This is a genomic window from Streptomyces sp. NPDC038213 (genome assembly GCF_055600495.1).
On record NZ_JBVJYM010000008.1, the window covers coordinates 1 to 113,324 of the forward strand.

Annotated in this window: 93 protein-coding genes, 4 tRNA genes and 2 pseudogenes (1 of these 99 running past the window's edge); 54 read left to right on the plus strand and 45 right to left on the minus strand. The window is 73.6% G+C overall.

Going from position 1 to position 113,324, the window contains the following annotated elements; all coding sequences use genetic code 11:
- Positions 1-324: 324 nt before the first annotated feature.
- The 6 genes and pseudogenes from ACZ7JZ_RS14455 to ACZ7JZ_RS14480 all read left to right on the plus strand — a co-directional run.
- Positions 325-480 (plus strand): annotated as a pseudogene (locus ACZ7JZ_RS14455) (helix-turn-helix domain-containing protein); the annotation flags it as partial.
- 192 nt (positions 481-672) lie between these two features.
- Positions 673-1,680 carry a DNA-binding protein gene (locus ACZ7JZ_RS14460; RefSeq protein WP_470938662.1) on the plus strand — a complete coding sequence of 336 codons (1,008 nt, stop codon included), beginning with the start codon at positions 673-675 and terminating at the stop codon, positions 1,678-1,680.
- 47 nt (positions 1,681-1,727) lie between these two features.
- On the plus strand, positions 1,728-2,411 hold the full coding sequence (locus ACZ7JZ_RS14465) for a RibD family protein (RefSeq protein WP_470938114.1): 684 nt from the start codon (positions 1,728-1,730) through the stop codon (positions 2,409-2,411).
- On the plus strand, positions 2,408-2,860 hold the full coding sequence (locus ACZ7JZ_RS14470) for a cytidine/deoxycytidylate deaminase family protein (protein WP_470938117.1): 453 nt from the start codon (positions 2,408-2,410) through the stop codon (positions 2,858-2,860). The genes ACZ7JZ_RS14465 and ACZ7JZ_RS14470 overlap by 4 nt, the downstream gene beginning before the upstream one ends.
- Positions 2,861-3,805: 945 nt before the next feature.
- On the plus strand, positions 3,806-4,423 hold the full coding sequence (locus ACZ7JZ_RS14475; protein WP_470938120.1) for a hypothetical protein: 618 nt from the start codon (positions 3,806-3,808) through the stop codon (positions 4,421-4,423).
- A 162-nt stretch (positions 4,424-4,585) separates the two neighbouring features.
- Entirely contained in the window at positions 4,586-5,797 is a 1,212-nt protein-coding gene (locus ACZ7JZ_RS14480) for an MrcB family domain-containing protein (protein WP_470938123.1), read from the plus strand.
- 313 nt (positions 5,798-6,110) lie between these two features.
- Here the strand turns inward: ACZ7JZ_RS14480 and ACZ7JZ_RS14485 are convergent, their stop codons facing one another.
- Positions 6,111-6,569 carry a GNAT family N-acetyltransferase gene (locus ACZ7JZ_RS14485; protein WP_470938126.1) on the minus strand — a complete coding sequence of 153 codons (459 nt, stop codon included), beginning with the start codon at positions 6,567-6,569 and terminating at the stop codon, positions 6,111-6,113.
- Positions 6,570-6,642: 73 nt separating this feature from the next.
- Here ACZ7JZ_RS14485 and ACZ7JZ_RS14490 point away from each other — a divergent pair, with 73 nt between their 5' ends.
- The 5 genes from ACZ7JZ_RS14490 (at position 6,643) to ACZ7JZ_RS14510 (ending at position 11,892) form a co-directional block, all read left to right on the plus strand.
- Positions 6,643-7,479 carry a 4'-phosphopantetheinyl transferase family protein gene (locus tag ACZ7JZ_RS14490; protein ID WP_470938129.1) on the plus strand — a complete coding sequence of 279 codons (837 nt, stop codon included), beginning with the start codon at positions 6,643-6,645 and terminating at the stop codon, positions 7,477-7,479.
- Positions 7,440-7,862: a GNAT family N-acetyltransferase gene (locus ACZ7JZ_RS14495; RefSeq protein WP_470938132.1), complete on the plus strand. Its 423-nt coding sequence runs from the start codon at positions 7,440-7,442 to the stop codon at positions 7,860-7,862. The genes ACZ7JZ_RS14490 and ACZ7JZ_RS14495 overlap by 40 nt, the downstream gene beginning before the upstream one ends.
- Positions 7,863-8,138: 276 nt before the next feature.
- A complete protein-coding gene (locus ACZ7JZ_RS14500; protein ID WP_470938135.1) occupies positions 8,139-9,356 on the plus strand; it encodes a WxL domain-containing protein in 1,218 nt (405 codons plus the stop codon).
- 101 nt (positions 9,357-9,457) lie between these two features.
- Positions 9,458-10,495, plus strand: coding sequence for a WxL protein peptidoglycan domain-containing protein (locus tag ACZ7JZ_RS14505; RefSeq protein ID WP_470938138.1), 1,038 nt, complete (start codon positions 9,458-9,460; stop codon positions 10,493-10,495).
- Between the two features lie 62 nt (positions 10,496-10,557).
- The gene (locus tag ACZ7JZ_RS14510; protein ID WP_470938141.1) at positions 10,558-11,892 is read left to right on the plus strand and encodes a hypothetical protein; all 1,335 of its coding nucleotides are present in this window, start codon (positions 10,558-10,560) and stop codon (positions 11,890-11,892) included.
- Positions 11,893-11,978: 86 nt separating this feature from the next.
- Here ACZ7JZ_RS14510 and ACZ7JZ_RS14515 read toward each other — a convergent pair whose 3' ends face one another.
- Genes ACZ7JZ_RS14515 through iolC form a run of 4 tightly spaced genes read right to left on the minus strand, consistent with a single transcriptional unit; the run spans position 11,979 to position 17,116 of the window.
- Positions 11,979-13,478, minus strand: coding sequence for a CoA-acylating methylmalonate-semialdehyde dehydrogenase (locus ACZ7JZ_RS14515; protein ID WP_470938144.1), 1,500 nt, complete (start codon positions 13,476-13,478; stop codon positions 11,979-11,981).
- A gap of 10 nt (positions 13,479-13,488) precedes the next feature.
- The gene (gene iolD, locus ACZ7JZ_RS14520) at positions 13,489-15,363 is read right to left on the minus strand and encodes a 3D-(3,5/4)-trihydroxycyclohexane-1,2-dione acylhydrolase (decyclizing) (RefSeq protein ID WP_470938148.1); all 1,875 of its coding nucleotides are present in this window, start codon (positions 15,361-15,363) and stop codon (positions 13,489-13,491) included.
- The gene (gene iolB, locus ACZ7JZ_RS14525) at positions 15,360-16,202 is read right to left on the minus strand and encodes a 5-deoxy-glucuronate isomerase (RefSeq protein WP_470938151.1); all 843 of its coding nucleotides are present in this window, start codon (positions 16,200-16,202) and stop codon (positions 15,360-15,362) included. The genes iolD and iolB overlap by 4 nt, the downstream gene beginning before the upstream one ends.
- A complete protein-coding gene (iolC, locus tag ACZ7JZ_RS14530; RefSeq protein ID WP_470938665.1) occupies positions 16,193-17,116 on the minus strand; it encodes a 5-dehydro-2-deoxygluconokinase in 924 nt (307 codons plus the stop codon). The genes iolB and iolC overlap by 10 nt, the downstream gene beginning before the upstream one ends.
- 126 nt (positions 17,117-17,242) lie before the next feature.
- Here iolC and ACZ7JZ_RS14535 point away from each other — a divergent pair, with 126 nt between their 5' ends.
- From ACZ7JZ_RS14535 to ACZ7JZ_RS14545, 3 genes are all read left to right on the plus strand, one after another.
- Complete coding sequence (locus ACZ7JZ_RS14535; protein WP_470938154.1) at positions 17,243-18,157, plus strand: sugar phosphate isomerase/epimerase family protein; 915 nt, start codon at positions 17,243-17,245, stop codon at positions 18,155-18,157.
- A 43-nt stretch (positions 18,158-18,200) separates the two neighbouring features.
- Entirely contained in the window at positions 18,201-19,214 is a 1,014-nt protein-coding gene (locus ACZ7JZ_RS14540) for a Gfo/Idh/MocA family protein (protein ID WP_470938157.1), read from the plus strand.
- Between the two features lie 233 nt (positions 19,215-19,447).
- Positions 19,448-19,648, plus strand: coding sequence for a helix-turn-helix transcriptional regulator (locus ACZ7JZ_RS14545; protein WP_470938160.1), 201 nt, complete (start codon positions 19,448-19,450; stop codon positions 19,646-19,648).
- A gap of 106 nt (positions 19,649-19,754) precedes the next feature.
- Here ACZ7JZ_RS14545 and ACZ7JZ_RS14550 read toward each other — a convergent pair whose 3' ends face one another.
- Positions 19,755-20,969 (minus strand): cation:proton antiporter, encoded by a 1,215-nt coding sequence (locus ACZ7JZ_RS14550; RefSeq protein WP_470938668.1) that lies wholly within the window; start codon positions 20,967-20,969, stop codon positions 19,755-19,757.
- Between the two features lie 251 nt (positions 20,970-21,220).
- Here ACZ7JZ_RS14550 and ACZ7JZ_RS14555 point away from each other — a divergent pair, with 251 nt between their 5' ends.
- Positions 21,221-21,523, plus strand: coding sequence for a heavy-metal-associated domain-containing protein (locus ACZ7JZ_RS14555; protein WP_470938163.1), 303 nt, complete (start codon positions 21,221-21,223; stop codon positions 21,521-21,523).
- 131 nt (positions 21,524-21,654) lie between these two features.
- Positions 21,655-23,961 carry a heavy metal translocating P-type ATPase gene (locus ACZ7JZ_RS14560; protein WP_470938166.1) on the plus strand — a complete coding sequence of 769 codons (2,307 nt, stop codon included), beginning with the start codon at positions 21,655-21,657 and terminating at the stop codon, positions 23,959-23,961.
- 455 nt (positions 23,962-24,416) lie between these two features.
- Here the strand turns inward: ACZ7JZ_RS14560 and ACZ7JZ_RS14565 are convergent, their stop codons facing one another.
- Positions 24,417-25,706 carry a citrate synthase gene (locus ACZ7JZ_RS14565; protein ID WP_470938169.1) on the minus strand — a complete coding sequence of 430 codons (1,290 nt, stop codon included), beginning with the start codon at positions 25,704-25,706 and terminating at the stop codon, positions 24,417-24,419.
- Between the two features lie 178 nt (positions 25,707-25,884).
- On the minus strand, positions 25,885-28,119 hold the full coding sequence (gene recD2 / locus ACZ7JZ_RS14570) for an SF1B family DNA helicase RecD2 (RefSeq protein WP_470938172.1): 2,235 nt from the start codon (positions 28,117-28,119) through the stop codon (positions 25,885-25,887).
- 296 nt (positions 28,120-28,415) lie between these two features.
- Here recD2 and ACZ7JZ_RS14575 point away from each other — a divergent pair, with 296 nt between their 5' ends.
- A complete protein-coding gene (locus tag ACZ7JZ_RS14575; RefSeq protein WP_470938175.1) occupies positions 28,416-28,859 on the plus strand; it encodes a DUF937 domain-containing protein in 444 nt (147 codons plus the stop codon).
- A gap of 87 nt (positions 28,860-28,946) precedes the next feature.
- A pseudogene (locus ACZ7JZ_RS14580) lies at positions 28,947-29,450 on the plus strand (GNAT family N-acetyltransferase); the annotation flags it as partial.
- Here the strand turns inward: ACZ7JZ_RS14580 and ACZ7JZ_RS14585 are convergent.
- The gene (locus ACZ7JZ_RS14585) at positions 29,401-30,378 is read right to left on the minus strand and encodes an EamA family transporter (RefSeq protein ID WP_470938178.1); all 978 of its coding nucleotides are present in this window, start codon (positions 30,376-30,378) and stop codon (positions 29,401-29,403) included. The pseudogene ACZ7JZ_RS14580 and the gene ACZ7JZ_RS14585 sit on opposite strands and share 50 nt — an antisense overlap.
- Positions 30,379-30,460: 82 nt before the next feature.
- Here ACZ7JZ_RS14585 and ACZ7JZ_RS14590 point away from each other — a divergent pair, with 82 nt between their 5' ends.
- From ACZ7JZ_RS14590 to ACZ7JZ_RS14600, 3 genes are all read left to right on the plus strand, one after another.
- Entirely contained in the window at positions 30,461-31,396 is a 936-nt protein-coding gene (locus tag ACZ7JZ_RS14590) for a LysR family transcriptional regulator (protein WP_470938181.1), read from the plus strand.
- Positions 31,397-31,625: 229 nt separating this feature from the next.
- Entirely contained in the window at positions 31,626-32,666 is a 1,041-nt protein-coding gene (locus ACZ7JZ_RS14595) for an esterase-like activity of phytase family protein (protein ID WP_470938184.1), read from the plus strand.
- Positions 32,667-32,731: 65 nt separating this feature from the next.
- Positions 32,732-34,531 (plus strand): glycoside hydrolase family 3 protein, encoded by a 1,800-nt coding sequence (locus tag ACZ7JZ_RS14600; protein WP_470938187.1) that lies wholly within the window; start codon positions 32,732-32,734, stop codon positions 34,529-34,531.
- Between the two features lie 100 nt (positions 34,532-34,631).
- Here the strand turns inward: ACZ7JZ_RS14600 and ACZ7JZ_RS14605 are convergent, their stop codons facing one another.
- The 5 genes from ACZ7JZ_RS14605 to speB all read right to left on the minus strand — a co-directional run bounded on the left by ACZ7JZ_RS14605 (position 34,632) and on the right by speB (position 43,462).
- The gene (locus ACZ7JZ_RS14605) at positions 34,632-36,065 is read right to left on the minus strand and encodes a S28 family serine protease (RefSeq protein ID WP_470938190.1); all 1,434 of its coding nucleotides are present in this window, start codon (positions 36,063-36,065) and stop codon (positions 34,632-34,634) included.
- 152 nt (positions 36,066-36,217) lie between these two features.
- Positions 36,218-36,685 carry a hypothetical protein gene (locus tag ACZ7JZ_RS14610; RefSeq protein WP_470938193.1) on the minus strand — a complete coding sequence of 156 codons (468 nt, stop codon included), beginning with the start codon at positions 36,683-36,685 and terminating at the stop codon, positions 36,218-36,220.
- Between the two features lie 83 nt (positions 36,686-36,768).
- Positions 36,769-40,641: an ABC transporter ATP-binding protein gene (locus ACZ7JZ_RS14615; RefSeq protein ID WP_470938195.1), complete on the minus strand. Its 3,873-nt coding sequence runs from the start codon at positions 40,639-40,641 to the stop codon at positions 36,769-36,771.
- Positions 40,642-40,775: 134 nt separating this feature from the next.
- Positions 40,776-42,458, minus strand: a complete 1,683-nt coding sequence (locus ACZ7JZ_RS14620) for a thiamine pyrophosphate-binding protein (protein WP_470938198.1) — start codon at positions 42,456-42,458, stop codon at positions 40,776-40,778.
- 23 nt (positions 42,459-42,481) lie between these two features.
- The gene (speB, locus tag ACZ7JZ_RS14625) at positions 42,482-43,462 is read right to left on the minus strand and encodes an agmatinase (protein ID WP_470938200.1); all 981 of its coding nucleotides are present in this window, start codon (positions 43,460-43,462) and stop codon (positions 42,482-42,484) included.
- Positions 43,463-43,602: 140 nt separating this feature from the next.
- Between speB and ACZ7JZ_RS14630 the strand changes: the two genes are divergently transcribed.
- Positions 43,603-45,639 carry a PucR family transcriptional regulator gene (locus tag ACZ7JZ_RS14630; RefSeq protein ID WP_470938203.1) on the plus strand — a complete coding sequence of 679 codons (2,037 nt, stop codon included), beginning with the start codon at positions 43,603-43,605 and terminating at the stop codon, positions 45,637-45,639.
- Here the strand turns inward: ACZ7JZ_RS14630 and ACZ7JZ_RS14635 are convergent.
- Positions 45,568-46,437, minus strand: coding sequence for a hypothetical protein (locus tag ACZ7JZ_RS14635; RefSeq protein WP_470938207.1), 870 nt, complete (start codon positions 46,435-46,437; stop codon positions 45,568-45,570). The two genes, ACZ7JZ_RS14630 and ACZ7JZ_RS14635, sit on opposite strands and share 72 nt — an antisense overlap.
- A 298-nt stretch (positions 46,438-46,735) precedes the next feature.
- Between ACZ7JZ_RS14635 and ACZ7JZ_RS14640 the strand changes: the two genes are divergently transcribed.
- Genes ACZ7JZ_RS14640 through ACZ7JZ_RS14650 form a run of 3 tightly spaced genes read left to right on the plus strand, consistent with a single transcriptional unit; the run spans position 46,736 to position 49,103 of the window.
- Positions 46,736-47,893, plus strand: coding sequence for an acyl-CoA dehydrogenase family protein (locus tag ACZ7JZ_RS14640; protein WP_470938210.1), 1,158 nt, complete (start codon positions 46,736-46,738; stop codon positions 47,891-47,893).
- Between the two features lie 6 nt (positions 47,894-47,899).
- Positions 47,900-48,784 carry an acyl-CoA thioesterase gene (locus ACZ7JZ_RS14645; RefSeq protein WP_470938213.1) on the plus strand — a complete coding sequence of 295 codons (885 nt, stop codon included), beginning with the start codon at positions 47,900-47,902 and terminating at the stop codon, positions 48,782-48,784.
- Between the two features lie 13 nt (positions 48,785-48,797).
- Positions 48,798-49,103: a type II toxin-antitoxin system VapC family toxin gene (locus ACZ7JZ_RS14650; RefSeq protein WP_470938215.1), complete on the plus strand. Its 306-nt coding sequence runs from the start codon at positions 48,798-48,800 to the stop codon at positions 49,101-49,103.
- Positions 49,104-49,199: 96 nt separating this feature from the next.
- Here ACZ7JZ_RS14650 and ACZ7JZ_RS14655 read toward each other — a convergent pair whose 3' ends face one another.
- Both ACZ7JZ_RS14655 and ACZ7JZ_RS14660 read right to left on the minus strand, forming a co-directional pair.
- Positions 49,200-49,994 (minus strand): phosphatase, encoded by a 795-nt coding sequence (locus ACZ7JZ_RS14655; protein WP_470938218.1) that lies wholly within the window; start codon positions 49,992-49,994, stop codon positions 49,200-49,202.
- Positions 49,995-50,139: 145 nt separating this feature from the next.
- Positions 50,140-50,736: an SACE_7040 family transcriptional regulator gene (locus ACZ7JZ_RS14660; RefSeq protein ID WP_470938221.1), complete on the minus strand. Its 597-nt coding sequence runs from the start codon at positions 50,734-50,736 to the stop codon at positions 50,140-50,142.
- Positions 50,737-50,834: 98 nt separating this feature from the next.
- Here ACZ7JZ_RS14660 and ACZ7JZ_RS14665 point away from each other — a divergent pair, with 98 nt between their 5' ends.
- The 10 genes from ACZ7JZ_RS14665 to ACZ7JZ_RS14710 all read left to right on the plus strand — a co-directional run bounded on the left by ACZ7JZ_RS14665 (position 50,835) and on the right by ACZ7JZ_RS14710 (position 64,038).
- Positions 50,835-52,451: a carboxyl transferase domain-containing protein gene (locus ACZ7JZ_RS14665; protein WP_470938224.1), complete on the plus strand. Its 1,617-nt coding sequence runs from the start codon at positions 50,835-50,837 to the stop codon at positions 52,449-52,451.
- A gap of 5 nt (positions 52,452-52,456) precedes the next feature.
- Positions 52,457-54,484, plus strand: a complete 2,028-nt coding sequence (locus tag ACZ7JZ_RS14670) for an acetyl/propionyl/methylcrotonyl-CoA carboxylase subunit alpha (RefSeq protein WP_470938228.1) — start codon at positions 52,457-52,459, stop codon at positions 54,482-54,484.
- A complete protein-coding gene (locus ACZ7JZ_RS14675; protein ID WP_470938231.1) occupies positions 54,481-55,431 on the plus strand; it encodes a hydroxymethylglutaryl-CoA lyase in 951 nt (316 codons plus the stop codon). Before ACZ7JZ_RS14670 ends, ACZ7JZ_RS14675 begins: the two co-directional genes overlap by 4 nt.
- Positions 55,432-55,435: 4 nt before the next feature.
- A complete protein-coding gene (locus tag ACZ7JZ_RS14680) occupies positions 55,436-56,596 on the plus strand; it encodes an acyl-CoA dehydrogenase family protein (RefSeq protein WP_470938234.1) in 1,161 nt (386 codons plus the stop codon).
- A gap of 145 nt (positions 56,597-56,741) precedes the next feature.
- Positions 56,742-57,785 (plus strand): ABC transporter substrate-binding protein, encoded by a 1,044-nt coding sequence (locus tag ACZ7JZ_RS14685; RefSeq protein ID WP_470938237.1) that lies wholly within the window; start codon positions 56,742-56,744, stop codon positions 57,783-57,785.
- Positions 57,786-57,813: 28 nt separating this feature from the next.
- Positions 57,814-58,701, plus strand: coding sequence for a siderophore-interacting protein (locus ACZ7JZ_RS14690; RefSeq protein WP_470938240.1), 888 nt, complete (start codon positions 57,814-57,816; stop codon positions 58,699-58,701).
- A gap of 166 nt (positions 58,702-58,867) precedes the next feature.
- Positions 58,868-60,349, plus strand: a complete 1,482-nt coding sequence (locus ACZ7JZ_RS14695) for a pyridoxal phosphate-dependent decarboxylase family protein (protein WP_470938244.1) — start codon at positions 58,868-58,870, stop codon at positions 60,347-60,349.
- On the plus strand, positions 60,333-61,652 hold the full coding sequence (locus ACZ7JZ_RS14700; protein ID WP_470938247.1) for a lysine N(6)-hydroxylase/L-ornithine N(5)-oxygenase family protein: 1,320 nt from the start codon (positions 60,333-60,335) through the stop codon (positions 61,650-61,652). Before ACZ7JZ_RS14695 ends, ACZ7JZ_RS14700 begins: the two co-directional genes overlap by 17 nt.
- On the plus strand, positions 61,649-62,248 hold the full coding sequence (locus ACZ7JZ_RS14705; RefSeq protein WP_470938251.1) for a GNAT family N-acetyltransferase: 600 nt from the start codon (positions 61,649-61,651) through the stop codon (positions 62,246-62,248). The genes ACZ7JZ_RS14700 and ACZ7JZ_RS14705 overlap by 4 nt, the downstream gene beginning before the upstream one ends.
- Positions 62,245-64,038: an IucA/IucC family protein gene (locus tag ACZ7JZ_RS14710; RefSeq protein ID WP_470938253.1), complete on the plus strand. Its 1,794-nt coding sequence runs from the start codon at positions 62,245-62,247 to the stop codon at positions 64,036-64,038. Before ACZ7JZ_RS14705 ends, ACZ7JZ_RS14710 begins: the two co-directional genes overlap by 4 nt.
- Before the next feature lie 72 nt (positions 64,039-64,110).
- On the opposite strand, the gene ACZ7JZ_RS14715 is transcribed toward ACZ7JZ_RS14710, so the two are convergent.
- The gene (locus tag ACZ7JZ_RS14715; RefSeq protein WP_470938256.1) at positions 64,111-65,706 is read right to left on the minus strand and encodes a beta-N-acetylhexosaminidase; all 1,596 of its coding nucleotides are present in this window, start codon (positions 65,704-65,706) and stop codon (positions 64,111-64,113) included.
- Positions 65,707-65,949: 243 nt separating this feature from the next.
- Here ACZ7JZ_RS14715 and ACZ7JZ_RS14720 point away from each other — a divergent pair, with 243 nt between their 5' ends.
- Positions 65,950-66,225 (plus strand): hypothetical protein, encoded by a 276-nt coding sequence (locus ACZ7JZ_RS14720; protein WP_266577204.1) that lies wholly within the window; start codon positions 65,950-65,952, stop codon positions 66,223-66,225.
- 60 nt (positions 66,226-66,285) lie between these two features.
- Positions 66,286-68,103, plus strand: coding sequence for a glutamine--fructose-6-phosphate transaminase (isomerizing) (gene glmS / locus ACZ7JZ_RS14725; protein WP_470938259.1), 1,818 nt, complete (start codon positions 66,286-66,288; stop codon positions 68,101-68,103).
- A 90-nt stretch (positions 68,104-68,193) separates the two neighbouring features.
- Here the strand turns inward: glmS and ACZ7JZ_RS14730 are convergent, their stop codons facing one another.
- Both ACZ7JZ_RS14730 and ACZ7JZ_RS14735 read right to left on the minus strand, forming a co-directional pair.
- On the minus strand, positions 68,194-68,763 hold the full coding sequence (locus ACZ7JZ_RS14730) for a GPR1/FUN34/YaaH family transporter (protein WP_470938262.1): 570 nt from the start codon (positions 68,761-68,763) through the stop codon (positions 68,194-68,196).
- A gap of 98 nt (positions 68,764-68,861) precedes the next feature.
- Complete coding sequence (locus tag ACZ7JZ_RS14735; RefSeq protein WP_470938265.1) at positions 68,862-69,389, minus strand: universal stress protein; 528 nt, start codon at positions 69,387-69,389, stop codon at positions 68,862-68,864.
- Positions 69,390-70,458: 1,069 nt separating this feature from the next.
- On the opposite strand from ACZ7JZ_RS14735, the gene ACZ7JZ_RS14740 reads away from it, so the two are divergent.
- The 3 genes from ACZ7JZ_RS14740 to ACZ7JZ_RS14750 all read left to right on the plus strand — a co-directional run bounded on the left by ACZ7JZ_RS14740 (position 70,459) and on the right by ACZ7JZ_RS14750 (position 72,493).
- Positions 70,459-71,640, plus strand: coding sequence for a helix-turn-helix domain-containing protein (locus ACZ7JZ_RS14740; RefSeq protein WP_470938268.1), 1,182 nt, complete (start codon positions 70,459-70,461; stop codon positions 71,638-71,640).
- Between the two features lie 107 nt (positions 71,641-71,747).
- Positions 71,748-72,350: an oligoribonuclease gene (gene orn / locus ACZ7JZ_RS14745; protein WP_470938271.1), complete on the plus strand. Its 603-nt coding sequence runs from the start codon at positions 71,748-71,750 to the stop codon at positions 72,348-72,350.
- 70 nt (positions 72,351-72,420) lie between these two features.
- Positions 72,421-72,493: transfer RNA gene (locus ACZ7JZ_RS14750), tRNA-His, on the plus strand.
- A gap of 81 nt (positions 72,494-72,574) precedes the next feature.
- Here ACZ7JZ_RS14750 and ACZ7JZ_RS14755 read toward each other — a convergent pair.
- Positions 72,575-73,618: a LacI family DNA-binding transcriptional regulator gene (locus ACZ7JZ_RS14755; RefSeq protein WP_470938274.1), complete on the minus strand. Its 1,044-nt coding sequence runs from the start codon at positions 73,616-73,618 to the stop codon at positions 72,575-72,577.
- Positions 73,619-73,725: 107 nt separating this feature from the next.
- Here ACZ7JZ_RS14755 and ACZ7JZ_RS14760 point away from each other — a divergent pair, with 107 nt between their 5' ends.
- From ACZ7JZ_RS14760 to ACZ7JZ_RS14775, 4 genes are read left to right on the plus strand one after another with little or no spacing between them, the layout of a single operon-like run.
- Complete coding sequence (locus tag ACZ7JZ_RS14760; RefSeq protein ID WP_470938277.1) at positions 73,726-75,030, plus strand: ABC transporter substrate-binding protein; 1,305 nt, start codon at positions 73,726-73,728, stop codon at positions 75,028-75,030.
- A gap of 22 nt (positions 75,031-75,052) precedes the next feature.
- A complete protein-coding gene (locus ACZ7JZ_RS14765) occupies positions 75,053-76,072 on the plus strand; it encodes a carbohydrate ABC transporter permease (protein ID WP_470938671.1) in 1,020 nt (339 codons plus the stop codon).
- Complete coding sequence (locus tag ACZ7JZ_RS14770; protein ID WP_470938280.1) at positions 76,069-76,893, plus strand: carbohydrate ABC transporter permease; 825 nt, start codon at positions 76,069-76,071, stop codon at positions 76,891-76,893. The genes ACZ7JZ_RS14765 and ACZ7JZ_RS14770 overlap by 4 nt, the downstream gene beginning before the upstream one ends.
- Positions 76,890-78,257, plus strand: coding sequence for a GH1 family beta-glucosidase (locus ACZ7JZ_RS14775; protein WP_470938283.1), 1,368 nt, complete (start codon positions 76,890-76,892; stop codon positions 78,255-78,257). Before ACZ7JZ_RS14770 ends, ACZ7JZ_RS14775 begins: the two co-directional genes overlap by 4 nt.
- A 5-nt stretch (positions 78,258-78,262) precedes the next feature.
- On the opposite strand, the gene ACZ7JZ_RS14780 is transcribed toward ACZ7JZ_RS14775, so the two are convergent.
- The 4 genes from ACZ7JZ_RS14780 to ACZ7JZ_RS14795 all read right to left on the minus strand — a co-directional run bounded on the left by ACZ7JZ_RS14780 (position 78,263) and on the right by ACZ7JZ_RS14795 (position 81,252).
- Positions 78,263-78,898 (minus strand): disulfide bond formation protein B, encoded by a 636-nt coding sequence (locus tag ACZ7JZ_RS14780; protein ID WP_470938285.1) that lies wholly within the window; start codon positions 78,896-78,898, stop codon positions 78,263-78,265.
- Between the two features lie 12 nt (positions 78,899-78,910).
- Positions 78,911-79,075 carry a DUF5993 family protein gene (locus ACZ7JZ_RS14785; protein ID WP_470938288.1) on the minus strand — a complete coding sequence of 55 codons (165 nt, stop codon included), beginning with the start codon at positions 79,073-79,075 and terminating at the stop codon, positions 78,911-78,913.
- A 64-nt stretch (positions 79,076-79,139) separates the two neighbouring features.
- Entirely contained in the window at positions 79,140-80,555 is a 1,416-nt protein-coding gene (locus tag ACZ7JZ_RS14790) for a HAMP domain-containing sensor histidine kinase (RefSeq protein WP_470938291.1), read from the minus strand.
- 7 nt (positions 80,556-80,562) lie between these two features.
- Positions 80,563-81,252, minus strand: a complete 690-nt coding sequence (locus ACZ7JZ_RS14795; protein WP_470938294.1) for a response regulator transcription factor — start codon at positions 81,250-81,252, stop codon at positions 80,563-80,565.
- A 79-nt stretch (positions 81,253-81,331) separates the two neighbouring features.
- Here ACZ7JZ_RS14795 and ACZ7JZ_RS14800 point away from each other — a divergent pair, with 79 nt between their 5' ends.
- Complete coding sequence (locus tag ACZ7JZ_RS14800) at positions 81,332-81,877, plus strand: hypothetical protein (protein ID WP_470938297.1); 546 nt, start codon at positions 81,332-81,334, stop codon at positions 81,875-81,877.
- 21 nt (positions 81,878-81,898) lie between these two features.
- On the opposite strand, the gene ACZ7JZ_RS14805 is transcribed toward ACZ7JZ_RS14800, so the two are convergent.
- Positions 81,899-82,762: a spermidine synthase gene (locus ACZ7JZ_RS14805; protein ID WP_470938300.1), complete on the minus strand. Its 864-nt coding sequence runs from the start codon at positions 82,760-82,762 to the stop codon at positions 81,899-81,901.
- Positions 82,763-82,882: 120 nt separating this feature from the next.
- Positions 82,883-83,293 carry a hypothetical protein gene (locus ACZ7JZ_RS14810; RefSeq protein ID WP_470938304.1) on the minus strand — a complete coding sequence of 137 codons (411 nt, stop codon included), beginning with the start codon at positions 83,291-83,293 and terminating at the stop codon, positions 82,883-82,885.
- A gap of 234 nt (positions 83,294-83,527) precedes the next feature.
- Here ACZ7JZ_RS14810 and ACZ7JZ_RS14815 point away from each other — a divergent pair, with 234 nt between their 5' ends.
- Entirely contained in the window at positions 83,528-84,877 is a 1,350-nt protein-coding gene (locus tag ACZ7JZ_RS14815) for a tetratricopeptide repeat protein (protein ID WP_470938307.1), read from the plus strand.
- Between the two features lie 91 nt (positions 84,878-84,968).
- Here ACZ7JZ_RS14815 and ACZ7JZ_RS14820 read toward each other — a convergent pair whose 3' ends face one another.
- The 4 genes from ACZ7JZ_RS14820 to ACZ7JZ_RS14835 are packed head-to-tail and all read right to left on the minus strand — an operon-like array spanning position 84,969 to position 89,884.
- Positions 84,969-86,342, minus strand: a complete 1,374-nt coding sequence (locus ACZ7JZ_RS14820; RefSeq protein WP_470938310.1) for an AAA domain-containing protein — start codon at positions 86,340-86,342, stop codon at positions 84,969-84,971.
- Positions 86,339-87,907, minus strand: a complete 1,569-nt coding sequence (locus tag ACZ7JZ_RS14825) for a hypothetical protein (RefSeq protein WP_470938313.1) — start codon at positions 87,905-87,907, stop codon at positions 86,339-86,341. The genes ACZ7JZ_RS14820 and ACZ7JZ_RS14825 overlap by 4 nt, the downstream gene beginning before the upstream one ends.
- The gene (locus ACZ7JZ_RS14830; protein ID WP_470938316.1) at positions 87,895-89,061 is read right to left on the minus strand and encodes a hypothetical protein; all 1,167 of its coding nucleotides are present in this window, start codon (positions 89,059-89,061) and stop codon (positions 87,895-87,897) included. Before ACZ7JZ_RS14830 ends, ACZ7JZ_RS14825 begins: the two co-directional genes overlap by 13 nt.
- Positions 88,976-89,884: a phosphatase PAP2 family protein gene (locus ACZ7JZ_RS14835; protein WP_470938319.1), complete on the minus strand. Its 909-nt coding sequence runs from the start codon at positions 89,882-89,884 to the stop codon at positions 88,976-88,978. The genes ACZ7JZ_RS14830 and ACZ7JZ_RS14835 overlap by 86 nt, the downstream gene beginning before the upstream one ends.
- Before the next feature lie 119 nt (positions 89,885-90,003).
- On the opposite strand from ACZ7JZ_RS14835, the gene ACZ7JZ_RS14840 reads away from it, so the two are divergent.
- From ACZ7JZ_RS14840 to ACZ7JZ_RS14855, 4 genes are all read left to right on the plus strand, one after another.
- The gene (locus ACZ7JZ_RS14840; RefSeq protein ID WP_470938322.1) at positions 90,004-90,600 is read left to right on the plus strand and encodes a histidine phosphatase family protein; all 597 of its coding nucleotides are present in this window, start codon (positions 90,004-90,006) and stop codon (positions 90,598-90,600) included.
- A 236-nt stretch (positions 90,601-90,836) separates the two neighbouring features.
- Positions 90,837-91,184: a hypothetical protein gene (locus ACZ7JZ_RS14845; protein ID WP_470938325.1), complete on the plus strand. Its 348-nt coding sequence runs from the start codon at positions 90,837-90,839 to the stop codon at positions 91,182-91,184.
- A gap of 155 nt (positions 91,185-91,339) precedes the next feature.
- Positions 91,340-92,023 carry a bifunctional DNA primase/polymerase gene (locus ACZ7JZ_RS14850; RefSeq protein ID WP_470938328.1) on the plus strand — a complete coding sequence of 228 codons (684 nt, stop codon included), beginning with the start codon at positions 91,340-91,342 and terminating at the stop codon, positions 92,021-92,023.
- Positions 92,014-92,087: transfer RNA gene (locus ACZ7JZ_RS14855), tRNA-Lys, on the plus strand. The genes ACZ7JZ_RS14850 and ACZ7JZ_RS14855 overlap by 10 nt, the downstream gene beginning before the upstream one ends.
- Before the next feature lie 61 nt (positions 92,088-92,148).
- Here ACZ7JZ_RS14855 and ACZ7JZ_RS14860 read toward each other — a convergent pair.
- Positions 92,149-93,342, minus strand: a complete 1,194-nt coding sequence (locus ACZ7JZ_RS14860) for a M6 family metalloprotease domain-containing protein (RefSeq protein WP_470938331.1) — start codon at positions 93,340-93,342, stop codon at positions 92,149-92,151.
- 352 nt (positions 93,343-93,694) lie between these two features.
- Between ACZ7JZ_RS14860 and ACZ7JZ_RS14865 the strand changes: the two genes are divergently transcribed.
- Entirely contained in the window at positions 93,695-95,536 is a 1,842-nt protein-coding gene (locus ACZ7JZ_RS14865) for a putative bifunctional diguanylate cyclase/phosphodiesterase (protein WP_470938333.1), read from the plus strand.
- 124 nt (positions 95,537-95,660) lie between these two features.
- On the opposite strand, the gene ACZ7JZ_RS14870 is transcribed toward ACZ7JZ_RS14865, so the two are convergent.
- The gene (locus ACZ7JZ_RS14870; protein WP_470938336.1) at positions 95,661-97,358 is read right to left on the minus strand and encodes a glycosyl hydrolase family 18 protein; all 1,698 of its coding nucleotides are present in this window, start codon (positions 97,356-97,358) and stop codon (positions 95,661-95,663) included.
- 421 nt (positions 97,359-97,779) lie between these two features.
- Between ACZ7JZ_RS14870 and ACZ7JZ_RS14875 the strand changes: the two genes are divergently transcribed.
- Together ACZ7JZ_RS14875 and ACZ7JZ_RS14880 are read left to right on the plus strand one after the other, a co-directional pair.
- Entirely contained in the window at positions 97,780-98,538 is a 759-nt protein-coding gene (locus tag ACZ7JZ_RS14875) for an IclR family transcriptional regulator (RefSeq protein WP_470938339.1), read from the plus strand.
- Positions 98,539-98,664: 126 nt separating this feature from the next.
- Positions 98,665-98,738: transfer RNA gene (locus ACZ7JZ_RS14880), tRNA-Lys, on the plus strand.
- A 50-nt stretch (positions 98,739-98,788) separates the two neighbouring features.
- Here the strand turns inward: ACZ7JZ_RS14880 and ACZ7JZ_RS14885 are convergent.
- From ACZ7JZ_RS14885 to ACZ7JZ_RS14900, 4 genes are all read right to left on the minus strand, one after another.
- Positions 98,789-100,465, minus strand: a complete 1,677-nt coding sequence (locus tag ACZ7JZ_RS14885; protein WP_470938341.1) for an AMP-binding protein — start codon at positions 100,463-100,465, stop codon at positions 98,789-98,791.
- Between the two features lie 76 nt (positions 100,466-100,541).
- Positions 100,542-101,162 carry a lytic polysaccharide monooxygenase auxiliary activity family 9 protein gene (locus ACZ7JZ_RS14890; protein WP_470938344.1) on the minus strand — a complete coding sequence of 207 codons (621 nt, stop codon included), beginning with the start codon at positions 101,160-101,162 and terminating at the stop codon, positions 100,542-100,544.
- 253 nt (positions 101,163-101,415) lie between these two features.
- Positions 101,416-103,281 carry an SPFH domain-containing protein gene (locus ACZ7JZ_RS14895; RefSeq protein WP_470938347.1) on the minus strand — a complete coding sequence of 622 codons (1,866 nt, stop codon included), beginning with the start codon at positions 103,279-103,281 and terminating at the stop codon, positions 101,416-101,418.
- Positions 103,282-103,934: 653 nt separating this feature from the next.
- On the minus strand, positions 103,935-105,458 hold the full coding sequence (locus ACZ7JZ_RS14900) for a peptidoglycan-binding protein (protein WP_470938674.1): 1,524 nt from the start codon (positions 105,456-105,458) through the stop codon (positions 103,935-103,937).
- Between the two features lie 190 nt (positions 105,459-105,648).
- Between ACZ7JZ_RS14900 and ACZ7JZ_RS14905 the strand changes: the two genes are divergently transcribed.
- Positions 105,649-105,722: transfer RNA gene (locus ACZ7JZ_RS14905), tRNA-Lys, on the plus strand.
- Between the two features lie 86 nt (positions 105,723-105,808).
- Here the strand turns inward: ACZ7JZ_RS14905 and ACZ7JZ_RS14910 are convergent.
- The 8 genes from ACZ7JZ_RS14910 to ACZ7JZ_RS14945 form a co-directional block, all read right to left on the minus strand.
- Entirely contained in the window at positions 105,809-106,456 is a 648-nt protein-coding gene (locus ACZ7JZ_RS14910) for a class F sortase (protein WP_470938350.1), read from the minus strand.
- 15 nt (positions 106,457-106,471) lie between these two features.
- The gene (locus ACZ7JZ_RS14915; RefSeq protein WP_470938353.1) at positions 106,472-107,080 is read right to left on the minus strand and encodes a hypothetical protein; all 609 of its coding nucleotides are present in this window, start codon (positions 107,078-107,080) and stop codon (positions 106,472-106,474) included.
- Positions 107,081-107,236: 156 nt separating this feature from the next.
- A complete protein-coding gene (locus ACZ7JZ_RS14920) occupies positions 107,237-108,016 on the minus strand; it encodes an HAD-IIA family hydrolase (RefSeq protein ID WP_470938356.1) in 780 nt (259 codons plus the stop codon).
- Positions 108,017-108,179: 163 nt separating this feature from the next.
- Complete coding sequence (locus tag ACZ7JZ_RS14925; RefSeq protein WP_470938359.1) at positions 108,180-109,736, minus strand: alkaline phosphatase family protein; 1,557 nt, start codon at positions 109,734-109,736, stop codon at positions 108,180-108,182.
- 308 nt (positions 109,737-110,044) lie between these two features.
- Entirely contained in the window at positions 110,045-110,779 is a 735-nt protein-coding gene (locus tag ACZ7JZ_RS14930) for a phosphonatase-like hydrolase (protein ID WP_470938361.1), read from the minus strand.
- Between the two features lie 5 nt (positions 110,780-110,784).
- Positions 110,785-111,906, minus strand: a complete 1,122-nt coding sequence (locus ACZ7JZ_RS14935) for a TIGR03364 family FAD-dependent oxidoreductase (protein ID WP_470938363.1) — start codon at positions 111,904-111,906, stop codon at positions 110,785-110,787.
- Between the two features lie 151 nt (positions 111,907-112,057).
- Positions 112,058-112,819 carry a GntR family transcriptional regulator gene (locus ACZ7JZ_RS14940; RefSeq protein ID WP_470938365.1) on the minus strand — a complete coding sequence of 254 codons (762 nt, stop codon included), beginning with the start codon at positions 112,817-112,819 and terminating at the stop codon, positions 112,058-112,060.
- Between the two features lie 20 nt (positions 112,820-112,839).
- Positions 112,840-113,324: the final stretch of a hypothetical protein gene (locus ACZ7JZ_RS14945; protein WP_470938368.1), read on the minus strand. The gene runs 616 nt beyond the window's last position; only the last 485 of its 1,101 coding nucleotides appear in the window; its start codon lies off the right edge, out of view; the stop codon is at positions 112,840-112,842.

The following is a 113,324-nucleotide window of genomic DNA, read 5'->3' on the forward strand; positions in this document are numbered from 1 at the left end:
GGGCTTGGAGCAGAAGTAGCCCCCGGCGCACCGTCCCCGGCCCGGCCGGCCCGCGGTCGCTCTCCCCGGAGCCGCTCGAATCGGCTGAGTGATCGTCACAGTCCTGCCCCTTCTTCCGCATCGGACGGGAGGGCCTGGAGCTGCGTCGCTAGGCTGTTGCCCGCCCTCTGCATCCTTTGTAGCCAGGGGGGTTGGCCGTCCGACAGACCTGCCATGTGGCCGCCGGGACGCGGCCACATAGGCCGCATCGAGGGGGACGAAGTGGGGCAGCGTCCGAACGAACTGACACCGCACGCAAGCCCTCAGCACTACCTGGGCGCCGAAATGCGTGCGTGGCGCACGCAGCGGGGCTTATCGCTGGGGAAGCTCGGCAAGACGATCCTGTTCAACACCAGCTACATGGCTCGGGTGGAGCGCGGCGGGCAGGCTGCATCCGTGGATTTAGTCCGCGCGTACGACGATGCGCTGGGGGCCGGCGGCTCCCTGGTCCGGCTGCACGGCTCGATACTCCAGGGCGTCAGCCTGGAAACCCTGCCCCGGGCGGATGTGGCTAATCCGGGGCCCCATGTGGCTAACGCCCCGGCGGCCCTGGTGGCCACATCGGACGCAAGTGCACCGTCAGACGAGGGACTTTCCGTCCCCGTACGTGCTGACGATGGAAGGATCATCTTCGTGTCCCTCTCCCGAAGGGCCCTCATAAGCGCGCTCGGTGCCGGCGCGGCACTCGCCGCGGTCGCCGAGTCCACCGCCGTGGCGTCGACCGCCCGCCACACCGACATGGTGGCGTCCGGCGCCAGCCCCATCGAACTGCTTCAGGCGACGCGACGGGTCCTGATCGACAACGACAACCTGTTCGGGCCCCACCGGGTGATACCCGCAGTTCAGGAGCAGGTAGCCGCCATCAAGGCGCTGCGCGCGGACCGTCGCGGAACCGACCGGCGCCAGCTCCTCCAGCTCCAGACCCAGTACTCGGAACTCTGCGGCTGGCTCTACCAGGACCTCGGCGACTTCAGGGCCGCACAGCACTGGATGCGGGAGGCCCTGGAGGCGTCCCACATGGCGGGGGACGACGAACTCACCACGTACATCCTCGCCCGGCGCAGCCAGCTGGCCGGCGACATGAACGACCCCATCGAGGCGGTCGACGTGGCCGAGGCCGCCGAGGACCGGGCGGCGCCGCAAAGCAGGCTCGCCGCCGTTGCCGCGACGTACGGCGCCCACGGCCACGCCCTCCGCAAGGACCGCGTGGCGGCGCAGCGAGCGTACGAGCACGCCCGCGAACTCCACGCCACCATGGACCCGGACCCTTCCTCACCCTGGGGCGTCTGGCTGGACGCGGCGTACATCGACGTCCAGCGCGCCCACAGCCTCTCCATGCTCGGTGACCACCGCGGCGCGGCCGAGGGCTTCCGGGACGCCATCACCCGGCTCCCCGCGGGCTTCCACCGCGACCGAGGCGTCTATCTCGGGCGCGAGTCGGTGGCCCTGGCCCGGTCCGGCGAGGCGGAGCACGCAGCCGCCATCGGGATGCAGGCCCTCGGCGTTGCCCGGAGCACGGGCTCGGACCGCATCGCGCGTGAGCTGGCCCAACTCGACGGAATCCTCGATCAATGGCGTACGGTCCCTGGCGTGGCCGACTTCAAGGAAGCGCTGACCGAAGCCGTCCTTCACCAGGCCTGAAGCGACTCCCTCACAGCACCGACCGGCAACCGAAGGAGAGACCCGAAATGCCCCGCCCGTACGTACTGCTGAGCGTGGCCACATCCGTGGATGGCTACATCGACGACACCAGCACCACGCGGCTCCTGCTGAGCAACAGCGAGGACTTCGACCGGGTGGACCAGGTACGGGCCGAGTCGGACGCGATCCTGATCGGGGCCGGCACGATGCGGGCGGACAATCCCCGGCTGCTCGTCAACAGCGAGGAGCGGCGCGCGGCACGGGCCGCCGCAGGCAAGCCCCCGTACCCCTTGAAGGTCACCATCTCTGCGAGCGGCGACCTCGACCCGGACCTGAAGTTCTGGCACCACGGCGGCGACAAGGTGGCGTACACGACGGACGCCGGCGAGGAGAAGCTCCGCGAGCGCCTCGCAGGCCTGGCGGACGTGGTCTCGACCGGCCCCACCATCGACTTCGGGGCCATGCTGGACGACCTCGGCGCCCGCGGCATCGAGCGTCTGATGGTGGAAGGCGGCGGCCAGATCCACACGGCCTTCCTCTCCCAGGGCCTGGCAGACGAGATCCACCTCGCGATCGCCCCGCTCCTGGTCGGCGACGCGGCAGCCCCCCGCTTCCTGAACCCGGCCGGCTACCCCGGCGGCTCCAGCCGCCGCATGACCCTCGCGGAGACCCGGACGATCGGCGACGTCGTACTCCTCCGCTACCTCCCCAAGCAGGTGAGCCCCGCATGACGAAGCTGGACGACCGGGCCTGGATGCTGCGCGCGATCGAGCTCTCCCGGAAGTGCCCGCCGGCGGAAGGCGCCTTCTCGGTGGGCGCCATCATCGTCAGTGCGGACGGTGAGGAACTCGCCAACGGCTACTCCCGCGAAACCGACGCCCACGTCCACGCCGAGGAATCCGCCCTAGCCAAGCTCCCCGCAGACGACCCCCGCCTCACAGGGGCCACGATCTACAGCACCCTGGAGCCGTGCTCGGAGCGCCGCTCCCGCCCCCTGACGTGCACGCAACTGATCCTCCGCTCCCCGATCCGCCGCGTCGTCATCGCCTGGCGCGAGCCCAGCCTCCTGGTAGCCGATTGCGTAGGGGTAGAAATGCTCCGTGAGTCCGGCGCCGAGGTTAGCGAGTGCCCCGAGCTCGCCCGGAGCGCCCGCGCAGTCAACGCCCACCTCCTGCCGTAGCAACGAGCCCCAGCTGTCCTACCTGTCCGGTTAGGTCACTGACCAGCAAGAAGAGCTGCGGCAGATACGAACAGTGCTGTCCGGGATGTCCGGGCGTTGTGAAGTGGCAGCCCTGAGGGCGTTACGTTGGGGATTTCATAGGCTACGGGGATTTGGCAAAGTCGCTACGTCGTAGACGACGGTGTCCTAGCATTCCAGAATGTGCGCCCTAAGACGCGACGTGCCGCCAGCGACCAACCCGCAGCCACACGAGTACCGCAAGAACCTGCCCAAGATGCGGCTTTTCCTGAGCGACGTCGAGGACCTAACTAGGCTCCTGCAGAGGCATGCCGAGACAGTGGCCATCCAGGCTGGCGACGCCACCGCCGAAGAGGTAGACGACCTGCGAGATGCCAATAAGCGGGAACTACGCACCGTACGGCTTGTAACAAGTCGACCAGCGATTGTCATAGAACTTGGAAATTCGCCAACAGTGCGCACGACGGAACAGAGCCAAGAAGCCCTCGATCTAGTCAACTCAGTGAGCAGCATGCTTCAACCTCGCGCCTCATTCGGCGCAAGAAATCGGCGATTCGTGCAGATCGCGACGGTAGTCACTACCATAGGCGGTTTCGCAGGAATGTTCTGGCTAGTCGGCGCCTACAACAACCTAGCCGTAGTTGTACCTTCGTACGCAGCACTTCTGTCCATAGTTGCATTGATGAACAAGTTGATCGACGGCAGAGCTGACGTAATTCCGCTTCTCCCACGAGAGCATCGCACAGAGTCATCCACACGGAATAACCTTTTCGCAGCTGGATCCATCAGCTTTGTGGCAGGCGTTGCCGCAGCCGGAGCCACCTTCTATCTGGGTTGGAAACCTTAGGTCAACTCGCGGATGATCTCCGCGAAATTCACCATTAGAGCCAATTGCTCTGCAATCCTGACCTGAAGGAAGTCCCCGACATGCCAGATGAGCGACCCTCCACCACCTCTTTTTACCGGATGAACGTCCAAATTGATGGCGCCCAAAACTTCAGAATGGATGTCTCCTTGCCGAGCTCGCGCAGCAGGGTTGACATCTCCACATTTAGGGTGTCCCGGCACGGGGGCCCCGATGCGGCTGACATCGAATTTCGACAGCGCCTGTATAGGCTGATTGGTGCCATCGTCGTAGCGGGAGGGCAAATTGAATCGTCAATGAAGCGGATTATCCTGCTCTATAAAGGTGACCAAGGGGGATTCTCCTTGGTCGATAAGACCTGGTCTGATTTGCATAAGATGTTGGCGTCTCAGTCGCGTCGCAGTCATCCTCGATCGCTAGAACTGGCAGAAGTTCTCAAGTGGGGAGAGGATCACAAGATTAAACAGCGCCGAGATGACGTGGTCCATGCCTCATGGTGGGATTGGGATGGCGTAGGCATCGTGCGGTCACGCTTCCACCGGAGGCAAGATGGCGCGAACATCGTCTCTAGCTTTGAAGACCTTGAGGAAGATTCGCGCCTGCTCTTTGCCTATGCAGAGAAGCTTGACTCACTGCTTGGGGCAGACTGGCCGCAAGCACGACTGCCCCGCAGAGGCTAGGCACCCCTGAAGGGCTCGCCGGAGGGCGAGCCACCATGGCCCTCCAGCGGTCAAAGACAGCCGGAAACCCCGTACTACAACTGCATCCGCAGCGGCCGCGAGGCATCGAGCAACCAGCCTTCTCCCATCGTGATGTCAGGTGCGGGGTCTACGCTCCTGCCTGTGGACAATCTCTTGAGCAAGGTTCTCGACCTGCAAGGCACGTGGATGGCCAGCAATACGAAGGAGATGCAGGAGCGCGGGGTCTGCATCCGTCAGGAGATACCTGCCCTCCTGCGGGGGCAGTCCGCATCCCTGGCCGATGCTCTGGGGGTGGCGAAGGACTCGCTCGGCGTTGAAGGACGCGATGGCACGGGCCTCAAGACGGAAGTGCCGTGGGTTCGCGTCTATGACCCCACAATGTCGCCAAGTGCCACCACTGGTTGGTACGTCGTGTACCTGTTCAGCGGCTCTGGGGAACGCGTCTACCTCTCCCTGAACCAGGGCACGACGGTGTGGACCGGCGGCGACTTCAAGGCGCGTAGGACTGAGGATCTCCGGGCCCGAGTCGGATGGGCTCGGCCGCTCCTCGCAGAGCGGGTGGCCACTCGCGCCGACCTGTGCAACGAGATCCGTTTGGACGCCCGCACACCGTTGGGTCGCGGATACGAGCCGGGCAACGTCGTGGCAATCGAGTACGCGCGCGAGTCACTGCCAGCGCAGGATGCCCTGCTGGCGGACCTACGCTTCATGCTGGGCCTGCTCCACACGGTCTATGCAGCCGAGCGCCTTGCACCGCACATTCCTGGCGATCCTGCGCCTGAAGTTTTGGAGGCGGAGCGGAGCGCTGCCGCTACGGCTGGTCGCCGCGGGCGGGGTACCTCTCGGCCCGGTCGATCCGGGCAGGGTTTCAGGCTCACGAGTGCGGAACGACAAGCCATCGAGCGCCGCAGCGTGAACGTCGCGACCGATTTCTTCGCGACACAGGGATGGAAGGTCCAGGACGTCGGAGCGCGGGAGTCCTTCGACCTCTTGCTCAAGCGGGGAGACGAGCGGCTGCACGTCGAGGTGAAGGGGACGACGTCCGCAGGCACCGACGTGATCCTGACACGAGCCGAGGTTGAAAAGCAGCGCAAGTACTACCCGGACAACGCCCTGGTGGTCGTGCACTCCATCCATCTCGACCGTTCTGGAGAAGAGCCAGCCGCCACCGGAGGGACTCTCCACTGCACGTCACCTTGGGAGATTGCCGACGGAGATCTCACCGTCATCTCATTCGCGTACCGCACAGCCGTCGGTCGAGATGACCGAGCAGAGGTTCAGACCGGGCTCAACGTCCTCGAGAAGGGATCCCGTCAGTCCTCGCCAGCGCCCCAGCCCCCGACGGGCGCGTAATAGTTCATCCCCCTCCGGAATCAGTCGCTCCGGTGGATACACGGGACGTGATCAGGTGATGGGCCCCCGTCGGTAACGAACAGGCAGGTCAGAAGACCAGGAGAGCAATTATGGTCGAGTCTCTTCTAAGCACTTGGCCGCAGGTTCGAGTCCTGCCGGGGGCACCATCACTTTCTGGCCAGCGGAAACGCTGGCCTTTTGCGTGTCTCGCCGCCTGTGCGGCGCAGGTTGGCCAAGTGCTTGGCCCCCTGGTCGGCTTCAGGCGCGGCGCGTGCGTGCCCGGTTCGCGTCCAAGGGGCTGCCGCCCGCGGGTTCAGAGGGTGCGGGTGAGGAAGGTGCTCAGGGGGTCCGGCTTGTACGTGGCGAAGGGGGGGCAGGGTTCGAAGCCGAATTTGGTGTACAGGGCACGGGCCGGGGCGAAGAAGTCGGCGGAGCCGGTCTCCAGGCTCAGTCGGGTGTAGCCCATGCGGCGGGCCTCGCCGATCAGGTGGTCGAGGAGGAGGGACGCCACGCCCGAGCGCTTGCGGGCGGCGGCCGTGCGCATCGACTTGATCTCGGCGTGTTCCGCGTCCAGCCACTTCAGGGCGCCGCAGCCGACGATCGTGCCGTCGTCGTCCGTCACCGTCCAGAAGGTGACGTCGTACCGGCGCAGGCCGTCCAGGTCCAGGGCGTGCTTGCTCTCCGGCGGGGTGATGGACCGCATCTCACTGACGTGCTCGGCCAGGAACGCGGCGATCTCGGGGCCCGACAGGTCGTCGACTGCAATCTTCATCGCGCCAATCTATGGCCTGAGGCCGGATCAGGGTGCCTGAACTGCACTTCGGGCCGCCTCTTATCCTCGTCGGATGGGGACCCACGAGCTGGACGCGAGCACGCCGGACACCGGGCAGCGGCCCACGGGCGGCGCCGTGGCGGTGTGGCGGCTGGCCACCGACCGCCGGACCGTGGGCGGGTACGCCGTCGGGGACGCGGACGGGCTGCTCGACGAGGCGGAGCGGGCCCGCGCGTCCCGGTTCGTACGGCCCGCCGACCGGCACCGGTACCTCGCCGCGCACGTGGGCCTGCGGGTGCTGCTCGGCGGATACCTGCGCGTGCCGCCGGAGCGGGTGGAGTTCGTACGGGAGGAGTGCCCCTGCTGCGGCGGGCCCCACGGGCGCCCCGCCCTCGCCCCGCACGGACCCGCCGGTTCCGCAGACCCGGGCGGGCAGCTGCACTTCTCGCTCTCGCACAGCGAGGACGTGGCCCTGATGGCGTTCTCCGCCCGGTGCGTGGGTGTGGACGTGGAGGCGGTACCGGGGCCCGCGGTGGTCACCGACCTGCTGCACACCCTGCACCCCCGCGAGACGGCCGAGCTGCTCGCCCTCCCCGAACCCGCCCGCATCCCCGCCCTGGCCCGGATCTGGTCCCGCAAGGAGGCCTATCTGAAGGGCACGGGCACCGGGCTGGGCTTCGGGCTCGCGGAGCCGTACGTGGGCTCGGCCGCCGCGCCCGCGCCCACCCCCGGCTGGAGCGTCCGCGACGTGCCCGCCCCGCCCGGGTTCACCGCCGCCCTGGCCCTGGCCGACCCGCCGGCGGGCACCGGCACCGCCTCAGAACCGCGGGGGCGGCTGCCCCGCACGGCTGGACGGTCTAGCGTGCCGCCATGGAGATCCGACGCGCGACGACCGTCGCCGAACTCGTAGCCGCCGAGGAGCTTTTCGACGGGCCGGTGCGCCCCGGGTGGGCCGCCCGCTTCCTCGCCTCCCCCGGCCACCTGATGCTCATCGCCTACGTGGACGGCGCCCCCGCCGGCATGGTCTCGGGGGTGGAAATGAGCCATCCCGACAAGGGCACCGAGATGTGCCTGTACGAGCTCTCGGTGGCCGAGAACCACCGGCGCCGGGGGATCGGCCGGGCCCTGTCCGAAGCCCTCGCGCAGGAGGCCCGCGGGCGCGGCTGCTACGGCATGTGGGTGGGGGTCGACACCGACAACGGACCCGCCCTGGCCACGTACGCCGCCGCCGGGGCCGGGGACGAGGGGGTCTTCGCCATGCGCGGCTGGACCTTCGGGCCCGGCCCGGCCTGAGCCCCGGCCCGAGCCGGGCCCGAGCCCCGGCCCGGGTCCCGGCGCGGGCCCCGGCCTGATGGGACATCAATTTCTGTCCGCTTCCCGGCCCTGGAAGTCATTGACTTCTCATGGGCGCGACGCGTCAATGTCGGCCACCGCACCGGCTCGGCCTCCCCCACACAGCGGGTGGGGGGAGGGTTCGCATGACGAAGGAGTCGCGACCCAGTGAGTACGAGTTACCGACGAAGAATCCTTGCCGGGGCGGGAGCCGTCTCCCTGGCGCTGACGGGTGGCGTGGTGGGCCTGGCGGGCACGGCGCAGGCCGCGACGAAGACCACCCCCGTGTTCTCGGTGTGCGACGCGCCGGCCCCCCAGCCTGACGGCCAGGGCAACCAGAACTACACCGTCACCGTGCCCGACACCGCCAAGGCCGGCGACGTGGTCCCGATCACCATCGACCCCGGTCCCAGCCCGCTGATCCCCAGCTTCGCCGTGACCACCACGAACGTCACGAAGGTCACCCTGAAGGTCGGCGGCACCACCCAGGTGGTCACCAGCCCGCCCGAGCAGGTCACCGTCGTACCGGGCCAGCCGCTCGACCCCTCGTCCTTCAGCGGGTTCGTCACCGTCCCCGACGGCAGCGAGGGGGTCACGCTGCCGATCCTCCTCGACAGCGCGGTCACCGACGCCGACCTGAGCGGCTCCGTCTTCACCACCACCTGTCTGCCGCAGCCGCGGCCCAGCGCCCCGATCGCCACCATCGCGGTCGAGGCCCTGCCCAAGGACCCGGTGACGACGCGGCTCACGCCCAACAGCGGCGGCCCGAACACCGCCGTCACCGCCACCGGCGCCAACTTCCCGGCCGGCGCGGTGACCTGTGAGGCCCTGCTCTCCGGCGCCCCCACCGGTGACGCGGGCACCGGCACGGCCGACGCGAACGGGGCGGCGAGCTGTTCGCTGACCCTCACCAAGAAGGCCGACCGGGTCCGCATCGGGGCCACCGAGGGCCGGCCCTTCAACTGGGTCCAGCCGGCCGAGGGCGTCCCGCACCCGGTCGACATCGAGGTCCTCGCGGGTCCGCTGGCGCTCGGCCCGACCGCCGGACTGCCGGCGCTGGACTTCGGGTCCGTGACCATCAACGGCAAGAAGCAGTCCGTGGTCGGCCAGTTCAACGCGGCCACCGTCCAGGACTTCCGCGGCGGCACCCTCGGGTGGGACCTCACGGTCACCCGTACGCCGTTCCTGAACACCGCCACCGGACACGCCATGGCGACGGCCCAGCTCGGCATCCAGCCGGTCTGCACCGTCACCAACCCGGACAGCCCGAGCGCCTGCTCCGCCGGTGCGCCCGGGGCCATCACCGACACCCCGCTCAAGGTGGCCTCGGCCGCGGCCGGCGGGGACGAGCTGACCGGCGGCGAGTTCGCTGTCGGCGGCGGGGCGATGATCCAGCTGCCCGCGTTCATGTTCGCCGACACCTACCAGTCGGTCGTGACCTTCTCGGTCGCCTGATCCGCGGCCTCCCGGCCGCCTGACCCACCCGGGCGGTGCGGGGCCCCGGCCCCGCACCGCCTCCGGCCGTCCGCACCGCAGCCCCGTCTGGAGAACGCGCCATGCGACGCACCCGCACCTCCCTGTACGGCCTCCTGCTCGGGGCCCTCCTGTCCGCCGGAACACTCGCCGCCCCCACCGGCGCGGCCGCCGCCGACAACGGCACCTGGGGGGTCTTCCCGACCCCCGCCGCGGGCCGGGCGGCGACCGACCGCGCGTACTTCTTCCACACCGGGGCGGCCGGCTCGACCGTCACCGACAGCGTGACGCTCTCCAACACCTCCGCCCGCGCCCTCACCTTCAGGGTCTTCGCCACCGACGCCGTCAACACCCCGGTCGGCGGCGCCTTCGCGCTGCTGCCGGTGGAGACCCGGCCCCGCGCCCTCGGCACCTGGGTCGGGCTGCCCGCGGAGGTGGCCGGCGGCACGGTCACCGTGCCCGCCAAGGGCCGCAAGGACATCCCCTTCACCGTCAAGGTCCCCGAGGACGCGGCCCCCGGGGACCACGTCGGCGGGATCGTCGCCCTCAACACCGCGGTCGAGGGCGTCAAGAAGGACGGGAAGGTCCAGGTCGGCGTCCGCCGCTCGGTCGGCGCCCGGCTCTACTTCCGCGTCCCGGGCCCCGTCACCCCGGCGCTCGGCGTCGAGGAGGTCCGCGTCACCCGCGGCGCGCCGCTGCTGCCGTGGACCCGGCCGGCCCGCGCCACCGTCTCGTACACCCTGGTCAACCGCGGGAACGTGGTGCTCTCCCCCGAGGTCTCGGTACGGGCCGAGGGCCTCTTCGGGCGGCGCGTGCTGGACCGCGGTACGAAGGACCTGCGGCTGGTGCTGCTGCCCGGCCAGCGCGTCGAACTCACCGAGCCCTGGCCCGCGGCACCCCAGCTGGACCGCGTGTCGGTCGAGGTCACGGCCAGCGCGGCCGCCTATCCCGACCTGAGGGAGACCGGCCGGACGGGCTTCCTGGCCGTCCCGTGGGCCGCCCTCGGGGTGCTGCTGGTCCTGCTCGGCGCCGCCGCGGCCGCGCGGGCCGTCCGCAGGCGCAGGCGGCGGGATCCGGCCGCGGCCACCGCGCCGGAACGGGACTTGGCGCAGGCCCGCTGACCCGCGATGGTGGTTCCCCCTGGCGGCGGCCCCGCCGTCACCGGCCCACGGGGAGGCACCAGTTGACGGCACAGCGCGCGACGGAGCGGCAGGCGGCGGAGGGGCCGGAAGCGGGACGGCCGGATGCGGGACGGCCGGCAGCGGACCGGCACGCGGCGGGACAGCCGCAGACCTCGCGGCACCCGGCGGCACCGCAGGTGGCGGCGGACCGGCCGGCCGCGTACGGCGGCGGAGCCCGTACGGGCGGGGAGGCGGGCGGGGACGGCCCGGCGCTGCTCCCGCGGATCGCCCGGGCCCTGGGCTGCCGCCCGGCCGCCGTGACCCGCGGCGGGGACTGGGTACGGGCCTCCTTCGCGGTCTCCGAGGGCGGCCCGGCGCCCCTGACCGTCGACGTGGTCGCGGACACGGCCCGGCTGCCGGGCGGGATCACGTACCTGCTGCCGGGCGCCGGGCTGAACTTCGCCGCCGGGTTCTTCACCCCGGACGGGCCCAACCTCGCCCACCACCTGCGGGCCCGCGGCCAGCTGGTCATCGGGGTGACCCCGCGCGAGGACGCGGCGCGGGCCGCGCAGGTCACCGCGGACCGCGGGCTCGCCGCCCACCGCCGCGACCTGCGCCGGGTGGTGCGCGCCCTGGACCCGGTCCTGCGGCTGCCGTACGCGTACCTGGGGCACTCCGCCGGGGCGGCGCTGGCCCTGGACGCGGCTGCTTCGGACGACTCCCCGCGGCTGCGGCGGGTGGCGGTGCTCGACACGACGGGTCCGTACGCGGGCGAGCTGGCCGTACGGGCGGCCCGCACCCGGGACGCGTACCAGGCCCAGCTGCGGCAGGGGGTGTACGCGCACGACCCGGGGCTGGCCGGGATGGTCGGGCGGGCCGTGGCCGATCCGGAGGGCACCTCGCCGGTACCGCGGCCCGTGGACCCGGCGACGCGGTTCACGCACGCGGGGCTGGCCCATTTCGCGCTGGTCCGCAGCAGCGAGCTGCCCGGTCCCGCCCAGTGGATCTACACGCGCGGGCACGGCGCCGGCCGCTTCGAGTTCGGCGACGGCCCGGCCGCGGACCGGTACGCCCTGGACCACACCCCGATGGCCGCCTGGCACACGGCGGTCTCGGCGCTGGGCAGCGGGCTGGTGCCGGTGGCCCTGATGCGGGACCTGGCGGCGGTGTGGGCCGGGGACGAGGCCACGTACCGGATCGCCTGGGAGCGGATCCGGGCCGAGGTGGTCTGGGTCAACGCCGAGCTGGGGCGCGGGGACCGGCCGCAGGGCGCGGAGCTGATCCGCGCGGGCGGGAACCGGCGGGTGTCGTACGCGGTCGTGCCGGGGTACGGGCACGGGGACGCGGTCTGGGGCCGGACGGCGCACCGGGACGTGTGGCCGCTGCTCGCCCCGTGACCTGCGGCCGCGGGGCCCCGGCGGCTGAAACGGGGCGCGCCCCCGCGTGAGGGGCGGGGGCGCGCTGTCCGGCGGAACGGTTCCGGTCAGTGGTTGCGCGGGAAGCCGAGGTCGACTCCGGCCGGGGCCTCGGAGGGGTCGGGCCAGCGGGTCGTGACGACCTTGCCGCGGGTGTAGAAGTGGATGCCGTCGTTGCCGTAGATGTGGTGGTCGCCGAAGAGCGAGTCCTTCCAGCCGCCGAAGGAGTGGTAGCCCACCGGCACCGGGATCGGCACGTTGACGCCGACCATGCCGGCCTGGATCTCCAGCTGGAAGCGGCGGGCGGCGCCGCCGTCGCGGGTGAAGATCGCGGTGCCGTTGCCGAACGGCGAGGCGTTGATGAGGGCGACGCCCTCCTCGTAGGTCTCGGCGCGCAGCACGCACAGGACCGGGCCGAAGATCTCGTCGCGGTAGGCGTCGGAGTCGGTCTTGACGTGGTCGAGGAGCGAGAGGCCGATCCAGTGGCCCTCCTCGAAGCCCTCGACCGTGTAGCCGGTGCCGTCGAGGACCACGTCCGCGCCCTGCTCGGCGGCGCCGTGGACGTAGGAGGCGACCTTGTCGCGGTGGACCTTGGTGATCAGCGGGCCCATCTCGGAGGACGGGTCGTTGCCGGGGCCGATCTTGATCTTCTCGGCGCGCTCGCGGATCTTCTGGACGAGCTCGTCGCCGATGGAGCCGACGGCGACCACGGCGGAGATGGCCATGCAGCGCTCGCCCGCGGAGCCGTAGGCGGCGGAGACGGCGGCGTCGGCGGCGGCGTCGAGGTCGGCGTCGGGCAGGACCAGCATGTGGTTCTTCGCGCCGCCGAGGGCCTGGACGCGCTTGCCGTTGGCGGCGGCGGTGGTGTGGATGTGCCGGGCGATCGGGGTGGAGCCGACGAAGGAGACGGCGGCCACGTCCGGGTGGGCGAGGAGGGCGTCGACGGCGGTCTTGTCGCCGTGCAGCACGTTCAGCACGCCGTCGGGCAGGCCGGCCCGGGTGGCCAGCTCGGCGAGCTTGTTGGCGGCCGAGGGGTCCTTCTCGCTGGGCTTGAGGATGAAGGTGTTGCCGCAGGCGACGGCCAGCGGGAACATCCACATCGGCACCATGGCCGGGAAGTTGAAGGGCGTGATGCCGGCGACGACGCCGAGGGGCTGGCGGATCGCGGCCACGTCCACGCGGCTGGAGACGGACGTGGACAGCTCGCCCTTGAGCTGGGTGGTGATCCCGCAGGCCAGCTCGACGATCTCCAGGCCGCGGGCGACCTCGCCCAGCGCGTCGGAGTGGACCTTGCCGTGCTCGGCGGTGATCAGCTCGGCGATGGCGTCGCGGTTGGCGTCCAGGAGGGCGCGGTAGGCGAAGAGGACCTTGGTGCGGGCGGCCAGGGAGGACTGGCCCCAGGTCTGGAAGGCCTCGCGGGCGGTCTGCACCGCGGCGTCGACCTCCTCGGCGGAGGCGAGGGCGACGCGGGTGGTGACCTGGCCCGTGGCCGGGTCGGTGACCGGGCCGTAGTTGCCCGACGCGCCCTCGACGGTCTTTCCACCGATCCAGTGGTTGACGGTCTTCATGACTACTCCTTCACAGATGGCGACGTCGCGCTGCGGCTTGCCGGTCGTACTCTTCGCGGGCCTTGACCGCGGGGATGCGGGTGGCGGTCTCGGCCACAGGCACATCCCACCACGCCTGTGCGGGGGGCGGGCCCGACACTGTGTCGGCCGTTTCGGTCTCCGCGTAGACACATGTGGGCCGGTCCGCCTGCCGGGCTTTGGCCAGGGCTTCTCGCAGGTCACCGACGGTGCGGACGCGGTGGACGGTCATTCCGAGGGAGGCGGCGTTGGCCGCCAGGTCCACGGGCGGGGCGCCGCCGGGGGCCGCGGGATAGCGGAAGTCCGTACCCAGCCGCTCCGCGCCCACGGCCTCCGAGAGGCCTCCGATGGAGGCGTAGCCGCCGTTGTCGAGAATCACCAGTTTGAGGGGGATCCGCTCCTGCACGGCGGTGACGATCTCGGTCGGGTTCATCAGGTACGAGCCGTCGCCGACCAGGGCCCAGACCGGGCGGCCGGGCTCGGCGAGGGCCACGCCGAGGGCGGCGGGGATCTCGTACCCCATGCAGGAGTAGCCGTATTCGACGTGGTACTGGAGCGGGGAGCGGGCCCGCCACAGGCGGTGGAGGTCGCCCGGGAGCGATCCGGCGGCGTTGACGAGCACGTCCTCGTCTCCGGCGAGGGCGTCGAGGGCGCCGAGCACCTGGGCCTGGGTGGGGCGGGCCTGCGGGTCGGGGGCGGCGAAGGCCTGGTCGACCAGGGCCTCCCAGGCCCGCTTCCCCCGCTGGTACGCCTGCTCGTACGGCTCCGGGACCCGGAACCCGGCGAGGCCCTCGCGGAGGGCGTCGAGGCCCTCGCGGGCGTCGGCGACGAGGGGCAGCGCGGCGAGCTTGTGGGCGTCGTACGGGTCGGCGTTGAGCCCGAGGAAGCGGACTGCGGGGTCCTGGAACAGGGTGGCGGAGGCGGTGGTGAAATCGGTCAGCCGGGTGCCCGCGGCGATCACCAGGTCGGCTTCGCGCGCGAGGTCGTTCGCGGGGGCGGTGCCGGTGTGGCCGACGGCGCCGACCTCGGCGGGGTGGTCGTACCGCAGGGCGCCCTTGCCGGCCTGCGTACAGGCCACGGGGATGCCGGTGGCCTCGGCGAGGGCCCGCAGGGAGGCCTCGGCCGCGCTGTGCCGGATGCCGCCGCCCGCGATGATCAGGGGCCGCCGGGCCGCGCGGACGGCCCGGACGGCCGCTGCCAGTTCGGCGCGGTCGGGGCGGGCGCGGCGCACGGTCCAGACCCGCTCGGCGAAGAACTCCTCGGGCCAGTCGTACGCCTGGGTCTGGACGTCCTGCGGGAGGGCGAGCGTGACCGCCCCGGTCTGTACGGGGTCGGTGAGCACCCGCATGGCCTGGAGGGCGGCGGGGACCAGGGCCTCGGGGCGGGTGATCCGGTCGAAGTAGCGGGAGACGGGGCGCAGGGTGTCGTTGACGGACAGGTCGCCGGCACCGGGGGCCTCCAGCTGCTGGAGGACCGGGTCGGCGGGCCGGGTGGCGAAGGTGTCCCCGGGCAGGAGGAGGACGGGCAGCCGGTTGACCGTGGCGAGCGCGGCGCCGGTGACGAGGTTGGTGGCGCCCGGTCCGATGGAGGTGGTGACGGCGTGGGCGGAGAGGCGGCCGCGGTGGCGGGCGTACCCGACGGCGGCGTGGACCATGGCCTGCTCGTTGCGGCCCTGGAGGAAGGGCATGGCGGCGGGGCCGGTCTCCAGGAGGGCCTGGCCGATGCCGGCGACGTTGCCGTGGCCGAAGATGCCCCAGGTGGCGGCGATCAGGCGGGAGCGGCGGCCGTCGCGGTCGGTGTACTGGCGCGCGAGGAAGGCCACGAGGGCCTGGGCGACGGTGAGCCTGCGGGTGCGGGGGGCGGTCACCGGGGGGCCTCCGCGGGGTAGAAGGGCAGGCGCGGGTCCACGGGCTGGCCGGGCCAGGTGCTGCGGATCCAGGCGTGGTCGGGATGGTCGCGGATGAGCCAGGCGCGGTCGGGTCCGGGGCCGGCCATCACGTTGAGGTAGTACATGGGGTGCCCGGGGGCGGCGATGGAGGGGCCGTGCCAGCCGTCGGGGATCAGGACGGCGTCGCCGGTGCGGACCTCGGCGAGCACGTCGGTCCTCCCCTGCGGCGAGGGGCTCACCCGCTGGTAGCCGACTCCGGGGGTGTCCCCGTGCGGGGCGATCTCGTAGTAGTAGATCTCCTCCAGCTCGGACTCCTCGCCGGGGTGGTGCTCGTCGTGCTTGTGCGGGGGGTACGAGGACCAGTTCCCGCCGGGGGTGAGGACCTCGACGGCGATCAGGCGGTCGCAGTCGAAGACCCCGGCGGCGGCGAAGTTGTTGACCTGGCGGGAGCAGCTGCCGCTGCCGCGCAGTTCGACGGGGACCCCGGCCGCGGGCCCGTACCGGGCGGGCAGGGCGCGCTCGCAGCGGGCGCCGGCGAGGGCGAAGCGCCCGCCGGCGGCGCTGTGGACGGCGGCCCGGGCGTCCCGGGGCAGGTACGCGAAGTCGCTGGCGGCGTCGAAGACCCCGGTGCGGCCGTGCAGCGCGAACTCCGCGGTCCGCGTCCCGGCATCGCCCGCCGCGCGGACGGTGCAGGATCCGGCGAGGGGCAGCACGGTCCACTCGCAGTCGCCGGTGGCGAAGCCGTACGTCTCCCCGGGGGCCAGGTCCAGGATCCGCAGCCGGGTCCGCTCCAGGCCGTGTTCGGAGGTCACCGGCACGAGAGCACCTCCTCGATCTCGGCGGGGTGGGGCATGGCGCTGGAGCAGGCGAGGCGGGAGGCGACGAGGGCCCCGGCGGCGTTCGCGTACCGGAGGGTGCGCTCCAGGGGCCAGCCGGAGAGCAGGCCGTGGCACAGGGCCCCGCCGAAGGCGTCGCCGGCGCCGAGGCCGTTGACCACCTCGACGGGGACGGGCGGCACCTGTGCCGCGGTACCGTCGCGGTGGACGGCGAGGACGCCCTCGGGGCCGAGTTTGACCACGGCGAGCTCGACCCCGGCGGCGAGCAGGGCCGCGGCGGCCGCCTGCGGGTCCTTCTCGCCGGTGGCGAGCTCGCACTCCTGCGCGTTGCCCACGGCGACCGTCGCGAGCGCCAGGGCACGGGCGTAGTGCTCCCCGGCCCCGTCGGGGCCGTCCTGCCAGAGCACGGGCCGCCAGTCGAGGTCGAAGACGGTGACGGCGGAGCGGCCGCGGGCCTCCAGCGCGGCCAGGGTGGCGCTGCGGCTGGGCTCGGCGCTGAGCCCCGTGCCGGTCATCCAGAACACGCGGGCGGCGCGCAGGGCCTCCAGGTCCAGGTCCCCGGCGCGGATCTCCAGGTCGGGGGCCTTGGGGAAGCGGTAGAAGTACAGCGGGAAGTCGTCGGGCGGGAAGATCTCGCAGAAGGTGACGGGGGTGGGGTACTCGGGCACCTCGGCGACCCAGCGGTCGTCCACCCCGAAGCGGCGCAGCTCCTCGCGCAGGTACGTGCCGAAGGGGTCGGCGCCGGTACGGGTGACCACGGCGGTGCGCCGCCCGAGCCGGGCGGCGGCCACGGCCACGTTCGCCGGCGAGCCGCCGAGGAACTTCCCGAAGGTTTCCGCGCGCGGGAGCGGTACCCCGGTGTCGAGCGGGTAGAGGTCCACTCCGATCCGCCCCATGGTGACCACCTCGAACGCCTCCCCGGTCACGCCCGTCCTCCCCTTCGCTCCCTGTGTGCTCTTCGTTCCCTCAGCCGAGATTCCTTTGTCCGCATGTCCGTGTTCCTTCCCGCCTAAGGTGGCCGTATGACCTCCTCCCCGCCCGCGTTGACCCGCATTCGACTCGGTTCGGCTCCGGACTCCTGGGGGGTGTGGTTCCCCGAGGACCCGCTCCAGACCGGCTGGGAGCGCTTCCTCGACGAGGTGGCCGAGGCCGGGTACGAGTGGATCGAGCTCGGCCCGTACGGGTACCTGCCCACGGATCCCGTGCGGCTCGCGGAGGAGACCGCGAAGCGCGGGCTGAAGGTCTCGGCCGGGACGGTGTTCACCGGACTCCATCACGGACCCGCGGTCTGGGAGCAGACCTGGGAGCACGTGTCGCGGATCGCGGAGCTGACCCGGGCCACGGGCGCGGGCCACCTGGTGGTGATCCCCTCCTTCTGGCGGGACGACAAGACGGGTGCGCTGCTGGAGGACCGCACGCTCACGGCGGCGCAGTGGCGCGACCTGGCGGAGCAGACCGGGCGGCTGGGCCGCGAGGTGCAGGACCGGTACGGGCTGCGGATCGCGGTGCACCCGCACGCGGACACCCACGTCGACACCCCGGAGAACGTGGCCCGCTTCCTGGACGCCACCGATCCCGACCTGGTGTCGCTGTGCCTGGACACCGGCCACTACGCCTACTGCGGGGGCGACAGCGTGGAGCTGATCGAGTCCTTCGGGGAGCGCATCGGCTACCTGCACCTCAAGCAGGTGGACCCGCGGATCCTGGCCGAGGTGGCGGCGGAGGGGCTGCCGTTCGGCCCGGCGGTGGCCCGCGGCGTGATGTGCGAGCCGCCGGCGGGGGTGCCCGAGCTGGGCCCCGTACTGGAGGCGGCGCAGCGGCTGGGGCGGGAGCTCTTCGCGATCGTCGAGCAGGACATGTACCCCTGCCCGCCCGAGCGCCCCCTGCCCGTGGCCCGGCGGACCCGCGCCTATCTTCGCTCCTGTGGCCTGAGCTGACGGGCGGCGGCCTTTCCGCCGCCCCCGAGGAGGGGGAGAAGAGATGGGCAGCACGCTGGGTATCGCCGTGATCGGTGCGGGGAGGATGGGCGCCGACCACGTGCGGCGCATCGAGCGGATGGTCAGCGGGGCGCGGGTGGCGGCCGTGGCGGATCCGGACGGGGACCGGGCGAAGGAGGCCGCGGCCGGGCTGGAGGGCTGTTCCGTGCACACCGACCCGGAGGCTGCGCTGGCAGCTCCGGGGGTGGACGCCGTGCTGATCGCCTCCCCCGGTGCGGCGCACGAGGAGGCGCTGCTGCAGTGCTTCGCGCGGGACCTGCCGGTGCTGTGCGAGAAGCCGCTGACCCCGGACGCGGCGGGGGCGCTGCGGGTGGTGGAAGCCGAGCAGCGCGCGGGCCGGCGGCGGGTGCAGGTCGGGTTCATGCGCCGGTACGACGCGGAGTACGGGCAGCTCAAGGCGGTGCTGGGGGCGGGGGAGCTGGGGCGGCCGCTCTTCCTGCACTGCCGGCACCGCAATGCGTCCTCCCCCTCCTTCTTCACCTCCGAGATGCTCGTGAACGACTCGGTGGTGCACGAGGTGGATGCGGCGCGTTGGCTGCTGGGGCAGGAGGTGACGGCCGTGACGGTCCTCTCCCCCGCCTCCGCCTCCACGGCTCCGGCCGGGCTGCGCGATCCGCAGTTCGTCCTGCTGGAGACCGACGGCGGGGTGATCGTGGACGTGGAGATCTTCGTGAACTGCGGGTTCGGCTACCAGGTGCAGTGCGAGGCGGTCTGCGAGTCCGGCAGTGCGCGCATCGGTGACGGGGCGGCCATGGTGGTGCAGTCCGGCGGCCGCTGGGGCGGGTCCATCGTGCAGGACTACACGGTCCGCTTCGCCGATGCGTACGACCGGCAGCTGCGCCGCTGGGCGGACTCCGTGCGGCGGGGGGTGGTGGAGGGCCCCGACGCCTGGGACGGGTACGCGGCCGCCGCCGTGAGCGAGGCCGGGATCCGGGCCCAGCGCACGGGGGTGCGCACCCCCGTCGAGCTGGCGGAGAGGCCCCCGCTCTACCGCTGATCCCGTCCCGCCGACCCCTGTGCCGCATGTGCTGCCTGTGTCACAGGGGTCGACGTCTTGTCACGCATGTCCGCATTACGCGGGTCTTCCGTCACAGCCGGTCGACAGCCCCTCCCCCGGGATCGGCGGGCGTCGTTCTCGGGGCACAGGCTGAGTGATCGTCAGCGTCCCCGCCCCGGCTCCCCCGACGGCCTCCCGGCCGCCCGTGCGGCGTGGACAAGGAGGTGCCGCAGATGACCGACCGAAAGCTGTGGTCGTACAAGGAGATCGCCGCCCACATCCGGGTCCAGCCGGACACCGTGCGCTCGTACCGCAAGCACGGGCTGCTGCCGCCCCCCGACCACGTCGAGGGCGGGAAGCCGTACTGGTACGCCGATACGATCCGCACCTGGGTGGCCCAGCGCCCCGGCAACCGGGGCCGCCGCCCGGAATGACCAGCGGGAGTGAGCGCCCGGAGTGAGCGCCCGGACCGCCCGGCGGGTCAGCCGACCCGCCCGGGCACCGGCTCCGGCCTCCCCGGGCCCGGCCCGCAGCCGGTGGTCACCAGCTCTCCTGCCCGCCGGCCCGCGAGGCCGGGCGGATGCTGCCGCCCTGGCCCGCCCGGCACTTCAGCGCCAGCAGCGGGAAGGCGAGTACGGAGACCATGCCCGCGCCGACCAGGGCGGCGGCCTCCCCCGGGTCGAGCGCCCCGTCGTCCACGCCGAGGGTGGTGATGGCCACGACCAGCGGCAGGGCCGTGGAACCGAAGAGGACCAGCGCCCCGCGGTCGCGCCGGCCCAGGTCGCGCGGGGCCAGGAACCAGATCGGCAGCCCGCGCACCAGCAGGAACAGGGCCAGGAACAGCGGGAGCAGGGCCAGGGCGCGGCCACCCGACAGCAGCGCGTCGAGGTCGAACTCGATCCCCGTGACCACGAAGAACAGCGGCACCAGGAAACCGAAGCCGATCGCCTCGACCTTCGAGAGGATCACCTCGCTGCTGTCCGGGGCGGCCCCCTGGAGGATCAGCCGGGTGACCATGCCGGCGGCGAAGGCCCCGAGCAGTACGTCGAGCCCCATCACCTCCGCCAGGCCCAGCATCAGCATCAGGAGCAGCGCCACCAGCCGCACCGCGAACTGGCCGCTGCTGTGCAGGGTCTTGGCGATCACGTTCGAGAACCAGGGCGGCTTGGGGCGCAGCGCCCACCGCACGGCCACGGCCGTGAGCAGCGCGAACGCCGCCAGCAGCACCGTGGAGACCCCGGGGCTGCGCCCGCTCAGCAGCAGGGCCATGGCGATGATCGGCCCGAACTCGCCGACCGCGCCCATCGCCATCACCACCGAGCCGAAGCGGCCGCCCAGCCCGCCGGAGTCCCGCAGCACCGGCAGGATCGTGCCGAGGGCGGTGCTGGTCAGCGCGGTGCCGATGTAGACGCCCTTGGCGAAGCCGCCGCCGGCCAGCAGCACGCCGAGCGCGAGCCCGATCGCCAGGGCGGCCAGCCAGGCCCAGACCGAGCGCCTCAGCGTGTCGCCCCGCACCTGGTCGAACTGGATCTCGTACCCCGCGAGGAAGATCAGCATGGCCAGGCCCAGCTCCGAGAGCACGTCGACGGCTTCACCCGTACGGGCCCAGCCCAGTACGTCGGGGCCGACCAGGATGCCGAGCAGGATCTCGAAGATGACCAGGGGTACGGCGACCCACCGGCCCAGGCCGTATGCGATCAGCGGCGCCAGCACGGCGATCGCCATGATCAGGATGAGCGTCCCCGCATGCGCCATACGTGCCATTTACTTATGGCACGGGCGTCTTGTCCATTCCGACACGGCCGCCCCGCCCCGCGCGGACGGAACCCGCGAGACGCTAGGTGGAATACCCCCTAGGGGTATAGTGTTCTCCTCAGTGGGAGGCGGACGGAACCGCCCGCGGCCTCCCGCCGACTGACTTCGTACGCTCGGAAGGGCGCACCGAAGCCGTCCCGTACGCCCCGCAAGCCCCGTGCACCCTGTACGCCCCGAATGAGGAGAACGAGATGACCGCCGAGACCGAAACCCAGCAGCCGGCCTCCTCCTGCTGCTCCAGCACCGGCTCCTGCCAGGACGGCGCGGGCACGCTCCAGGTCGGCACCGTCACCGCGGTGTACCAGGTCTCCGGGATGACCTGCGGCCACTGCGAGGGCGCCGTGACCCAGGAGCTCTCGGCCCTCCCGGGCGTCACCGCCGTGAAGGCCGTCGCCGCCACCGGCGAGGTCACGGTGGTCTCCACCGCCCCGCTCGACCCGGAGGCCGTCCGCGCGGCCGTCGACGAGGCCGGGTACGAGCTCGCCGGGGCCTGACCCGCGCGGGCGCGGCGCCCGCACGGCACCGCGGACCGTCCGCACCGCCCCACCCCCTGCTTTTCCGCCGGACCGCGCCGGCCAGCTGATACTGGTCCCGTACGGTCCGGCCCTCCCCCTGGAGCTCGGACATGAGCAGCAGCACCGTGCACGAAGAACCGACGACGGCACCGGCCGCCGGGGCCCCGGCCCACGAGGTCGAGCTCACGATCGGCGGGATGACCTGCGCCTCCTGCGCGGCCCGCATCGAGAAGAAGCTCAACCGCATGGAGGGCGTCACCGCCACGGTGAACTACGCCACCGAGAAGGCGAAGGTCGCCTACCCGGACGGCACCGAGGTCGCGGACCTGATCGCCACCGTGGTGAAGACCGGCTACACGGCCGCCGAGCCGCCGCCCCCGGCCGCCCCGGACCCCTCCGCGGCCCCCGGAGAGCCCGCGGGGACCACCGCGGCGCAGCCCTCCGCCGACCCGGAGCTCGCGGCCTCCCGCCACCGCCTGATCGTTTCCGCGCTGCTCTCCGCGCCGGTCGTCCTGCTCGCGATGGTCCCGGCGCTCCAGTTCGACAACTGGCAGTGGCTCTCCCTGACCCTCGCCGCCCCCGTGGTGGTCTGGGGCGGCGCGCCCTTCCACCGGGCCGCCTGGACCAACGCCAGGCACGGCGCGGCCACCATGGACACCCTCGTGTCCGTCGGCACCCTCGCCGCCTTCGGCTGGTCCCTGTGGGCCCTGTTCTTCGGACACGCCGGGATGCCCGGCATGCGGCACGGCTTCGACCTCACCGTCTCGCGCACCGACGGCTCCTCCACCATCTACCTGGAGGTCGCCGCCGGGGTCGTCACGCTGATCCTGCTCGGCCGCTACCTGGAGGCCCGCTCCAAGCGGAAGGCCGGGGCCGCCCTGAAGGCCCTGCTGGAGCTCGAGGCCAAGGACGTGACCGTGCTGCGCGGCGGCGCCGAGGTGCGGATCCCCGTCGCGCAACTCACCGTCGGCGACCGCTTCCTGGTGCGTCCGGGCGAGAAGATCGCCACCGACGGCACGGTCGTGGAGGGCAGTTCCGCCGTCGACGCCTCGATGCTGACCGGCGAGTCCGTACCCGTGGACGTCACCGCCGGCGACCCGGTCACCGGAGCCACCGTCAACACCTCCGGCCGGCTGGTCGTCGAGGCCTCCCGTATCGGCGCCGACACCCAGCTGGCCCGGATGGCCCGCCTCGTCGAGGACGCCCAGAACGGCAAGGCGGCCGTCCAGCGGCTCGCCGACCGGATCTCCGCGGTCTTCGTCCCCGTGGTCCTGGTCCTGGCCCTCGCCACCTGGGTGGGCTGGCTGCTGGCCACCGACGACCCCGCCGCCGCCTTCACCGCCGCCGTGGCCGTACTGATCATCGCCTGCCCCTGCGCCCTGGGGCTGGCCACGCCGACCGCGCTGATGGTGGGCACCGGCCGCGGCGCCCAGCTCGGCATCCTCATCAAGGGCCCCGAGGTACTGGAGTCCACCCGGCGCGTGGACACCGTCGTCCTGGACAAGACCGGCACGGTCACCACCGGGAAGATGGCCCTGCGCGAGGTCTTCACCGCCGAGGGCACCGACGAGCGCGAACTGCTGCGCCTCGCGGGCTCCCTGGAGCACGCCTCCGAGCACCCCGTGGCCCGTGCGGTGGCCGCCGGGGCCGTGGAGCGGGCCGGCGCCCTGCCGGTCCCCGAGAGCTTCGAGAACCTCGCCGGGCTCGGCGTGCAGGGGGTCGTGGACGGCCGCGCCGTGCTCGTCGGCCGCGAGCAGCTGCTGGCCGACTGGGCGATCGAACTGCCCGCCGCACTGGCCCGGGCCAAGGCCGGGGCCGAGGCGGAGGGCCGCACGGCGGTCGCGGTGGCCTGGGACGGCGCCGCCCGCGGCGTGCTGACGGTGGCCGACGCGGTCAAGGACACCAGCGCCGAGGCCGTGGCCCGGCTGCGCGCCCTGGGGCTCACCCCGGTGCTGCTGACCGGGGACAACCGGGCCGTCGCGGAGACCGTGGCCCGCGAGGTGGGCATCGGCGAGGTCATCGCCGAGGTGCTGCCGCAGGACAAGGTGGACGTGGTCAGGCGGCTCCAGGCCGAGGGCCGTACGGTCGCCATGGTCGGCGACGGGGTCAACGACGCCGCGGCCCTGGCCCAGGCCGACCTGGGGCTCGCGATGGGCACCGGCACGGACGCGGCCATCGAGGCCGGTGACCTCACCCTGATGCGCGGGGACCTGCGGGTGGCGGCGGACGCGATCCGGCTGTCCCGCCGGACCCTGGCCACCATCAAGGGCAACCTGTTCTGGGCCTTCGGCTACAACGTCGCCGCCCTGCCGCTGGCCGCGGCCGGACTGCTCAACCCGATGATCGCGGGGGCGGCGATGGCCTTCTCCTCGGTGTTCGTGGTGACCAACAGCCTGCGGCTGCGGTCGTTCCGCTGAGCTCCCGGCCCTGACACTGCGACAAAAGGCCGCCTCCTCAAGGGGGGCGGCCTTCGCACGTCCCCCACGGCTCCTTCACGAGAGACACAGATCACAGTGAGGGGAGCGTAACCATCGGGGGGTGTGGCGAGTCTAATGAGGCGATGCCGCGAACGTCTTGGGGGACGCTCGACGGATGTCTTGGGGGACGTCCGGGCATCTGCCGGCCGGGGCACGTGCCTCGCGGGGAGCTTTGAGCGGCCCTCCCGAAGCGTACGGGTCCCGGCAGAACACCCGTGGAGCGCTGCGCTCCCCGCCGACACCCGGCTCGGATCCCGTGGGGGGAATCCGTACCGGGGAACCGGAAGGCGCCCCGTCCGTCGACCCGTGGGGGGATCGACGGCGGGGCGCCTTTCTCTTGTCCGGTGCGGGCCGCCGCGCCTCACGCGGGGTCAGCGGCCCGGAGCGGCCTGCGGTCAGCGGGCCTCGACCGGGACGAAGTCGCGCAGGACCTCGCCCGTGTAGATCTGGCGCGGACGGCCGATGCGGGAACCCGGCTCCTTGATCATCTCGTGCCACTGGGCGATCCAGCCGGGGAGCCGGCCGAGCGCGAAGAGCACGGTGAACATCTCGGTCGGGAAGCCCATGGCCCGGTAGATCAGGCCGGTGTAGAAGTCCACGTTCGGGTAGAGGTTGCGCTCGACGAAGTACGAGTCGGCCAGCGCGTGCTCTTCGAGCTTGAGCGCGATGTCCAGCAGCTCGTCGCTCTTGCCCAGGGCGGAGAGGACGTCGTGGGCCGCAGCCTTGATGATCTTCGCGCGCGGGTCGAAGCTCTTGTAGACGCGGTGCCCGAAGCCCATCAGGCGGACGCCGTCCTCCTTGTTCTTCACCTTGCGGATGAAGGCGTCGACGTCGCCGCCGTCCCGCTGGATGCCCTCGAGCATCTCCAGCACGGACTGGTTGGCGCCGCCGTGCAGCGGGCCCCACAGGGCGCTGATGCCGGCGGAGATCGACGCGAACATGTTGGCCTGCGAGGAGCCGACCAGGCGGACCGTGGAGGTCGAGCAGTTCTGCTCGTGGTCCGCGTGCAGGATCAGGAGCTTGTCGAGGGCCGAGACGACGACCGGGTCGAGCTCGTACTCCTGGGCCGGCACGGAGAAGGTCATGCGCAGGAAGTTCTCGACGTAGCCGAGGTCGTTGCGCGGGTAGACCACCGGGTGGCCGACCGACTTCTTGTACGCGTACGCGGCGATGGTGGGGAGCTTGGCCAGCAGCCGGATCGTCGAGATGTGGCGCTGCTTGTCGTCGAACGGGTTGTGGCTGTCCTGGTAGAAGGTCGACAGGGCGCTGACGACGGAGGACAGCATCGCCATCGGGTGCGCGTCCCGCGGGAAGCCGTCGTAGAAGCGCTTCACGTCCTCGTGCAGGAGCGTGTGCTGGGTGATCTCGTTGCGGAACGACGCGAGCTGGTCGACGGTCGGGAGCTCGCCGTTGATGAGCAGGTACGCGACCTCGATGAAGGTCGACTTCTCGGCGAGCTGCTCGATCGGGTACCCGCGGTAGCGCAGGATGCCCTGCTCGCCGTCGAGGTAGGTGATTGCGGATTTGTAGGCAGCGGTGTTCCCGTAGCCGCTGTCCAGGGTGACCAGACCGGTCTGGGCCCGCAGCTTCGCGATGTCGAAGCCCTTGTCGCCTACGGTGCTGTCGACCACCGGGTAGGTGTATTCACCGTCCGCGTACCGGAGTACTACAGAGTTGTCGCTCACGTCATCCCTCACCGACGTAGTGCCTCTTCTTCGAGGTGCCCTGACTGCCTCTACCTTCCCCCATTTGGCGCAGGAGAGTGCACTCGGGGTCGGCCATCGGGCCCTTTGGCGGCACTGAGTGCCGTCAACCTGCACATACTGCCCCCTCCGGACCGGCGGAGGAAACCCCAATGATCGATCATCCTTGGGTGATGTTTCCCACCGGTAGCCGGCCGGACAGCCTGGGGGCCACCGCCGTGTACCTCCTGCCTGCGGAAACGGTACGCACCGCTTGGCCGAGAGCCCTGCGGGAACCCACCAGTACGACCAGTTTCTTTGCCCGGGTGACGGCCGTGTAGAGCAGGTTCCGCTGGAGCATCATCCAGGCCCCCGTCGTGACCGGGATCACGACCGCGGGATATTCACTCCCCTGGGAGCGGTGGATCGTGACGGCGTAGGCGTGCGCCAGCTCGTCCAGCTCGTCGAACTCGTACACCACCTCCTCGTCCTCGTCCGTGCGCACCGTCAGCCGCTGGTCGTCCACGCTCAGCGCGGTGACCACCCCCACGGTGCCGTTGAAGACCCCGTTGGCGCCCTTGTCGTAGTTGTTGCGGATCTGCGTGACCTTGTCGCCCACGCGGAAGACCCGGCCGCCGAACCGCTTCTCCGGCAGGTCCGGCCGGGCCGGCGTGACCGCCTGCTGGAGCAGTCCGTTCAGATGGCCGGCGCCCGCCGGGCCCCGGTGCATCGGGGCCAGGACCTGCACGTCCCGCCGCGGGTCGAGCCCGAACTTGGCCGGAATCCGACGGGCGGCCACGTCCACCGCCAGCCGGCCGGCGGCCTCCGTGTCCTCCTCGGGGAAGAGGAAGAAGTCCGGCAGCCCGTCCGTCAGGGGCGGCAGGCCCGTGTTGATGCGGTGGGCGTTGGACACCACGCCGGACTGCTGGGCCTGGCGGAAGATCCGCGTGAGCCGTACGGCGGGCACGGGGCCGCCCTCCGCCAGCAGGTCGCGCAGCACCTCGCCGGCGCCGACCGAGGGCAACTGGTCCACGTCCCCGACGAGCAGCAGGTGCGCCCCCGGGGCCACGGCCTTCACGAGCTTGTTCGCCAGGAGGAGGTCGAGCATCGAGGCCTCGTCCACCACCACGAGGTCGGCGTCGAGCGGGCGGTCCCGGTCGTACGCCGCGTCCCCGCCCGGCTTGAGCTCCAGCAGCCGGTGGACCGTCGACGCCTCGGCGCCCGTCAGCTCGGCCAGCCGCTTGGCGGCCCGGCCCGTGGGCGCGGCGAGGACCACCTTGGCCCTGCGGGCCCGGGCCAGCTCGACGATCGAGCGGACCGTGAAGGACTTGCCGCAGCCGGGGCCGCCCGTGAGCACGGCGACCTTGCGGGTGAGGGCCAGCCGGACGGCGTCGCGCTGCTCGGGGGCGAGCTCCGCGCCCGTGCGCTTCGCCAGCCAGGCGAGGGCGCGGTCCCAGTCGACCTCCCGGAAGCCGGGCATCCGGTCCTCGGCGGCCCCCAGCAGCCGGCGCAGCTGCCCCGTCAGGGAGAGCTCCGCCCGGTGGAAGGGGACCAGGTACACCGCCGTGATCGGCGGACCGCCCTGCGGGTCGGGGACCTGCTCGCGGACCACCCCCTCGTCCGGCCCGGCCAGCTCCGCGAGGCAGTCGATGACCAGGCCCGTGTCCACCTGGAGGAGCTTGACCCCGTCGGCGATCAGCCGGTCCTCGGGCAGGAAGCAGTGCCCCTGGTCCGTGGACTGCGACAGGGCGTACTGGAGGCCGGCCTTGACCCGCTCGGGGCTGTCGTGGGGGATGCCCACGGCCTGGGCGATCCGGTCGGCGGTCAGGAAGCCGATGCCCCACACGTCGGCGGCGAGCCGGTAGGGCTGGTTCTGCACCACCGAGATGGAGGCGTCCCCGTACTTCTTGTAGATGCGCACGGCGATGGAGGTGGAGACCCCGACGCCCTGGAGGAAGACCATGACCTCCTTGATGGCCTTCTGCTCCTCCCAGGCGGCCCCGATCATCCTGGTCCGCTTGGGCCCCAGCCCGGGCACCTCGACGAGCCGCTTCGGCTCCCGCTCGATGACGTCCAGCGTGTCCGTGCCGAAGTGCTCCACGATGCGGTCGGCGATGCGCGGGCCGATGCCCTTGATCAGGCCCGAGCCCAGGTACCTGCGTATGCCCTGGATGGTGGCGGGCAGGACCGTGCGGTAGTTCTCCACGGTGAACTGCTTGCCGTACTGCGGGTGGGAGCCCCAGCGGCCCTCCATCCGCAGCGATTCCCCGGGCTGCGCCCCGAGCAGGGATCCGACCACCGTGAGGAGATCTCCGCCGCCGCGGCCGGTGTCCACCCGGGCGACGGTGTAGCCGTTCTCCTCGTTGGCGTACGTGATCCGCTCGAGTACCCCCTCCACCACCGCCAGATTCGACATGCCCCGACGTTACCGCCGCCCGCCGACACCCCACCGGGCCTGTGGACAACTCCCCTTGCGGACACGGCCGCGGGGACAGCGAGGGGGTCCCTGCCTCCGCGGCCGGAACCCCCTCGGTTTTCCCCTCCCCCGTTCCCCCCGTGCCGGCCCTTCCCGATCCCCCCCCGGGTCCCCTCCCGGAAGTGCCGACGCCATGTACGACTTCCGGACGGGCGGAACGGTTGCACTCCGGTTCCGGATTTATTTCTTCGTTACCCAAGGTGCCGCCGTATCGGGACGGACGTAGCGTTTCGGGCATGAGTGATGACTCCTTCGAGAACGACGTGCTCGCCGAGCTCGGCGACGACCGGCTCACCGAGATCGCCGGGCTCCTCGGCACCGACGCCGACGGGGCCCGCGACGTGGTCCAGACGACCGCCTCGGCCCTCGGCGGCGGGCTCCAGGAGAAGGCGGCCGCGCAGGACGGGGACGCGTCCGAGGTGCGCGAGGCCTTCGCCGAGGTCTCCGAGCCGCCCCTCCAGGGCGTGGCCGCGCTCGGCGGCGGCCTGCTGGGCGGCGGCCTCATGGCCGGGGTGCTGGCCAAGATCGGAAAGCCGGTGGCGGCCGCGGTCTCCAAGAAGACCGGCATCCCCGCCCCCACCGTCAGCCGCGTGATCGAACTCCTGATCCCGGTCCTGCTCGCCGTGCTCACCAAGCGGGCCGCGCAGAAGAAGGGCGGCCCGGCCGCACCGGGCCTCTGAGACCCCGCCGCGGGTCCGGGCGGGCCCGCGGCGCAACCGCCCCGCGCCCCCGGGCCCCGCGCTATCCTCACCGGCGTGGACACCGCCGACACGGTCAGACTGCGCGCACCCGAGCCGGGCGACCTGGGCTGGATCGTCCAGCGCCACGGCGCCCTGTACGCCGCCGAGTACGGCTGGAACGCCGAGTTCGAGGGCCTGGTCGCCCGTATCGTCGCGGACTTCGCCGAGGACCACGCCCCGCACCTGGAGCGGGTGTGGATCGCCGAACTCGACGGGGCCCCGGTCGGCTGCGTGATGTGCGTACGGGACGACGCGGCGCCCGCAACGGCCCGGCTGCGCCTGCTGCTCGTCGACCCGGCCGCCCGCGGCCGCGGCGTGGGCGCCCTGCTGGTCGGCGCGGTGGTGGACTTCGCCCGCGGGGCGGGCTACCGGGAGCTCGTGCTGTGGACCAACGACGTGCTCGCCCCCGCCCGGGTCCTGTACGAGCGGGCCGGATTCACCCTGGTGTCCGAGAAGCCGCACCGCTCCTTCGGCGCCGACCTCACCGGCCAGGACTGGCGGCTGCCCCTTCACGGGGGCTCCCCGCACTGACCCCGGCCGCGCCCGCGCCCGTACCCGGGCCGCCCCCCGGGTCCGCGGCCGCCCGCGCCCCGGCCGCGCGCTCCCGCACCGGCCCCAGCGAGGTCAGCGCCACCCCGCCGACCAGCAGGACGGCCGCCGTCCAGCGCAGCCCGCTCATCCCCTCCCCCAGGACCAGGGCCGCCGAGGACATCCCGAAGACCGGTACGAGCAGGGTGAACGGCGCCACCGAGGAGGCGGGGTAGCGGCGCAGCAGGTACCCCCACACCCCGAAGCCGAACACCGTCGACACCCACGCCACGTACACCAGGACGCCCGCCCCCGCCCAGTCCAGCGAGCGCAGGGCGCGCAGGTCCCGCTCCGGGCCCTCCAGCAGCAGGGAGAGCAGGAGCATCGGCAGGACGGGGACCGTGGACACCCAGACCATGAAGTTCAGCGCGTCGGCGGGGGCCGCCCGGCGGGTGAGCACGTTCGACACCCCCCAGCAGGCGGCCGCCGCGACCACGAGCACGAAGCCGGCGACCGGGCCGGAGGCCCCCTGGTCCACGGCCGCCACCGCGATGCCCGCGAGGGCCACCGCCATCCCCGCCGCCCGCACCCGGCCCGGCCGCTCCCCCAGCGCCACCGCCGCGAACACCGCGGTGAAGACGGCCTGGACCTGGAGCACCAGCGAGGACAGCCCGGCCGGCATCCCGGCGGCCATCCCCGAGAACAGCAGCCCGAACTTGGCCACGCCCAGGGCCAGTCCGACCCCCAGCACCCACTTCCACGCGACCTTCGGCCGGCCCACCAGGAAGACCGCGGGCAGGGCCGCGCCGAGGAAGCGCAGCGCGTTGAGGAGCAGCGGCGGGAACTGGTCCAGCCCGATCTCGATGACGGTGAAGTTGACGCCCCAGACGGCGGCGACGAGTACGGCGAGTGCAAGGTGTACGGGACGCATGAAGCGAGCATCTGCGCCCCGACCGTGAAGCACCAGCGCCTAGTTCTACCGGGTCGGATGTAGCAGTGCTTACGATTGCCCCATGCTCGACCTCGCCCGGCTGCGCGCCCTCCACGCCGTCTCCGTCCACGGCTCGGTCGCGGGCGCCGCGGCCGCCCTCGGCTACACGCCCTCCGCCGTCTCCCAGCAGATCGCGAAACTGGAGCGGGAGACCCGCACCACCCTGCTGGAGCGGCGCGGCCGCGGGATCGCGCTCACCGAGGAGGCCAGGCACCTGGCGGACACGGCGCAGGAGCTCCTCGCGATCGTCGAGAAGGCCGAGACGGCGCTGGAGGAGCGGCGGGGGCGGCCCAGCGGGCGGCTGACCGTGGCGGCCTTCGCTTCGGCCGCCCGGGGGCTGCTGCCGCAGGTGCTCGCCGACCTGGCGCGCCGTCACCCCGCCCTGGACGTACGGATGACGGAGGTCGACCCGCACCTGTCGGTGGACCTGGTGGCCCGCGGGGTGACCGACCTGGCCGTGGCGCACGACTGGGACATCGCGCCGCTGCCCGCGCCCGAGGGGGTGGGGCAGGAGCAGATCGGTGAGGAGCGGTGCGACCTGTTCGTGCCGGCGGACCACCCCTTCGCGGTGCGCGCGCACGGGCGTGGCGGGCCGGTGCACCTCTCCGAACTGGGCGGCCAGCGCTGGATCTGCCAGCCCCCGAACCACGTCTGCCACGACTGGCTCATGCGCACCCTGCGCTCCGGGGGCCACGAGCCGGACATCGCCCACGTGGCCGAGGAGAACCACACCGTGCTCGCCGTGGTGGCCGCCGGTCTGGGCGTGGCCGTGGTCCCGCGGCTGGGCACCTGGACCCTGCCGCCCGGCGTGGTCCCCGTACCCCTGGAACCCGCGCCCGTCCGCCGCCTGTACGCCCTGTGGCGGACGGGGGCCGCCCGCCGCCCCGCCATCTCGGAGACGGTCCGCACCCTGCGCGCCCACTGGCCGCCGCCGGACCTGCGGCCGCCCAGCGCCTGACGGTCCCCCCGGACCACCGGGCTCCGCTCCGGGCCCGCCTGACGCCCGCTCAAGGATTCCGGGCGGCAAGGGGGACCTACCGGGCGAACCGGCGGGCGAACCGGCACAGACGGGTCACCGGCTCCCCGCGGACCCGTGGCCGGGCACCGCCCTCCGGCCTAGGGTCACCGGCGGCACCGGCTTCCCGGCGCCCGTCTTCACAGCTCGGACCATCTCAGAGGGGCTCTCCATGCGCATCCGCACCATAGGCACCGCCGTCGGCACCCTGGCCGTCTTCGCCAGCGCCCTGACGGCTCCGGCGGCGGCGGACACCGCCCCGGGCGGCCCCTGCTCCGCCGCCGTCCGCGCCGAGTCCTTCTCCGACGCCCTCGACAAGACCACGTTCCAGGACCAGTTCGTGGGCAACTTCTCCGGTCTCGCGGTGGACGCCGGCGGCGGCCCGGTCCTGGCCGTCTCGGACCGCTCCCAGCTGTTCTCGCTCGACCGGGACACCCTGCGGCCCACGGGCGTGGTGCGGCTCGCCGACGAGAACGGCGCGGACCTCGACGCCGAAGGCCTGGCCGTGGAGCGCGACGGGTCCCGGCTGGTGTCCTCCGAGACCGAGCCCTCGGTACGGCGCTACGACCGCGCGGGCCGCCTGACCGGCAGCCTGCCCGTGCCCGAGTCCCTGCGCCCGGCCCCCCAGGGGCGGGCCGTGGTGAACCAGACCTTCGAGGGCCTGACCCTGCTGTCCGGCGGCCGCACCCTGGTCGCCGCGATGGAGGGGGCGCTCACCGGTGACGAGGCCGGCTTCCTGCGGCTCCAGACCTGGCGGAAGTCCTGGCAGACGGGCGAGTTCCGGACCGCCGCCCAGCACGGCTACCGTGCCGACGCCGGCCTCGGCATCAGCGAGGTGACGGCCGTTCCGGACGGCCGGCTGCTGGTCCTGGAGCGCGGCTGGAAGTCCGGGGTCGGCAACACCGTCCGCCTGTACCTGGCCGACCTGGCCGGGGCCGCCGACGTCAGCGCGGTACCGGTGCTCGACGCGGCGCAGGCCGGTTCCGCCGTCCGCAAGACCCTGCTCGCGGACCTGGCCGACTGCCCCTCGATGGGCGCCACGGCCAAGCAGACCCAGCCGAACCCGCTGCTGGACAACATCGAGTCGATGGCGGTCACCGGGCGCACCCCCACGGGCGCCCTGCGCGTCCTGCTGGCCAGCGACGACAACCAGAACGCGGCCCAGACCACCCGCCTGTACCACCTGACGGTCCGCCTCTGCGGCCTGGCGTAGCTCCTCCGGGGGACCGCGAGGGTGTCCCCCGGGGCCCGGGGCGGGCGCGGCAGTAGCGTGCGCGGATGCCGTACCACGCCTCCCGCCGCGCCCTGCTCGCCGCGGCCGCCCTGGCAGCCGTCGCGGGGCCCGGGTCCGCCGCCGCCCTTCCCTCCGAGACGCAGCGGCCGGGGGCGCCGCCCGCCTGGCTCCGGCGGCTGGTCGCGGGGATGACCCCGGCCGAGAAGGTGGGGCAGCTGTTCGTCACGCGCGCGTACGGGCACTCCGCGACCGATCCCGACCCGGCCGACGCCGAGGCCAACCGGGCCGCCTTCGGGGTGTCCACCGCCGCCGAGCTGGTCTCGGAGCTCCACGTCGGCGGGATCGTCTACTTCTCCTGGGCCGGCAACACCCGCGACCCGCAGCAGATCGCGGAGCTGTCCGACGGTCTCCAGCGGGCCGCGCTGGCCGGTCCCTCCCGGATCCCCCTGCTGCTGTCGGTGGACCAGGAGCACGGGATCGTCACCCGGATCGGCCGGCCCGCGGCCCTCTTCCCGGGGGCGATGGCCCTCGGGGCGGCCGGTTCGCCGCCGCTGGCCGGGCGCGCCGCCGCCGTCGCCGGGGCCGAACTGGCCGCGCTGGGCATCCGCCAGGACTACGCCCCGGTCGCCGACGTGAACGTCAACCCGGCCAATCCCGTGATCGGCGTACGGTCCTTCGGCGCGGACCCGCGGGCGGTGGCCCGGCTGGTCGCGGCGCAGGTGCGGGGCTACCAGTCGGCCGGGGTAAGCGCCACCGCCAAGCACTTCCCCGGGCACGGGGACACCGAGACCGACAGCCACCTGGGCCTGCCCGTCATGCGGCACACGCGGGCGCAGTGGGAGGAGCTGGACGAGCCGCCGTTCCGGGCCGCCGTGGCGGCCGGGGCGGACGCGGTGATGACCGCGCACATCGTCTTCCCCGCCCTCGACCCCTCCGGGGACCCGGCCACCCTGTCCGGGCCGATCGTCACCGGGCTGCTGCGCGGCCGCCTCGGCTTCCGCGGGGTGGTGGTCACCGACGCCCTCGACATGGCGGGCGTACGGCAGCGGTACGGGGACGACCGGGTGCCCGTACTGGCCCTGAAGGCCGGCTGCGACCAGCTGCTGAACCCGCCCGACCTGCGGCTCGCGGTGCGCTCGGTGCTCGCGGCGGTGCGCTCGGGCGAGCTGTCCTGGGAGCGGGTGGAGGAGTCGGTGCTGCGCATCCTCGCGCTCAAGGCGCGGCGGGGGCTTTTCGCCTCGCCGTTCACCTCGGCGGAGCGGGTGGCGGCCACGGTCGGCGCCCCGGCCCACCTGGCGGCGGCCGACGCGGCGGCCGCGGGCGGCACCACCCTGCTGGCCGATCCGGGCGGCCTGCTCCCGCTGTCCCCGCGGACCCGGCCGCGGCTGCTGGTCACGGGCGCCGATCCGGCCTCCCCGAGCGGGACCACCGGACCGCCTCCGGCCGTGCTCGCCCGGGAGCTGGCCGCGCTCGGCTTCACCGCCGAGGCCCTGCCCACCGGCCTGTCCCCGGACGGGGCAGCGGTGGCGCGGGCGGTGGCGGCGTCCCGCGGGCGGGACGCGGTCCTCGTGCTGACGTACAACGTCCCGGAGTCCGGGGGCCCGCAGCACGCGCTGGTACGGGCGCTCGTGGCGACCGGGGTCCCGGTGGTGACCCTGGCGGTCCGCAACCCGTACGACCCGGCCCGGCTGCCCGAGGTCTCGGCGGCCCTGGCCACGTACGCCTGGACGGACGTGGAACTGCGGGCGGCGGCGCGGGTGCTGGCGGGGCGCACGGCCCCGGCGGGCCGGCTGCCGGTGCCGGTCCCGGGGCGCTATCCGCTGGGGCACGGGCTGCGCGGGTAGCCGCCCAGACGGGAAGCAGCAGGCGGGAGGCGGGTAGGCGGCGGCCCCCGGAACCCTCCGCTTCCGGGGGTCCGGGGGCCGCCGCCTCACCTCGCGCGGGTCACGGCCGCAGCTGCGGCTCGCGCTCCAGGTCGCGGCGGTCGAGCTTCAGGTCCGCCTTGGCCAGCGGGCTGGCCTTGGCCTCGCCCTTCAGGACGGCGGCCGGGGCCACCCCGGCCCACTGCAGGATCTTGGCCGTGGCCAGGGTCTGCTGCTCGGCGGGGAGCTGGGACACGCGGGCCCCGTGGTTGGCGCCCGGGGCGGTCATCACGTAGCTGTCGCGCGAGCCGTAGCCCAGGTGGAAGGGCTCGGCGCCCCACGGGTCGTTCTGCCCGTACACGAAGAGCATGTGGCGGGCGTTGTTGCGCACCCACAGGTCCACGTCGCGCATGGCCTGCGGCTCGAACTTCATGGGGATGGCGGCCGGGACGAAGTTGCGCGGCCCCTGGTAGCCGTACCGGGTCAGGCCCTTGAGGTGCGGGAGCTTGATGTCCGGGGAGCCCAGCTGGGTGCCCGCCTGGTAGTAGTACGGGGTGTACGGCTCCAGGCCCTGGTCGGTGTAGAAGGAGAAGCCGGAGATGGCGTCGATGCTGTCCCAGATCTCCTGGTCGGTCGCGGTCTTCGCGTCCGGGACGGTGCCGCAGTCGGACAGCAGGCTGTACTGCCAGAAGGCCCACACGTAGTCGAGGACGACGGCCTCGTAGGCCTTGTCCATGGTGCCGACGGTGGTGAAGGTGTAGCCGTTCTCGGCCGCGTACGCCGTGTACTTGGCCTGGAGGGCCGTCCGGCGCACCAGGGCCTCGCGCTGCACGGCGTTCAGGCGGTCGCGGCACTGCTTGGTGCCGACCTTCGCGAAGAACCGGTCGTAGGCCGAGTCCTCCTTGTTCACCACGTCGTTGGGCGCGACGTACGCGACGACGCCGTCCATGTCGCGCGGGTAGAAGCGCTCGTAGTAGGTGGCGGTCATGCCGCCCTTGCTGCCGCCCGTGGAGATCCACTTCTTGTCGTAGATCTTCTTCAGCTGGGCGAACAGGCGGTGCTGGTCGGTGGCGGCCTGCCAGATGTCCAGCTTGGACCAGTCGGCCGGCTGCGGGCGCGAGGGCGTGAAGAAGCGGTACTCCAGCGACACCTGGTTGCCGTCGACGATGGTCGTCGGCTCGCTGCGCCGCGGGCTGGTGTTGACGTGGTATCCGGAGGTGAAGAAGACCGTCGGCCGGGTGGTGTCCTTGTGCAGCAGGGTCAGCCGCTGCTGGAAGGTGGCACCCGTCGGCTTCCGGTGGTCGACCGGCTGGGTGTAGTTCAGTACGAAGAAGCGGTAGCCGGGGTACGGCTTCTCCTCGATCAGGCTCATACCCGGAACCGAAAGGATCCGGTCCTTGATGTCCGTGCCGGTCTCGGACCCGGCGGCGGTGGCCGCCCCGGCCGTCGAACCGGCCACGCCCACGGTGCCGATGAGCACCACGAGCGACAGCAGCCATCTGAGCGCCTTGCGCATTCGCCCTCCCCTGGGAATCACAGCGGAACGCCGTGAAACCTAGCGGGGTCAACACGCCCCTGAACAGACCTGGTTGAGCCCTCGCGCCACTCGTGTCCCGGATGAGGACCCGATCAGCGCAAGATCAGGACCTGTTCAGCGCGCGATCGGATTCAGCACAGGATCCATCCGGAATCGACAGAACCCGATCCGACCTGGCCGCGAACGTACACACAACGGCTCAATGCGTACACGCTCACGGGTCCGGCGAGCCGCGTGAACCGGCCGCTGTCGCGCACCGGCACCCCGCCGCGCGGCTGGATGCTGACGCTCATCTTCTGCCGGACGCCCGTCCGCTTGGGCAGCGTGACCGCGCAGGCGTGGGTACGGGTCTTGTACACGCGGACCTCGCCCGTGCTGAACGGCAGCGTCCGCATGTGCCGCCCCGGGCAGCCCGAGGCCGCCTGCGCGGGCACGGCCGGCAGGGCGCCGATCCCCAGCGCCAGCCCCAGCGCGAACACCCCGAGCAGCCGGGCCGCCCGGCGGCGCCCCGCCGGCTCCCCGCGGCCCTCCGCCGGCCGCCGCCCGCCCGCGTCCGCCGTCCCGCCGCTGCCGCCCGCCCTGCCCCACGCGTCGAACACCCTTGTTCCCCTCCGCCATGTGTACCCCTCTACGACGTACGGGGGCCCGGCATGGTTGCACCGGACCCCCGCGGGGAGCGCGATCAGGCCGCCGTGGCCGGTTCGTCCTCGCCGGCGAAGGCCCGCCACAGCTCCGCGTACCGCCCGCCGCGGGCCAGGAGCTCCGCGTGCGTACCGTCCTCGGCGACCCGGCCGCGGTCCATGACCACGACCCGGTCGGCGCGGGCCGCCGTGGTCAGCCGGTGGGCGACCACGAGGGTGGTGCGCTTGCCGGCCAGCCGGTCGGTGGCCCGGTTGACCAGGGCCTCGGTGGCCAGGTCGAGGGCGGCCGTGGCCTCGTCGAGCAGCAGGACGTCCGGGTCCACCAGCTCCGCGCGGGCCAGGGCGATCAGCTGCCGCTGCCCCGCGGAGAGGTTGCGGCCGCGCTCGGCGACGGTGTGCAGGTAGCCGTCCTCCAGGGTCGCGATCATCGCGTGGGCGCCGACCGCGCGGGCCGCGGCCTCCACCTCGGCGTCGCTCGCGTCCGGCCGGCCGTACGCGATGGCGTCGCGGACCGTGCCCGGGAAAAGGTACGACTCCTGCGGGACCACCCCGAGCCGGTGCCGGTAGCCGGTCAGGTCCAGGGTGCGCAGGTCGGCGCCGTCCACGGTGACCCGGCCGGAGGTGGGGTCGTAGAAGCGGGCGACCAGCTTGACGAGGGTGGACTTGCCGGCGCCGGTCTCGCCGACGAAGGCGACGGTCTGCCCGGCCGGGATGTGCAGGTCGATCCCGGCGAGGGCGTCGCCCTTCTCGCCCCGCTCCTCGGCGGTCCCGTAGCGGAAGTGCACGTCCTCGAAGGCGATCTCCCCGCGCAGGGCGGGCACCTCGCGGGGCCGCTCGGCCGCGGGGGTGGTGGTCGGCTCGCGCAGCAGCTCCTGAATGCGGCCCAGGGAGACCGTGGCCTGCTGGTAGCCGTCGAAGACCTGGGAGAGCTGCTGGACGGGGGCGAAGAACAGGTCGATGTAGAGCAGGTAGGCGACCAGCGCGCCCGTGGTGAGGGTCCCGGCCTCGACCCGCCCGGCGCCCACGACCAGCACGGCCGCGGCCGCCCCGGAGGCGAGCAGCTGGACGAAGGGGAAGTAGACGGAGATCAGCCACTGCCCGCGCACCCGGGCCTCGCGGTAGGAGTCGCTGCGCTCGGCGAAGCGCGCGGCCCCGGCCCGCTCGCGGCGGAAGGCCTGCACGATCCGCAGCCCGGCCACGGACTCCTGGAGGTCGGCGTTGACCAGCGAGACCCGGTCGCGGGCCAGCTCGTAGGCCTGCACCGACTTGCGGCGGAAGTAGACCGTGCCGACCACCAGGACCGGCAGGGTGGCGAAGACGATCAGCGCGAGCTGCACGTCGATGACGAGCAGGGCGGCGAGGATGCCGAAGAAGGTGAAGACGGAGACGACCGCGGTGACCAGCCCGGTCTGGAGGAAGGTGCTGAGCGCGTCCACGTCCGTGGTCATCCGGGTCATGATCCGGCCGGTCAGCTCGCGCTCGTAGTAGTCGAGCCCGAGCCGCTGGAGCTGCGCGAAGATCTTGACCCGCAGCGCGTACAGCACCCGCTCGCCGGTCCGCCCGGTCATCCGGGTCTCGGCGAACTGCGCGGCCCACTGGCCGAGGACCACCAGCAGGGCCAGTGCCGAGGCGGCCCAGACCGCCCCGAGGGCCAGCTGCTCGACGCCCTCGTCGATGCCGTGCCGGATCAGTACGGGCAGCAGCAGGCCCGCGCCCGCGTCCGCGGCGACCAGCAGGAGGCTGACGGCCAGCGGGGCCCAGAAGCCGCGCAGCAGGCGGCGGAGGTTGTAGCCGTCCTCGGCGGCCGCGGCCCGGTCCTCGTCGACCGCGGGGGTGTCGAGGGCCGGGGGCAGGGCGGCGACCTGGGCCAGCAGCTCGGGGGTGGCGGGCATCCCGGCCACCGCCCCGGCCGTGGAGCGCGGTCCCGCGGCGGGGGCGCCGCCCGCGGCCGCGGGGGCCGCCGGGCCGGAGCCCCCGCGGGCCTCGCGGCGCCACAGCTCGGGGGTGACCCCGTCCGCGACCCGCCGCTTGGCGTTGACCGGCTCGGCGTCGATCTCGGCCTCGATCTCCAGCTCTTCGAGGTCGCGCTCCAGATCGCGGGCGAGGTCGCGGTCCAGCCCCGCGAGGAGTTCGGCTCCGGTCCCGGAGCGGCCCGGGGATCCGGCGGCGAGCACGTCGGGGTCGGTCAGCAGGCGCCGGTAGAGCGGGGAGCGGCGCTCCAGCTCCTCGTGGGTGCCGAGGTCGGCGAGCCGCCCCCCGTCGAGTACGGCGATCCGGTCGGCCAGGGCCAGGGTGGAGCGGCGGTGGGCGATGAGGAGGGTGGTCCGGCCGGCCATGACGGACCGCAGGGCCTCGTGGATCTCGTGCTCGACGCGGGCGTCGACCGCGGAGGTGGCGTCGTCGAGGAGCAGCAGGCGCGGGTCGGTGAGGATGGCGCGGGCCAGGGCGATGCGCTGGCGCTGGCCGCCGGAGAGGGTCAGGCCCTGTTCGCCGACCTTGGTGGCGTACCCGGCGGGGAGGGCTTCGATGAAGCGGTCGGCCTGGGCGGCGCGGGCGGCCGTGCGCACCTCCTCGTCGGTGGCCCCGGGGTACCCGTACGCGATGTTGGCGCGGATGGTGTCGGAGAAGAGGAAGCTGTCCTCGGGGACCAGGCCGATGGCGGCGCGCAGGGAGTCCTGGGTGAGCTCGCGGACGTCGTGGCCGCCGACCCGGACGGTGCCGGCGGTGGCGTCGTAGAACCGCGGCAGGAGCAGCGAGAGGGTGGACTTGCCGCTGCCGGAGGCGCCGACGACGGCGAGGGTCTCGCCGGGGGCGACGGCCAGGGAGAGGCCGTCGAGGACGGGCCTCTGCGGGTCGTAGCCGAAGGAGACCGCGTCGAACTCGACGGTCGCGGGGGCGTCGGCGGGCAGCTCCACCGTGCCGTCGGCGAGGGTGGGCTCGGTGTCGATGAGCTCCATGACCCGCTCGACGCCGGCGCGGGCCTGCTGGCCGACGGTGAGGACCATGGCCAGCATCCGGACGGGGCCGACGAGCTGGGCGAGGTAGGTGGAGAAGGCGACGAAGGTGCCGAGGGTGACCTGCCCGCGGGTGGCCATCCAGCCGCCGAGGGCGAGCATGGCGACCTGCGCGAGGGCGGGGACGGCCTGGAGGGCCGGGGTGTAGCGGGAGTTCAGGCGGATGGTGCGCAGCCGTCCGGCGAAGAGCCGGCGCCCGGCCTCGCGGAGCTTGCCGGTCTCCTGCTGCTCCTGGCCGAAGCCCTTGACCACGCGGACGCCCGTGACGGCCCCGTCGACCACTCCGGCGACGGCGGCGGCCTGGCCCTGGGCCCACCAGGTGGCGGGGAAGAGCTTGAGGCGGCTCCGCTTGGCGAGGAACCAGAGGGCGGGGGCCATGGCCAGGGCGACCAGGGTCAGCATCGGCGAGAGCCAGAGCATGACGGCCAGCGATATGCCGAACAGCAGGAAGTTCCCGATGGTCATCGGGAGCATGAAGAGGAGGCCCTGGATCAGCTGGAGGTCGCTGGTGGCGCGGCCGACGACCTGGCCGGTGGACAGTTCGTCCTGGCGGCGGCCGTCGAGCCGGGCGATCGTCGCGTACATGTCCGTGCGCAGGTCGTGCTGGACGTCGAGGGCGAGGCGGCCGCCGTAGTAGCGGCGGATGTACGTCATGACGTACACGAGGACCGCGGCGCCGATCAGCAGGGCGGCCCAGGGGCCCATGGGGCGGGTGCGGTCCCCGATGACGTCGTCGATGATCACCCTGGTGACCAGGGGCACCAGTGCCATGACCGCCATGCCGCCCAGGGAGGACCCGAGCGCGAGCAGCACGTTGAGCCGGTACCGCCAGGTGTACCGGGCCAGTCTCCTGGCCCAGCCGTTCTCTTTCCGGTCTCCGGCTGTCTTGGCCGCCGCCACGTGGGCCTCCCCGTTCGTCCTGCTTGTCTGCCGGAAGCGGGAACGCGCACGGCGGCGGATTTCATCCCGCCGCAACACACACAGCGCCGCACGGGGCGCCGCCGGCCGCCACCCGGGCAGGTCGGCGGGGGCGGTCAGAGGTGGGTGGGCGCGAACATCCGCAGGACCGCGGGCAGCACGACCACCGAGGGGCCGGGCTCCGCCAGGGCCTTCCTCAGGTCCGCGGCGAGGTCCCCGGGGGTGGTGGTGACGGCCGGGACGCCGAAGGAGGCGGCGAGGGCGGCGAAGTCGGGCCGGGCGAGCTCGGTGCCGGTGGCGGCGCCGAAGGCGTCGGTCATGTACTCGCGGAGGATGCCGTAGCCGCCGTCGTCCACGATCAGCCAGGTGACGTCCAGGTCGTGCTGGCGGGCGGTGGCCAGCTCCGCGATCGAGTACATGGCCCCGCCGTCGCCGGAGACGGCGAGGACGGGGGTGCCGGGCTCGGCCGCGGCGGCGCCGAGGGCGGCGGGGAAGGCGTAGCCGAGGCCGCCCGCGCCCTGGGCCGAGTGCATGGTGTTGGGGTGCCGGGCGTCGAAGGCGGACCAGGCCCAGTAGCCGAGGATCGTCATGTCCCAGAAGGAGGGCGAGCGCGCGGGCAGGGCGGCCCGTACGGCGGCCAGGACCTGCTGCTCGGCCTCCAGCCCCTGGCCCGCGATCCGGTCCGCGACCGCGGCCAGGACCGAGCGGACCCGCTCGGGCGCCTGCGGGTCGGTCCGCTCCCCCACCGTCTCCAGCAGGGCCTGGAGGGCGAGCCGGGCGTCGGCGTGGATGCCGAGGGCGGGGTGGTTGGACTCCAGCTTGCCGAGGTCGGCGTCGATCTGCACGATCCGGCCGGAGGGCAGGAAGGTGTGGTAGTTCGAGGACAGCTCGCCGAGTCCGGAGCCGACGACCAGCAGGACGTCGGCGTCCTCCAGGAAGTCCGTCATGTACCGGTCCTCCAGCCAGGACTGGAGTGACAGCGGGTGCGTCCAGGGGAAGGCGCCCTTGCCGCCGAAGGTGGTCACGACGGGCGCGTCGAGCCGTTCGGCGAGCTGGCGGAGCTTCTTCGAGGCGTCGGCGCGGACCACCCCGCCGCCCGCGATGATCACCGGCCGGGCGGCGTTCTCCAGCCAGTGCGCGGCGAGGGCGGTGAGCTCGGGCCGCGGGGCGAGCTCGTGCGGGCTCGCGTCCACGCCGGTGACCTGCGGGACCACCGTCTCGGCGCGGAGCACGTCCTCGGGGATCTCCACCCACACCGGGCCGTGCGGGGCGGTCAGCGCGGACTCCCAGGCCGCGGCGACGGCCGAGGGGATCTGGGAGGCGGTGCGCACCGGGTGCACGGACTTCACGATGCCGCGGACGGTCCCGGCCTGGTCGCCCAGCTCGTGCAGGTAGCCGTGGCGGCCGCCGCCGAGGCCCGCGGCGGGCACCTGGGAGGAGATCGCGACCACGGGCGCGGAGGCGGCGGCGGCCTCCTGGAGGGCGGCGAGCGAGGTCAGCGCCCCGGGCCCGGTGGACAGCAGCAGGGGCGCCGCCTCGCCCGTGATGCGGCCGTAGGCGTCGGCGGCGAAGCCGGCGCTGTTCTCGGTCCGCAGCCCGATCAGGCGCAGGCCGTGGCGGCGTACGGCGTCGAAGAGGCCCAGCGCGTGCTGCCCCGGCAGGCCGAAGACCGTACCGGCCCCCAGCCCCTGGAGGGTCTCCACGACCAGGTCCGCCCCGGTGCGGCCGGGCGGCGGCGCGAGGGCCGCGGCCTTCTGCGCCTCGGTGGGACGGAGTACCAGGTCGTGGTCGTGCGTCACGCGCTGTGCGCCTTCCTTGTGCCCTACTTGCCCTTGGCGGCCGCGATCTGGCGGCTCATGATCGTGGTCAGCTCGTACGCGGTGTGGGAGGCCGCGACGGAGGTGATCTCCGCGTGATCGTACGCCGGGGCGACCTCGACCACGTCGGCGGAGACGAGGTTGCAGGAGGACAGGCCGCGGATGATCTCCAGCAGCTCGCGGGAGGTCATGCCGCCCGCCTCGGGGGTGCCGGTGCCGGGCGCGTGGGCCGGGTCGAGCACGTCGATGTCGATGGAGATGTACAGCGGGCGGTCTCCGATGCGCTGGCGCAGCTGGTCGGCGACCTCGTCGGCGCCGCGGCGGTAGACGTCGGCGGAGGTCACGATGCCGAAGCCCATCTTGGCGTCGTCGTCGAGGTCCTGCTTGCCGTACAGGGGGCCGCGGGTGCCGACGTGGGAGAGGGCCTCGGTGTCGAGGATGCCCTCCTCGACGGCGCGGCGGAACGGCGTGCCGTGCGTGTACTCGGCGCCGAAGTAGGTGTCCCAGGTGTCGAGGTGCGCGTCGAAGTGCAGCAGGGCGACGGGGCCGTGCTTCTTGGCGACCGAGCGCAGCAGGGGGAGGGCGATCGTGTGGTCGCCGCCGAGGGTCATCAGGCGGGAGCCGGCGCCGAGGAGCTCGTCGGCGGCGGCCTCGACCGTCTCCACGGCCTCGTTGATGTTGAAGGGGTTCACGGCGATGTCGCCGGCGTCCGCGACCTGCGCGAGCGCGAAGGGGGAGGCGTCCTGGGCCGGGTTGTACGGGCGCAGCAGGCGCGAGGCCTCGCGGATGGCGTTGCCGCCGAAGCGGGCGCCGGGGCGGTAGGAGACGCCGGAGTCGAAGGGCACGCCGACGACGGCGACGTCGGCGGATCCGACCTCGTCCAGGCGGGGCAGCCGGGCGAAGGTGGCGGGGCCGGCGTAGCGCGGGATGCGGGAGGAGTCGACGGGACCGCGGGGGGTCTGCTGCTCGTTGCGCTCGGTGGTCATCGGCGTGTGTGCCCTTCTTCTTCTGCGGCCGGGGCGAGGGGTGCGCACCCCGGTCTCCAGCATCGAGCGTAGGTCGCCGCCGCGGGCAGGCGAAGTGTACGTTTCCTCTACTGGGACCCCTCTGAATGTACGGACTATCCATGCCGCCTCTTCCTGACGCCGCTGCGTCCGCTGTGTCGCCCGCATCCTCCGCCGGCCCGGCGGACGGCGGGTTCGCCGGTGGTGGCCCGCGGCCCGTGGTCGGGGGCGGGGGCGGGGCGGTGCCGCTGGCGGCGCTGCTGGGTGAGCGGGGGCTCGGGCTGCGGCTGGCCGGCAGCGGGGCCGGAGATGGCGGGGCGGACGGCGGCGGGACCGGGGTGCACGGCGTGCACGCGTCCGAGATGGCCGACCCCACGCCGTACCTGCTCGGCGGCGAGCTGCTCCTGACCGCCGGCCAGGAGCTGGGCCCGGACGCCGGGAGCTACGAGCAGTACGCGGCCCGGCTGGCCGCGGCCGGGGTGGCGGCGGTCGGATTCGGTGTGGCGCCGGTGCACGAGCGGGTCCCCGAGGAACTGGTGCGGGCCTGCGCGCGGGCGGGGCTGCCGCTGCTGGAGGTGCCGCAGCGGACCCCGTTCACGGCGGTGGCGCGGGCGGTCGGGCGGCTGATGTCCGAGGCGCGCACCCGGGAGCTGCGCCGGGTCGCCGAGGCCCAGCAGGCACTGGCCGCCGCGGCCGCCCGGCCCGATCCCGTCCCGGCCGTGCTGCGTAGGCTGTCCGCGATCCTGGGCGGCCCGGCGGTCCTGTACGCCCCCGGCGGCGGCCCGGCGGCCACCGCGGGACCGACTCCGCCGGAGCCGACCGCGGCCGCCCTGGCGGCCCTGGCCCGCCGGGTCGCCGAGGGCCCGCTCACCACCGCGACGGACCACCTGCCCCCGGCCGACGGCCCGGACGCGGGTACGGGTACGGACGCGGGTACGGGCGCGGTCCGCGGCGGGGCACCGGAACGGGGCGGAGCCGGGGCTTCCGACCGGGATGCCGTACGGGACCGGGAGCCCGGTCGGCTCCCGGACCCCGCCCGGGACCAGGGGCCCGCCCCCGACCCGGGCCGGGACGCGCACCGCCCGCAGCCCGGGGACGCCGTACGGAACCCGGGACCGCACCCGGACCCCGGCCCCCGGCCGGGCGCCCCGCACCCGCACCCGCACGCTCAGCCGGACCGGGACCCGGCCCCGGCCGGCCCCGGCCCGTACCGCGTCCTGGCCGCCTACGCGCTGGGTCCGGCGGACGGGGGCGGGCGCAGGGTGCTCGGGATCGCCACGGCGGACCGGGCCCCCGGCGACCACACCGTCGCCGGGACCGCCGCCGTCCTGCTCACCCTCCTGACCGCCGGCCGCCCCGCGACCGCCGGCCCGCCGGAACCGGGGCCGGGCGCGGCCCTGCTGCGGATGCTGCTCGGCGCGGGCGCGGCGGAGGCCGCGGCCCTCCTGGGCCCGGGCCCGTGGACCCTCGTCCACGCCCGCCCCGCTCCCCGCACCGGCCGCCCGGCGGCGGCAGGCGCACCGGGGACCCCCGCCACCGGACCGGCCTCGGGCGGACCGGCCGCGGGCGGACCCGCCCCCGAGGCCGTCTCCGCGCTCGCCGAGGCGCTCGGGGCGGTGCTGGCCGACTCCGACGGGACCTGCGTACGCCTGCTCACGGACCGGGACCCGGGCCCCCGGCCCGGCTGGCGGCTCGGGGTCGGCGCACCGGCCGCGGCGGACGCGCTGGCCGCCGCGGACGCCCAGGCCGCGGGGGCGCTGCGCCGGGCCGAGGCCGCGCGGGCCCCGCTGCTGCGGCACAGCGACGGCGGGCTGGCCGCCCTGGTCCCGGCCGAGCAGGCCGCCGCGCACGCGCGCGCGGTGCTGGGCCCGCTGGACTCCGTCCTGCGCACGACCCTGTACGAGTGGCTGGCCCACCACGGCGGCTGGGACCGCACGGCGGCCGCGCTGGGCGTGCACCGCAACACCGTCCGCCAGCGCATCGCCCGCAGCACGGCCCTGCTGGGCCGGGACCTGGACGACGCCGACGTCCGGATGGAGCTGTGGTTCGCCCTGCGCACGGCGTCCGCCCCGGCCCCGGCCCCCGGGTCACGGGTTGGCGGTCACCTCGAAGCCCGCGCCGAAGACGTCGGCGGGGTCGGCGGCGTCCCGGGCCCGTAGGTCGGCGAGGATGTTCGCCGAGCTGGTGTAGGCGTACATGGGGTACGAGAGGATCACCGCCTTGGTGATCCCGGCCCAGGGTCCGGCGGCCTGGCCGCCGTTGGCCTGCGAGGGGTACGGCGTGCCCGGCACGTGCCAGATCGCCGGTCCGCCGGAGTCCCCGGCCTTGTGCTGCGGGTGGGCCTGGTAGACGCCCTGGGAGTTGTTGGTGATGCGTCCGTACCAGACCCCGAGCTGCCCGGAGACGACCAGCTCGTTGTTGTTGAACCAGGCGGCGCCGAGCAGCCGCTCGCGGTCCTGCGCGGGGGCGGGGGCGTTGGGGCTGGCCGTGCCGCCCGGCACCTCCAGGACCCCGGTCTGCTTCAGGTGCGGGCCCTGGGAGGACAGGGTGACCTCGGGAACGAGCTCGATGACCATGTAGTCCTTGGTCAGGTGGCCGGTCATGGAGCCCTCGGGGTCCTTGAAGTAGCGGACCCAGCCGATCGGCCCGTAGCCGATGTCCTGGCGGTGGTAGACGGGGATCAGGTTCTCGGGGAGGTCGCGGTCGGCGTGGGCCGGTCCGCTGACGCAGTGCCCCGCCGAGATGGCGATCTTGCGCCCGTAGTCGTCGGTGCCGACGGCTCCGATGGTGCAGAAGCTGTCGGGGGTGGCGGCGTTGAAGACGATCTGCAGGGCGTTGTGGACCCGTTTGGCGGTGCGGGGCCCGGGGTCGGCGGAGCCGGCCGCGTGCGCAGGGCCCGCGGTGAGGGCGAGGGCGGCCGCCAGGGCCGTACCGAGGGTGGACAGGCGCCTGAACATGCGCGTTCCATTCTGTCGGGGACATGCCATTCGGTTACCCGAGTCAACCGATCGCCCCGCCCCGCCAGAAGGGGGATTCCGGTCAGGCCGTGGCTCGACCCTCCCGGCCCCGCCCGGACCCCGGTCCGGCACCAGCACGGCACCCGGCCGCCCCCGGGTCCGGCGCCGCCCCCGCACCCCGCCCCCGTACACCCGTTCCGCGCACATCTCTGGACAGTCCCGGTGACTCCCCGGTAACTTAATAATCTGAGCAAGCGCTTAGATGGGCGGCGGACCGCCGCGACGAAGGGAGCCGGCTGTGCGCCGTACGGTATTCAACGAGGACCACGAGGCGTTCCGCGAGACGATCCGCGCCTTCATCGAGGCCGAGGTCGTCCCCGTCTACGACGACTGGTTCGCCGCCGGCCAGGCGCCGCGCGAGTTCTACTACAAGCTCGGCGAGCTGGGCGTCTTCGGCATCAACGTGCCCGAGGAGTTCGGCGGCGCGGGCCTGGACACCCACAAGTTCGAGGCCGTCCTCTACGAGGAGACCTCCCGCGCGGGCGTGAACTTCGGCGGCTCCGGCGTGCACGTGCTGCTCGCCCTGCCGTACATCAAGATGCTCGCCGACGACGAGCAGAAGAAGCGCTTCCTGCCGAAGTTCGTCTCCGGCGAGGAGATGTGGGCCCTCGCGATGACCGAGCCGGGCACCGGCTCCGACGTCGCGGGCATGAAGACCACCGCCAAGCTCTCCGAGGACGGCACCCACTACGTCCTCAACGGCTCCAAGACCTTCATCACCGGCGGCGTGCACGCCGACCGCGTGATCGTCTGCGCCCGCACCTCCGCCCCGAGCGAGGACGACCGCCGCTTCGGCATCTCCCTGTTCGCCGTGGACACCAAGTCCGAGGGCTACTCCATCGGCCGCAAGCTCGACAAGCTCGGCCTGAAGACCTCCGACACCGCCGAGCTGGCCTTCGTCGACGTCAAGGTCCCCGTCGAGGACCTGCTCGGCGAGGAGGGCAAGGGCTTCTACTACCTCGGCCACAACCTGGCCTCCGAGCGCTGGGGCATCGCCTTCGGCGCCTACGCGCAGGCCGCGGCCGCCGTCCGCTTCGCCCAGCAGTACGTCACCGAGCGCACGGTCTTCGGCAAGCCGGTGGCCCACTTCCAGAACACCAAGTTCGAGCTGGCCGCCTGCCAGGCCGAGGTGGACGCGGCCCAGGCCGTCGCCGACCGCGCCCTGGAGGCCCTGGACGCGCACGAGCTGACCCCGGCCGAGGCCGCCTCCGCCAAGCTCTTCTGCACCGAGGTCGCGCACCGCGTCATCGACCGCTGCCTCCAGCTGCACGGCGGCTACGGCTACATGAACGAGTACCCGATCGCCCGCCTGTACGCCGACAACCGCGTCAACCGCATCTACGGCGGCACCAGCGAGATCATGAAGTCGATCATCGCCAAGTCGATGGGCCTGTAAGACCCCTTGAACGCGGCACTCGACGATCTCCTCGACCTGCTCGACCTGGAGCAGATCGAGGAGAACATCTTCCGCGGGACCAGCCGCCAGTCGCTGGTCCCGCGGGTCTTCGGCGGCCAGGTCGCGGCCCAGGCACTGGTCGCGGCCGGCCGCACCGTGCCCGGCGACCGGACCGCGCACTCGCTGCACTCCTACTTCCTGCGGCCCGGCGACCCGGGCGCCCCCATCGTCTACTCCGTGGACCGGATCCGCGACGGGCGCTCCTTCACCACCCGCCGGGTGGTCGCCGTCCAGCACGGGCACCCGGTCTTCCACCTGTCGGCGTCCTTCCAGACGTACGAGGAGGGGCTCGACCACCAGGCCCCGATGCCCGCCTCCCCCGACCCGGACACCCTGCCGACGGCCTCCGAGGCCCTGCCGGCGTACCGGGAGGTCTTCCGCGACGCGGGGACGGTGGAGCGTTTACTGGAGGCACGCGGCGCGGTGGACCTGCGCTACGCGACCACCCCGCCCTGGGGCACCGTCGGCACCCCCGTAGAACCGCGCTCGCAGGTGTGGTTCCGCACGGCCGGCAAGCTCGCCGACGACCCGCTGCTGCACACCTGCCTGGCCACGTACGTCTCCGACATGACCCTGCTCGACTCCGTGCTGCTCGCGCACGGCCGCGGCGGCTGGGCGGTCGGCGACGTGGTGGGGGCCTCCCTCGACCACGCCATGTGGTTCCACCGCCCGTTCCGCGCCGACGAGTGGCTCCTGTACGACCAGGAGTCCCCCTCCGCCCACGGCGGCCGCGGCCTGGGCCAGGCCCGCATCTACACCCGCGACGGCCGGCTCGCGATCACGGTCATCCAGGAGGGCGTCGTACGCGTCCCGCGCGTCCCGCGCGGCTAGCGCCGCGCATCCCGTGATCAGCGCGGTCAGCATCGCCGAGGTCCGGCGCTCGGGTCGGCCGGGGCTGCGGCTGCGCTGGCTGCGCTCCCAGATCTCCGTCGTCCCGGTGTCCGAGGAGATCGCCGACCCCGCCGCCCGGCTCCTCGAGGAAGCCGGGCTGGACGGGCACGAGAACGTCGTCGACGCGCTCGTCGTGGCCACGGCCGCGGCCTCCGGAGGGCCCGTCAAGGTGGTCTCGACCGACGCCTCCCACGTTCCGAAGCTCTGCTCCGCGGCGTCGGTCGGGCGCCGGACGCCCGTGGAGTGGGTCCGCATCTGACCGGCCCACGGCCGCGGGGCGGACTCACGCCCCGACCTGCTGATCGCCCGCACCGACGGCCTGAGGGGGCGGGCTATCAGCCTGCGGCCCGCCCCCTCAGGCCGGGGTCAGGCCCGCCGCGTGGAGGAGGTACGCCACCATCGGGTCGTAGTAGCGGGGGTCGCGGACGTGGTCGTCCAGGGGGACCACCACCTCCAGCATGCCCTCGGACTCGCCGAGGAAGAGCGCGGGGTCGTTGGAGTCCGCGTACCCGACGGAGTCCAGCCCGCGCTGGCCCGCGCAGCCGGCCCAGCCGTGGTCGGCGACCACCAGGTCGGGCTGCGGGCGGCCCTCGGCCGCGAGCCCGTCCAGGATCGCCGCCATCGGCTGCGGCGAATGGGTGTGCCACAGGGTCGCGCCGCGCTCCAGCACGGCCACGTCGGCGAACTGCCAGACCTGCGCCTCGTCGGCGGTCAGGCCCTGCGGGATCACCACGATGGAGCAGCCCGCGGCCCGCAGCGCGGCCGCGGTGGCCCGGTGCACGTCGAGGAGCCCGCCCGGGTGCCCGGTGGCCAGCAGGACGGACTGCCGGTCGACGGCGGCCTTGCGCAGCCGGGCGGCCATCCGCTCCAGGGCGTCGACGGTCAGCTCGGGGTCGATGGTGTCCTGGCCGTGGCGGTGCTCGGGGTCGTCGACGACCCCGCAGCGCTCCGCCATCACGGCGAGCACGTCCTGCTCGTCGAGCCACCGCTCGCCCAGTTCGAGGCCGAGCCAGTAGTGGCGGTCCCCGTTGGCGAGCTTGCGGTAGTGGGAGAGGTTGTTCTCCCGGGGGGTGGCGACGTCACCGGCGATGCGTGTGCGGACGAGGTGCTCGGTCAGGGCGGCTCGGCTGGGTATCGGCGTGGTCGGCATGGGGGCCATTGTGCCGCCGTCCGCGCGGAGGCGGGCGGTCCGTTCCGCCGGTCGGACACGGGCCGGGCGCGGACCCGGGCCGGGCCGGCCGGACGGCCGCCCAAGCGGCGCCCGCGGCGGCCCGCACCCTCAGCCCGACGCGCCCTCAGCCCGACAGGGCGCCGAAGGCCCCGTGGGCGAGCCGCCGCAGCAGCGCCTCGGTCGCATCGCGGCCGGGCAGCCCGGAGCCGTGCGGGGCGCCGAGGTGCGGGGTGGAGTTCAGCAGGCCGAAGACGGCGTGGACGGCGGAGCGCGCCTCCGCCTCCGGCACCGCCGGGTGGAGCTGCCGTACGACGTCCACCCACAGCTCGACGTACTGGCGCTGGAGCTGGCGCACGAGCTTGCGGTCCTCGTCGCGCAGCCGGTCCAGCTCGCGGTCGTGGAGGGTGATCAGCGGCCGGTCGTCGAGGGCGAAGTCGATGTGCCCGTCGATCAGCGAGGCCAGGACCGCGGAGGGGTCCCCGGCGGCCTCGGCGGCCCGGTAGCGGCCCCCGGTCAGCAGCCGCTCGCTGATGCCGACGAGCAGTTCGGCCAGCATGGCGTCCTTGCCCGCGAAGTGCCGGTAGAGGCCGGGGCCGCTGATGCCGACCGCGGCGCCTATCTCGTCCACGCCCACGCCGTGGAACCCGCGCTCGGCGAAGAGGCGGGCGGCCTCCTTGAGGATCTGCTCGCGGCGGGTGGGCGCGGCGGCTCTGGTGCTCATGGGAATTCATTCTAGACAGGGCTGTTAGCGCTCGTTAACCTAGGGCGCTGTAGCGTTAACGCTCATTAACCGCACGATCGAGCAAGGGAGCTCGAGGGATGCAGCAGGCACCAGTGCTCGCGAGCGCCGCCGACCCGGCCTCCGAGGTCTGGCGGACCAACGAGGCCGCCCACCAGGAGCTCTCACAGGAGCTGCGGGCCCGCCTCGCGTCCGCCCGCGAAGGCGGCGGCGAGAAGGCCCGCGCCAGGCACACCGCGCGCGGCAAGCTCCTGCCGCGCGACCGCGTGGACACGCTCCTCGACCCGGGCTCCCCCTTCCTGGAGCTGGCCCCGCTGGCGGCCGACGGGATGTACGGGGGCGCGGCCCCGGCCGCCGGGGTGATCGCCGGCATCGGCCGGGTCAGCGGCCGCGAATGCGTGATCGTGGCCAACGACGCCACGGTCAAGGGCGGCACGTACTACCCCATGACCGTCAAGAAGCACCTGCGGGCCCAGGAAGTCGCCCTGGAGAACCGCCTGCCGTGCCTCTACCTGGTCGACTCCGGCGGCGCCTTCCTGCCCCTGCAGGACGAGGTCTTCCCCGACCGCGAGCACTTCGGCCGGATCTTCTACAACCAGGCCCGGATGTCCGGGGCCGGGATCCCGCAGATCGCGGCCGTGCTCGGCTCCTGCACCGCGGGCGGCGCGTACGTCCCGGCGATGAGCGACGAGGCCGTCATCGTCCGCAACCAGGGCACGATCTTCCTCGGGGGCCCGCCGCTGGTGAAGGCCGCGACCGGCGAGGTGGTCACGGCCGAGGAGCTCGGCGGCGGCGAGGTGCACTCCCGCACCTCGGGCGTCACCGACCACCTCGCGGAGGACGACGCGCACGCGCTGCGGATCGTCCGCAACATCGTCGCCACGCTGCCGGAGCGCGGGGCGCTGCCGTGGGCCGTGGAGGCGCCCGAGGAGCCCAAGGTCGACCCGGCGGGGCTGTACGGCGCGGTGCCCGTGGACTCGCGCACCCCGTACGACGCCCGCGAGATCATCGCGCGGATCACGGACGGCAGCCGCTTCCAGGAGTTCAAGGCGGAGTACGGCCAGACGCTCGTGACGGGCTTCGCCCGCATCCACGGGCACCCGGTCGGCATCGTCGCCAACAACGGCATCCTCTTCTCGGAGTCCGCCCAGAAGGGCGCGCACTTCATCGAGCTGTGCGACCAGCGCGGCATCCCGCTGCTGTTCCTCCAGAACATCTCCGGGTTCATGGTCGGGCGGGACTACGAGGCCGGCGGCATCGCCAAGCACGGCGCGAAGATGGTCACGGCCGTGGCCTGCACCCGGGTTCCCAAGCTCACGGTGGTCGTGGGCGGTTCGTACGGCGCGGGCAACTACTCCATGTGCGGCCGGGCCTACTCGCCCCGCTTCCTGTGGATGTGGCCCAACGCCAAGATCTCCGTGATGGGCGGGGAGCAGGCCGCCTCGGTCCTCGCCACGGTCAAGCGCGACCAGATGGAGGCCCGCGGGGAGTACTGGTCCCAGGACGAGGAGGAGACCTTCAAGGCCCCCGTGCGCTCCCAGTACGACACCCAGGGCAGCGCCTACTACGCCACGGCCCGGCTGTGGGACGACGGCGTGATCGACCCGATGGAGACCCGGCAGGTGCTGGGGCTCGCCCTGACCGCCTGCGCCAATGCCCCGCTGGGTGAGCCCGGCTTCGGCATCTTCCGGATGTGAGGACGATGTTCAACTCTGTTCTGGTCGCCAACCGCGGAGAGATCGCCGTCCGCGTCATCCGCACCCTGCGGGCGCTGGGCGTGCGCTCGGTGGCCGTGTTCAGCGACGCGGACGCCGACGCCCGGCACGTGCGCGAGGCCGACACGGCCGTCCGGATCGGCCCGGCCGCCGCGGCCGAGAGCTACCTGTCCGTGCCGAAGCTGCTGGAGGCGGCCCGCCGCACGGGCGCCGAGGCCGTCCACCCCGGCTACGGCTTCCTCGCGGAGAACGCCGCCTTCGCCGCGGCCTGCGCGGAGGCCGGGCTGGCCTTCATCGGCCCGCCCGCCGCGGCCATCGACATGATGGGCGACAAGATCCGCGCCAAGGAGACCGTGAAGGCCGCCGGGGTGCCGGTGGTGCCCGGCTCCTCCGGCAGCGGCCTGAGCGACGCCGAGCTGACGGAGGCGGCCGCCGCGATCGGGATGCCGGTGCTGCTCAAGCCCTCGGCGGGCGGCGGCGGCAAGGGGATGCGGCTGGTACGCGACGCGGCCGTGCTCGCGGACGAGATCGCCTCGGCCCGCCGCGAGGCCCGCTCCTCCTTCGGCGACGACACCCTGCTCGTCGAGCGGTGGATCGACCGCCCCCGGCACATCGAGATCCAGGTCCTGGCCGACGCGCACGGGAACGTGGTCCACCTGGGCGAGCGCGAGTGCTCGCTCCAGCGCCGCCACCAGAAGGTGGTCGAGGAGGCCCCCTCGGTCCTCCTCACCCCGGAGGTCCGGGCCGCGATGGGCGAGGCGGCCGTCTCGGCGGCCCGCTCCTGCGGGTACGTCGGCGCGGGCACGGTGGAGTTCATCGTCCCCGGCAGCGACCCCTCCTCGTACTACTTCATGGAGATGAACACCCGCCTCCAGGTCGAGCACCCGGTGACGGAGCTCGTGACCGGGCTGGACCTGGTCGAGCTCCAGCTGCGGGTGGCCGCGGGACAGCCGCTGCCGCTGGCGCAGGAGGACGTCCGGCTGGACGGGCACGCCGTCGAGGCCCGCGTCTGCGCGGAGGACCCCGCACGCGGCTTCCTGCCCTCGGGCGGGCGGGTCCTGGCCCTGTCGGAGCCCGCCTCGGCCGGTCCCGGCGCCGTGGTCCGCAGCGACTCCGGGCTCACCGAGGGCGTGGACGTGGGCAGTACGTACGACCCGATGCTGTCCAAGGTCATCGCCTGGGGCCCGGACCGCGCGGCCGCCCTGCGCACCCTGCGCGCGGCCCTCGCCGACACGGTCATCCTCGGCGTCCCCACCAACACCGGCTTCCTGCGCCGCCTGCTGGACCACCCGTCGGTGGTCTCGGGGGACATGGACACGGGCCTGGTCGAGCGCGACCTGCCCGGCCTCCTGCCGGAGGGCGTCCCCGCGGAGGTGTACGCGGCCGCCGCCCTGCTGGCCGCCGCCGCGCCCGCGGCGCCCGCGGCGGGCTGGACGGACCCCTTCGGCTCCGGCAGCGGCTGGCGCCTGGGCGGCACCCCCGCCTGGACGGTCCGCCACTTCCGCATCCCGGGCCGGGACCCGGTGGAGGTCCGCACCCGCCCCGCCGCCGGCGGCACCGAGGTGCTCCTCCCGGAGTCCGCCCCGGCCGCCGCCCGCATCGTCTCCGCCACCCCGTCCCGCGTCACGGTCGAACTCGACGGCCTCACGCACTCCTTCGACCACGCCCCCTCCCCGGAGGGGACCTGGCTCGGCCGGGACGGCGACACCTGGCACCTGCTGGCCCACGACCCCGTGGAGGCCGTCCTCTCCGGCCGCTCCCACGGCGGCGCCGGCACCCTCGCCGCCCCCATGCCCGGCACGGTCACCGTGGTCAAGGTCGCGGTCGGCGAGAAGGTGGCGGCGGGCCAGAGCCTGCTGGTGGTCGAGGCGATGAAGATGGAGCACGTCATCTCCGCCCCGCACGCCGGGACGGTGACCGGACTGGACGTCACCGCCGGCAGCACCGTGGCCATGGACCAGGTCCTCGCCGTGGTCACCCCGGATGCCGGTGCCGAGCCGCAGGAGGCCCCGTGAGCGCGCCCGGCCTGCCCATGACCGTCCCCGGCGCAGGGCTGCCCGCCCGCGTGCGCATCCACGAGGTCGGCGCCCGCGACGGCCTGCAGAACGAGAAGGCCACCGTCCCCACGGAGGTGAAGGCGGAGTTCGTCCGCCGGCTCGCCGCCGCCGGGCTGACCACCGTCGAGGCCACGAGCTTCGTGCACCCCAAGTGGGTACCGCAGCTCGCCGATGCCGAGCAGCTGTACCCGCTGGTGGCGGACCTGGCCGCGGCCGGTACGGCCCTGCCCGTGCTCGTGCCCAACGAGCGCGGCCTGGACCGGGCCCTGGCCCTCGGCGCCACCCGCATCGCGGTCTTCGGCTCGGCCACGGAAACGTTCGCCCAGCGCAACCTCAACCGCAGCGTGGCCGGGTCGATGGCCATGTTCGAGCCCGTGGTGGCCCGTGCGCAGGCCGCGGGCGCGCACGTCCGCGGGTACCTGTCGATGTGCTTCGGCGACCCCTGGGAGGGACCGGTGCCGGTCGCCCAGGTGGTGGCCGCCGCGAAGTCCCTGCTCGACCTGGGCTGCGACGAGCTCAGCCTCGGGGACACCATCGGCACCGCCACCCCCGGCCACGTACGGGCCCTCCTGACGGGGCTGAACGGGGCCGGGGTGGCCACCGACCGGATCGGCGTGCACTTCCACGACACGTACGGCCAGGCCCTGTCCAACACCCTGGCCGCCCTCCAGCACGGGGTGACCACCGTCGACGCCTCCGCAGGCGGACTCGGCGGCTGCCCGTACGCCAGGAGCGCCACCGGCAACCTCGCGACCGAGGACCTGGTGTGGATGCTCGACGGCCTCGGCATCGAGACCGGGGTCGACCTGGCCGCCCTCACCGCCACCAGCGTGTGGATGGCGGACCAGCTGGGCCGTCCCAGCCCCTCCCGCACCGTCCGCGCCCTCTCCCACAAGGAGCAGTAGACACATGACCCTCGACCACCGGCTCTCCCCCGAGCACGAGGAACTCCGCCGCACCGTCGAGGCCTTCGCGCACGACGTGGTCGCGCCGAAGATCGGCGACTACTACGAGCGGCACGAGTTCCCGTACGAGATCGTCGCCGAGATGGGCCGCATGGGCCTGTTCGGGCTCCCCTTCCCGGAGGAGTACGGCGGCATGGGCGGGGACTACATGGCCCTCGGCATCGCCCTGGAGGAGCTGGCCCGCGTCGACTCCTCCGTCGCCATCACCCTGGAGGCGGGTGTCTCGCTCGGCGCGATGCCCCTCCACCTGTTCGGCACCGAGGAGCAGAAGCGGCAGTGGCTGCCGAAGCTCTGCTCGGGCGAGGTGCTGGGCGCCTTCGGCCTCACCGAGCCGGGCGCCGGCTCGGACGCGGGCGGCACCCGCACCACCGCCGTCAAGGACGGGGACGAGTGGGTGATCAACGGCTCGAAGTGCTTCATCACCAACTCCGGTACGGACATCACCGGGCTGGTCACCGTCACCGCCGTGACCGGCCGCAAGGCCGACGGGCGCCCGGAGATCTCCTCGATCATCGTGCCGTCCGGGACCCCCGGCTTCACGGTCGCGGCCCCGTACTCCAAGGTCGGCTGGAACGCCTCGGACACCCGCGAGCTGGCCTTCGACGAGGTCCGCGTCCCGCTGGCGAACCTGGTCGGCCAGGAGGGCCGCGGGTACGCGCAGTTCCTGCGGATCCTCGACGAGGGCCGGATCGCGATCTCCGCCCTGGCCACCGGACTGGCGCAGGGCTGCGTGGACGAGTCGGTGAAGTACGCGAAGGAGCGGCAGGCCTTCGGCCGCCCGATCGGGGACAACCAGGCGATCCAGTTCAAGCTGGCCGACATGGAGCTGCGCGCGCACATGGCGCGGCTCGGCTGGCGCGACGCCGCCTCCCGGCTGGTGCACGGCGAGCCGTTCAAGAAGGAGGCCGCGCTGGCGAAGCTGTACTCCTCCACGGTCGCGGTGGACAACGCCCGCGAGGCCACCCAGATCCACGGCGGGTACGGGTTCATGAACGAGTACCCCGTGGCCCGCATGTGGCGGGACTCGAAGATCCTGGAGATCGGCGAGGGGACCAGCGAGGTGCAGCGGATGCTGATCGCCCGTGAGCTGGGCTTCGGGGGCTGACCGCAGGCCCTTCGAGCAGTGCTGGACCGGGTGCGTGTGGTTTCGGCCACCCCGTACTGGACAAGCCGTGAGGTTAGGCTAACCTTTCCCACGAAATCTTGATCCTTGCGGCCGACACCGCGCGCACCCGAAAGCAGACACCTCCATGGCCACTGCCCGCACCACCACCCTCTCCCGTCGCGGTCTGCTCGCCGCGGGCGGTGCACTCGGCCTCGGCGCCGTGCTGGCTGCCTGCGGTGACGGCGACGCGAAGAAGGACGGCGGCGCCAAGGCCTCCGCGCCGGCCGCCGCCAAGGGCCCCTGGAGCTTCAAGGACGACCGCGGCCAGGAGGCCAAGGCCAAGGCCGCCCCGAAGAACATCGTGGCCTTCGTCGGCACCGCCGCCGCGCTCCACGACTTCGGCGTGCAGGTCAAGGGCGTCTTCGGCCCGACCAAGCTCGCGGACGGCAAGCCCGACGTGCAGGCCGGCTCGATGGACATCTCCAAGGTCGAGATCCTCGGCAACGTGTGGGGCGAGTTCAACGTCGAGAAGTACGCGGCCCTGCGCCCCGAGCTCCTCGTCACCAACATGTGGGTCAAGGACGACCTGTGGTACGTCCCGGCCGAGTCCAAGGACAAGATCATGAAGGTCGGCGCCCCGAGCGTCGCCCTGTGGGCCGGCGGCGACACCACCATCCCGAACGCCATCGCCCGCCACGCCGAGCTCGCCAAGTCCCTGGGCGCCGACCTGAACGCGAAGGCCGTCACCGACGCCAAGGCCCGCTTCGAGGCCGCCGCCGAGCGCCTGCGCAAGGCCGCCAAGGCCAAGCCCGGCCTGAAGGTCCTCATCGGCTCCGGCAGCGCCGACCTGTTCTACGTCTCGGTGGCCAAGACCTCCGCGGACACCCGCTACTTCCAGGAGCTGGGCCTCACCTTCGTGGAGCCCAAGCCCAACAAGGAGGGCTTCTTCGAGGAGCTGTCCTGGGAGAACGCCGGCACGTACAAGGCCGACATCATCATGCTGGACAACCGCACCGGCACCGCGCAGCCCAAGGACCTGGCCGCGAAGCCGACCTGGGCCCAGCTGCCCGCCGTCAAGGCCGGACAGGTCATCCCCCGCGTGACCGAGCCGATCTTCTCGTACGACAAGTGCGCGCCCATCCTCGAGGACCTGGCGAAGGCCGTCGAGAACGCCAAGAAGGTCTCCTGACCCGCCGCTCCCGAGGGGGATCGTCCGCATGACCGCGAGTTCCGAAGCCGCCCACTTCCGCTTCTTCACCCTGGACGTGCTGCGCACCCGCACAGTGGGCCGCTCCTTCCTGCGCGTCACCTTCGGCGGGGAATCCCTCCGGGAGTTCCGCTCCGGCGGCTACGACCAGAGCCTGTCGCTCTTCCTCCCGCTGCCCCACCAGGAGCACACGGTGCTCCCGTCCACGGACGAGGACACCTGGTTCGGCGCCTGGCGGGCGGTGCCCGACGAGGAGCGCCCGGTGATGCGCTCGTACACCGTGCGCGAGCAGCGCAGCACGGATGCGGGCGGGGTCGAGGTCGACATCGACTTCGTCCTGCACGGGGACTCCTCCCCGGCCTCCCACTGGGCGGGCCGGGCCGCCGCCGGCAGCCGGATCATGGCGATCGGCCCGGCGGTGGCGGAGAACAAGTCCGTGCGCTTCCAGCCCCCCGCGGACACGCGGACGCTGGTCCTGTACGCCGACGAGACCGCCCTGCCGGCGGCCGCCGCGATCCTGGACCGGCTGCCCGAAGGCCGTTCCGTGCGGGCCTGGTTCCAGGTCCCGCACGAGGAGGACCGGGCCGCGGTGGAGGTCCCGCCGGGCGCCGAGGTCACCTGGCTGGTGCACGACGGGGGCTCCCGGGCCGACCAGGCCGTGGCGGCCCTGCGGGCCGAGGGCTTCCCCGAACTCCCCGAAGGGGCCGCGTACGCGTGGCTGGCGGGCGAGGCGGGCACCGTGCGCGCGGTGCGCAGGCAGCTGGTGCAGGAGCGCCGGTTCGACCGCCGCGCCGTGCGGTTCACGGGCTACTGGCGGCTCGGCGCCAGCGAGGAGCAGCTCCTCGCAGAGGCGTATTCCGGCCAGGCTCCGAGCGAGGACCCGGAGTCCGCACTGTAGGCCGCTCGCGGTGAACTCAAGCCTCCCACATGGGATGTGACGGGTCGTATGGCAAAGATGGATCCCGGTACCACTACCGGGGTCCATCTTTTTTTGGACAGATCATTAGGTTAGGCTAACCTAAGCCTCACCCCGCCAGCCTCTTCCCTGCCCGGAGGACCTTCTGATGCGTTCGCATCTGCTCAATGACACGACCGCGGAGACGTACCGGCGTTCCGTCATCGAGGGCGTGGAACGCGTCGCCGCGAAACTCGCCGCCACCACGAAGCCCCACACCGGCATCTCGGTGGACGAACTCGCCCCGGTCATCGCGGACATCGACCTCGACGCCCCCCTCGGGGACCCGGCCGCCGCCCTGGACGAGCTGGAGGAGGTCTACCTCCGGGACGCGGTCTACTTCCACACCCCGCGCTACCTGGGCCACCTCAACTGCCCGGTCGTCATACCGGCGGTGCTCGGCGAGGCCGTCCTCTCCGCCGTCAACTCCTCGCTGGACACCTGGGACCAGTCCATCGGCGGCACGCTCATCGAGCGCCGCCTGGTCGACTGGACCACCGGCCGGATCGGCTTCGGCCAGGGCGCAGACGGGGTGTTCACCTCCGGCGGGAGCCAGTCCAACTTCCACGCGCTGTTCCTGGCCCGCGACGAGGCCTGCCGCCTGGTCCTGAAGAACAGCGAGACCGCCCTCACCAAGGCGGAGATCCTCCCCAAGCTGCGCATCTTCACCTCCGAGGTCAGCCACTTCAGCGTCAAGAAGTCGGCCGCCATGCTGGGCATGGGCTACGAGTCCGTCGTGACCGTCCCGGTGGACCAGAACAAGCGGATGCAGACCCTGGCCCTGGCCCGGGCCCTGGAGGAGTGCGAGCGCGAGGGCCTCTTCCCGATGGCCGTCGTCGCCACCGCCGGCACCACCGACTTCGGGTCCATCGACCCGCTCCCCGAGATCGCCCGACTGGCCGCGCAGTACTCCGCCTGGATGCACGTGGACGCCGCGTACGGCTGCGGACTGCTCGCCTCCCCCACCCGCCGGCACCTGCTCGACGGCATCGAGAACGCCGACTCGGTGACCGTGGACTTCCACAAGTCCTTCTTCCAGCCGGTCAGTTCGAGCGCCGTGCTGGTCCGCGACCGCGACACCCTCAAGCACGCCACGTACCACGCGGACTACCTCAACCCGCGCCGCACGGCCGAGGAGCGCATCCCCAACCAGGTCGACAAGTCGATCCAGACCACGCGCCGCTTCGACGCCCTCAAGCTCTGGATGACCCTGCGCGTCATGGGCGCCGACGGCGTGGGCTCGCTCTTCGACGAGGTCTGCGACCTGGCCGCGGCCGGCCACGCGATCATCGCGGCCGACCCCCGCTTCGAGGTGGTCGTCGAACCGCAGCTGTCCACCCTCGTGTTCCGCTACGTACCGCAGGGCGCCACCAGCCCCGACCGGATCGACCGGGCCAACCTGTACGCCCGCAAGGCCCTGTTCGCCTCCGGAGAGGCCGTGGCCGCCGGCACCACCGTGGACGGCGCCCACTACCTCAAGTTCACCCTCCTCAACCCGCAGACCACGACGGCCGACATCACGGCCGTCCTCGACCTCCTCGCCGAACACGCCGAGCAGTACCTGGGAGAGTCCCTTGTCCACGCCTCGTGAGTCCCGCCCGACCGGTCAGCCGCACGACTTCATCGCCATCGGCCTCGGCCCGTTCAACCTGGGCCTGGCCTGTCTGACCGCGCCGATCGACGAGCTCGACGGGCTCTTCATCGAGTCGAAGCCGCACTTCGAGTGGCACGCGGGCATGTTCCTGGACGGCGCGCACCTCCAGACGCCGTTCATGTCGGACCTGGTGACCCTCGCCGACCCGACCTCGCCCTTCTCCTTCCTGAACTACCTGAAGGACCAGGACCGGCTGTACTCGTTCTACATCCGCGAGAACTTCTACCCGCTGCGCACCGAGTACAACGACTACTGCCGCTGGGCCGCCGACCGCCTGGACAGCGTCCTGTGGTCCACCTCGGTCACGGAGGTCGCGTACGACGAGCAGGCCGGCCTGTACGAGGTCCGCACCGACCGCGGCGACACCCACCGCGCCCGCCGCCTGGTACTGGGCACCGGCACCCCGCCGCACGTCCCCGCGGCCTGCGAGGGCCTCGGCGGCGACTTCATCCACAACTCCGCCTACGTGCAGAACAAGGCCGGGCTCCAGAAGAAGAAGTCCATCACCCTGATCGGCTCCGGCCAGAGCGCCGCGGAGATCTACTACGACCTCCTCGCGGAGATCGACACGTACGGCTACCAGCTCAACTGGGTCACCCGATCCCCGCGGTTCTTCCCGCTGGAGTACACCAAGCTGACCCTGGAGATGACCTCCCCGGAGTACGTGGACTACTTCCACGCCCTCCCCGAGGACACCCGCTACCGCCTGGAGTCCCAGCAGAAGAACCTCTTCAAGGGCATCGACGGGGACCTGATCAACGCGATCTTCGACCTCCTGTACCAGAAGAAGGTCACGATGCCGGGCGCCGTCCCGACCACCCTGGTGACCAACACCTCCTTCAACAGCGCCGCGTACGACACCACCACGGGCACGTACACGCTGGGGCTGCGCCAGGAGGAGCAGGAGCGGGACTTCACCCTCGCCACCGAGGGCCTGGTCCTGGCCACCGGCTACACATACACGACCCCCGCGTTCCTGGCCCCCATCGCGGACCGCCTGAACTTCGACGGGCGCGGCCGCCTGGACGCCGCGCGCAACTACAGCGTCGACACCACCGGCCACGGGGTGTACCTGCAGAACGGCACCACCCACAACCACTCCCTTACCTCGCCGGACCTGGGCATGGCCGCGTACCGCAACGCGTACATCATCGGGGAGCTCCTCGGCCGCGAGTACTACAAGGTCGAGAAGTCCATCGCGTTCCAGCAGTTCGCCGCCCCGGAAGGCAGCCTCGTATGAGCACCACCCACCTCCTCCACTCGCGGACCGACGCGGTCCTCGGCGAGTTCGCCGTCCGTCCGCTCGACCCCCTGGCCGACGCCGAACTCCTGCACGGCTGGGTCACCCACCCCAAGGCCGCGTTCTGGATGATGCAGAACGCCTCCCTGGATGACGTCCGCGCCGAGTACGTGCGCATCACCGAGCACCCGTACCACCAGGCCTTCATCGGGCTGCACGAGGGCCGCCCGGCCTTCCTGATGGAGAGCTACGACCCCACGCAGCTGGAGCTGGTCGGCCTGTACGACCCCGAGCCCGGCGACGTCGGCATGCACTTCCTCGTCGCCCCCTCGGACACCCCGCTGCACGGGTTCACGCGCGCCGTGATCACCACGGTCGTGGCCGCCCTGTTCGCCGACCCCGCCGCCCGCCGCGTGGTCGTCGAGCCGGACGTCTCCAACAAGGCCGTCCACGCCCTCAACGAGGCCGTCGGCTTCGTCCCCGAGCGGGAGATCCAGAAGCCGGAGAAGCCCGCCCTGCTGAGCTTCTGCACCCGGGAGCAGTTCGAGGCCGCCACCGGCATCGACACCCGCAACGCCCTGGGAGCGTCCATATGAGCACCGCCCCGGACCTCGCCGGCGCCGCCGCCCACCTCACCCCGGAGCTGTGGGCCCGCGCCAACCGCCACATCGTGCGCAAGGCCCTGGCCGAGTTCTCGCACGAGCGGCTGCTGACCCCCGCCGAGCTGGGCGGGGACCGCTACAGCGTGCGCAGCGACGACGGCGCCGTGGAGTACCGCTTCACCGCCGCCCGCCACGCCCTGGACCACTGGGCCGTGGACGGCGCGTCCATCACCCGCCACCGCGACGGCGCCGAACTCCCCCTGGACGCCATCGACTTCCACACCGAGCTGAGCGGCTCCCTGGGCCTGAGCGCCGAGGTGCTGCCGGTCTACCTGGAGGAGCTGTCCTCCACCCTGTCCGGGTACGCCTTCAAGTACACGAAGGCGCAGACCCCCGCCGACGTGCTGGCCAAGGGCTCCTTCCAGGACGTCGAGACAGGCATGACCGAGGGCCACCCCTGCTTCGTGGCCAGCAACGGCCGCCTGGGCTTCGGCCTGCACGAGTACCACGCCTACGCCCCCGAGGCCGCCGCCCCCGTCCGGCTGGTCTGGGTCGCCGCCCACAAGGACGTCTCCCGCTTCAGCGCGGGCGCGGGCCTGGAGTACGAGACCTTCGTGCGCGCCGAGCTCGGCGACGCGGCCGTGGACGGCTTCGCCGCGCAGCTGGCCGCCCAGGGCCTGGACATCGCGGACTACCACCTGCTGCCCGTGCACCCCTGGCAGTGGTGGAACAAGACCACGGTCACCTTCGCCGCGGAGATCGCCAACCGCCGCCTGGTGCTGCTCGGCGAGGGCTCGGACGCGTACCTGGCCCAGCAGTCGATCCGGACGTTCTTCAACACGAGCGCCCCGGAGAAGCACTACGTCAAGACCGCGATCTCCGTGATCAACATGGGCTTCATGCGGGGCCTGTCGGCCGCCTACATGGAGGCCACCCCGGCCATCAACGACTGGCTGCACCAGCTGATCGAGGGCGACGAGGTCCTGCAGTCCGTGGACTTCTCGATCATCCGCGAACGGGCCGCGATCGGCTACCGCAGCCTGCAGTTCGAGGCCGCGACCGACCGCTACTCCCCGTACCGCAAGATGCTCGCCGCCCTGTGGCGCGAATCCCCCGTCCCCTCCCTCACCGGGGACGAGCGGCTGGCCACCATGGCCGCCCTGCTGCACGTGGACGAGGAGGGCCGCTCCTTCGCCGGCGCCCTGATCGCGGAGTCCGGGCTCAGCCCGCAGGAGTGGCTGCGCTCCTACCTGCGCGCCTACCTGACCCCGCTGCTGCACTGCTTCTACCAGTACGACCTGGCGTACATGCCGCACGGCGAGAACACCATCCTCGTCATCGAGGGCGGCGTGGTGAAGCGGGCGATCTTCAAGGACATCGCCGAGGAGATCGTGGTCATGGACCCCGACGCGGTGCTGCCGCCCGCGGTCGAGCGGGTGCGGGCGGACATCCCGGAGGACATGAAGCTGCTGTCGGTCTTCACCGACGTCTTCGACTGCTTCTTCCGCTTCCTCGGCTCGATCCTCGTCTCCGAGGGCGTCTGCGGGGAGGACGTGTTCTGGAAGGCCGTGGCCGACTGCGGGCACGACTACCAGGACTCGATGCCGCAGCTCGCGGAGCGCTTCGCCCGCTACGACCTGTTCGCCGACGAGTTCCAGCTGTCCTGCCTCAACCGGCTCCAGCTGCGCAACAACAAGCAGATGGTCGACCTGTCCGACCCGGCCGCCGCCCTCCAGCTGGTCGGCACCCTGCAGAACCCGCTCGCGCCCTTCGCGCGGCGATGAGACCGGGGCGGGCGCGCCTCCTCGAAACGGCCCTCGGGATCGCGCCCGCCCTCCCCCTCCCCCTGCTCCCCGCTACTGCTCCCAGGGCACCCCGGGCGCCTTGTGGAAGTTGACGCCGAGCGCCGCCAGCCGCGGCCCCTGGGCCGCCAGCCGCAGCCGGTACGCGCTCCAGTCCAGGTCGGCCGCCTGCGACCAGCCCAGCTCGGCCGCGCCGATCACCCGCGGGAAGGCCATGTACTCCAGGTCCGCGCGGTTGCCGACGGTCTCCGTCCACAGCGGGGCCTCGACGCCCAGCACCGCGCTCTCGGGCACGCCCTGCAGGTAGCGGCCCGGATCCCAGTCGTAGGCCCGCTGCACCGACACGTACCCGGCCCAGTTCAGGCCCACCGGGGTCTGGCCGTCGTACTTCATGTCCAGGTAGATCCGGTCCGCGGGGGACAGCACCACCTTCGTGCCGCCCCGGACCGCCGCGGCCACCTTCTCCCTCTCCACGGCCCCCGTCCGGTCGTACCCCCAGTACTGCACCACCGCGCCCGGGGCCGGCTTCGCCCCGGTCAGCTGGTGCCAGGCCATCACCTTCTTGCCGTGCGCGGCGACCGTCGCCTGGGCCCGGTCCATGAACTTCGCGTAGTCGGCGTGCGGGGTGGAGTGGGCCTCGTCCCCGCCGATGTGCAGCAGGGACCCGGGGGTCATGGCGGCCAGTTCGCGCACCACGTCGTCCACGAACTCGTACGTGCGCTCCTCGGGCACGCACAGCGAGCTGAAGCCGACCTTGATCCCGGTGTAGCGCGGCGGGGCGACCCCGTTGCAGTTCAGCTCGGCGTAGGAGGCCAGGGCGGCGTTGGTGTGCCCGGGTACGTCGACCTCGGGGACCACGGTGATGTAGCGCTCCCCGGCGTAGCGGACCAGCTCCCTGTACTGGGCCTTGGTCCAGTACCCGCCGGGTCCGCCGCCGACCTCGCTGCCGCCGCCGTAGGTCGCCAGCCGCGGCCAGGAGTCCACGGCGATCCGCCAGCCCTGGTCGTCGGTGAGGTGCAGGTGCAGGGTGTTGATCTTGTACAGGGCGAGCTGGTCGAGGTAGCGCTTGACCTCCTCGACGGTGAAGAAGTGGCGGGCGACGTCGATCATCGCCCCGCGGTAGGCGAACCGCGGGGTGTCGGTGACCGTGCCGCCCGCCAGGGTCCAGGGCCCGCCCTGCGGCGCCCTGACCGGCAGCAGCTGGCGGAGGGTCTGGATCCCGCGGAACAGCCCGGCGGGCCGGTACGCGGTGAGCACCGCCCCCGATTCATCGGTCTGGAGCCGGTACCCCTCCTCCCCGAAGGCGCCCGCGTCCCCGTCGAGGCGCAGCCGGATCCCGTCGGTGCCGTGCCCGGCGTCGGTCCCGCTGACGGCCAGGGGCAGTCCGGTGGCCGGCCGCCAGGCGGCGGCGAGCTGCTCCCCGACGGCGCGGGCGGCGGCGGAGCCGGCGGTGGTGCGGATGGGGGTGCGGGCGGTGAGGGTGTAGCCGGGGCCGCCGGGGGCGTAGTCCGCGGGGGCCGGGACGATCCGCTCGAAGGCGGAGAGCCGGACGAGGGGCGAGTCCGCGCTGCGGGCCTCCGTACAGGAGGAGAGAAGTGCTCCGCAGACCGCGCTGGCGAGCAGGGTGGCGAGAGTGCGCCGGAGTCTCATGACCCATAGGTATAGGCCAACCGGGGGCGCGGCGCGATACGCCCGCCCCGGCCCGGGCCGGTTTCCCGCTGAAATCATCCGGACGAGGGAGCCCCGGGCCGGGTGCCACCCCTCGTCAACGCTGTGCGATTCGCCCCGATTCCGATCGGAATACAGGACTCCACTGGTCCGTACCATTGGAATCCTGCCCGAAATCGGGCAGGATTCTTGCATCCATCGGGGGTGACCCTTCAGTATCTACGGGTGCTCGATCGCCGCCCGTCCCATGAGGACCTCGTCGACCACCTGGTGCGCAGCACCGCGCTCCAGCGCGGGGAGGCCGCCCGGGTGGTACTCGACGTGCTGGCGTACTTCGACGAGACGACCGAGGAGTTCGTCCGCCGCCGCCACCGCGAACTGCAGTCCGGCGGAGCCGTGAACGCGGAGATCTTCGAGCGGATCGCGGCCGAGCTGCCGCACCGCGCCGTGGCCCCGCCGGAGCTCTCGCTCCGGCAGCTGCGCCGGATCGTCTACGGCTGACCGGAGCGCGGCCCCCCGGCCGCAGGAGCACTCACCCGAACCTCAGGAGGGGCAAGACCCATGTGCGGAATCGTCGGCTACATCGGCAAGCGTGACGTTGCACCGCTGCTGCTCGAAGGCCTGCAGCGGCTCGAGTACCGCGGCTACGACTCCGCCGGCATCGTGGTCAACAGCCCCAAGGCGCCGGCCCTCAAGGTGGTCAAGGCCAAGGGCCGCGTCCGCGAGCTGGAGTCCCGCGTCCCCAAGCGCTTCGCCGGCACCACCGGTATCGCCCACACCCGCTGGGCCACCCACGGCGCCCCCAGCGATGTGAACTCCCACCCGCACCTGGACCCCGAGAACAAGGTCGCGGTCGTCCACAACGGCATCGTCGACAACGCCGCCGAGCTGCGCGTGAAGCTCGAGGCCGAAGGGGTCGTCTTCGCCTCCGAGACCGACACCGAGGTCATCACCCACCTCGTCGCCCGCTCCCAGGCCGAGACCCTGGAGGACCGGGTCCGCGAGGCCGTCAAGCAGATCGAGGGCACGTACGGCATCGCCGTCATGCACGCCGACTTCGCCGACCGCATCGTCGTGGCCCGCAACGGCTCCCCGGTGATCCTCGGCATCGGCGAGAAGGAGATGCTGGTCGCCTCCGACGTGGCCGCGCTGATCGCCCACACCCGCCAGGTCGTCACCCTCGAGGACGGCGAGATGGCCACCCTGAAGGCCGACGACTTCCGCACGTACACGACCTCGGGCACCCGCACCACCGCCACCCCCGAGACCGTGGAGTGGGAGGCCGCCTCCTACGACATGGGCGGCCACGACACGTACATGCACAAGGAGATCTCCGAGCAGCCCGCCGCGGTCGACCGCGTGCTGCGCGGCCGGATCGACGAGAAGTTCTCCACCGTGCACCTCGGCGGCCTGAACCTCGACGCCCGCGAGGCCCGCGGCATCCGCCGCGTGAAGATCCTCGGCTGCGGCACCTCGTACCACGCGGGCATGATCGGCGCCTCCCTCATCGAGGGCCTGGCCCGGATCCCCGCCGACTCCGAGCCGGCCTCCGAGTTCCGCTACCGCAACCCGGTCGTGGACCCCGACACCCTGTACATCGCCGTCTCCCAGTCCGGTGAGACCTACGACGTGCTGGCGGCCGTCCAGGAGCTCAAGCGCAAGGGCGCCCGCGTCCTCGGCGTGGTCAACGTGGTCGGCTCGGCCATCGCCCGCGAGGCCGACGGCGGCGTGTACGTGCACGCCGGCCCCGAGGTCTGCGTGGTCTCCACGAAGTGCTTCACCAACACGGTCGTCGCCTTCGCCCTGCTCGCCCTGCACCTGGGCCGCATCCGCGACCTGTCCGTCGCCGACGGCAAGCGGATCATCGAGGGCCTGCGCAAGCTGCCCGCCCAGATCCAGGAGATCCTGGAGGGCGAGGAGGACATCAAGAAGCTGGCCGCCGAGTACGCCGAGGCCAAGTCGATGATGTTCATCGGCCGCGTCCGCGGCTACCCGGTCGCGCTGGAGGCCTCCCTCAAGCTCAAGGAGATCTCCTACATCCACGCCGAGGCCTACCCGGCCTCCGAGCTCAAGCACGGCCCGCTGGCCCTGATCGAGCCCGCCATGCCGACCGTCGCGATCGTCCCGAGCGACTCCCTGCTGGAGAAGAACCGCGCCGCGCTGGAGGAGATCAAGGCCCGCAGCGGCCGCATCCTCGCGGTCGCCCACGCCCCGCAGGAGAAGGCCGACCACACCATCCTCGTCCCGAAGAACGAGGACGAGCTGGACCCGATCCTGATGGGCATCCCGCTCCAGCTGCTGGCGTACCACACCGCCCTCCACCTGGGCCGCGACATCGACAAGCCGCGCAACCTGGCCAAGTCGGTCACCGTCGAGTAGTCGCCCCCGCGGCAGGAGAACGGCCCCCGTGCACCGCGCACGGGGGCCGTTCTCGCGTAACCCGCCCGACCCGCCCGGGGCCGGCCGGCCTCAGCCCGCCGCGACCGCCCCGCGGCCCGAGCCCCTGCGGAGCGCCATCGGCCAGTGGGCCAGCGCCGCCGTCGCGCCGTACCAGGCCATCAGACCCGCGAGGGCCGCCGCCCAGCCGCCGGCCTTCACCAGGCCGCCGGTTTCCGCGAAGCCGCCTATCCCCATGAGCAGCAGGGAGAGGAAGAGCAGTCCGTACACGCCCTGTCCGAAGAGCCCGCCGGAGCCCGCGACCGTCAGGGTCAGGGCGAGGAGGGCGAACAGGAGGAGGAACAGTCCGGAGGCGTGTGCAGAAGCGTTTCCTTCAGCGCCTGCCGCCCAGGTGAAGAGGAAGGCCCCGCTGCCCGCGAAGGCCGTGCCGTTGAAGCCGTTCCCGCCCCGGAACTCCAGGACGCCGAGGATGAACAGGGCGATGCCGCCCACGTTCGTCGCCAGGGCGAGTGCGTCCGCGGCGCCTACGCCGTCGATGACGCCGGTCTGGCCGATGCCGATGGCGAGAAGGGTGAGACCGAGGGCGATGTGGCCCAGGGTCGAGGTGGAGGCAGTGCTTCCCGCGGAGACTTCGTTGTCCACGGCGGGCTCCCTTCGATCTGCAGTTGTCGTGCTGCTACCCAGCGAGTTTTATGTACCCTTCACAACCCGCCACAACCGGCCAACAGACCGTCATTCGGTCACGGGATGACAACGACCGGTCGCTGTGCGCGCTTGGCCAGCCGGCCTGCGACCGAACCGAAGATCCGGCCCACGATGCCCTGGGTGGAGCCCACGACGATGGCGTCGGCGGAGTACTCCCGGCCGACCTCCTCCAGCTCGTGGCAGATGTCCCCGCCCCGCTCGACCAGGATCCACGGGACCTCGGCGAGGTAGTCGGCACAGGCCAGTTCCAGCCCCAGCACCTCGGTGCGGTGGTCCGGCACGTCGACGAACACGGGCGGCTCGCAGCCGGCCCACACGGTGGTCGGGAGCCGGTTCGCGACATGGACGATGATCAGACCGGAACCGGAGCGGCGGGCCATCCCGATGGCGTAGGCGAGTGCCCGCTCACTGGAGGTGGAACCGTCGAAGCCGACGACGACTCCGTGCCGGAAGGCAGGGTCGCACGGCTGGCGTGCCTCTTCGACCGCTCGGAGGTCCGACGCGGAGTCGGCGACCTGCTTGCGCTTGCGGTCCGCGCGTTCGGGGAATTCGTGACCGGCCATGACGTCTCGGCGAAAAAGGTCCTTGAGGAGGCAACAGAGGGTGACGGAGCTGTCGGGGCCCGGGGCGAGCCGTGTCCGGGAATCATCTTCCCCAGCCCATACCCCCAAGGGTACGGCGACACTCATCCCCTGCACAGGGGCCGCCGTTCTCGGGGGAACGTCCCCCGGAGCATGCCGGAGCGAGGGCTGCTTGGCAATGCCGTCTCACGCCTACGGTCAGTGACGAGCCACCCGTGCGGACAGTGACCGAGGGTGCCCGACCGCGTTGGACAGACGTCAGACCGTCCAGGAAGAGCCCCCAGGGAGCACTCCGTGCCCGGTCCTCCGGTTTCCCCCCTCACCCCGCGCGAACAGCCCCCCGCCGCGACATCCGCGCCTCCGGTTCACCCTTCCGGGGATCCGGCCGGGGACGTCGTACGGTGGGCGGCGTTCAGCTGCCTGCTCGTCCCCGTGGTCCTCATGGTCTACGGCACCTCTTTCGGCGGGGCCGCGGTGGCCGCGCTGGGTCTGGTCGCCGTCACGGCCGTCTGCCGGGTGATACTGCGGCGCGCCGAGAAGATGGAGCGCTCCGCGGTCCGGGTGCCCGCCGGCCGCGCGCCCGCGCCGGGCCCGTCGGGGGAACCGTCCGTTCCGCGCGGCCGGCACTCCCGGGGCCAGCAGGGGCCGCCGTGCTCGGGGACTCCTCAAGGCTGACTGGTTCGCACACCCGCCCTCCGTATGTTTTCAGCCAAGTTCACGGCGGAGCGCAACCCGTGGCGGAATGCCCACCCCACCGCCCCACCACCAGCGACGACGGCGCGCAAGGGGGCCGTCGACCCTACGTGTACTGGCCACGGCCGCTCGGCGCGCTTCCCACCAAGGTCGCGGAGTGGAACGCTTCCTGATCGAATGCTTTTCGCCAAGTTGCCAAGTCGACATAGCGCTGCGTGCTGAACTTGTCACGGCGACGCCACGCGGCGCAGTAGATTCGATCATGTATGTACGGCGGGGGATCACGTGCAAGGCCGAGGGGATACGTGCAGGTGCGACCAGACCAAGGAGTCGCGACACCCAAGGGGGGCTTAGCGCCATGAGCCAGGATTCCACCGCCGTCATCGCGGACGCGGGCCGGAAGCTCGCAGGGCGCCGCCGTCGGGAAATCGTCGCGGTGCTGCTCTTCAGCGGCGGTCCGATCTTCGAGAGTTCCATTCCACTCTCCGTGTTCGGCATTGACCGGCAGGACGCGGGAGTTCCACGCTACCGACTGCTCGTATGCGCAGGCGAGGAAGGACCGCTGCGGACCACCGGCGGTCTCGAGCTCACCGCGCCGTACGGGCTGGAGGCGATCGCCCGGGCAGGCACGGTCGTCGTTCCGGCCTGGCGGTCGATCACGTCACCGCCGCCTCCGGAGGCGCTCGACGCTCTGCGTCTGGCGCACGAGGAGGGGGCCCGGATCGTCGGCCTGTGCACGGGTGCCTTCGTGCTCGCGGCCGCCGGCCTGCTGGACGGCAGGCCCGCGACGACGCACTGGATGTACGCGCCGACGCTGGCCAAGCGGTACCCGTCCGTCCACGTCGATCCGCGCGAGCTGTTCGTCGACGACGGCGACGTGCTCACGTCCGCGGGCACCGCGGCCGGAATCGACCTGTGCCTGCACATCGTGCGCTCGGACCACGGCAGCGAGGCTGCCGGGGCCCTGGCCCGCAGGCTGGTCGTACCCCCGCGCCGCACCGGCGGCCAGGAGCGGTACCTCGACCGGTCGCTGCCCGAGGAGATCGGCGCCGACCCGCTGGCCGAGGTCGTCGCCTGGGCCCTGGAGCACCTCCACGAGCAGTTCGACGTGGAGACGCTGGCGGCGCGCGCCTACATGAGCCGGCGCACGTTCGACCGGCGGTTCCGCTCGCTGACCGGCAGCGCACCGCTCCAGTGGCTGATCACCCAGCGGGTGCTCCAGGCACAGCGGCTGCTGGAGACCTCGGACTACTCCGTGGACGAGGTCGCCGGGCGCTGCGGGTTCCGCTCGCCGGTGGCGCTGCGCGGGCACTTCCGGCGGCAGCTGGGGTCCTCCCCGGCCGCCTACCGGTCCGCGTACCGGGCCCGCAGGCCGCAGGCCGAGGCCCCGGTCACCTCGCTGTCGGACTCGCCGGTCCCCCACCAGCGCACGCCCCAGCCCCAGCGGGCGGCGGCGGCCCTGGCGGCCAGCGGCCCGTCGGTGACCGAGCTGTACTCGCCCGGCCGCGCGCTGCTGCACGGCCAGCGGGAGCACGCGTAGCGGTGCGGGCACCGCCCCGGTGAACCGAGGTCCCGCGGATCTGTCGACGTACGATCCGCGGGGCCTCCCACACCGGAGTTCGGGCCGCGACCGCCTAAGGTGGTCGCATGAACGATCGCATGGTGTGGATCGACTGCGAGATGACCGGGCTCTCGCTGACGGACGACGCACTCATCGAGGTGGCCGCACTGGTCACCGACTCGGAGCTCAACGTGCTCGGCGAAGGCGTGGACATCGTGATCCGCCCGCCGGACGGCGCGCTGGAGCAGATGCCCGACGTGGTCCGCGAGATGCACACGTCCTCCGGACTGCTGGAGGAACTGGCCGGCGGCACCACCCTGGAGGACGCCGAGGCGCAGGTCCTCGCGTACATCCGGGAGCACATCAAGGAGCCGCGCAAGGCGCCGCTGTGCGGGAACTCGGTCGGTACCGACCGCGGTTTCCTGCTGCGGGACATGCCGGAGCTGGAGGGCTTCCTCCACTACCGCATCGTGGACGTGTCCTCGGTGAAGGAGCTGGCCCGCCGCTGGTACCCGCGCGCCTACTTCAACAGCCCGCCGAAGAACGGCAACCACCGCGCGCTGGCGGACATCAGGGAGTCGATCGCGGAGCTGCGCTACTACCGCGAGGCCGTGTTCGTCCCGCAGCCCGGCCCCGACTCCGACACCGCGAAGGGCATCGCCGCCCGTCACGTGCTGCCCGCCGAGTAGGCGCGGGGAGCGAGCACCCCTCCGGACCCTGTATTGTTTTCCTCGGCCGGTCGGAATCCGACGGGTCATGGTGGGTGTAGCTCAGTTGGTAGAGCACCTGGTTGTGGTCCAGGTGGCCGCGGGTTCAAGTCCCGTCACTCACCCTGATACGAGGGCCCCGGTACGCGAGAGCGCACCGGGGCCCTCTGCGTGTCCGGAGCCCGCCGGGGGCTCCGGGAAGGGCCTCAGGTCGAGTCGCGGACGACCAGCTCCGTCGGCAGGACGATCCGCGGCCGCTCCCCCGCCGCCGCCCGCGGCCCCCGCCCGATCTGCTCCAGCAGCACCCGCGCCATGGTCCGCCCCATCTCCTCGACGGGCTGGCGGACGCTGGTGAGCGGCGGGTCCAGGTGCCGGGCCACCACCGAGTCGTCGAAGCCGACCAGCGCCACGTCCTGCGGTATCCGCCGGCCCGCCGCGCGCAGCACCTGCCGGGCGCCGGCCGCCATCACGTCGGAGGCGGCGAAGACCGCGTCCAGGGCGGGGCGGCGCTCCAGCAGTTCGGCCATGGCCCGGCGGCCGCCCTCCTCGGTGAAGTCCCCGAGGGCTATCAGCCCCTCGTCCAGGCGGTCCGCGCCGGCCTCCGCCAGGGCCTCGCGGTAGCCGTCGAGCCGGCACCGGGCCCCGTACACGTCGAGCGGTCCGGTGATGGTGGCCACCGCCGTCCGGCCGCGGCCGAGCAGGTGCCGGACCGCGCTGCGGGCCCCGTCCAGGTTGTCGGAGTCCACGCAGGCCAGCGGCTCCCCGGCGAAGCGGCGGCCGCTGAGCACGGCGGGGATGCCGAGCTCCTCCAGCAGGTCCGGCAGCGGGTCCCCGGCGTGTACCGAGACCAGCAGCACCCCGTCGACCCGGTGGGCCGCCAGGTACTGGGCGAGCCTGCGGCGCTCGCGGTCGCCGCCGGCCAGGGTGAGCAGCAGCTGCATGTCGGTGTCGGCGAGGGCGGCGCCCACCCCGCGGAGCACGTCGGAGAAGTAGGGCTCGGCGAAGAACCGGTCCTCCGGCTCGGGGACGACCAGGGCGACGGCGTCGGTGCGGTTGGCGGCCAGGGCCCGGGCCGCGCGGTTGGGCACGTAGCCCAGCTCGGCCACGGCGGCCTCCACGGCGGCCCTCGTCTGCTCGCTCACCCGGGCGGATCCGTTGACCACCCGGGACACCGTGCCGCGCCCGACCCCCGCCCGCGCCGCCACTTCCTCGAGGGTCGGCCGTCCCCCGCTGCGCCCACGACCATTCATGGCTTCCTCCCGCATGGAACATACCCCTTGACGTCTGTGGGAGCGCTCCCACACTGTGGCACACGACACTCTGCACGTTCAGCCCCCGCCCCCTCAGGGAGATGCCCATGCGCGTCAGATCAGGTCTCGCAGTCCTCGCAGGAACCGTGCTGCTGCTCTCGGGCTGCGCCTCCGACCCCGCCGGGGGCCCGGAGGGCGGCGGCGCGGCCGGCGGCAGCGGCAAGACCACCCTCACCGTCGGGGTGTTCGGCGCCTTCGGGTACAAGGAGGCCGGGCTCTACGACGCGTACACCGCCGCGAACCCGGACGTGGTCATCAAGCAGACCTCCATCGAGCGCAACGAGAACTACTACCCGCAGCTGCTCACCCACCTCGGCACCGGCAGCGGGCTGGCCGACATCCAGGCCGTCGAGGTCAACAACATCGCGGAGATCACGGCGACGCAGGGCGACAAGCTGGTGGACCTGGCCGGTGCGGCGGGGGTGCGGCGGGAGGCCTTCCTGCCGTGGAAGTGGTCCCAGGGCGGTACGAAGGACGGCCGCACGGTCGCCCTCGGCACGGACATCGGCCCCCAGGGCATCTGCTACCGCAAGGACCTGTTCGCGGCGGCCGGGCTGCCGACGGACCGCGAGGCGGTGGGCGCGCTCTGGGCGGGCGACTGGAGCAGGTACCTGGCGGTGGGCCGGCAGTACAAGGCGAAGGCCGGGCAGGGGAAGGCCTTCGTCGACTCGGCCTCCGGGGTGATGGCGGCGGTCACCGGCAGCAGCGCGCAGCGGTTCTACGACGCCTCGGGCAAGCCCGTGTACAAGACCAACCCGGCCGTCCGCCAGGCCTTCGACCTGGCCGCGGACTTCGCCTCGGACGGGCTGAGCGCCAGGCTCCAGCAGTTCACCCCGGCCTGGGACCAGGGCTTCGCCAACGGGGCCTTCGCGACGGTCTCCTGCCCGGCGTGGATGCTCGGCTACATCCAGGACAAGGCGGGGGCGGCCGGGCAGGGCAAGTGGGACGTGGCCCAGGCTCCGCGGGCCGGCAACTGGGGCGGGTCGTTCCTGGTCGTGCCGAAGGCCGGGAGGAACAGCGCGGAGGCGGCGAAGCTCGCGGCCTGGCTGACGGCCCCGGAGCAGCAGGCGAAGCTCTTCGAGAAGCGGGGCAGCTTCCCGAGCGCGCAGGCGGCGTACGACCTCCCGGCGGTGTCCGGGGCCACGCACGCGTACTTCGGCGACGCGCCGATCGGCGCGATCTTCGCGCGGGCGGCCAAGGGGGTGCCGGTGCAGGTGCTGGGGCCGAAGGACCTGGTGATCGCGCAGAACCTGGCCGACGTCGGCATGCTCCAGGTGGACCAGAAGGGACGCACCGCCGAGCAGGGCTGGCAGGCGGCGCTCAAGGCGATCGACAACGCGCTGGACAAGTGAGCCGGCCGTGACCGAAGCCTCGATGACCGATCCGCCCGTGGGCACGGTGGGCGGGGTGGGCCCGGTGCCGGCGCCCGCTGCGGGCCGCAGGGAAGGGGAGGGCGGGAAGGAAGGGGAACGGGAGGGCCGGGCGCAGCGGTGGCGCTCGCGGCGCTACCGGTGGGACCTGCGCTGGAGTCCGTACGCCTTCCTGGCGCCGTTCTTCCTCTTCTTCGCCGCCTTCGGGCTCTTCCCGCTGCTGTACACGGGCTGGGCGGCGCTGCACCAGGTGGAGCTGACCGATCCGGACGCCATGACCTGGGTGGGGGCGCGGAACTTCACCCGGCTGCTGGGGGACGAGTTCTTCTGGAACGCGCTGCGCAACACGGTGACGATCGGGCTGCTGTCCACCGTCCCGCAGCTGGCCGTCGCGCTGGGGCTGGCGCACCTGCTGAACTACCGGCTGCGCGGCTCGGCCTTCTTCCGGGTGGCGGTGCTCACCCCGTACGCGACCTCGGTGGCCGCGGCGACGCTCGTGTTCGTGCTGCTCTTCGGGCGGGACTACGGGATGGTCAACTGGGTCCTGGGGCTCACGGGCCTGGGCCCGGTGGACTGGCAGAACGGCACCCTGGCGAGCCAGGCGGCGGTCTCCACCATCGTGATCTGGCGGTGGACGGGGTACAACGCGCTAATCTACCTGGCCGCGATGCAGGCCGTGCCGCACGAGCTGTACGAGGCGGCGGAGCTGGACGGGGCCTCGCGGTGGCGGCAGTTCCTGCACGTCACGGTGCCCTCGCTGCGGCCGACGATCCTGTTCACGGTCGTGGTGTCCACGATCGGGGCCACCCAGCTGTTCGGCGAGCCGCTGCTCTTCAACGGGGGCGCGGGGGCCACGGGCGGGGCGGACCACCAGTTCCAGACCCTCGGGCTGTACCTGTACGAGCAGGGGTGGGTGAACCTGCACCTGGGGCGGGCCTCGGCCATCGCCTGGGCGATGTTCCTGATCCTGCTGCTGGTCGCCGGGGCGGCCCGGCTGCTGCGCGGAAGGGGTGGGGAGCGGTGAGGACCTTCCGGGCCGGGAGGCTCACGTACCTGGTGCTGGGGCTGTTCGCGGCGGGCTCGCTGTTCCCGCTGGTGTGGACGGCCGTCGCGGCCTCGCGGACCAGTTCCCGGCTGGCGCAGACCCCGCCGCCGTTCTGGTTCGGCGGCAACCTGTGGCGGAACCTGTCCACCGCCTGGACCGACGCGAACATGGGCACGGCGCTGCTCAACACGGCGCTGGTGGCCTCGGTGGTGGCGGCGGGCACGGTGCTGTCCTCGACGCTGGCCGGATTCGCCTTCGCCCGGCTGCGGTTCCGGGGGCGGGGGCCGCTGCTGGCGCTGGTGGTGGGGACCATGCTGGTCCCGCCCCAGCTCAGCGTGGTGCCGCTGTACATGCTGATCGCCGAGCTGTCGTGGACGGACCGGCTCCAGGCGGTGGTGCTGCCGGCGCTGGTCTCGGCCTTCGGGGTGTTCTTCATGCGCCAGTACCTCGTGCAGGCGCTGCCGGCGGAGCTGGTGGAGGCCGCGCGGATGGACGGGGCCGGATCGCTGCGGCTGGTGTGGCACGTGGTGTTCCCGGTGGCCCGGCCGGCGATGGCCGTGCTGGCGATGCTGACCTTCGTGATGGCCTGGAACGACTTCTTCTGGCCGGTGATCGCGCTCACGCAGAACGGCAGCCCGACCGTGCAGGTGGCCCTGACGGGCCTGGGCCGGGGCTACATCCCCGACCAGTCGGTGATCATGGCGGGGGCCCTGCTGGGCACCCTGCCGCTGCTCCTCGTCTTCGTCCTCTTCGGCCGCCGGATCGTCGGCGGCATCATGCAGGGAGCCGTCAAGGGATGACAGCCATGGATTTCCCGCCGGAGTTCCTCTGGGGCGCGGCCACGGCCGCCTTCCAGATCGAGGGGGCCGCCGACGGCCGGGTCCCCTCCATCTGGGACGCGTTCTGCCGCACCCCCGGCAAGGTGGCCGCGGGCGACACCGGGGACGTGGCGGCGGACCACGTCCGGCGCTGGCGGGAGGACGTCCGCCTGATGGCGGACCTCGGCCTGGGCTCGTACCGCTTCTCGGTGTCGTGGCCGCGGGTGCTCGCGGGCGGGGCCGGCTTCTACGACCGGCTCGTGGACGCGCTGCTCGGGCACGGGATCGAGCCCTGCCTGACCCTCTACCACTGGGACCTGCCGCAGGAGTGGGAGGAGGCCGGGGGCTGGCCCGCCCGCGGGACGGCGTACGCCTTCGCGGAGTACGCGCAGCGGGTGGCCGCGGTCCTCGGCGACCGGGTGACCCTGTGGACCACGCTCAACGAGCCCTGGTGCAGCGCCTTCCTGGGGTACGCCTCCGGGGTGCACGCCCCGGGCCGGACCTCCCCGGAGGACGCGCTGCGGGCCGCGCACCACCTCAACCTGGCGCACGGGCTGGCAGCCGCGGCGCTGCCGTCGACGGCCCGTACGGGGATCGCGCTGAACCCGAGCGCGGTGCGCCCGCTGACGCCTTCGGCGGCCGACGCGGACGCGCAGCGCCGCATCGACGCCCTGGCCAACCGGATCTTCACGGGCCCGCTGCTGCACGGGGCCTATCCGCAGGACCTGTTCGAGGACACGGCCGCGGTGACGGACTGGTCCTTCGTGCGGCCGGGGGACGAGGCGCTGATCCACCAGCCGCTGGGCTTCCTCGGGGTGAACTACTACACCCCGGCGGTGGTCTCGGACGCCGGGGAGGGCCCGGTCCCGCGGGCCGACGGGCACGGCGCCTCGGAGCACTCGCCCTGGCCGGGCGCGGACCGGGTGGCCTTCCACCGGGCGCCCGGGGAGCTCACGGACATGGGCTGGCCGGTGGACGCGGGCGGGCTGTACGAGCTGCTGATGCGCTTCGCCCGCGAGGCCCCCGGGCTGCCGCTGATGGTGACGGAGAACGGGGCCGCGTACGGGCCGGAGCTGCACGATCCGGCCCGCATCGGCTACGTCCGCGCCCACCTCGCGGAGGTCCGCCGGGCCATCGCCGACGGGGCGCCGGTCGGCGGCTACTACCTGTGGTCGCTGCTGGACAACTTCGAGTGGTCGTACGGGTACGCAAAGCGGTTCGGGATCGTGCACGTGGACTATGCGACCCAGGTCCGCACCCCGCGCTCCAGCGCCCACTGGTACGCGCAGGTGGCCCGTACGGGGGTGCTCGGCGCGGCCCCGCCCGCGGCCGGGGCGGGCGGGTAGCCGGGTCAGTCCAGGATGCCCAGGTCGTGCGGGAGCTCGTAGCGGACCGGGTCGTCGGGGAGGAACCAGTGGAAGCCCTCCTCGAAGAAGACGGCGACCACGTTCACGGCGATGACCAGGGCCAGGAAGCCCAGCACCACCCGGCCGAAGGTGCGGTAGCCGGAGGTCTCGGGGATGTGGCGGGCGGCGGTGGAGTGCGCGAAGGCCATGACCACCCCGACCGCCACCACCGAGGCCGAGAAGAGGATCCACGCCCAGACGTAGAGGTGCAGGCCCCACAGCTCGCTGCCGTAGCCCTTGTCGCCCGGCAGGATGTGCAGCATGGTCTGCCGCCAGGAGGCGAAGGCCCCGCACATCACGGCGACCAGGGACATGCCCCAGCCCATCATGTAGTCCCGGCCGGAGACGTTGCCGCCCATGCCCCGCCGGATGATGAAGGCCGCCCCGATGGCGGCGAGCAGCATGAACATCCGCTGGACGATGCACAGCGGGCAGGGGTACTCCCACTTCACGAACTGGTAGTAGAGGCCGCCGCAGACGACACCCGTCCAGCCGAGGGCGAAGAAGCACGCGAACCAGTACTGGACCTTCCCCAGCAGGCCCCCCTCGATCGGGGCGGCGTCCGGGAGGATGCTGTTCATCGCGGCCATGGGTCAGTAGCTCAGGTTCAGGGCGAGGCTGCTGGTGATGTGGTGGGCCATCAGCAGGATGACCGCGATGAGCATGACGAACCAGGCGCCCAGGACCACCATCCTGGAGGACTGCCGGTACAGGGCCAGCAGCGTCGCGAGAATGCCGCCGAAGATCAGGGTGTCCATGAGGCCGGACGCTATACATATACGGACAAAGGCCATATGAGGCGCGCCCGGTGCGCGCCCCGCATCACGCGGTGGAGCGCCTGCGCCGCCGCACCGCCCCGCGGTGCCCGCGCCGCCCCTGGGCCGGCGGCCGCTCCCGGCCGTCCAGCCCGATCCACACCCGGACCTCGGTGCCGCCCAGCACCGAGCGCCCGATCCGCACGTCGCCGCCCGTGGACTCGGCCACCCGGCGCACGATGTCCAGCCCCAGCCCGGTGGAGCCGGCCCGGCGGCCGTCGTTGCCCCGCCGCAGGGCCGCGTCCGCGTCCTCGATCCCCGGACCGCCGTCCGAGACGAGCACGATCACGGCGTCCCCGGCCTCGTGGACGTCGACCGAGAAGGGGGTGCCCTCCGGGGTGTGCCGGAAGACGTTGCCGAGCATGGCGTCGAGGGCGGCGGCCAGTTCGGGCCGGGCGACGGGGATGCGCACCGTACGGCCCACCCCCGCCAGGCGCACCTCGCGGCCCTGGTCCTCCGCGAGCGCCGACCAGAAGTCCATCCGCTCGCGGATCACCTCCGAGGCGTCGCAGCCGGCCCCCGGGCCGGGCCCGGGCTGTGCGGAGCGCTGCTCGCGGGCCGTGCGGATGATGGTGTCCACCTCCCGCTCCAGCTGCTCGACGGCGGCACGGGTCTGCTCGGCGGCGGGGCCGTCCCCGAGCGAGGCGGCGTTGAGCCGGAGCACGGTGAGGGGGGTGCGCAGCCGGTGGGAGAGGTCGGCGGCGAGCTCGCGCTCGTTGGCCAGCAGGTCGAGGACCTGGTCGGCCATGGAGTTGAACGCGACCGCGGCCGAGCGCAGTTCCGCGGGCCCCTCCTCGGGTACGCGGGCCCCGAGCCGGCCTTCGCCGAGCTGCTGGGCGGCGTGCGCAAGCCGGCGCGCGGGCCGTACGAGGCGGACGCCGAGCCGGTCGGCGACCGCGACCGAGCCGACGATCAGGGCCAGTCCCACGCCGGCGAGCACCAGCCAGGCGGTGGCGACCCCGTGGGTGACCTCGCCCTGCGGGATGTGGATCTCCACGACGGCGATCCCGCCGGAGCCGATCGCGGTGGGCTGGAGCAGGACCGAGCCGCCGCCCGCGAGGTCCACGCTGGTGGCCCGGCCGAGCCTGCGGGTGTCGGCCACGGCCGCCTCCCCGGCCCAGCCCCGTCCGATGTCCACGGGTCCGCTGCCGGCCACCCCGGCGTCGGGGTCGGGCGAGACCTCGGGGACGTGGACGGCCATCCGGCCGGCCGCGCCCATCTGCGTGGAGGCCACGGCCCGGGCCAGCTGGCCGCGGTCGGTGGTGATCGACAGGGTGGGGCCGATGGCGGCGGCCTGGCGCTCGGCGTTGGAGAAGGCCCGCTCCCGGGCCATCTCCTGCACCACCAGCCCCAGGGGCACCGCGAAGGCGACGACGACCATGGCCGTGACGGCCAGGCACACCCGGACCAGCGCCCATCTCATCGGCGGCTCACAGCGGCGGTTCCAGTTTCACGCCCACCCCGCGCAGGGTGTGCAGGTAGCGGGGCCGGGCGGCGGTCTCGCCGAGTTTGCGGCGCAGCCAGGACAGGTGCACGTCGATGGTCTGGTCGTCCCCGTAGGACTGCTGCCAGACCTCGGCCAGCAGCTCCTTGCGGGGGACGACCACGCCGGGCCGGCCCGCGAGGAAGGCCAGCAGGTCGAACTCGCGCCGGGTGAGGTCCAGTACCGCCCCGTCGAGCTCGGCCGAGCGGCGCAGCGGGTCGATGGCGAGCCCGCCCACGCGCAGCACCCGCGAGGGCGGTTCGGCCCCGGCGGCCGAGCGGGCCCGGCGGAGCACGGCGGCCATCCGGGCCGACAGGTGCTCCACGGAGAAGGGCTTGGTCAGGTAGTCGTCGGCGCCGTCGTTGAGCAGCCGTACGATCTCGGCCTCGTCGTCCCGGGCCGTCGCGATGATCACGGGTACGTCGGTGATGCCGCGGAGCATCTTCAGGGCCTCGGCCCCGTCGAGGTCGGGCAGTCCGAGGTCGAGGATGACCACGTCGAAGCGGTGGTGGGCGACCTCGCGCAGGGCTTCCAGGGCCGTACCCACGCTCCGGACCGCGTGGGCGGCCTCGGTCAGGTGCCGGATGAGGGCGGATCGTACGAACTGGTCGTCCTCGACCACGAGCACACTTGCCATGGGCGGCACCGTACGCCATCCGGGGGACCCGCGGAGGCGCCGGGACGACTCCGGGAGGCGTGGTGCAGTATGTCCCCCGATGAGACGAGCACTGGTCCACACGCTGGCGTGGCTGCTGGCCACGGGCGCCGCGGTGACCCTGTCCTGGTGGGGCGTCCACTCCGTGATCACGGGTACGGCCTACGATCCGCCGCGCGCCCTGCCGCTGTCGGGGCAGCCGCTGTCCTCGTCCACGCGCGGGAGCGTCCCGCCGCCCCCGGAACCCGCCGCCACCCCCTCCGCCCCCGCGTCCCCGTCCCCGTCGCCCTCCGCCCGGCGGGGCGCCGACCCGGCCGCCTCGGCCGGCTCCGGCGCGGACCCCACGGCGGGGCCGCGCCCGCTGCGCAGGCCGCAGGACTCCGGGGGCCGGGTGCGCAGCTATCCCGTGACGGGCGGTCAGGCGGCCTTCGACCTGGGCGGCCCGGCCTGCGAGCTGGTCTCGGCCACCCCGGACGGCGGCTGGCAGATGCAGGTGTGGAAGCAGCCGAAGTGGATCCGGGTGACGTTCAGCCGGGACGGCCGCGAGACGGACCTGTTCTGCACCTGGCACGACCACCCGCCGCTGGTGGAGATCGAGGAGCGCTGAGCGCCGGGCGGCGCGGCCCGCTCAGCGGAAGACGGAGGGCGGCGGGGCCGGGGAGGCCGCTGCCGAGGCGTCCGTGACGGGGGCCGCGCCGCCGGTGAAGTCGGCCAGGGCGCGGCCGTGCTCCACCCGGCCGGGATGCGGGTCGCCCGCCACGCGGCGGGTGAACTCGGCCACGGGGAGCTCGCGGTCGGCGGCCACCAGCACCGCATTGCCGAAACGTTTCCCCCGGAAGACCACGGGGTCGGCCGCGAGCGCCAGGTCCGTGAACCGCGAGGCCGCCGTCGCGATCTGCCCGCGCAGGTGCGCCAGCGGCGGGCCGTCGGCCAGGTTGGCCACGTACCACCCGGCGGGCGACAGGGCCCGGCGCACCTCGTCCAGGAACTCCGCGCTCGTCAGGTGCGCCGGGGTGCGCGCGGCGCTGAACACGTCCGCGATCACCAGGTCGGCCCAGCCCTCCGGCACCTTCGCGAGCGCGGTCCGCGCGTCCGCCGGGCGGACCCGGACCCGGGCCTGCGGGTCCAGCGGCAGGTGCTCCCGCACGAAGGCCGTCAGCGGGGCGTCGATCTCGGCGACCTGCTGCGCGGAGCGGGGGCGGGTGGCCGCGGCGTACCGGGCCAGGGTCAGGGCCCCGCCGCCGAGGTGGAGGAGGTTCAGCGGCTGCCGCGCGGGCGCCGCCAGGTCGATGAGGTGGCCGATGCGGCGCTGGTACGCGAAGTCGAGCCGCGCGGGGTCCGCCAGGTCCACGTGGGACTGCGGGGCCCCGTCGACCAGCAGGGTCCAGGACCCGGCCCGCTCCCGGTCCGGGGCCAGCTCGGCCAGACCGCCGTCCACCTGCGCGACGACGGCCCCGGGAGCCGCACGGTCACGCTTCCTGCCCTTCGCCACGCTGCCATTATCGCCGCACGTGTCGGATGAGCGTATTTATCGCCGCGAGGGGGCGCGGACCCGCCGCGCGGGCCGACCGCGGCCCGGAGCGGACCGCCCGGCGGGACCGGAGCGGACCGGCTAGCGGCAGTTGTCGGCCGCCTCGATCAGGCGGGCCGCCTCGCCCAGCGCGGCGCGCAGCACCGCGGGGTCGGTGACCGGCTCCGCGGCCTCCGGGGGCAGCAGCCAGCCGCCGTCGCCCCCGCCCGCAGGCAGCACGTCGAAGCGCATCCCGCGCCCCGACGTGTGCGTACAGGCACTGCCCGGCAGGTCCCAGCCGTCGGCGGTGCCCGGCGGCACCAGGAAGCCGAGGGTGTCCCCGGCCCCGTCGTGCATCACCGGGCCCACGGCCCCGGAGGCCCCGCAGGCGGCCTCGGAGGACCGCCGGATGATGTCCACGGCCTCCAGCCCCTGCCGGACGGACACCGTCACGAGATCGGGGGCGGCCGCATGCTCCGCGCTCGCGCCGCTGGTCGCCGCACTCTTCTCCATACCGGCCTCCTCCTACGCGCTGGGAGCCGCCTCCCACTCCTCATGGTTCAACGCGCGGGACCGTCAACGGGTGCGGCGGCCTGCCGCCGCAAAGGATGGCACTTCATGGCGGATCGCGGGTGAGATATCCGTTTTGTAGCCAAACGGAGGACGGGAGGTCCTTGACTGGCGGTACGTTCATGCGCGCCGGAATCCCAGGTACCGGCGGCACCTTGGCCAGAGAGGGCACGTCCGATGGCGTCGTCACCCAACGAGACCTTCCGGCGGCTGCGCGGTCCGCACTCCCCCGCCGAATTCGCCGCGCTGGTACGGCGGGCCGGACGGGAGATCGGGGAGAGCGTCGCCTGCGACGCCCGGTACATCGGGCGCGTGGAGGCGGGTGAGATCCGCTGTCCCAACTACGCGTACGAGCGGGTCTTCCTGCACATGTTCCCCGGGAGCACCCTGTCCGACCTGGGGTTCTCGCCGCGCGAAGCCGTGCGCGGCCGCGGGCCGAACCGTTTCCCCCCGGCCCCGCCCGGCACGCCCCACCCACCCGTACCCCCCTACCCCCCCTGTCCACCCTCCCCACCTTCCCCTGCACCCGAGGAGAGCGACGTGCTGCGTCGCGCGTTCATTTCCGGCGGCTCCGCCACCGTGGCGGCCGCAACCCTGGGCTTCACCCTGCCCCGCCGGTCCGAGCTCCCCCACCGGGCCGGCGAGGCCGAGGCCGAGGCGGTCGAGGCCGCCGTACGGCAGATCAGGCTGCTGGACGACCGGTACGGCGCCGACGGCCTGTACCGGCGCGCCGCCGAACCGCTGCGCACCGCGTACGCGCTGCTGGACGCCGGGGCCAACCGGCAGTCCACCGTGGACCGGCTGCACGCCGGGGCCGGCGAACTCGCCCTGTCCGTGGGCTGGCTGGCCCACGACTCCGGCCGCTTCGGCGACGCCCGGTCCCACTACGCCGAGGCGCTCGCCACCGCCCGGCTCTCCGGCGACGCGGCCCTGGAGGCCCACGCCTTCTGCAACACCGCCTTCCTCGCCCGGGACTCGGGCCGCCCCCGGGAGGCCGTACGGGCCGCCCAGGCCGGGCAGCGGGCCGCCCGCGCGGTGGGCTCGGCCCGGCTGTCCTGCCTGCTCACCCTGCGGGAGGCGGGCGGCTGGGCCGGGCTCGGCGACCGCCCGGGCTGCGAGGAGGCCCTCGGGCGGGCGCACACCCTCTTCGGCCGCGGGGCCTCGGCCGCCGACCCGGAGTGGATGAGCTTCTTCGGCGAAGCCGAACTGGAGGCGCTGGAGGCAGGCTGCTGGTCGGCGCTCGGGCAGTACGACCGGGCGGCCCGGCACGCGGGCCGCGCCTCGCACCTCCAGGACCCGCACTTCGCGCGGAACGTGGCCCTCTACACCGCGCAGCTCGCCGACGACCTGGCCCGGGCGGGCTCCCCGGAGGAGGCAGCGGCCGCGGCAATCCGGGTGCTGGACCTGCTCCCGCAGGTGCAGTCCTCCCGGGTGGAGGCGATGCTCGCCTCGACCTCCCGCGCCCTGGTCCCCCACCAGCGCACCCCGGCGGTGGAGGACTTCGTCACCCGCCACGCCACGACCTGACCCGCAACCCGCCCGGGGCTGCACCCACCAGCCGCCTCCAGCGGCATGCCGGGCCCCGCCCGGTGGTCCCGGGATGGGGAACCCGCCCCCTTCAGGGCCGCCACACCACCCGGTGCTCCGCCAAGTGGGCCAGCACCGAGTGGTTCGCCTCCCAGCCGTCCGGGAACTTCACCGTGACGCCCAGTTGGACCGGGTCCGTGGACGGGTGGGCGTCCAGGAGGTCGGGGATGCCGGCGCGGGCGACGACCACGCACGCGTGGCGGTGGCGCGAGGCCAGGACGCAGAGGCGGCCCGTCTCCAGGTGGAAGGCCGTGGCGTCCGGGCGGCCGGACAGGGGGTGGAGGACCACCGTCAGGTCGTACTCCCGGCCCTGGAGCCGGTTCGCGGTGTCGACCGTGACCCCCTCGACGCCCAGCCCGGCCAGGGCGGCGCGGACCGCGGCCGCCTGGTCCCGGTGCGCCGTGCCCACCGCGATCCGGTCGGCCGTCAGCGCCACCGGGTCCGGGGACTGCTCCGAGACGGCCGCGGCGCCCCGGTCCAGCGCCCGGCGCACGACCTGCGCCACCGCGCGTACGGCCTCCGGGTCCGTGCGCGGCGTGTGCCGGGCCGGCAGCTCCAGCAGGCCCCAGCCCGAGGCGGCGGCCTCGTCGAGGACCCGGTCCGGGCCGGAGCCGTCCGAGACCGTCCCGAAGGACAGCGCGCGGTCGCCGGGGCCGGTGCCGCTGCGGAACGGCGTGTACGGGTAGAAGGCCGCCGAGACCAGCGGGGCGGCGGAGGCCGGCAGCCGCCAGGACACCGGCAGCCGGTGCTGCGGCAGGTCCGGATTGTGCGCGAGCAGCGTGGCGACCGCCGAGGCGGAGGGGTCGTACGAGAGCCCCGCCCACTGCTCGGCGCCGACCACGCTGAACGGGTCCAGCTGCCCCGGGTCGCCCACGAACAGCGCCTTCTCGAAGAGCCCCGCCACGGCCAGCAGCGCGTCCGAGCGCATCTGGTAGGCCTCGTCCACGATCGCGTGCTCCCAGGGCTCCACGCCCTGGACGTGCGCCCACTTCGCCGCCGTGGACACGACCACCGGCAGCTCCGCGAGCTCCCCCGGCTTGGCGGAGAGGGTGACCGAGGGCAGCGTGAGCAGCGCCCTGTCGTACGCGTCGGCGTCGCTGCTGTGCAGCCGGCCCACGCGCAGCTGCGGGTCCTTGTCCGCCAGGCGCAGGACCAGGTCGTCCACCTGGGCGTTGGTCTGCGCGACGATCATCAGCCGGCGTCCGGCAGCGGCGAGCTCGCGGGCCGCGCGGACCACGAGGGTGGACTTCCCGGCCCCGGGCGGGGAGTCGACGACCACGCCGCGGGCCGGGCCGTGCAGCGTGTCGTGCAGGATGCCGTCGGTGGCGCGGGCCGCGGCGGCGGCCGGGTCGAAGGCCGCGGCGGCTCCGGGGGCGGCGGGCCGCCGGTCTGCGGGCGGGTTCACAGGAGGTCCTCGTCGGTCACGGCGTCGGCGGCCTCGGCGGCGGCCTGGTGCGGCGGGCCGCCGTGGGTCCAGGGGGTGTCCTGCGGGTCGGGCAGGCGCGGTCCGCCGCGCGGTTCGTGCTCGAACAGGGTCCAGCAGACCCGGTCGCCCTTCTCCGGCACCGTGCCCGCCTCGGGGTCCCGGCCGCGGCCCATCTTGTCGAGCAGCCGCAGGACCACCGCCCCGCCGGGCTCCAGCCGGACGAACTCCGCGCTCTGGGACCGCCCGTCGAGGGAGCGGTAGACCTTGGCGCGGCCCTCCAGCTGGGGCCGGTCCTCGGTGCGGACGGTGACCAGGGGGCGCGGGCCGGGCCGCTTGGAGTCCGTCCACTCCATCACGGTCTCGGTGACCTCGCCGGCGAAGGCCTCGCCCGCGAGCCGGCGCGCGGCCATGACCAGCGGGTCGTCCAGGGCCTCCTGGGCGTCCAGCCGGGCCTGCTCGGTCTCGCGGCGGCCGAGCTTCTGCGCGGCGGTGACGGCGTCGTCGCGGCGCGGCTGCGGGGGCTCGCCGGCGCGGACGCGGTCGCGGTGTCCGGTGTAGGACCAGCGGTCGCCGGTCCAGCGGGTCTCGGTGTGCCCGCCGGGCGGCAGGGCCCGTACCAGGTCGAGGGCCTGCCACACGGCCCGCCAGGTGGGTTCCAGCTGGGTGCGGACGAGCTCGCGCACGGCGTCCCCGGCCGCGGCCACGGCCCGCGGGTCGGCCGGGCGGTCGGCGCGGGCGGCGTCGTAGCGGGCCATCGCGGGGGCGAGCAGCTTGTTGTCGAAGGCCGGGTCGGTGGCGGGGCCCGCCGGGGGGACGAGGAGCACGCCCCTGGCGTCCCGGGCCAGTTCGGCGCGCAGGGCCTGGTCGGCGCCGGTGCCGCCGAGGGCGGGGTCGGGAGCTATCCAGGCCAGGAGGGAGCCGAGGTGCTGGTCCTCCAGGCTGCTCTGGCCGGTGGCCCAGTGCCGGGCGAGCAGGTCGGTGGCGCTCAGGAGCATCGAGGAGCCGGGGGTGCGGGAGCGCTCGCCGAGGTGGGTGAGCCAGCGGCCGAGGAGCGGGACCCGGGCGGGGGCGGGATAGGGCGCGTCGGGGTCCTGCTCGGCGGTGCGGCGGAAGCGCATGGACCGGCCGAGGAGGCGTACGTACTCGAGTCCGGCGGCGCTGGGCACCACCACCTGCGGGGCGTCCAGGCAGAGTTCGGTGGCGACCTTGGTCCTGCGGCCGGTCTCCGGGTCGGTCTCGGTGCGCTCGGCGGGCTCGGTGGCGTCGGCGTACCCGTCGATGTACGGGAGCATCTCCTCGGCGAGGTCGGCGAGGAAGGCCCAGCGCAGGTCGCGGTCGCGGGGCTGGGGTACGACGAGCAGCCGCGGGGCGTCGCGGTCGGTGCCGACGAGGGCGCCGAGCGGGGCTCCGGCCTCGCCCGCCGTGGTGAGGGGGACGAAGACCAGCGGGTGCCCGCCCAGGTGCCGGTGGCGGACGGTGGCCAGCGGCCGGGCGCGGCCCGCGCGGACCGCTTCGAGCCGGGCGAGGGTGGTCAGGAGGGACACGCGGCCTCCAGGGCCTCGGCGCGCAGCCGGGCGGCGCGGCGCAGTGCCTCGGCGGTGGGGTCCGCCGCCTCGTCGGAGTCCTCGGCGGGGCGGCCGGCCGCGGCGGCGAGGGCGGCCCCGACCGTGTCCAGCGCGCCCAGCTCACCGCGGGCCCCGCGGCCCAGGGTGGCGGCGGAGCCGGCCGCGCGGGAGCGCTCGCGGCAGTGGAAGGCCAGCTCGCAGGCGGCGAGGCAGTCGGGGGCGTAGGCGGCGGAGACGGATTCGACGGCCTCGGTGAGCTCGGCGCGGGGCAGGTCGAGGGCGAAGCTGGTGCCGGCGGGCAGGGCGGCGGCGAGCTCGTCGATCCGGGTGAGCCGGTCGAGCTGGCGGCGGGTGACGGCCCGCTCGCGGCGGACGTCGAGGGCGGCGGCGGTGGGGAGGTTGGAGAAGTCCTTGGGGCAGACGAGCAGGGCCTCGTGTCCGACGCGGGCGCCGGGGACGAGGGCGGCGACCCGCTCCAGGGCGAGGACGTAGACGGCGGCCTGGCGGGCCGCGGCGCCGACCTTGGCGGGGTCCGCGGAGCCGTCGACCATCGGGAAGGACTTGATCTCGACCACGCTCCACCGGCCGTCGGGGTGCACGACGACGGCGTCCGGTTCCAGGTAGGCCGGGGAGCCGGCCACCTCCAGGGCGAGGAGGGGGTGGTCGAGGAGGGTCCAGGTGCCCGAGGTGGTGGCCTCGCGCAGGGCGAGGGCGGTGCGGGCGGCGCGGCCCTCGGGTCCGGCGGCGGCCAGGTCCGGTACGTGCGCGGCGCGGGGCGGCTCGGCGCCGGCCCCGAGCCGGGCGTGCACCAGGCGCAGCAGCTCGGTGCCCCCGTCGTCCTTGACCCGGGCCTCGAAGGAGTTCCCGCGGATCATGGCGAACTGCGACTGTCCGTAGGAGCCGGGGGAGCCGAGGGCCGCGGCGAGGGCGCTCTTGTCGATCCCGGCCCCGTCGAGCAGGGTGCGTCTGCCGCAGCCCGGGTTCGCGGCGAGCGCCGCCAGGGACCGCGCGTCGAGGGGGCGCGGGGGGACGGCGGGGCCGCGCAGCTCAGCGAGCCGCTGCCGGAGTGTCGTCGTCTGCGGGGTTCCGCTGGGCGGGTAGGCGCTCACCCGCGGAAGTCTCCCATCCGCCACTGACAATCGAGGACTTACGGCCGGATTCCGACTGGTCCGCCGGCCCGGTGCGTGCCCCGTCGGCCGGGTGGGCCGGGGTGCCGCGGCCGCGCAGCCGGTCGGCGAACCGCCGGGCGGGCCCGGTGAGCAGGTAGCCGGCCCCCATGACGGCGGCGCCCGCGACGGCGTCGAGGAGGTAGTGGTTGGCGGTGCCGAGGACCACGATGACGGTGACGACGGGGTAGGCGGCGCCGGCGAGGCGCAGCAGCGGCCCGCGGCCGTGGCGCCAGAGCAGGATGCCGCACCACAGGGCCCAGCCGACGTGGAGGCTGGGCATGGCGGCGTACTGGTTGGTGAAGGAGCCCAGGCCGCGCGGGGCGCTGGCCTCGGCCCCCCACCAGCCGTAGGAGCTGTACTGGGCCATCGTGTCGGTGAAGCCGTGGACGGAGTCGAGCAGCCGGGGCGGGCAGGTCGGCATCAGGGTGAAGCCGACCAGGCCGAGGAGGGTGGAGAGCATCAGCCAGGTCCGGGCCGCGAGGTAGGCGGCGGGGCGGCGCAGGGCGATCCAGACCAGGACGGCGGGGGTGACGAGGTAGTGCAGGGAGGCGTAGACGAAGTCGGCGGGTATGCCGATCCAGGGCTCGGCGGTGAAGAGCCGGTTGAGGGGGTGCTCGGCGTTCAGGTAGAGGAGCTTCTCGTAGTGCAGGATCGCCAGCCCGTTGTCGACGGCGGTCGACACGTCGCCCCGGGCGAGCAGCCGTCCCCCTGAGTAGGCGGCGTACACGAGGGCGAGGAGGAGGAGTTCGGCCCACCAGCGCGGGCGGTGTACACGGCGATCAGACATACGGCGTAAGACGTCGGAAGGGCCCGCGGGGTTGCCCGGAGGGCCGCCTCCCGTTCATGTGCGCGATGATGGCCGGATCGCACCCTTGCGCCCCTGCACCTCGGACCAGGAGAGAACCCATGGCACCCCGCATCCTGCTGGCCCGTCACGGACAGACCGAGTGGTCGCTGTCGGGGAAGCACACGGGCCGGACCGACATCCCCCTCCTGGAGGAGGGCCGGCGCGGGGCGAAGCTGCTGGGCGAGCGCCTGGCGGGCGCGCCGTGGGACGGCCTGCCCGGCATCGAGGTGCGCACCAGCCCGCTGGTGCGGGCCAGCGAGAGCTGCGAGCTCGCGGGCTTCGGGGTCCGCGCCGAGCCGTGGGACGCGCTGGTGGAGTGGGACTACGGGGACTACGAGGGCATGACGCCGGCCGAGATCCACGCGGTGCAGCCGGGCTGGATGATCTGGCGCAACGGCGCCCCGGGCGGTGAGTCGGTCGCGGAGGTCTCGGCGCGCGCGGACGAGGTCGTGGCCTGGGCCCGCTCGGCGGAGCGCGACGTCCTGGTCTTCGCGCACGGGCACGTCCTGCGGACCCTGGCCGCACGCTGGCTGGGCTTCGACGCCTCCTTCGGCGCGCGCATCCGCCTCGACCCGACCTCGCTGTCGGTGCTGGGCTGGGCGTACGGGGACCCGGCCGTCGAGCGCTGGAACGACACGGGCCACCTGGAGGGCTGAGCCCCCGGCCCGCCCGCGCGGCGCTGCGGCGGGCTCCGGACGGCGCTCCGGGCGGCGGTCTTGCGCGGGGCTGGACAATGGGAGGCGGGCCCCCCGGAAGGGGCCGGCGGGCGCGGTGTTCGGATGCCGCGCCGCCGGTGCGTCCGCATGCCGTCGTGCCCGCACGCGGTGTGCGGGACCGTGGCAGCACGTACGCGCAGGCCCGCGCACGCGACGAACCAGCCGGAGGAACACGCATGGCAGAGCCCGAGCGGACCGAGCGCAGGATGCGCCCCGCCCCGCTGCTCTTCGAGCCCTCGGAGGCCGTGGCGGACCCGGAGCACTTCTTCGACCTGGAGTCCATCGAGGACCCCGGGGAGCTGCTGGCCCGCGCGACCGAACTGGCCCTGGCCTTCCGGGCGGCGCAGGACCGGGCGGTGGAGTTCCAGGCCGTGGCCGCGGCGCAGCTGGCCGATCCGCGGCGGTTCGACCGGCTGCCGGCCTCGGCGATCGCGGAGCGGGCCGACTGGACCGAGGACTACGCGCACCGGATGATCGAGTTCGGGCGCGGCCTGCTGAGCGGGGAGTCCGAGGCCACGGCCTGAGGCCTCCGCACCCCGGGCCGGGTGAACCGCCGAACACCCGACCGGGGGCGCCACTGGCATATGCGGCGCGGAAGATACCCCACGGCAACTCCCCCTGTCCCGGTTTCCCGCAACTCTCGGGATCCGGATGAACACGCCGGGTAAATCTAGGGCGCATGAGCTCTTGGCTGCGAGACGAGACGCGCAACAGGCCCGCCGGCGGGCGTACCGCCGCTCTGGACGGCGACGGCGCCGGCCTGTTCGGGCTGCTGGAGGCGGAGGGGCTCGGCCGGTACGCGGCCGCCCGGGTGTCCCCGCACGGCGCCGCGTGGCTCGCCTCCGCCTCCCCCTACCCCCGCAGCACCCTGTCCCTCTGGGAGGCGCGCCCCACCGCGCCCGCGGTGCTGCCCTGCGGTTCGGCCTTCGACGTCGTGAACGTGCCCGCGGTGTTCGGGCGGCGGATGCTGGACAGGCTCTGGGAGGAAGGGCCGGGCTCGGGCCCGGTCGCCGTGCACCGCGGGCGGATGCTGCTGTTCGCCGCGCCGGGCACGGCGCACCGGCTGCCCGCACTGCTCGACTGGGAGGAGTGGGGCTCGGCCATCCCGGCCCTGCTGTGCCACGGACGGGGGGACGCGGTGGCCGTACCGGCCCTCTCCCCGGCCCCCGGGGACCGGCCGCAGGCGCCCTCGCGCTGGCTCGTGGCCCCGGACAGCCGGCAGCCGTGGCTGCCCGGCCCCGAGGTCTTCCTGTGGGCCTGCGTCCGGGCCGCGCGCACCGCCTCATCTGCGGAGGTGCGCGTATCGATTTTTCCTCCGGCCGGTCAGGATGCTAATGTCTACGACGTCAGCAGGCGCCGCTAGCTCAGTTGGTTAGAGCAGCTGACTCTTAATCAGCGGGTCCGGGGTTCGAGTCCCTGGCGGCGCACAGACGGAAGAAGCCCCCCACAGCAATGCGGGGGGCTTCTTCGTGTTCCCGTACCGCTCCGCTACGTGGTGATCTTCACGGTCCAGTTCCCCGACGGGGTCCGGTCCAGGACCTCGACGCGGACCTGCTCCCCCGGCACCCGGAAGCTCTCCCCGACCTCCAGGGGGGCGTCCGCCAGCTCCGGGTAGACCGAGCTGTCCCAGCAGGCGGCGGTGTCCGGGTGGGTGTCCAGCACCTCGACGGGGCCGCCGCCCGACGCGGCCCCGTTGCGCACGCGGTAGACGAGCACGCCCTCGGTGCAGGTGCCCGCGTCGTTCCCGTCCGACCCCCGGGCCTCGACCGCGATCACGCTGTCCTCGCCGGTGCGGACCACCGCGAGCCGGGTGCCGCCGCGGCCGCCGGGCAGCGCGGGGGCGCCGAGGGACTGGAGGGTGTGCAGGGAGGTGCCGCCCTGGACGCAGTCCACCTGGTCGGCGTCCAGCCAGCCCAGCTTCCACTTGTGCCAGGCGAAGAGGTCCGGGGCCATCCCGAACTGGCTGCCCATGACGTCCCAGTCCCCGACGTACGTGTCCCAGTCCCCCTTGCCGTCCGCGGGGCGGTGGTAGAGGTCCGGCAGGTCGAAGACGTGGCCGGTCTCGTGGGCGAGCACGTTGCGGTCCGGGGGGTGGTCCTCGAAGACGGTGACGATCCGGCGCAGGTCGGAGCCGTCCGCCCGGATGGGCCGCTCGAAGTTGACCACCTTCGTGGCGTCGGAGTCCACGCCGGGGGCGTCGGGGTCGGCGACGAAGTACACGACGTCGTAGCGGCTGAAGTCCACCGTGCGGTCGGCGGTGGCCACCGCGTCGCGCAGGTAGGAGGCCCGGTCCGCCGGGGCCCAGTCGCGCTTTATGCCGTAGGCGGTGGAGGGCTTGGGCATCGCGATCCACTCCCGGCCGGTGTCCGGCACCAGCCGGAACCTCCCGTACGAGGCCTGCTCGAAGAAGCGGCTGGTCGCGGGGAAGTAGTCCGCGGCCAGCTCCTGCGGAGTCCAGTGGGGGGCCGCGTCGGGAAAGGACAGGAAGACCATCACGGCGTTGAGGGTGCGCACCGGCTTGGGGTAGGCCGGGTTCCAGGTGTCCAGGCCGAGCGAGTGGTGGGCCGAGGTCCGGGTCAGGGCGCAGGGCGCGGACCCGGTGGCGGCCACGGCGGGGCCGGCCACGAGGGCGGCGGCGGCCAGGGCGGAGAGCGAGGTGACGGCCGCGGCGGCGCTGCGCATGCGGGAGCGCTGCACTCCCGCGGACGGGGGCTGTGGCGGCACGTGGACCTCCGGTGGGGGTACGGGACATCCCACCCACCTTGTGCCGATAGGTTCTCTATTGTCCTGTTCCGGTGCCCCACACGAGTGAGCCGCCCTCCGGCCCGCTGACCCCCTGAAAGTTCACAGAGCGTCACATCCGGTCAGCGGTCGGCGCCGTCCGCTCAAGCCCTTGCAAAGCCGCACAGAGGTGCACAGGAACGGTCGCCCGCGGGCCCCCGGCGGGCACGGGCCCCGGCGGTGTGGCTGGATAGCGGCTCCCGGCAGCCTCTATGATCGGCACACTTTCCTGCGCGGACACCGGGAGCGAGCGGTGAGCGGAACCTCGGAAGGACCCGGTCCGGCGGCGGGCGGCAGCCGCCAGGCAACCACGGAGCGTCATCACCCCCTCAGGTCCGCCGCCGAACCGCGCGACTACCGGGCCGCCTTCGACGCGGCCCACCTCGCGATGGCCGTGGCCGACCGCGACGGGCTCGTGGTCTTCGCCAACGGGGCCCTGGCCCAGCTGCTCGGCGCCGAGCCGCACTCCCTGGTCGGGCAGCCGGCCGCCGACCTCGTGGACCTCGCCGCCGAGGACCGCACCTGGCAGGCGTACCTCGAAGTGCTGCGCGGCCGGCAGGCCAGGCTGCGCTGCACCCGCCGGCTCAAGCACCCCGACGGGCACTCCCTGTGGACCGAGGTCACCGTCGGCCCGGTCCCCGGCACCCGGGACGTCCTGCTCTCCGTCGCCGACATCAGCGACCGGCGCGACCTCCAGGCCCGGCTGCGGCACCTGCAGATGCACGACCCGGTCACCCGGCTGCCCAACCGCGCCCTGTTCTTCGAGCGGCTCGCCGGCGCCCTGGAGACCTCCTCGTACGAGCACGGGGGCACCGGCCGGATCGGCCTGTGCTACCTCGACCTCGACGGGTTCAAGGCCGTCAACGACACCCTCGGGCACCGGGTCGGCGACCGGCTGCTGACCGCCGTGGCCGCCCGGCTCACGCACTGCGCCCAGGACTCCGGGCACAGCGGACACCAGCGCGTCGGCGGGCACCTCGTGGCCCGGCTCGGCGGGGACGAGTTCGCCCTGCTCGTCGAGGACTCCACCGGCACCGAGCAGCTCGCGGAGCTGGCCCGGTCCGTCCTGGCCGCCGTACAGGAGCCCTTCGACCTCGTCGGGCAGCGGCTGTCCGTCTCCGCCTCCATCGGGGTGGTGGAGCGGGCCGTGGACGGGGCCTCCCCCACCGGGCTGATGCAGATGGCCGATACGACCCTCTACTGGGCGAAGGCCGACGGCAAGGCCCGCTGGACCCTCTTCGACCCCGAGCGCAACGCCCACCGGATGACCCGGCAGGCCCTGTCCTCCACCCTGCGCCCGGCCGTGGAGCGCGAGGAGTTCACCCTGGAGTACCAGCCGCTCGTGGACCTGGCGAGCGGGGCGGTGCGGGGGGTGGAGGCCCTCGTGCGCTGGAACCACCCGCAGTTCGGCACCCTGGCGCCGAATCGGTTCATCGGAATTGCGGAAGAGGACGGCTCCATCGTCCAGCTCGGGCAGTGGGTGCTGCGCACCGCCTGCCGGCAGGCCCGCAGCTGGCAGCTGGCGCACCCCGGCGAGCCCCCGGTCTTCATGAGCGTCAACGTGGCCGTGCGCCAGGTCTGGGACTCCGACCTGGTCGGCGACGTGGCCGCGATCCTCGCCGAGACCGGGCTCGACCCGCAGCTGCTCCAGCTGGAGCTGACCGAATCGGCGGTCATGGGCTCGGCGGGCCGCCCGCTCCAGGCCCTCCAGGAGCTCAGCGACATGGGCGTGCGCATCGCCATCGACGACTTCGGCACCGGCTACTCCAACCTGGCCTACCTCAGCCGGCTGCCGGTCTCCGCCCTCAAGCTCGACGGGTCCTTCGTCCAGGGCTTCCGCTACGAGGAGGGCACCCACCCCAACCCCGCCGACGAGACCATCGTCGAGGCCCTGGTCCAGCTCGCCCACCGGCTCGGGCTGACCGTCACCGCCGAGTGCGTGGAGACCGCCGGGCAGGCGGCCCGGCTGCGCCGCGTGGGCTGCGACACCGGGCAGGGCTGGCTGTACTCGCGGGCGGTGTCGCCCGAGCGGATCGCGGAGATGATCGCGGGCCGGGTGCGCACCCACCCGGCCGCGGCCCCGCAGTCCGGCTGAGACCCGCAGTCCGTCCGGGCCGACGGGCCGCCCGCCCGGACGGGCCGCAGACGCGAACGGGCCCGCCCCGCACCCCCGGTCGAGGGGTGCGGGGCGGGCCGTGGCTCGGCGCCAGGTGGGGGGATCAGCAGGCGCCGAGGTCCTGCCAGACGCCCCACTCACCGGTGGTGCCGGGCTCCTCGTTCTGCGTCCACCACTTGGCCTTCCACTTCTTGCCCTTGTGGGAGACCTCGGTTCCGCCGGTGTAGACGGAGCCGGCGACGTACGCGGCCGCGGTGCAGCCCGTGGCGGGCGGCGTGGTCGGCGGGGTCGTCGGAGGAGTGGTGGGCGGGGTCGTCGGAGGCGTGGTCGGCGGCGTGGTCGGCACGGTGCTGCCGCCCATGGCGTCCGAGATCTGGTTCAGCAGCGTGGCGTTGTTGTCCAGGCCGAGCAGCGAGTACATCATCGCCCCGCCCAGTCCGCGCTGCTTGGCGTAGTCCACCCGGGCCTGGATGGAGCGCTGGTTGAGGCCGGTGAAGAACTCGCCGTCCTTGTAGAAGTACGAGGACTTCGACGCGTCGTCCCAGAAGGTGGTCGCGGGGTTGTCGACGATGCCGCCGAGCTCCTTGTAGTGCGCGATGCCGGCCTGCTGGCTCAGTGGCCGGGCCGCGGAGCCGCCGGTGGCGGACTGGGCGAGGCCGCTGTTGGCCCCGGCCGGGACGCCCTTCCAGCCGCGGTAGTAGAACTCGTACCCGAGGGTCAGCTTGCCTGCGGGGAAGCCGCCCGCGATGCCGTAGGCCGGGTTGCCGTCGATCCAGGAGTCGATGGCCGCGTCGATGCTGTACTTCTCGCTGCCCGGCGCGATGGGGTCGGTCGGGTCGTTCGGGGAGGGGTGCAGCGGGGACTGGTGGTACGTCGGCCCGTCGCCGTCCCAGGCGCCGTGCATGTCGTACGTCATGATGTTCGCGTAGTCGAGGTACGCGCCGATCTTGTCCGTCTCGATGTACTTGATCTTGTCCTGGCCGGCCGGCATGGCCGCGGTCAGCATGTACTTCTTGCCGCCGTTGGCCGCGCCGTACGCGTCGAGCTGCTCGCGGAACTCCTTGAGCAGCAGGGTGAAGTTGGCCTTGTCCTCGGGGCCGTAGTGGTTGCCCAGGTGGCCGCCGGACGAGCCCGGGTACTCCCAGTCGATGTCGATGCCGTCGAAGATGCCGGCCGCGGTGCCGGGGCCGCCGAAGCCGCCCTCGACGGGCAGGTTGCCCTTGAGGTACTGGTCGATGCAGGAGGAGACGAGCTTCTTGCGGCTCGCGTCCGTCTTCGCCGCGTCGTGGAAGTACTTCGAGTACGTCCAGCCGCCCAGCGAGATGTTGATCTTGAGGTGGGGGTACTTCGCCTTCAGCTCCTTGAACTGGTTGAAGACGCCCACGATCGGCTGGTCCCACTTGTCGGCGACGCCGTCCACGGAGTCGGCCGCGCTGAAGGACTTCTGGTAGTCGGCGTACGAGTCGCCCGCACCGTCACCCGCGTTGGGGTTGTTGTCGTCACCCGCGGCCTTGTTGGCCATGAAACAGGTGAGGTTGGTGGGGTGGATGTTGCCGAACGAGTAGTTGATGACGTCCAGCTTGCTCGCTATACCCCGCGTGTCCAGGTGCTTGGGGTAGAAGGCGTTGCCGTACACGCTCCACTGGTCGTAGTACGCGATCTTCACGCCCCCGGGGCTGACGGTCCCCGTCGAGGCGGATCCGGCCGCGGAGGCCGTGGTGATTCCCGCGAAACCTGCCAGCGCTCCGGCGGCGAGTGCGGCGGTGGTGATGGCCGCGAGCAGTGGTTTACGGATGTGCATGAACTGCCTCCGGAGTCGGGAGGGGCGGGGAGGTGCACGTGCTGGGAGAAGTGATAGCCGTCACCCGGAGGCGGAGTCAATGGTTCAGTCCAAAGCAGGACTAGACCAGTTGGGAAGAGAAAGGCCACGTCAGCGAGGGGGCAATAGACCGGCCCCACTCCGCCACCCCTCGTGACAAGCCATTTAAGGATCTCTTCAGGTAGCCGCGCGCAAGGTTTCGGCAACAAACCAGCCAAACGCCGTTCGCACCCCGTTGACCCTCAGGAAGGGCCTCCGCCGCGGCGCGTACGCATCTGCGACGGGACGGGCCGGCGGCCCCGGCGGCACCGGGTGCCGCGAATATGCGCAACAGCCTCTCCCCGTACGCCTCCTGCTGGCTATCGTGGTAGGGCAAGCGGACAAACCTGCCAGGGGGGAAACCGTGGCGCTGAAGCCCGAGCCGACCGCGCCGTTCCATTCGGTGCAGTACGCCCTGCGCGTGCTCGAAGCCGTCTCCCGGCACGCCGGGGGCGTGTCCGAGGCCCAGATCTCCCGGGAGACCGGGCTGCCGGCCGCCCACCTCTCCGGGATGCTGCTGACGCTCCGCCGCGAGGGGTACGTCGTCCAGGTCTCCGACGGCGTGTACGCGGTCGGGGACTCGCTGGTCCTGCTCGGCTCGGGCACCGACCGGCAGCAGGCCCTCCAGCACAAGCTGCAGGCGGCCCTCGACCAGCTCCGCGACACCGTCGGCGCCGCCGTGTACCTGAGCCGCTACCTCGACGGCGAGGTCCGGATCACCCAGGTCGCCGACGGCCCGCGCACCCCCAAGGTCCACGAGTGGGTCGACTTCCGCTCGGCGGCGCACGCGAGCGCGGTCGGCAAGTGCCTGCTCACCCAGCTCGACCAGAACGGCCGCCGCGACCACCTGTCCCGCCACCGGATCGCCCGGCTGACCTCGCGGACGATCACCAGCGAGAAGGTGCTGTTCTCCCGGCTGGACGCCCAGCCCGCCACGGTGCCCACCCTCGACCTCCAGGAGTACGCCGTGGGGACGGTCTGCGCGGCCGTGCCGATCACGGCCGGGTCCGCGGTCGGCTGCCTGGCCCTGTCCCTGCCCGTGGAGCACGCGCACCGGCTGCGCGCCGCCGCGGAGACCCTGAACCGCAAGGCGGCTCCGGTTCTGCTCTCGCTCGCCCTGTGACCGGTCCGGCCGCCCGGTGCGGGCCGGTGGCCGCCGGACGGCCCGCGGACGGCGGCCGGGCGGCACCCCGGCGGCGGGTGGTCGCGAGCACCCCCGCGGACCAGGTAGTATTTTCTCTGTCAGCAGGCGCCGCTAGCTCAGTTGGTTAGAGCAGCTGACTCTTAATCAGCGGGTCCGGGGTTCGAGTCCCTGGCGGCGCACCTGGTCTTCGGGCGGGTTCCGGTTCACACCGGGCCCGCCCGAAGTGTTTTCAGGGCCCGAGCAGCCCGGCCCGGCCCCGGTCGGCGTACTCGGCGAGCAGGCCGCCCAGGTCCCCGGGGCCCAGCGGGCGGTAGCCGGGGGCGCCCGGCGGGCGCCACCAGACCGGGTCGGAGCAGCGGAAGCCCTCGCGGCGCAGGGCCACCCGGTGGACCTTGTTCGTGGCGGTGACCGGCATCGAGGGGACGATCCGCAGGTAGCGGGGGGTCATCTTGGTGCCGAGGTCGGGCTGCCCGGCCAGGAAGCCGGCGAAGGCCTCGGGGTCGAAGGAGACCCCTTCCGCCAGGGCGATGGCGGCCATGACCTGGTCCCCGGCGACCTGGTCGGGTACGGCGTACACGGCGACGGCCGCGGCCTGCGGCCAGCGGGCGAGGATGCCCTCGATCATGGCGGCGGCCAGGTTCTCGCTGTCCACGCGCAGCCGGTCGTCGGTGCGGCCCGCGAAGTAGAGGAAGCCCTCCTCGTCGCGGAAGAAGAGGTCCCCGGTCCAGTACCAGCCGGCGCGCAGCCGGGCGGCTTCCGCCTCAGGGTTGCGCCAGTAGCCCTCGAAGGGGCTGCGGCCCCGGTTGACCAGCTCCCCGATGGCCCCGGCCACCCCGGTCAGCTCCCCACCGGGTCCGCGGCGGGCCCGGGGCCGCTCGGCGCGGGTCTCGGGGTCCACGACGGCGAGGTCGTCCCCGGGGGCGGCCCGGCCGATGGCCCCCGGCGGGGTGCCGGGGCTGCGCTGGATGGCGGCACCGCCCTCGGAGGACCCGTACCCCTCGGTGAGGCGGACCCCGAAGCGGGCGGCGAAGCGCTCGGCGTCGACGGCGCCCGCCTCGGTGCCGAAGCCGGTGCGCAGGGTGTGCTCGCGGTCGTCGGGGCGGGGCGGGGTGGCCAGGAGGTACTGGACGGCGCGGCCTACGTAGGTGAAGTAGGTGGCGCCGAAGCGGCGTACGTCGTCCAGGAAGGCGGAGGCGGAGAAGCGGGGGCTCAGGGCGACCGCGGCTCCGGCGCTCAGGGCCGGGGCCCAGTTCCCGATGACGGCGTTGCCGTGGAACATCGGCATGCAGACGTAGTGGACGTCCTCGGGGGTGACCGAGAACTGCCGGGCCAGGGCGGCCCCGGCGCGGGCGAGGCGGCCCTGGGTGCACAGGGCCGCCTTGGGGGCTCCGGTGGAGCCGGAGGTGAAGTAGAGCAGCATCCGGTCGGCGGGGCGGGGTCCGCCGGGGCGGAGCACCGCCTCGCCGGGGGCTGCTGCGGCGTAGGGCTCGAGGAGGTCGGCGTACTCCTCGGTGCCGGTGACCAGGATGCGGACGCCGGGCAGGTCGAGGCCCCGCAGGAGCGGGAGGCGGGCCGGTTCGGTGACCAGGATCCGGCAGTCGGTGTGCAGGAGGTCGCGGGCGAGTTCGGGTCCGCGGCGGGTGGGGTTGATCCCGGCCACGGCGGCCCCGGCGAGGGCCGCCGCGCCGAGCCAGAGCGGGAACTCCGGGGTGTTGTCGAGCAGCACCCCGACGTGCGGTTCGGCCCCGCGGGGCAGCAGGTCGACCAGGAGGGCGGCGCGGGCCGCGGCCTCCCGGGCCGCCCGGTGGTGGCTGAGGGAGCCGGTGCGGTCCCTCAGACCGGGGCGGTGGTCGCCCCACTGCCGGTGTACGAGCTCCGCCACGGTCTCCGGTGCGCCAAGTCCCATGGCGCCGCACCATAACTGACGCAGCGTCAGAACTTAACGCCCGGAGCCGGGTCGGATCCGCCGGGGGCCGGTCGGGTCAGAAGGTGACGTCCGAGCAGGCGTAGAAGGCCATCGGGGTGTCGTTGACCGTCCAGACCGACAGGATCATGTGGCGGCCGGACTTGCCCGCGGGCATGGTGCCGCGGTGGATGGTGGTCATGGCCGGGCGGGCGCCGTTGTAGGGCACGACGAGGAAGGGCTGCGGGTCGAGGGCGGCCCGGGTGAGCGGCTTGGTGGGGTCCCAGCCGTTCTTGGTGATGTAGTAGCGGAAGTCGGTGGCCGAGTGGTTGGCCGTGAACTGCCAGCGGAAGTCGTAGCCCTGGCCGGCGCTGACCCGGCTGGCGGGCCAGGAGCCGCCGCGGGGGTCGTCGAGCTCGGCGAACTGGCTGTTGCCGCCGGCGCATATCCTGCCGTCGGCCGGACCGGCGGCCGGGAAGCCCTTGAAGCCCTCGACGCTCTGGGGCTCCCACTGGATGGCGCCGCAGTTGGCCACGGTCTTGTTCTGACAGAGCTTCTGGCGGCTGATCGGCAGGTCGGTGTAGCCGTGGCTCTGGGCCGTGGGGGCCAGCATCAGGGTGCCGGCGGCGGCGAGGCCGAGGCCGAGTGCGGCGGCGCCGGCGCGGCGGCCCGGGGACAGGGATGCGAGAGGGTTGCGCATGATGCTCCTCTTACGTGGGGGGACGTGCGTGGGGACGGCGCGTGGGGCGGGTCCGGGGTGGTGCACGGGTGGCGCATGAGGGGGGAGGTGCTGCGGGGAGGTCCGGACGGGCGCCCACACGCCCCGCTTTAGGTCTAGACCAAGTCTCAGATTATTGACGCGGGTTGGCCATGTCCAGACCAATGCGGAAACGGCCGGTCCCGTGCGGGATCCGGCCGTTCGCGCACTACTCCCTTTGCAGGTACGGGTGTTGCTACTCCTGGCGCCCGGTGTAGAAGGCGACCGTGAGGTCCTTGACCAGGGCCTTGCGCTCGTAGTCGTCCAGCTCGACCAGGCCCCGCGAGGTCAGCCGGGCCACCGTGTCGTCCACCGCGTCCACCACCGAACTGAGCACGCTGTCACGGTGCTTGGCGTCGATCGCCGCCACCCGGCGGCGCTGCATGGCGGCGGCGACCTGGGGGGCGTACTCGATCCGGGTCGGCTGCGCGGAGAACACCTCGATACCGACGGCCGCGGTGTCCGCCGCGAGCATCCGGGTCAGCGCCCCGCCCACCGCCTCAGCGTCCCGCAGGGTGGGCGCGTCCTCCTGGAAGGCGTCGGCGGGCAGCTGGGACAGCACCCGGGCCGTGGCCGACTCGACCTGCTCGGCGAGGTAGCGGGTGTGGTCCTCGACGGCGAGCGCGGCCCGCGCCGTGTCCCCGACCTGCCAGACGACCTGGACCACCACCCGCAGGTCGAGCCCGGCCGCGTCCACCGCGTGCATCGGCTCGCTGCGCCAGTGCCGCAGGCGTACGTCGACCCGGCGGCGCAGCAGGAGCGGGCTGACCCACACCAGGCCGGTGCGGCGGACGGTGCCGCGGTAGCGGCCGAACAGGGTCAGCACCCAGGCGTGGCCGGCGCGGCCCCGGCCGAGCCCGCCGAACGCGAGCAGGACGAACACGCCGAGGGCCGCGAGGGCGGCGAGGGCGGGGCCGTGGGGCATCCCGGCTCCGTCGTACCGGCTCGGCTCCAGACCGGCCGGGCGGAGCAGCCAGGCGGGCAGCGTCCCGGCCCGCCACAGCACCGCCGCGGCCCCGGCCAGCCCGAGCGCCCCGGCGGCCACACCGGCCCAGCCGGGCAGCACCGGGCCGCTGCGCTCGCGCAGGCGGGGGTCGGCGGGGGGTGCGGTGCGCACGGGCGGGGACGGGGGTGCCGGGCGGCGGGGCGCCGGGGCGGGCGCGGGGGTCCGGGCGGGCACCGGCACCGACCCTGCCGGCACCCCGGTCCCGTCCCGGAACAGCAGGTGGACGGGGATCTCGGTGGCCCCGGAGTTCCGCACGACGCGCCGGCCGGCCCCGGGCCCCGGCACACCGCCCCGCACCGGCCGCGCCCCGCACACCACGGGCACGACGACCGCCGGCAGGTCCTGCGTATCGTCCTCGGCCAGGCGGGCGGCGGCGGGGAGGGGGGGTTGGGGGGCGGGGTCGGGTTCGGACCGGGTCGTAGGTCCGGGCGCGGGGTCGGGCCGGGTCGCGAGTCCGGGCTCGGCCACGGGGTCCGGCCGGGTCGTGGGTCCGGGTTCGGCCACGGGCTCGGTCTTGGCCGCGAGACCGGGGGCCGAAGTGTCTTCGGGGGCGGAGCCGGTGCCGTGCTCGGATCCGGGGCGGGCCGCGGCCGGAGCGGACTGGTTCGGGTGCCGGTCGCCCTCGGTGGACGTACGGCCTGCGGGGACGGTGACGGCGGCCTCCGCCGGGGGTACGGGGGCGGGAACGCCGTACGGGGTCCCGTAGGGGTCGCTGTCCGGTCCGGTCCCGGCGGCTGTCGGCTGCCGCCCGGGATGCGCCTGCCCGTGTCCCTCCTCGGCGTGGCCGGTCCCGACGGAGACGGGCTCGGGCCGGCGGGCCGGGAGCTCGGTGGCCGGTGGTTCCTGCTCGGCGCGCGCGGGCGCGGCGTACCCGGGCTCGGCGTGTGCGGGCTCGGCGTACCCCGGCTCGGCGTGTGCGGGCTCGGCGTGTGCGGGCTCGGCGTACCCCGGCTCGGCGTGCGCGGGCTCGGCGTGTGCAGGCGCGGCGTGCGCGGGCGCGATGTGCACGGGCGCGGGCTCGTGCCGCTCGGGGGCGGGATCCGCTGCGCGGGGCATGTCCCCCACCCCGCCCCTTCCCGAAACCGGGGCTCCGCCCCGGACCCCGTTTCCGTGCGCTGCGCGCACGGTGCGCTCAAACTCCCCCCGACTTCGTCCGGGGGGACCCCCTGCGCGGGCTGGATTTTGCTGCGCAAAATCATCAGCCCAGCCGGCGGCATCAGCCACTTCCAGCCCCGCCAGGGGGTCCCCCCGGACGAAGTCGGGGGGAGTTTGAGGCGCGGGGTCTGGGGCGGAGCCCCAGGAACGGGAAGGGGCGGGGTGGGGAAGGGCCCCGCGCAGCGGATCCCGGTCCGCGCCCGGAGCGGGCTCCGGGTTGCGCGCGGGGTCGGCACCCGCGCCCGGGGCCGGGGCCGGCCTCGGGGCAGGGCCCGCGCCCAGGACAGGGGCCAGGGTCGCACCCAGGGCAGAGGCCGAAGTCGGGGCCGGGGCCGCGGCCAGGGCAGGGACCGGAGCCGGGGCCGGGGCCGCGGCCAGGGCGGAGGTCGGGGCCGGCGCCGAGGCCGCGGTCGGGGCCGGGGTCGCGGCCAGGGCAGGGACCGGAGTCGGGGCCGCGGCCGGGGTCAGGGCCGGGGTCAGGGTCGCGGGCTGCGGCAGGGGGTGCATCGTGCCCGTGGTGGACGTGGTGCGCGTGGGGTACATGCTTGCCTCCGTCATGCGAAGAGCCGTCGCCAGGTTTCCGGGCCGGGGTAGCCGTCCGCCTCCGCGCCGCGCCAGCCCTGCGCGCGCTGGAAGGCCTCTACGCTGCGCCGGTCCGCCTCGCTCCAGCGCTGGCCCGGGCCCGAGGTGTAGTGCTTGCCGAAGCCCCGCTTCACGAGCTGCCGCCCGAGTACCTCGACCGCCGGGTGCGAGCGGCCCGGGCGGAAGGCCTTCGCCCCCGGGTAGGCGGGGGGCTTCAGGGGCCGTGTGCCCTGGGCAGGGGCGGGTGCGGAGGGGGCGGTGCCCGGTTTCGGGGCGGGTTTGGGGGTGGGGTTGGGTTTGGGGGCCGTCGCGGGCGGGATGTCACGGCCCGCGTCCAGGACCAGCAGCCGCCAGGTCTCCCGGCCCGGCAGGCCGTCGGCGTCGCGGCCCGTCCAGCCCTGGGCCCGCTGGAAGGCCTGCACGGCCCGCCGGTCGGACTCGCCCCAGCGGGGCCCCGGACCGTCGGCGTAGAAGCGGCCGCCGCCGCGCTCCACCAGCATCCTGCCGAGGCGGGTCACGTGGGCGTTGTTCGCGCCGGGCCCGAAGGACCCCGCGCCCGGGTAGGCGGCGGGGGCGGGGGCCGGAGGAGCGGGAGCGGGGGCGGGAGGGGCGGGGGCCGGGGCCGGGTTGCCCGCGACCGGGCCCGTCCCGGGCTGCGGCTCGGGCTGCGGCTGGGGCTGCGGCTCGGGGCGCGGCTCCGCTTCCGGGTCCTCCAGGGCTCCGCCGGTGACGCCGTTGTACCGGTACGGGACGTACTTCGCGGCGTTGTTCCAGTACCCGTACGGGGTCGCCTGGCGCCGGGTGTGCGGGCGGGTCTGCTCGTACGCCGTGTAGTACGTGCGCGTGTGGTCCGTCCAGCCGCCGAAGACCGTGACGTGCGAGCCCGAGTTCGGATCGGCGGGGTTGTGGAAGAGCAGCATGTCGCCCGGCTGGAGCTCGTCCTTCGTGATCCGGGTGGCGAACCGGTCCAGGCTGCCCGTCCATTCGTTGGAACCCAGGTCCCAGACCATGGAGACGTAGCCCGAGCAGTCCTGCCGGTACCCGTCGGTCCAGTACAGCGACATGCTGTACGGCACCTTGGCGTCCAGCCACAGCTTGGCCCTGTTGATGATCGAGGCCCGGTCGGTGCGCCGCGCGACGGCCTCCGGGGCCGCGGCCGGGGCCACGGCGGTCACCGTCCCGGCGGCCGCGCCCGGCCCGTGGAGCGCGCCGGGCCGGCCCTGCGGGCTGCCCGGCTGGAGCGCCCCGGCCGGGGGGCCGGGCAGCGGTGCGGGCCCACCCGGCACGGGTCCGGCCGGGCCGGGGGCCGCGGGGTCGGCGGCCGCGGCGCCGCCTCCGCCGAGCACCACTCCGGCGGCCGTCACCAGGACGAGTGCCGTGCGCGGTCCGTGCCCGGCCGGGTGCCCGGCGCGGCGGAGGTCGCGGCGCTGGCGCACGCAGCCCGGGCAGGCGCAGTCGCCCGCGGGGGCGTAGTCCTGGAACAGCGGTGTCGGCATCGCCGTCGGCACGGCCGGGGGCTGGGGATGCGTCATGCGGTGGGTCCACTCCCCTGAGAGCTCGTCAGATGCGTTGCGGGCACCACACATACTGCACGGAGATCGGGAGAATATGGGTTAATCGGACAACCCGGGCGCGCCCCGCGCACGAGCACCCCTGGAGGTGGGGTAGAGTTTTCCCTGTCACCAAGCGCCGCTAGCTCAGTTGGTTAGAGCAGCTGACTCTTAATCAGCGGGTCCGGGGTTCGAGTCCCTGGCGGCGCACAGACGGAAGAAGCCCCCCACAGCAATGCGGGGGGCTTCTTCGTGTGCGCAGACAGCGCAGAGCAGCGGGGCGGGCAGCACCGGCGTCAGTTCCGGACGCCGGTCAGGTAGGCGGAGACGACCACGTTCGCCGAGTACTCCCGGGCCTTCTTGTCGTACGCGCCCCCGCAGGTGATCAGCCGCAGCTCGGCCCGCCCGGGGACCCGCGGCCCGTACACCTCGGCCGGGTCGAAGCCCTCCCGGTCGTGCACGGCCACCCGCTCCACCGTGAACTCGGCGGTCTTCCCGTCCGCCCGCAGCACCCGTACGGAGTCCCCGCGTTTGGCCGAGCTCAGCCCGTAGAACACCGCGGGCTTCGACCGGGTGTCCACGTGTCCGACCAGCAGGGCCGGGCCCGCCTCCCCCGGTCCGGCCCCGGCCGCGTACCAGCCCGCCGCCTCGGGGCGGGCGTACGGCGGCGGGTCGACCGCGCCGTCGCGGTCCAGGCCCCGGGGCACCACCGGGGCCCGGATGCCCAGGGAGGGCACGTCCACCCGCAGGGGCGGGGCGGGCCCGGCCACCGGCGGATGGGCCGCGGGCAGGCCCGCGGTGAACAGGGCCCCGGCCGCACCGCCCGGGGCGGCCGGGAGGTCGGATATCTCCCGGCCCCACAGCCACAGACCCGTGAGCAGTACCGCCCAGGCCGCCCCGGTCAGCATCCGGCCGCTGACCGCCGGCCGCGGCTCAGCCGCCATACCGGCCCGCGCCCGTCACTGGCCGCTGCGGCGGCGGCGCAGCCGCATCGCCCGGCCGGCCACGGCGAGGGTGGCCGCGCAGGCCAGGACCGCGCCGATCACCGTATGGGGCAGGCCCGGGCCGCCGCCGTCCTCCTTCTTCCCGGCGGCGAGCTCGGCGGACATGCCCCCGCCGCCCGCGTGCACCGGCCAGACCGGGGACGGGTGGTGGGTGGGCCGGTGGGTCGGATCGTGGTGCACGATCTGGATGCTGCCGGTGGCCTTGTCGTCCTGGCCGTCGCAGGTGACGCGGATCGTGTGCCAGCCCGGCTGCGCCTTGGAGCTGATCATGGCCTCGCCGTACAGCGGGTTGCCGCGGCCGTCGCGCCCGGTCAGATGGGCGTCGGCGACGAACACGCTGGACTTGGCGGCGCCCGTGGTGCCGTCGCAGCCGTTCACGCGCAGCTCGATCTGCGCCCCCGGCGAGGCGGTCGCCGGGGTGGCCCAGACCGTGCCGCGGTTCTCCTCCCCCGCCGGGGCCGCTGCCGCGGGCAGGGAGCCGAAGCCTGCGAGGACGAGGGCTGACGTGGCCAGCAGGGAGCCTCCGGCGGCGGCGCCGCGGAGAGCGAGCAGATGGGTACGCATCGTGAAACCTCCTGTTACGGAGGTTCACGCGCGGCGCGCCGCAGCGCATCCCGGCGGGCGGCCGACTGGCCCGTACGGGTGCGGGCCGTACGTCGGATGCCCGCCCGCGGCCGGCCGGCCGGCGGGTCCGGATGCCCGCCCCGGCCGGGCCGTACGTCAGATGCGCTCGACGAGGTCCGCGATCGAGTCGACGGTCTTGGACGGGCGGTACGGGAACTTGTCCACGTCCGCGACGGTGGTCAGGCCGGTGAGCACGAGGAAGGTCTGCATGCCCGCCTCCAGTCCGGCGAGCACGTCGGTGTCCATCCGGTCGCCGATCATGGCGCTGGTCTCGGAGTGGGCGCCGATGGCGTTCAGGCCGGTCCGCATCATCAGGGGGTTCGGCTTCCCGGCGAAGTACGGCTTCTTGCCCGTGGCCTTGGTGATGAGGGCGGCGACCGCGCCGGTGGCCGGGAGCGGGCCCTCGGTGCTGGGGCCGGTCTCGTCGGGGTTGGTGCAGATGAACCGCGCGCCGGCGTTGATCAGCCGGACGGCCTTGGTCATGGCCTCGAAGCTGTAGGTCCGGGTCTCGCCCAGGACCACGTAGTCCGGGTCGTGGTCGGTGAGGATGTAGCCGATGTCGTGCAGGGCCGTGGTCAGTCCGGCCTCGCCGATCACGTACGCCGTGCCGCCCGGGCGCTGGTCGTCGAGGAACTTGGCGGTGGCGAGGGCCGAGGTCCAGATGTTCTCGACGGGCACGTCGAGGCCCATGCGCTGGAGCCGCGCCTGGAGGTCGCGCGGGGTGTAGATGGAGTTGTTGGTCAGGACCAGGAAGGGCTTGCCCGACTCCCGCAGCCGCTTGATGAAGAGGTCGGCGCCGGGGATCGGGGTGCCCTCGTGGATGAGGACCCCGTCCATGTCGGTGAGCCAGGATTCGATCGGCTTGCGCTCTCCCACGGGACTGTTCTCCGCTCTGCGTGGCTCTGACCTTGGCAGGGGCCTCCAGGGCCTCTGGTCCATACCACCCTACCGAGCCCGGGCGGCGGACGCCGAGGGCGTCCACGGCCCGGGACGGCGGGCGCGGATCCGGGGCCCGGGAGCCGGTCCCGGACCCCGGGGCTCAGCCGAGGGTGACGTCGTCCACGGTCCAGTACCAGTTGTTGGTGCCGGCGTAGCGGAAGTGGACCTTCACGCTGGTGGCCCCGGCCGGGACCTGGAGGGTGACGGACTCGGTCCGGGCGAGGGCGTCGGCGGTGTGGCTCTTGACCACGGTCGGGGCGCCGCCGTTGTAGGAGACGAGCACCTGGGCGGTCTGCCCGGCCTCGTGGCGGTAGTGGGTGGCGTACCGCAGGGTCCGGGTGGTGCCGCCGGCCACGGGGTAGGCGGGGGTGACGAGCGTGGAGTCGAAGGTGCCGGTGTGGGCCTTGTCGGCCCACTCGTCGGAGTCGGCGACGGCGAACACGTCACGGGAGCGGACGCCCAGCTCGCGCCACTGGTCGCGCTGCGACTGGGTCCAGAACTCGTCGGTGGCGAAGGACCATCCGGCCCACTCGGTCATCCCGCCGGTGCCCATACGGGAGTTGTCCACGCTCCAGCCGGTCGGCGGTGTGCGGGTGAAGCCCTTGGTCGCGGCGGGGATCCCGGTCTCGTCCACGCGGGTGCGGAGGCTGGGGCGCAGGGTGTCGAAGGCGTCGGAGTCGGCCGCGTCGAGCGCCAGCCCGTCCAGGCCGGTGGCGGGGACCCCGACGTGCCGCAGGGCGATGGCGGCCACGTCGACGAGGCGTACGTCGTCCCGTACCGAACCGGCCGCGATGCCGGGGCCCTTGGCGATGACGAAGGTGCCGCGCTCGGCGATGGTGGAGCCGCCGTGGCCGCCGGCCGCGGTGTGGCCGTGGTCGGTGGTGACCAGGATGCGCCAGTTCTCCTGGGCGTAGGTCGGGCGGTCCTGAACGGCCGTCAGCAGCTGTCCGACCAGGCCGTCGACGCGGGCGATGGTGTCGAGGTACTGGCGGCTGGCGGCTCCGTAGGAGTGCCCGGCCACGTCGACCTCGCCGAGGTAGACGAAGGAGGCGTCCGGGTCGGCGTCGCGGAGTTCGGCGGCGGCCGCGGCGGCGATCTTGGGGTCCTCGGTGCGGTAGCCGTCGCGGTCGCCCTTGAGGGAGAGGCGCTTGTCGACCTTGGGGGAGAAGATCGGGCCGTTCTGGTCGGTGGAGGTGATGGGCTCCCAGTCGGCCGCCGCGTAGGTGTTGAGGGCGGGGCTGGCGTTCTCGATGCGCGTGAGGAAGTCCGGGTGCGCGCCGTAGTTCTTGCCGGTGAAGGAGTTGTCCTTCACTCCGTGCTTGTCGGGCCACACGCCGGTGGCGATGGTCGACCAGCCGGGGCCGGAGGAGGTGGCCGCCATGGGGTTGGCGTACAGGGTGCTGTAGGCGGTCAGGCCCTGGGCCATCAGCCCTTTGAGGTGGGGGGCGTCGGCGGCCTTGAGCCGGTCGAGCGCGACCCCGTCGAGCCCGATGACCAGCACCTTGTCGGTACCGGCCGAGACCGCGGCGGGGGCGGTACCGGGGGCGGCCGCGGCGGTGGCGCCGGCGGAGAGCAGGAGCCCGGCGGTGGCGGCCGCCACGGTGAGGCGGCGGCGCGGGGTGCGGCCGTGGGGGCGGCCGGGGAGAGCGGTCTGCACGTACTCCTCCAGGGAGTGGTCGCGGGTGCGCGGTGGGGAGGCGCGGTACGGGACGTGCGTACGGAGCGGGCGTACGGGACGTGCGTACGGCGGTGGGCGCGGCCCCGCGCGGGGTGCGCGGGGCCGGGCCGGGACCGGAGGTGCGGTCTTCGGTCCAGACCCGTTATCCGGGTGTCACTCTCGGGCCCGAGGGTGACCCTCCGTCGACCGGGAGGTTGCGCGCCGACTGCCGGTGGCAGACTTCCATGCGTCCGGGCCGGAGGGAAAGGCGCCGTACGGCCGAAAAACCGACCGAATCTGATTGTCCGTCAGGAAACCTCGCCGCTCTCGACGCGGGCCAGCGCCTCCGGGAGGAGGGCGACGGATGCCAGGACGTGGGTGGCCCCGTGCGCCGCCAGCCGCTCGCGCCCGTGCGCCCCGGTGAGCACGCCCGCGACGGTCCCGGCCCCGGCGCGGCTGCCGCTGAGCATGTCGTACGCGGTATCGCCCGCGACGGCGATCCGGCGCACGTCGTCCACGGCCCCGGTGCGCAGCAGGGCCGCCAGCACCAGGTCGGGGTACGGGCGTCCGCGGCCGCCCGCGTCGGCCGGGCACAGGGTGAGGTCGGCCAGGTCCTGCCAGCCGAGGGCGTCGAGGATGGCGTCCTGGGTGACGCGGGCGAAGCCGGTGGTGAGGACCACGGTGCGGCCTTCGGTGCGGAGCTGCTCGATCGCCTCGCGGGCGCCGGGCAGCGGGGCGACGAGACCGCCGTCGACCAGTTCGCCGTACGCCTCCTCGAAGGCGGCGTTGGCCCGCCGGGCGAGCTCCTCGGTCCCGAAGAGGTGCCGGAACACCGAGATCTTCGACTCGCCCATGGTGTCGCGCACGTACTGGAGCTGCTGCGCGCGGCGCTCGGATCCGGCCTCCACGCCGAGGCGTTCGGCCGCCCGCCCGAAGGCCCGCTCGACCAGCCCGCCGTCGGCGACGGTGGTCCCGGCCATGTCGAGCACGACGAGGCGGTGGGCCGGGGCGCCGGCCGTCGGGTGCGTGTCCTTGGTGCCCATGCTGTTCACCAGCCCAGTTCGTCTGCGGTGGTCTCGGCGATGGCGGGGGCGCAGGTCATCCCCCGGCCGCCGGGCCCGGTCACCAGCCACACGCCCTCGCGGACCTGCCGGCGGTGCACCACCCGGGTGGTGTCGGTGCACTGTGCGTAGACCCCGGCCCAGCGGCGCCGGACCTCGGGCAGGGGGCGGCCGAGGAAGGACTCGGCGACCGCGGCCACGTGCTCGTAGGGGTCTTCGAGGGTGTCGAAGGCGAAGGGGTGCTCGTACTCGTGGGTGTCCCCGATGGTCAGGCCGCCGTCGCGGCGCTGGACCATGAGCAGCTGCATCGCGTGGGCGGCGGCCGCGGGGGCCTGCGCCTGGTGGACGTTGAGGGCGTCGAGGGCCGGGGAGGCGTAGGCGGGGTAATAGCGGAAGCTGTCGGCGTCGGCGACCGAGGTGGGCAGCTCCTCGCCCAGGGGCGCGGTCTGCATCATCTGCAGCCGGACCCGGCGCACCGGCAGGTCCGGTTCGAGCTCCCGCACCAGACCGCTCAGCCAGGCGCCGGTGGCCAGCACCACCGCGTCGCCGCGGTGCACGTCGCCGTGGTCGTCGCGGACGGCGGCGGTACCGGTCACCTCGCGGACCTCGCGGCCGGACAGGAAGGCGTAGCGGCCGGACTCCCGCAGCCGCTCGCGCAGCGCGAGCTGCGCGGTCCGCGGTTCGACGGCCGCGTCCCGCTCGCACCACAGGGCGGCCTCGAAGGCGCCGCGCAGGGCGGGGTTGAGGGCCCTGGCGCGGGCCGCGCCGAGCAGCTCGTACCCGCGGGCCGCGGCATCCGGGCGGGCGGCGGCCGCCTCCGCCACGGCGTACTCGCGGGCGGTGCGCACGGGGGTCAGCGAGCCGTTGGCCCGGAAGCCGAGGCCGGGGACCTCGGCCCCGATCCGCTCCCAGAGCTCCCGGGCCCGCAGGGCGGTGGCGAGCTCCTCGCCCCCGGCCCGGCCGCTCACCCACACCTGCCCGAAATTGCGCAGCGAGGCACCGCGGGCCTCGGCCTCGCGCTCGATCTGTACGACCTCGTGGCCGCGCTGGACTGCCTGCCAGGCGTGCATGGTGCCGACCACGCCGCCTCCGACGACTATGACTCTCATGCCGGAAACGCTCGTACCGGGGAGTGTCCCGGAGGGGGCGGAGGCCGGTCGCGACCGTGAACACCCCCCGAATTTGGACCAGACCCGTTACCGATCGGTTATCAGCCTGCGGCCTTCCCCGCACCCCCACCCGCCTGTCGGCCCCTGCCCCCTAGGGATGGAGGCGGGTGGTGAAGCTGAACCGGTCGCCGCGGTAGAGCGAGCGGACGCGCTCCAGCGGCCGGCCCTGCGGATCGCGCGAGAAGCGGTGGAGGAGCAACATCGGCAGGGCGGGCGGGGTCCCGATCAGGAGGGCTTCGCGGGGCGTGGCGAGCACGGTCTCCAGCTTCTCGTCCGCGTCCCCGAAGCCGATGCCGAGCTCGTCCTTCAGGTACCCGTAGAAGGAGCTGTCCGGCCGGAAGTCCACCGCCAGCCGGGGCGCGCGGGCCACCCGGATGTAGGTGCTCTCCAGCCCGACCCGCTCGTCGTCGGCGAGCAGGACCCGCTCCAGGTGCCAGACGGGCTCGCCCGCCTCGGCCCCGATGCCCGGGGCGAGGGCGGGCGGGCAGGGGAACTGCTCCAGCCCGATCAGGCTGCGGCCGGGCCGCCGGCCCTGGCGGCGCACGCCCTCGGTGTAGCTGGCGAGGGACAGCGGCTGCTCCAGCTTGGGCCCGGCGACCGCGGTCCCGCGGCCCGAGCGCCGCAGCCGCCCCTCCAGCAGGAGTTCGCGCAGGGCCTGGCGCACGGTCTCGCGCGAGACCCCGTACCGCTCGGCCAGATCGCGCTCGGTCGGCAGCAGGCCGCCCTCGCCCAGCTCCTCGACGAGTTCGGTCACCCGGGCCTTGACGGCGTAGTACTTGGGGATGCGGCCGTGCTCGGGGATGCCCGAGCGGACGGGGCCGCCGGAGTGGTGGTGCGGGTGCGTCGGTTCCACGTCCCGGACTGTACGGGCGCTCAGCCCGCGCGCAGCCGCCGGGCCCCCAGCACCAGCACCCCGCCGGCCGCGGCCAGTGCCGCGGCCACCGCCCCGAGCCCGTACAGCCACCCGTCCCGCTCCGGGCCGGGGCGGCCGGCCCCCGTCTCGGCCAGGGAGCCGGCAGCCCCGGGCTCTGCCGGCCCCTCGGGCCCGTCGACGGAGAACCGGTACGCCCCGGCCTCACCCACCCAGTCCCCGTCCTCACCCCCGCCGTCGCCCTCGCCCTGGCCCTTGCGCTGTACGAGCGCGGCGTCGGCGACGACCTCCCCGACGGGCGCGCCTTCGGCGAAGGCGAGCCGCACGGTCACGGTGAGGGAGGAGCGGGGGGCGACGGTGAACCCGGCGAAGCCGGGCAGCGGACGCGCCGCGGCACCGGAACCCCCACCGGGCCCGGAACCGGAACCCGCATCTGGGGAGGCGCCGCGCCCCTCCCCGTCGAACACGGCGACGACCTCGTCCTGAT

Excerpts from the sequence above, each read along its gene's own strand:
- ACZ7JZ_RS14465 (WP_470938114.1), top strand. The coding sequence starts at position 1,728 with ATGCCCCGCCCGTACGTACTGCTGAGCGTGGCCACATCCGTGGATGGC.
- ACZ7JZ_RS14470 (WP_470938117.1), top strand. The coding sequence starts at position 2,408 with ATGACGAAGCTGGACGACCGGGCCTGGATGCTGCGCGCGATCGAGCTC.
- ACZ7JZ_RS14475 (WP_470938120.1), top strand. The coding sequence starts at position 3,806 with ATGCCAGATGAGCGACCCTCCACCACCTCTTTTTACCGGATGAACGTC.
- ACZ7JZ_RS14485 (WP_470938126.1), bottom strand. The coding sequence starts at position 6,569 with ATGAAGATTGCAGTCGACGACCTGTCGGGCCCCGAGATCGCCGCGTTC.
- ACZ7JZ_RS14490 (WP_470938129.1), top strand. The coding sequence starts at position 6,643 with ATGGGGACCCACGAGCTGGACGCGAGCACGCCGGACACCGGGCAGCGG.
- ACZ7JZ_RS14495 (WP_470938132.1), top strand. The coding sequence starts at position 7,440 with ATGGAGATCCGACGCGCGACGACCGTCGCCGAACTCGTAGCCGCCGAG.
- ACZ7JZ_RS14505 (WP_470938138.1), top strand. The coding sequence starts at position 9,458 with ATGCGACGCACCCGCACCTCCCTGTACGGCCTCCTGCTCGGGGCCCTC.
- ACZ7JZ_RS14515 (WP_470938144.1), bottom strand. The coding sequence starts at position 13,478 with ATGAAGACCGTCAACCACTGGATCGGTGGAAAGACCGTCGAGGGCGCG.
- iolC (WP_470938665.1), bottom strand. The coding sequence starts at position 17,116 with ATGGGGCGGATCGGAGTGGACCTCTACCCGCTCGACACCGGGGTACCG.
- ACZ7JZ_RS14535 (WP_470938154.1), top strand. The coding sequence starts at position 17,243 with ATGACCTCCTCCCCGCCCGCGTTGACCCGCATTCGACTCGGTTCGGCT.
- ACZ7JZ_RS14540 (WP_470938157.1), top strand. The coding sequence starts at position 18,201 with ATGGGCAGCACGCTGGGTATCGCCGTGATCGGTGCGGGGAGGATGGGC.
- ACZ7JZ_RS14545 (WP_470938160.1), top strand. The coding sequence starts at position 19,448 with ATGACCGACCGAAAGCTGTGGTCGTACAAGGAGATCGCCGCCCACATC.
- ACZ7JZ_RS14550 (WP_470938668.1), bottom strand. The coding sequence starts at position 20,969 with ATGGCGCATGCGGGGACGCTCATCCTGATCATGGCGATCGCCGTGCTG.
- ACZ7JZ_RS14555 (WP_470938163.1), top strand. The coding sequence starts at position 21,221 with ATGACCGCCGAGACCGAAACCCAGCAGCCGGCCTCCTCCTGCTGCTCC.
- ACZ7JZ_RS14560 (WP_470938166.1), top strand. The coding sequence starts at position 21,655 with ATGAGCAGCAGCACCGTGCACGAAGAACCGACGACGGCACCGGCCGCC.
- recD2 (WP_470938172.1), bottom strand. The coding sequence starts at position 28,119 with ATGTCGAATCTGGCGGTGGTGGAGGGGGTACTCGAGCGGATCACGTAC.
- ACZ7JZ_RS14575 (WP_470938175.1), top strand. The coding sequence starts at position 28,416 with ATGAGTGATGACTCCTTCGAGAACGACGTGCTCGCCGAGCTCGGCGAC.
- ACZ7JZ_RS14585 (WP_470938178.1), bottom strand. The coding sequence starts at position 30,378 with ATGCGTCCCGTACACCTTGCACTCGCCGTACTCGTCGCCGCCGTCTGG.
- ACZ7JZ_RS14590 (WP_470938181.1), top strand. The coding sequence starts at position 30,461 with ATGCTCGACCTCGCCCGGCTGCGCGCCCTCCACGCCGTCTCCGTCCAC.
- ACZ7JZ_RS14595 (WP_470938184.1), top strand. The coding sequence starts at position 31,626 with ATGCGCATCCGCACCATAGGCACCGCCGTCGGCACCCTGGCCGTCTTC.
- ACZ7JZ_RS14600 (WP_470938187.1), top strand. The coding sequence starts at position 32,732 with ATGCCGTACCACGCCTCCCGCCGCGCCCTGCTCGCCGCGGCCGCCCTG.
- ACZ7JZ_RS14605 (WP_470938190.1), bottom strand. The coding sequence starts at position 36,065 with ATGCGCAAGGCGCTCAGATGGCTGCTGTCGCTCGTGGTGCTCATCGGC.
- speB (WP_470938200.1), bottom strand. The coding sequence starts at position 43,462 with ATGACCACCGAGCGCAACGAGCAGCAGACCCCCCGCGGTCCCGTCGAC.
- ACZ7JZ_RS14630 (WP_470938203.1), top strand. The coding sequence starts at position 43,603 with ATGCCGCCTCTTCCTGACGCCGCTGCGTCCGCTGTGTCGCCCGCATCC.
- ACZ7JZ_RS14635 (WP_470938207.1), bottom strand. The coding sequence starts at position 46,437 with ATGTTCAGGCGCCTGTCCACCCTCGGTACGGCCCTGGCGGCCGCCCTC.
- ACZ7JZ_RS14655 (WP_470938218.1), bottom strand. The coding sequence starts at position 49,994 with ATGCCGACCACGCCGATACCCAGCCGAGCCGCCCTGACCGAGCACCTC.
- ACZ7JZ_RS14660 (WP_470938221.1), bottom strand. The coding sequence starts at position 50,736 with ATGAGCACCAGAGCCGCCGCGCCCACCCGCCGCGAGCAGATCCTCAAG.
- ACZ7JZ_RS14665 (WP_470938224.1), top strand. The coding sequence starts at position 50,835 with ATGCAGCAGGCACCAGTGCTCGCGAGCGCCGCCGACCCGGCCTCCGAG.
- ACZ7JZ_RS14670 (WP_470938228.1), top strand. The coding sequence starts at position 52,457 with ATGTTCAACTCTGTTCTGGTCGCCAACCGCGGAGAGATCGCCGTCCGC.
- ACZ7JZ_RS14680 (WP_470938234.1), top strand. The coding sequence starts at position 55,436 with ATGACCCTCGACCACCGGCTCTCCCCCGAGCACGAGGAACTCCGCCGC.
- ACZ7JZ_RS14685 (WP_470938237.1), top strand. The coding sequence starts at position 56,742 with ATGGCCACTGCCCGCACCACCACCCTCTCCCGTCGCGGTCTGCTCGCC.
- ACZ7JZ_RS14690 (WP_470938240.1), top strand. The coding sequence starts at position 57,814 with ATGACCGCGAGTTCCGAAGCCGCCCACTTCCGCTTCTTCACCCTGGAC.
- ACZ7JZ_RS14695 (WP_470938244.1), top strand. The coding sequence starts at position 58,868 with ATGCGTTCGCATCTGCTCAATGACACGACCGCGGAGACGTACCGGCGT.
- ACZ7JZ_RS14705 (WP_470938251.1), top strand. The coding sequence starts at position 61,649 with ATGAGCACCACCCACCTCCTCCACTCGCGGACCGACGCGGTCCTCGGC.
- ACZ7JZ_RS14710 (WP_470938253.1), top strand. The coding sequence starts at position 62,245 with ATGAGCACCGCCCCGGACCTCGCCGGCGCCGCCGCCCACCTCACCCCG.
- ACZ7JZ_RS14715 (WP_470938256.1), bottom strand. The coding sequence starts at position 65,706 with ATGAGACTCCGGCGCACTCTCGCCACCCTGCTCGCCAGCGCGGTCTGC.
- glmS (WP_470938259.1), top strand. The coding sequence starts at position 66,286 with ATGTGCGGAATCGTCGGCTACATCGGCAAGCGTGACGTTGCACCGCTG.
- ACZ7JZ_RS14735 (WP_470938265.1), bottom strand. The coding sequence starts at position 69,389 with ATGGCCGGTCACGAATTCCCCGAACGCGCGGACCGCAAGCGCAAGCAG.
- ACZ7JZ_RS14740 (WP_470938268.1), top strand. The coding sequence starts at position 70,459 with ATGAGCCAGGATTCCACCGCCGTCATCGCGGACGCGGGCCGGAAGCTC.
- orn (WP_470938271.1), top strand. The coding sequence starts at position 71,748 with ATGAACGATCGCATGGTGTGGATCGACTGCGAGATGACCGGGCTCTCG.
- ACZ7JZ_RS14755 (WP_470938274.1), bottom strand. The coding sequence starts at position 73,618 with ATGAATGGTCGTGGGCGCAGCGGGGGACGGCCGACCCTCGAGGAAGTG.
- ACZ7JZ_RS14760 (WP_470938277.1), top strand. The coding sequence starts at position 73,726 with ATGCGCGTCAGATCAGGTCTCGCAGTCCTCGCAGGAACCGTGCTGCTG.
- ACZ7JZ_RS14765 (WP_470938671.1), top strand. The coding sequence starts at position 75,053 with ATGACCGATCCGCCCGTGGGCACGGTGGGCGGGGTGGGCCCGGTGCCG.
- ACZ7JZ_RS14775 (WP_470938283.1), top strand. The coding sequence starts at position 76,890 with ATGACAGCCATGGATTTCCCGCCGGAGTTCCTCTGGGGCGCGGCCACG.
- ACZ7JZ_RS14780 (WP_470938285.1), bottom strand. The coding sequence starts at position 78,898 with ATGAACAGCATCCTCCCGGACGCCGCCCCGATCGAGGGGGGCCTGCTG.
- ACZ7JZ_RS14785 (WP_470938288.1), bottom strand. The coding sequence starts at position 79,075 with ATGGACACCCTGATCTTCGGCGGCATTCTCGCGACGCTGCTGGCCCTG.
- ACZ7JZ_RS14790 (WP_470938291.1), bottom strand. The coding sequence starts at position 80,555 with ATGAGATGGGCGCTGGTCCGGGTGTGCCTGGCCGTCACGGCCATGGTC.
- ACZ7JZ_RS14795 (WP_470938294.1), bottom strand. The coding sequence starts at position 81,252 with ATGGCAAGTGTGCTCGTGGTCGAGGACGACCAGTTCGTACGATCCGCC.
- ACZ7JZ_RS14800 (WP_470938297.1), top strand. The coding sequence starts at position 81,332 with ATGAGACGAGCACTGGTCCACACGCTGGCGTGGCTGCTGGCCACGGGC.
- ACZ7JZ_RS14810 (WP_470938304.1), bottom strand. The coding sequence starts at position 83,293 with ATGGAGAAGAGTGCGGCGACCAGCGGCGCGAGCGCGGAGCATGCGGCC.
- ACZ7JZ_RS14815 (WP_470938307.1), top strand. The coding sequence starts at position 83,528 with ATGGCGTCGTCACCCAACGAGACCTTCCGGCGGCTGCGCGGTCCGCAC.
- ACZ7JZ_RS14835 (WP_470938319.1), bottom strand. The coding sequence starts at position 89,884 with ATGTCTGATCGCCGTGTACACCGCCCGCGCTGGTGGGCCGAACTCCTC.
- ACZ7JZ_RS14840 (WP_470938322.1), top strand. The coding sequence starts at position 90,004 with ATGGCACCCCGCATCCTGCTGGCCCGTCACGGACAGACCGAGTGGTCG.
- ACZ7JZ_RS14845 (WP_470938325.1), top strand. The coding sequence starts at position 90,837 with ATGGCAGAGCCCGAGCGGACCGAGCGCAGGATGCGCCCCGCCCCGCTG.
- ACZ7JZ_RS14850 (WP_470938328.1), top strand. The coding sequence starts at position 91,340 with ATGAGCTCTTGGCTGCGAGACGAGACGCGCAACAGGCCCGCCGGCGGG.
- ACZ7JZ_RS14860 (WP_470938331.1), bottom strand. The coding sequence starts at position 93,342 with ATGCGCAGCGCCGCCGCGGCCGTCACCTCGCTCTCCGCCCTGGCCGCC.
- ACZ7JZ_RS14870 (WP_470938336.1), bottom strand. The coding sequence starts at position 97,358 with ATGCACATCCGTAAACCACTGCTCGCGGCCATCACCACCGCCGCACTC.
- ACZ7JZ_RS14885 (WP_470938341.1), bottom strand. The coding sequence starts at position 100,465 with ATGGGACTTGGCGCACCGGAGACCGTGGCGGAGCTCGTACACCGGCAG.
- ACZ7JZ_RS14890 (WP_470938344.1), bottom strand. The coding sequence starts at position 101,162 with ATGCGCAACCCTCTCGCATCCCTGTCCCCGGGCCGCCGCGCCGGCGCC.
- ACZ7JZ_RS14895 (WP_470938347.1), bottom strand. The coding sequence starts at position 103,281 with ATGCCCCGCGCAGCGGATCCCGCCCCCGAGCGGCACGAGCCCGCGCCC.
- ACZ7JZ_RS14900 (WP_470938674.1), bottom strand. The coding sequence starts at position 105,458 with ATGCCGACACCGCTGTTCCAGGACTACGCCCCCGCGGGCGACTGCGCC.
- ACZ7JZ_RS14910 (WP_470938350.1), bottom strand. The coding sequence starts at position 106,456 with ATGGCGGCTGAGCCGCGGCCGGCGGTCAGCGGCCGGATGCTGACCGGG.
- ACZ7JZ_RS14915 (WP_470938353.1), bottom strand. The coding sequence starts at position 107,080 with ATGCGTACCCATCTGCTCGCTCTCCGCGGCGCCGCCGCCGGAGGCTCC.
- ACZ7JZ_RS14930 (WP_470938361.1), bottom strand. The coding sequence starts at position 110,779 with ATGGGCACCAAGGACACGCACCCGACGGCCGGCGCCCCGGCCCACCGC.
- ACZ7JZ_RS14935 (WP_470938363.1), bottom strand. The coding sequence starts at position 111,906 with ATGAGAGTCATAGTCGTCGGAGGCGGCGTGGTCGGCACCATGCACGCC.